The organism is Phenylobacterium glaciei (genome assembly GCF_016772415.1).
Taxonomy (GTDB): Bacteria; Pseudomonadota; Alphaproteobacteria; order Caulobacterales; family Caulobacteraceae; genus Phenylobacterium; species Phenylobacterium glaciei.
In genome coordinates this window covers 1,336,272-1,447,245 of sequence record NZ_JAGSGD010000001.1, presented here as the reverse complement: position 1 = coordinate 1,447,245, position 110,974 = coordinate 1,336,272, and the positions used below count along the sequence as shown (strand labels likewise).

Here is a 110,974-nt window from a genome sequence, read left to right as displayed (position 1 = left end):
GATCGTCGCATAGGGGTCCGTCGCCTCTTCAGCGACCGCCGCCAGGGTGGCGTCGGCGCTCGACCTGTAGTCCAGGGCGGTGACGCCCAGACGACCAGCCCCGAAGTCGCTGCCAAGTCCGCCCGTCGCCAGGGAAATGGGGTCGGTCAAGGCGTCCACCACCTGCCCCAGGCCGTCGCGCACGTTCAACGGTCCGACGAGCGGCAGATAGAGATAGGGTCCGGTCCCGACGCCGTAGCGTCCCAGGGTCTGGCCGAAGTCGGCGCGGCTGCGATCCAGCCCCACCCGGCTCGCCACGTCGAACACGCCAAGGACGCCCACGGTGGAATTGATGGCGAAGCGGACGCCGGCCTGCACCGCGCGCCGGGGATGCCCCTGCAGGCTCGCATTGAGCACCGTCGAGGGTTCCCGCAGGTTGTCCACGACCCGCCCCAGGCCCCTTCGGACCGGTGAGGGCGTGATCTTCATATAGGCCCGCGTGATCGGCCGGATCAGGGCCCGGTCGAGGAATCCGTTGAAGGCGTAGGACCCGCGATTGAACCGCCGCCAGGGGTCCTTGGCCGCCGCGGGCGCCAGAGTGGCTGGCGGCGCGGGCGCGGCCTCCACGGCCATGCTGTCGGCCGCCGCCGGGGGCTCCTCCACCGCCTGGGTCCAGGCCGCTCCGCCCAAGGCCACCGACAGCGCCAGGCCCAGCGCCAGGATCAGCGGCGTACCCGCCCGGGGACGCTCGACGCCCGGATGTGTTTCGACGATGTCCCGTTTGAAGATCATGTCATGGTCCCCCCAGACCACGTCACAGCTTAGTTCGGCCGCGCTGCGCCTGGAAACCTCCTTCGCGTGAAGGAAGAAGTCACTCAACCCTGGACCTGACCTCCGCAATCCTGGGGCGCCAAGCTGGTCACCGCGAGCGCGTCCCCGGTCCCGCCCGGGTCCGGGGACGCAGCAAAACAGGGGTTCCAGGCCCTGGCCACGGATGGCGCCCGAGCGCGTCGATGAAGATCTGGCGCGGCGACGGCCAACTCGTCGACCTGCTGTAGCTCTTACAAGTTGCACGACCTTGACCTGCCCCGCCGCCGGGTCAAGCTTCACCGTCGGGTGCGACCCGCGCCCGCCCGTCCGGGAGCACAACCCATGACCGGTAAGCGTATCGCCACCCTCGCCGCAGCCATTCTCCTTGCCGCCCTCCCCGCCGCCAGGGCCAGCGCCCGAGACCTGCCCGCCGGCGGCCTCACCCGCGCCGAGATTGCCCAATGGCTGCAGGGCCATGGCTACAAGGCGAAGATCCACGACGACAGCTCGGGGACCAGCATCGTCACCAGCGCCTCGGACGGGTTGAACTGGGACATCTATGTCTATGAGTGCAATGGCGCCGGCCGCTGCCCGGACCTGCAGTACGCCGCCGGATGGAGCGGCGTCACCGTCGCCGACGACACACTCAACACCTGGAACCGCGACAACCGCTATATCCGCGCCTATCAGGGCGAAAAGGGCTCCGTCTGGGGGGAGTTCGACGTCGACATCAGCCCAGGCGGCACCTGGGAGCAGCTCGACAAGACCCTCGACCGCTGGACCGGCGCCCTGCCCCTATTCGCCAAGCACATCGGGCAGTAGGCGACTAAACTCCCGGCGCCCACCCCGCCGCCGCCAGTTGGAACCCCGCGAAGTCGAACCCGGGGACCACCACGCAGGCCACCAGCGCCCAGCCGTCGGGACTGGCCTGCGCCGCCTGCCATTCGCCGGGCGCCACCACGCCTTGCGGCGCGTCGCCCGTGAGCACGTCGGGACCAAGGCGCGTGGCGACGACCGGGCCGGCATCACCCTCTGCCGTCTTCAGCGTCAACGCCGTGCCCGCCTGGAACAGCCACAGCTCCGTGGCGTCGATGCGGTGCCAATGAGACGCCTGGCCGGCTTCCAGCAGGAAAAGGATCGCGGTGCCGGGGCTGCGAATGCCGACGCCGGCCGGCGCGCGCCAGGTCTCGCGATACCAGCCGCCCTCCGGGTGGGGGCTAAGGTTCAGGCGGGCGATCACGGCGGCGGCCGATTCGGCGGTCATCAGGGGAGCAGACACAAAAAACGCCGCCCTTGCGAGGCGGCGTCTGTGTCGGCGGAGCCGAGAATAGCTGGCGGCTAGTTGCCGGACTTGATGGCTTCGCGGGCCTGGGCCAGCAGTTCGTCCATCTTCATGCGGACGTCGCCCTCGCTGGTGTTGACGCCCGAGCCCTTGAGATCCTCGAACACCTTGCGCAGCACGTCTTCGTCGCCGGGCAGTTCAAAATCGGACTTCACCACGGCCTTGGCGTATTCGGCCACGCGGTCGCCCTCCAGGCCCATCAGGCCCGCGGCCCATTCGCCCAGCAGACGGTTGCGACGCGCCCCGGCCTTGAACTCTTGGTCCTGGTCCAGCGCGAATTTGTTTTCAAAGCCACGTTGGCGGTCGTCGAAGGTGGTCATGGGGTCTCCCAGAGGTGGCCTTAGCGGCGTTGCATATCCCTTGGGGCGCGAGGTCGCAATGTAAACGCATCGCTTGACGGCCGATGTGGGCGCCGGTGTGGCCATGGCGTTTGCGCGGAGGGGCCCGATCGTCTATTTTTCGCCAGCCTCAGATCGGCGAGAGGCTTGGAGTCGGGATCGCGCGCGTTGGGACCAACGGCGCGCGTTTTTCGTTTCGGCTCCCGGCCAGAACCCTCGCCACGTGGAGAAGGCTGCGTATGACCACCCGCCGCAAGAAGATCTTCGAAGGCAAGGGCAAGATTCTCTACGAGGGGCCCGAACCCGGCACCCTCATCCAGTACTTCAAGGACGATGCGACGGCCTTCAATTCGACGAAGAAGGCCGTCCTTGAGGGCAAGGGCGTCATCAACAACCGCATCAGCGAATATGTGATGACGCGGCTGAACTCCATCGGGGTGCAGAACCACTTCATCCGCCGCCTGAACCTGCGCGAGCAGCTGATCCGCGAGCTGGAGATCATCCCGCTGGAGGTGGTGTGCCGCAATGTGGCGGCCGGCTCCCTGTCGCAGCGGTTCGGCCTGCCCGAGGGCCAGGCCCTGCCGCGCTCGATCATCGAGTTCTACCTGAAGGACGACAAGCTGGGCGACCCGATGGTCACCGAGGAGCACATCACCGCCTTCAACTGGGCCTCGACCCAGGAGATCGACGACATGATGGCGCTCACCCTGCGAGTGAACGACTTCCTCACCGGCACCTTCGGCGCCGTCGGCATCACCCTGGTGGACTTCAAGGTGGAGTTCGGCCGGCTGTGGGAGAACGACTTCGCCCGGGTCATCCTGGCCGACGAGATCAGCCCCGACAGCTGCCGGCTCTGGGACGCCCAGACCAACGAGAAGCTGGACAAGGACCGATTCCGCCGCGATTTGGGCGACGTCATCGAAAGCTATACCGAAGTCGCCCGGCGGCTGGGGATCATGAAAGAGATGCCCACCGTGATCCAAGGAGGCCTGCACTAGTGCGCGCGAAAGTTCATGTGTTCCTGAAACCCGGCGTGCTGGACGTCCAGGGCAAGGCCGTCGAGGCCGCCCTGCACGGCCTCGGCTGGGGTCATGTCGAGGGTGTTCGGGTCGGCAAGACCATCGAGTTCGACCTCAAGGGCAAGGACGCCGCCGAGACCGAGAGCGAGGTCAAGGACATGTGCGAGAAGCTGCTCGCCAACACGGTCATCGAAAGCTACCGGGTCGAGGTGGCGTGAGGCCCTGGGCGCTCCCGCTGATGGGAGCGCTCCTGCTGTCTGCGTGCGCTCCGCCCGAGCCGCCGCCGCCCCCGCAGCTGAAGCTGGACTGCGCGCTCGGTTTCGAGGCGTTGAGCGCCGCGATCGTCGCCGCGCCGGGCATGAAGCCGGCGGTGAAGGAGCGGAGCGAACCGTTCCGCTACTACAATGCCGACGGCGGCCAGAGTTCCTACATGATCACCGAGCCTGGGGCGCCGGGGCATCCGGCGATCCTGAAGCAGGAAGTCACGCCCTCCGGAATCCAGAACTCCGGCTGCGCCTATGGCGACGAGAAGGGCTACGGCGAACTCGTGGCCTATCTGGAGGCCCTGGCCAAGGCGCGCGCCAAATGACCGCGCCACGCCTGGAAATCCCGGCCAAATCCCTCTAGGAACCCGCCCATGAAAGCCGCTGTCATCGTCTTCCCCGGGTCCAACTGCGACCGCGACTGCAAGGTCGCCATCGAGCGCTCCACGGGCGCCGCCGTCGAGATGGTCTGGCACGGCGACACCGCCCTGCCCCATGGCCTGGACCTGATCGTCCTGCCGGGCGGCTTCTCCTACGGCGACTACCTGCGCTGCGGGGCCATGGCCTCGCTGTCGCCGGTGATGAACGAGGTCAAGCTGGCCGCCGACCGCGGCGTGGCCACCGTGGGCATCTGCAACGGTTTTCAGGTGCTGTGCGAGGCCGGCATGCTGCCCGGCGCCCTGCTGCGCAACGAGGCGCTCAAGTACGTCTGCAAGCCGGTGGCGCTCGAGGTCACCAACGCCCAGACCCGCTTCACCGCCGGCTATGCCGGACGCCGCGAAGTGACCATGACGGTGGGCAATGGCGAGGGGAACTTCTTCGCCGACGCCGACACCCTGGCCCGCATCGAGGGCGAGGGTCAGGTGGTGTTCCGCTATCAGGACAATCCCAACGGCTCCACCAACGCCATCGCCGGCGTGGTCAATGCGCGGGGCAATGTGCTGGGCCTGATGCCCCACCCCGACCGCGCCTTCGAGGCCGAGCTGGGCTCCGCCGACGGCGCGATCCTGTTCCAGAGCGCGCTCGCCAGCGCCTAGCGCGCAAAGAGGGGCAGGCTGTCCACGGACGTCGCGCCCTCGATCTCCAGCAGCTTCAGCTTGGTCACCCCGCCCCCCGGCGCGGAGAAACCCCCCAGCTTGCCGTCGGCGCCCTGGACCCGGTGGCAGGGCATGATGATCGGGAACGGGTTCTTGCCCATGGCCTCGCCGACGGCGCGGCTGGCGGTGGGATCACCCAGGCGTTTGGCCACCTCGCCATAGGTCAGGGTCTGGCCGGGCGGGATGGCGCGGCCGATGGCGTAGACTGCCCGCTGGAACTCACTCACCGAACTCATGTCCAGGACGATGTCGGCCAGGTCGTCCTTGGCGCCGGTGAGCAGGCCCTGGATGCGGGCGATGGCGGCGACAATCTCCGGCGTCGGCTCGGAGTCCGCGATGCCGGGGAAGCGCTGCTCGAACCGAGCCTGGGCCCGTTCGTCCGAGCTGTCGGGGAGGCGAACCGAAACGATGCCAGCCTCGCCCCAGGCCAGGCCGCAGCGGCCGATGGCGGTGTCGAAGAGGGTGTAGCCGAGCTCTGACATAACCCCAGGCTACCAAAAAACGGAGAGTCGCGCTGGCGGGAAACGGACCTCGCCAGGCCGCTTGACTTGGGACGGCAGGGGCGTAGCCTGAGCTCAAATTACAAGCGTAGTCCCATGAACATCACCGAAGCCGAAAGTCAGATCATGCAGGCGCTGTGGCGGAAGACGCCGCTGACCGCCGACGAGATCGTGGCCGATGTCCGCGCCCGCCAGCCCTGGGCCGAGGCGACGGTGAAGACCCTGATCAACCGCCTGCTGAAGAAGAAGGCCATCCGGTCCGAGCGGGTCGACGGCCGCCACCAGTATGTGCCCCTCGTGGACCACGCCAACTATGTGCAGGACGAGAGCCAGGGCCTGCTGGACCGGCTGTTCGAGGGCCAGCTCGCGCCGCTGGTGGCCCACTTCGCCCAGAACCGGAAGCTGAAACCCGACGAAATCGCGCGCCTGAAGAAGCTGATCGCGGAGTTGGACGACGATGACTGACCTGATCGCCGACCTGCTGCGGGCCAATCTGGCCGCCAGCCTGGCCATCGCCTTCGTGTTGGCGATCCGCCTGCCGGCGCGGCGCATATTTGGGGCGGAGATGGCCTACCGCCTGTGGCTGATCGTGCCGCTCGCCTTCGCCGCCAGCCTGATCCCGGCGGCCGAGGCGCCGACCGGAACCCCCGGCCCCTCCCTGCCCCTGCCGATCCCGCTGACCCAGCCCCACGCGGTGTCGTTCACCGCGGAGATCTGGGTCGCCGGCGCCCTGGCGATCCTGGCCCTGATGGTCGTCGGCCAATGGCGCTTCCTGCAGCGAGCCAAGGCCGGCGAGGCGGGACCTGCGGTGGTGGGCTTCATCGCGCCCCGGGTCGTCACCCCCGCCGACCACGAGACCCGCTTCAGCCCTGAGGAACGCGCCCTGGTCCGCGCCCATGAGCGGGCCCACATCGACCGCGGCGATCCGAAGACCAACGCCTGGGTGGCGCTGTTTCAGGGGGTGAACTGGTTCAACCCCCTGGTCCACATCGCGGCCTATCACCTGCGTCTGGACCAGGAGCTGGCCTGCGACGCCACGGTGATGGCGCGCCGGCCCAGCGAGCGCCGGCTCTATGCCCAGACCATGCTGAAGACCCAACTGGCCGCCACGCCCCTGCCCTTCGGCTGCTACTGGCCCGCGCCGTCGCGCCATCCCCTGGAGGCCCGGGTCGCCATGCTGAAACAGGCGCGGCCGTCCCAGAACCGCGCCCTGGCCGGCTTCTGGATCGTCATGGCCCTGTCGGGCGCGGCCGGCGTCGGCGCCTGGGCCGCCCAGCCGCCCTCACCGCCCCACGTCCGCTGGCTCGACATGCCCAACCAGGCCGCGCAACGGCACGACGAATCCCCGGCCGTCGTGGTGATCTCGATGAGCGCCGAGCAAGTGAAGGCGCTGAGGATCGCGGCGCGTTAGGTTCAGGTTCCTTCTCCCCTTGCGGGAGAAGGTGGCCGGTCGGCGACCGGTCGGATGAGGGGTCGCACTCCCCCATCCGGATGCTCCGAAAGGCCCTAACCCGAGAGGCCTATCGACCCCTCATCCGACCCTGCTCCGCAGGGCCACCTTCTCCCGCAAGGGGAGAAGGACGCAGTGGTTTCACGCCGAGATCGTCACTGTCGTCGCCCCCTTGTCGCCCGCGATTTCGGCCGCGTTACGCGGCGCGGCGGCGTTGCGCGGTGCTGGCGACCGAGGCCGCGCGGGCGCCGGTGTGGAAGCCGCTGATCAGGCGGGTCAGTTCGCTGGCCTCGTTCTTCAGGCTGCTGGCGGCGGCGGTGGTCTCCTCCACCATGGCGGCGTTCTGCTGGGTGACCTGGTCCATCTGGTTCACGGCGGTATTGACCTGGGCCAGGCCCACCGACTGTTCCTGGGCGGTGGCGGCGATCTCGCCCACCATGCCGTCGATCTCGGCGACCCGGTCGACGATCCGCTGCAGGGCGTCGCCGGTCTGGCCCACCAGCTGGACGCCGGTGCTGACCTGCTGGCTGGAGGCGCCGATCAGGGCCTTGATCTCCTTGGCGGCTTCCGCCGAACGCTGGGCAAGCGCCCGGACTTCAGACGCAACCACCGCGAACCCTCGGCCGGCTTCCCCGGCGCGGGCGGCCTCGACGCCGGCGTTCAGGGCCAGCAGGTTGGTCTGGAAGGCGATCTCGTCGATCACCCCGATGATCTGGCTGATCTCCTGGGCCGACTTCTCGATTTCGCTCATGGCCGCGACCGCCTGTTGCACGACATTGCCGCTGGCCTGGGCGTCGCCGCGGGCGGCCAGCACCACCTCGGCGGCGGCCTTGGCCCCAGTCGCGGTCTGGCGGATGGTGGCGGTGATCTCGTCCAGCGCCGCGGCGGTTTCTTCCAGGCTGGCGGCCTGGTGCTCGGTGCGGCGCGAAAGATCGTCGGCGGCCGAGGAAATCTCGTCAGCCCCGCCGTGCACCGAGGTGGTGGAATTGGCGATCGCCCCCATGGCCTTGCAGAGGCCCGAGATCGCGGTGTTGAAGTCGTCCTTGATGGCTTGGAAGCTGGGGTCGACCTCGACCTTGATGGTCGCCGTCAGGTCGCCGCCGGCCAGCTGGCTGAGCGCCGTGGCCAGGGCGCCCACCAGGGTGGACTGGCGTTCCTCCGCCTGGCGGCGCGCCGCGTCGGCCTGCAGCCGGGCGGTCTCGATGGATTCCAGATAGACGGAGATGGCGATGTCCATGTCCAGGAAGGTGGCCTTGGTCAGGGCGCCGAGCTCGGCGGCCACCGTCTTCACATCGCTCTTCTTGCGGCCGAAGCCACCCTTGGGCCAGCGGTCCTCCAGCACCTTGGCCAGCAGGGTCTCGAGTACGAGGCCGTAGCCGCCGATATACCAGCTGGGTTCCAGGCCGATCTTGGCGTGGACCTCGCCCACGGTGGTCACGGCCTTAGCGTAGCCGTCGTCGAACTGGCCGCTGGAGATCCTGTCCCAATGGCTGAGCTGGCGCTTGTGGGCGCCGGCGATCTGATCGTCGCCTTTGAAGAAGGCGCGCGTCTCAGGCGTGCCCCGCACCTGATCGTAGAAGCCATCGAGCGCGCCCGACATCTCCTTCATGATCACCGGCTTGAGGTCCGTGATATGGGCGCGGGCCTTCTGGTCGAGCTTCATGAAGCGGAGGCGGTCTTCCAGGGTGCGCTGAGCCATGCCGTCGTCTCTTTCTCGCGACCTGGAACAGGCCGCTTTGAGGGCCCCTTGTGGGCTCAAGGTTAACGGCGCCTTTAGGACGCAGAGCCTGCGACCACACGCCATGCGGCGATCCGTCAGCCGAGGGCGCGCCTGCCGCGCGCTCTGCCGTCCACATGGTGTCGGCAACCGAGATGCACGGGCAGCGGTTCCGCCTCTCGCGTGCGCGCCCGAGTCCGGCTAGAACGCGCGCCATGAGCGCCCAGCCTGCAAAGACCCTGGCCGAGACGGCCGCCGAATACGGCCTGAAGCCCGAGGAATTCGACCTCATCATCCAACGTCTGAACCGCGAGCCCAACGCGGTGGAGTTGGGGGTATTCTCGGTGATGTGGAGCGAGCACTGCTCCTACAAGTCCAGCCGCAAACACCTGGGGAAATTTCCCACCACCGGCCCTCGCGTGATCTGCGGCCCCGGCGAGAACGCCGGCGTGGTGGACATCGGCGACGGCCAGGCCTGCATCTTCAAGATGGAGAGCCACAACCACCCCTCCTATATCGAGCCCTATCAGGGTGCGGCGACCGGCGTCGGCGGCATCATGCGCGACGTCTTCACCATGGGCGCGCGCCCCATCGCCCTGCTGAACGCCCTGCGCTTCGGCGATCCCAGCCATCCCAAGACCAAGCGCCTGGTGGCCGGCGTGGTCAGCGGCATCGGCGGCTACGGCAACTGCGTGGGCGTGCCCACCGTGGCCGGGGAGACCAATTTCCATAAGGGCTATGACGGCAACATCCTGGTCAACGCCATGTGCGTGGGCCTGGCCGACGCCGACAAGATCTTCTACTCGGCCGCGCCGGCCGCGGGCTTGGCCGTGGTCTATTTCGGCTCCAAGACCGGCCGCGACGGCATCCACGGCGCCACCATGGCCAGCCAGGAATTCGACGACGCCTCCGACGAGAAGCGCCCCACGGTCCAGGTCGGCGACCCCTTCGCCGAGAAACTGCTGATCGAGGCGACCCTGGAGCTGATGGCCTCGGGCGCCGTGGCCGCTATCCAGGACATGGGGGCCGCGGGCCTGACCTCCTCCTCCGTGGAGATGGCCGGCAAGGGTCAGGTGGGCATCGAGCTCGACCTGGACATGGTGCCCCAGCGCGAAGAGGGCATGAGCGCCTATGAGATGATGCTGTCGGAGAGCCAGGAGCGCATGCTGGCGGTCCTGAAGCCCGGCCGCGAGCACGACGGCCACGCCATCTTCGAAAAGTGGGGCCTGGACGCCGCCGTCATCGGCTGGACCACCGACACCGGCCACATCGTGCTGAAGCACAAGGGCGAGATCGTCTGCGACATCCCGCTGGCGCCGCTGGCCGAGGACGCCCCCCTCTATGACCGTCCCTGGGTGCAGCCGGAACTCCATCCGCGCCTGGACGCCCGCGACATTCCCGAACCCGCCGACTACGGCAAGGCGGTGCTGCAGCTGATGAGCGCCCCGGACATGGCGTCCAAGCGCTGGCTCTGGGAGCAGTACGACCGCCACGTCATGGCCGACACCCTGGAGGACAGCGCCACCGGCGCCGACGCCGGGATCGTGCGCGTGCACGGGACCAGGAAGGCGCTGGCCATGACGTCGGACGTCACCCCGCGCTATGTGCAGAACGACCCCTATGAGGGGGGCAAGCAGGCCGTCGCCGAGGCCTGGCGTAACCTGACCTGCGTCGGCGCCGACCCCATCGCCATCACCGACAACCTGAACTTCGGCAACCCCGAGCGCCCGGAGATCATGGGCCAGATCATCCGCGCCATCGACGGCATGGCCGAGGCCTGCCGGGTGCTGGACTTCCCGGTCGTGAGCGGGAACGTGTCGCTCTACAACGAGACCAACGGCGCGGCCATTCCGCCGACCCCCACCGTGGGCGCCGTGGGCATCCTGGTGGACTCCACCCAGCGCGCTGACTTCTCCAGCATGAAGGCCGGCGACACACTGGTGCTGCTGGGCGAGACCCGCGGCGAGCTGGGCGCCAGCATGTACCTGCGCGAGATCCTGGGCCGCGAGGACGGTGCGCCGCCGCCGGTGGACCTGGCCATGGAACGCCGGATCGGCGACTTCGTCCGCGCGCAGATCGAGGCCCGCCGGGTGACCGTCGTCCACGACCTGTCCGACGGCGGGCTGGTGGCCGCGGCCGCCGAGATGGCCCTGGCCTCCGACGTCGGCATCACCCTGGAGCTGCCCTCCAAGCTGCCCGATCACGCCCTGCTGTTTGGCGAAGACCAGGGCCGCTACCTGATCGCCATCGCCGATCCCATCGCCCTGCTGAAGGCCGCCCACGCGGCGGGCGTCGCCGGCGAGGTGGTGGGTCACGCCGACGGCAAGGCCCTGGCCTGCGCCGGCATCTTCAGCGTGTCGCTCGCCGACCTGCGGACCCGCCACGAGGGCTGGATGCCGGGCTATATGGGGTAGGCTTCTTCCTCAGAAGGGCGTTCACCGACCTATTCGCTGAGCGAGCGCTCCAGCATCCGCAGCACGGCGGCGGCGAAGGCTTCCATGTTGGCCTTGCGGTCGTCGGACTCCGTCTCGATGGTCATGGCCATCTCGATGGGGCCGGAGATGGCGATGCAGGTGTGGCCCGAGGCGTCGCCATAGCCGTTGCCGTTGGGGCCCGCCGCGCCGGTTTCCGAGACGCCCCAGGTGGCCCCGAAGCGCTCGCGCACCGTGCGGGCCAGCAGCATGGCGTAGGGCTCGCTGGCCGACCGCATGCCGGCCACGGCCTCCCGCGGCAGCTCCATCAGCACCATGCGCGCCTTGCCGGTATAGACCACCCCGCCGCCCAGATAGTAGGCCGAGGCCCCGGCGACGCTGAGCAGGGCCGCCGACACCAGGCCGCCCGACGAGCTTTCGGCGACGGCCACCGTCTGCTTGGCGGCCTTGAGCTGGGCGCCGACGGTTTCGGCCAGGTCGTAGAGCGCTTGCATGCGGGTTTCCTCTTTCCTTGTTCCCACCGTCATCGCGCGACATGGGGCGGGGCGCAACCGCCTGCCCCGGCGGCAGGATTTTCTTGGCGGCCCCCGCGTCACGGCTCATGATGGCGACAATTAGAACAACCGCGATTTTCGGAGGATTATTTCATGGACGCCCAATCCCAGTGGACCGGGCTCGACGCCGGTCGGCTCGAACGCATCACCGACCATATCGAGCGCAACTATATCGGCCCGCAGAAGATCGCCGGCGCCCAGATCGCCGTCTCCCGGCACGGCCACCAGGCCTATCTGAAGTCCTTCGGGTCCATGGACCTGGAGCGCAACAAGCCGATGATGGATGACGCCATCTTCCGCATCTATTCCATGACCAAGCCGATCACCTCGATCGCGCTGATGACCCTGTATGAAAAGGGCTATTTCCAGCTCAACGACCCCGTCAGCCGCTACGTCCCGTCCTGGAAGACCCACCGCGTCTGGGTCTCGGGCGAGGGCGAGGACATGGTCACCGAGGCGCTCAAGCGCCCCGTCAGCTTCAAGGACGTGCTCTCCCACACCGGCGGTTTCACCTATGGCGGCGGCCTGCCCGGCGTCGGCGACCAGCACCCGGTGGACAAGATCTATCGCGGCCTGAAGATCCGCAGCGCCGGCAGCGGCGACAGCATGATGGCGTTCCTCGACAAGCTCGGCCAGGTGCCGCTGCTGTACCAGCCCGGCGAACGCTGGATGTACTCGCTGGCCACCGACATCTGCGGCGCCCTGGTGGAGGTGATCTCCGGCAAGCCCTTCGCCCAGTACCTGCAGGACGAGATCTTCGGCCCGCTGGGCATGAAGGACACCTCCTTCTTCGTGACCCCCGACAAGATCGACCGCTTCTGCGCCAACTATCAGCGCGGCCCCGACAAGAAGCTGAAGGTGATCGACGATCCGGCCACCAGCGCCTTCGCCTCGGAGCCCGGCTTCAAGTCCGGTGGTGGCGGCCTGACCGGCACCACGGCCGACTACATGCGCTTCTGCGAGATGCTGCGCCGGGGCGGCGAGCTGGACGGCGCCCGGGTGATCGGCCCGCGCACCCTTGAGATGATGCACATGAACCACTTGGCGGGCGGCAAGGACCTGACCCAGATGGCCATCGGCGGCTTCTCCGAGACCGCCAACGAAGGCGTGGGCTTTGGCCTGGGCTTCGCGTCCACCATGAGCCAGACCCAGACCGCCAGCCTGGGGACCGGCGACTACTACTGGGGCGGCGCGGCCTCCACCATCTTCTGGGTGGACCCGAAGGAGGACCTCTCGGTGGTGTTCATGACCCAGCTGATGCCGTCGGGCACCTTCAACTTCCGCGGCCAGCTGAAGAGCCTTATCTACTCAGCCATCGTCGACTGATGACCAGCGGCCCCTCCCTTCGCGGGAGGGGCGCTTCTTCTGGCGCGGGACGCGGGCGGAAAACCGCGTCGCACTTTTCCTTGTCCCCTACCGATCGCCGTCGCGGATCCAGCGGGCGACCAGACCGAAATCCTCGCCATCGCCGCTGAACGCCCAGCTCTCGCTCTGGCGCGCGGCGTTGCGCACGGCGGCAGGCGTGCGCGCCTGGCATTCGTCGCGGCCCTTGATGGGGGTCAGTCCGGGCATCAATTTCACCGGTTTCGACAGATCACCGCCGTCGGTCGGCAGCGGCTTGGCGCACAACGCCAGCCACACCCGCGCGCTGGTGATCAGCCCCTGCCCGTCCGACGCCAGGGCCCGCACCCCCAGATAGATCACCTTCGGATCGCCCGGTTCACGGTCGGCCGGCGCCTCCACCTGCAGGATCGCCGGATCGCCGCTGGCCAGGCGGTAGGTCAGGGCCTGTGGGAAGGCGCCCACGGCGTCGCGCTTGCCGCCGAACAGGCTGGTGGCGGTCACCAGCGCAGCGTTGGCGCAGTCAGGCCACTTCAGGGCCGAGGCCCTCAGGCTGAACTTGCAGTCTCCAGCCGGCAGCGCCCAGAGCCCCGGCTTCAGGGTGGGGGCGCCCTCGCTGTCGGCGACCGAGAACAGCGGGCGCTCGGAACTCACCACCGCGCAGCCCGACAGGCAGAGGGCGGCGAGGAGAACCGCGACGATCCGCAGCATGAAACCGACCCCCAATCCAAGGCTTGTTAAGCTTTCTAGCGCAGAAACGACGTTCTGAGAGGCGCGATTCCCATGCCCATGCCCATCGCCGATCTGGAGGCCGCCCTGCGCGACGGTTTCCCCGACGCCGAGATCCAGGTCGAGGACCTGGCCGGCGACGGCGACCACTATCGCGCGCGCATCGTCTCGAAGGCCTTTTCCGGCCTCTCGCGGGTCAAGCAGCACCAGCTCGTCTACGCCGCCCTGAAAGGCAAGATGGGCGGTGAACTGCACGCGCTCGCGCTCGAGACCCAGGTCCCGGGCTAGCCGCATGCGTTACCGGCCCTTCGGCGCAAGCGGCAAGGCGGTCTCGGCCATCAGCCTGCTGCTGCGCGAAGCCCCCAATATGACCACGCCCCACGCCTGGCGCACCCTGGTGTTCGGGGCCATGGAGTGCGGGGTCAACTGCTTCGAGATCACCGCCGGCTCGGAGGTCATGGCGCTGGGCTTCGGCGAGGCGTTGCGGGCGGTGGAACGCCGCCTGATCGCCATCGGCTGGCGCATCCATGGCGACCCCCGCAAGGTGCTGACCGCCGAGGCCATCTCCAACAGCGTGCGCGGCGGCCTGGCCCGGACCGGCGCGGGCTATTTCGACGTCCTGATGCTGGACGAGGCGGCCTTCGAGACCCTGGCCCCCGACGCCCAAGGCTATCTCGCCGATCTGCGAGCTGCAGGTCTGGTTCTACAGATGGGCGTGGTGGGGGATGGCGACAGCATCGACGCCTGTCTTGAGAGCGGGCTGTTCGACGTCCTGGCCACCCCCTTCAGCCTGGTCTCCGACTGGAAGGCCCGGCGGCGGATCAAGGAAGCCTCGGCCCGCGACATGACCATGATCGCCTATGACCCCTTCCCGGCCGCCCTGTGCCGTCCGAGCAGCGGCGGCGGGTCGATCCGCACGGGCCTCTTCAAGCGCGCCGACCCCCTGGCGGGCGCCGGCACCTATGCCTTCCTGCACCACACCCACGGCTGGACGGCCGAGGAGGTGTGCCTGGCCTATGCCCTTACGGAACCGGCCTTCGCCTCGGTGCAGGTGGAGCAGTTCCGCGCCGAGTCGATCGAGCGCCTGGCCCTGATCACCGACAAGGACCTGCCCACCGGCGTGGCCGCCCAGATCGAGATGGCCCGCTTCAGCGCCGACACCACCGACCAGCGCCGCGCCTGAGCTTGCTTGCCCCGGCGGCGCGTTGCACCTAGAGCGCAGCGCGGGCATATGCATATGGCGAGGCCCGGAGACATCAAGTTCATGATCGCGGCTTCTTGGCCGACGACGGTCACCCGCCGGAACGCTATCGCCCTTGGCGCAGTGGCGGGCTTGGCTGCCTGCCGGCCCTCTTTGCCGCCGGTTACGCTGATCGTCGGCGCGGCGCCAGGGGCCGGCAATGACGGCTTTACCCGCTTGGTGGCTGCGCACCTCCAACGTCTGGGCGGTCGCTCGATCCGAGTTGAAAACGAGCCGCGCGCCGGTGGTAAACTCGCCGCCCGCAGGCTCGCCACATCGGCGGCGGACGGCTCGGTGGTGGGGTTCCTCACGCCGTCCCTCATCTACGAAAGCCTGCTCGGGCAGGGCGGAGAGGGTCTGGACCTGACCCAATTCGCATGGCTCGGCAGCATCGGCGCCGATCACAGGGTGCTGCTGGTGAACCGCCAAAGCGGCGTCACCGGCTTCGATCAAGTTCTCACCCGGCCAAAGCCGTTGATCATCGCCGCAGCGACGGTCTCCAGCCCCAACTATGTCGAACCGATGATCATCAACCACCTGACCGGCTCCAGGCTGAGAGCCGTACCAGGCTACGATGGCGGCGCACGCAATCTCGCCGTGCTGTCGGGTGAGGTCGATGGTGCGGTCGGAGGCCTCGATAGTCTCGCCACGATGCTTCAGTCCGGCGCCCGGGTGGTCCTGCGCCTCAACGACCTGGCCATCGGGGCCGGTGACCGCGTGCCGAGCCTGGCAAGCATCGCGCGCGGCAGGGACCGCGTCCCCTTGTTGGACTTGATCGAATCCTTCGCCGCCCTGGGTCGGATGTTCGCCCTGCCGCCAGGCGCCCCACACGCCATAAGGGCCGATTGGCAGGCCCAATTGAAGCGCGTGGTCGCCGACCCCCGATTTCGCGCGGACGCCGCCGGCCGAGGATACCCCATGGAGGAGGTCTCCGGCGAACAGGTCGCGGCGACGTTGCGGCGCCTCCTCGACAGGTCGACGCGTACGGTCTCGGCTCTGCGCCGCGCCATGGCCGCCTCACCCGCCTGATGCACGAAGCCCTCGGAGCGCTGGCCACTCTCTTCGGGTCGTTCGCGGCGCTCGGCGCGCTCTTGGGCGGGGCTGTGGCCGGCTTGCTCGCCGGGTTGACCCCTGGCGTGAGCGGCCGTGCGGGCCTGCTTCTCGTTACGCCTATCGCCATCGGCCTTGGTCCCACGGCAGGTTCGATATTTCTCATCGCGTTTCATTCGGTGGTGCACACGTCCGGCTCCATCCCGGCGATCCTGCTGGGCGCTCCGACCTCGGCCGCCGAGGCGGCCACGGCCATAGACGGCTACGCAATGACCCGGAAAGGAGACGCCGGCCGAGCCATCGGCGCGGCCCTCTCGGCCTCGGCCTTCGGAGGCGCGGTGGGCGCGCTCTTCCTGTTTCTCGCCGTTCCAGGGGCCTTGGCGCTCATCGCCCACATCGGGACCCCGGAGATCGCGGCGCTGTCTGGGCTCGGACTGCTGTCGATCGCCGCCTTGTCCGGGGGCTGGCTCTCGGGCGGCCTGATGGTCGCGGCTGTGGGCTTGATCATCGCCTGCGTCGGTGTCGACCCCTTCTCGGGCGCCCAGAGGTTCACATTTGGTCTTCTTGGCCTCTGGGACGGGGTCAATCCGGCCGCCTTGGTCACCGGCCTCTTCGTTGTTCCCGAGCTGACCGCGCGTGAGTCTGAGCCTTCACCACCGATGGCTGGTCAGACGCGCCTGAGGGAAGTCTGGCAAGGTTGCGTCGAGGTGGCCTCGCACGGGTGGCTGCTGCTCCGAGGTTCGACCATCGGGGCGCTTGTTGGAATGGTCCCCGGCCTTGGCGCGAGCGCGGCCGTCTGGATCGCCTACGGCCACGCCCGTCAGACCCACCCTTCGGATATCCCCTACGGCGAGGGCGCAATCGCTGGCGTCATCGCGCCCGAGGCGGCCAACAACGCTAAGGAGGGAGGCTCCCTGATCCCGACCCTGTTTCTGGGGATCCCTGCCTCCTCGGGCATGGGCATTCTGCTGGCGGCCTTCATCACCTTGGGCGTCGAGGTGGGCCCACGGATGCTTACCAGGAGCCCTGAGTTCGTCTTTCTGATGGGTTGGGCCAACATCGGTTCCAACCTTCTGGCTCTACCCTTATGTTTTGTTTTCGCGCCGCTCATGGCCCGGTTCGCGTCCCTGCAAAGACGCGCCGTTGTCCCCGTCGCCCTCGCAGCCGCCCTCGCGGCGACAGCGCTCACGGACGCGGGCGCCCTCACCGTCATCCAGTTGGCCGTCTTCTCTGGCCTGGGCCTCCTACTCAAGTCGGCCAATCTGCCAAGAGCGCCCCTGGTGCTCGGCTACGTCCTGGGCCCGGGATTGGAGTCAGGACTTATTCGTTCCGCCGAGGTGTATGGCTGGGGGGCCCTGGCTCGGCCTGGCGTCCTGACGATCCTGTCCGCCGCCCTGGCCATCATTGTGGTCTCGCACAGGGCGCGCGCCCAACCTGCCGCCGTCGCCCAGGAAGGCGGTACGGTCCTGCTGCTTCCCACCACCTATCTAGTCATCCTCCTATGCGCCGCCGTTCTGGCGACGGCGGCGGCCCTGCCCCCCACGGCGGCGGGCCTTCTCTATCTCTCTGGAGGGCTTGGCATGGTCATGGCGGGGATCACCGTCGCCCGATTTTGGCGTCGGCGATTCTCGGCGCCAACCGCACCGCCCATCGATCTACAGCTTCTTGTCCTGTTCGGAGGCGCCTTGGCGGCTACCGCGAGCATAAGTCTGCCCCTGGCGGCGGCCGCCTTGGTGGGCGTCGGCTTGGCGCTTCAGGCGAGGGTCGGCTATGTGAAGGCGAGCTTGGCTGCTCTGGCGGCGGCCACGGCCGTTCTTTGTCTTGAGGCCGTCCGACGGTGACCGACGACCCTGACCCCTCGCGAGACTTGCTGGACCCGAGCGACCTGATCGGGCTCGCCGCGGCAGGTTGGCGTCTTGGCCAGGACCGGTGCGCCGGATGCGGCGGCTATCACCGGATTTGGGGCACGCTGAGGGCCGCGGGCGTCGTTGGTGGCCCGGGTGCGGACGAAGCCGTTTTGGCCCCCCTGCTAGCGGCCCTGTTGAAGCCGGCCGATCGGGTATTCCTCGCAGGCTCGGCTGACCCAGGACTCCTGGACCTGGTGGCCAGGGCGGCTGGTCAGATCCCGCTCACCGTTTCGGTCGCGGACCTCTGCGCGACACCTCTCGCGGTGATCGCACAGCTACGCCGCCAAGCCGCGACCAGCGTGAGCACCCGCCGGTTGGATTTGGCCGACCTTGAGGATGTGGGACAGTGGGACCTGATCCTCTCGCATTCCATGTTGCCTTTCGTGCCGCCGACCCAGCGGCTTGAGATTCTCGTCCGCCTCCGCCGGGCGCTGGCTCCGGAAGGCCGCCTTGTGCTCGCCGCGCGCACCTCCGCCAACCTGACGGCGACCGAGGCCGCGCTTCATGACCAGGCTTGGACCGCCCGTGCGCGGAAAAGGATCGCCGACGCCGGCGTTCCGCTTCCAGGACCTGCCGAAGCCTTCGACGCCGACCTCGCCACCTTCGCGGCCCGGCGTCAGGGACAACTGGGAGGTTTCGAGACTGCTGAGATGATTGCCCGGCTCCTGGAGCAGGCGGGTTTCGAGGTCCTACAATCCCTGAAAAGCCAGGAAACCACACGGCTGCTTCTCGGCGGCGGGACGCACAGCCGGCAGAGCTATGTCTTGGTCGCCCGGGACCCCAGCTTCGCGTAGAGCAGCTTGGTCACCGCCGCCACGGCAGGGGCCACCGAGGCGCGGTTGTATTGCGTCTTCGGATTCCGGAAATCAGGCTGGAAGTTCATGGTCGCGTTGGCCTCGAACACCAGGATCCCGCCGTCGGGGTCGATGTAGGCGTCGAGGCCGCAGTACTCCAGGCCAATCCGTGTTCGGATTCCCTGCAAGGCGGCTCGGGTGACGGCAGGCAAAGCGTCAAACCCGCCGACGAGCATCTGCCGAGCCTCATCCTGCAAATGCGGCGTCTTGGCCATGTAGTCGCGCGAAGATCCGCCATGAATATTCCAGGCGTCAGCTACAATATGTTGTCGAACAACAACGTCATCACCGATAAAGAAGAACCGGCTCTTGCGATACAGGCCATCAAGCCGACGAACATCTACGAATTCAGTAAGGTAATACTCATGGCGCCGATCGCCATAGACCCCTTCGATCGCGGCTGCGGTGTCGAACACGCCCACCACTTCGCCGTTGTGGCTGCCAGTGCGCCGGAGGATCGCCGGGAATTGGAACCCCGTCTCCTCGGTCCGTCGGCGGACCCGGTCGAGGGTGGGGTTGCGCAGCAACAGGGTCTGGGGCGTGCGGACGCTCTCCAGGCCTGCTAAGCGGCCGGGAATGAGGTGGCGCCGGGTTTGTCGGACAGCCTGCGGCGGGTTGATCAGCGGGATGTCGAGCTCACCGGTGAACCGGTCAATGATCCTCAAGGTTTCGGGGTTCTGATCGGGATCAGAGACCATGTTCCAGAGGACATCGATCTTGGACGTATCCCAACGGCGCGCCTTGCGGAAATAGCTGGGGGCGATGTGCAGGCGGGTCCAGTCGAACCGCCCCTCGCCGCACAGGTCGAGCACCCGATCGGCGTCGTTGTTCCCTTGCACTGGGACAAGGGCGTCCTGGTTGAATTGGATCACCCGGTCAGCGTCGTTTCCGACGATGAAACCGACCCGGATCTTACCCTCGGTCAAAGGCGGACCCTGGCGCCCACGAAGAACTGGCGGCCCGTGTGCGTGTACTCTTCGGAGTTCCGACGCTCGGTGGAGATCCAGCGGTCCTCGAACTGGTCGGTGAGGTTGATGCCTTCGAAACTCAGGCTGAAGCGCTCGTTGAGCTTGTAGGTCAGCGACACGTCAACATTCAGGGTCGGGTTCTTGCCGCGGGCGTCGTTGCCATTGCCGCCGGGCACCAGGCTCAGATAGCCGTCGCGGTAGGCCGTGGAGACCCGGGCGCTGAGCCTTTCACCCTCGTAGTAGAGTGTGGCGTTCCACGACTTCGGCGAAAGGCCCACGAGGGGCAGGACCGACGTCGTCGGCGGCGAGGCCGCGGAGTTGGTGATGTAGGTCACCTTTGAGTCCACCTGGGTGTAGTTCGCGATGGCGCCGAACCTATCGAACGGGGCCGGCAGAAACTCGAAGGCGCCCTGGGCGCCGACCTCAAACCCCTTGAGCTCACCGCCGGCGGTGTTCAGCAGCTGGGTGACCAGGAAGACCGTGTCAGGCGTGTTGCCATTCGCCAGCAGGCTGGCGGGAAGGCCAGTCGCCCCATAGGCCATCGTCGCGGCTGAACTCTGGATATAGGACTGCAGGTCCTTGCGAAAAACGCCGACGCTCACCAGGGCCGCCCGGGCGGGGTACCATTCGAGGCCAAGGTCGTAGGTCGTCGCCCGCACAGGCTCCAGCAAGGGGTTGCCGATGGTCAGGGTGCGGGCGGTGTTGCTTATTGTCCCGCCGGGCGTGAGGAAGGGCAGCTGCGGGCGGGCCATCGCCTTGGCGACGCTTAAGCGAATTTGCAGATCCTGACGCGGCTCGAGGACAAGGTTCAGGGCCGGCAGGCTGTCATCATATTTGCGAGAAATGGAGACGTAGCTGGCGCCCACGAAACCTGCGGCCATGCTTGTGGTCGCCGCATGTCGGACGCCGACATCGCCGCGCACGGGAATTCCAAAGAGGCGACTTTCAAAGTCGAGCTGAAGATAGACCCCAAGGTCGCGCTCTTCGACCTGCCGATTGCCCCCCCTCTGGTTCTCCGCGCTGACGCGGAAATCGCCATAGGCGTTGACGCAGTTGCAGTAGAGATCGATCAGGTTCGCGACCTGGGCCACATTCGGCGATAACCACGTGGTCGGCGTGTCGGATGGCGCTCCAAGCCCCCGTCCGAAACCGGTGATCGGGGTGCTGATCGCCGCCACGTCCACACCGGGCAACGCCACGGCCCCATCAACAAGTCCGCCGACGACGTATCGGCGCGCCTCTGTGGTGCGGAAGCGGTAGGTCTTGAACAGCAGTCCGCTCTTGAGGCTCAGCCCCTCATTGACCTTGAACCTCGCCGCGACGCTGAGGTTGGTGAACCCGTTGACGGTCTTGTTGGGCCGCATCCGCAGGAAGGACGCATCTCCCAAAGCGGAACTCGGACTCACGATCCAGTTTCCGGGGTCGGTGACGTCAAACCCGTAGGTCAGGGCGGGCAGTTTTTGGCTGTTGGAAAAATCGTAGCCGTATCCGTCCTGATCGTAGCGGTCGATGGAGACGGTGGTCTGGACGGGATTGTCCTGGATCGAGCGTGACTGGCCCAGGACTATCCCCACGTTCAGACGCTCGTTGAAATCGTGATCGAGGCGAACCGAGACCTGTCTGAACGTACTGGAGAGTTCGTCGTGGCGAGATTCGCTGCGCACATCGACGTCGTCGAACGTCGCCTTCACCAACTGGTTCCGGCTGTCGATGAAGGGGTCCCTGACGTCGGTCTGGCTATTTCCCGCGCCGCCGTGCCAAAGCGAAAAGGCCCCCAGATAGGCCTCGTCCCGAACACCATCCATCGAGGCATAGGCCGCGTCGATGTCCAGGGCGGTGGTGTCGGAGGCCAGGAACTGGACGGCCGCCGTTACGCCGTAGCGTCGCCAGTCATAGGCCAGGCGGCCGTAGCGGGGAATCCGGGCGTGCCAAGCCGAGTTGACCGCGCTGTAGACGCCAACCGGGCTGTTGCAGGGCCCCGGCGTCTGGAAACAGCCCGCGGAGTTGGTGGGGACCGACGGGTTTTCCCAGCGGCCGCTGGAGGCGCCTTCTTCCAGGATGTGACGCGTGCTGTAGGCGACCGACAACAGAGCTCCGAGCCTGCCATCGAGCCATGTGTCCGAAATCATGGCGGTAACGCGGGGGTCTACGGTTCGCGACAGGTCATTGTATCCACCCTGCACCCCCCCCGCGAAGGTGAAGCCTTTCTGATCGAAGGGCTTGGCGGTTGTCAGGTCGACGGTGGCGCCGAGCGACCCCTCCTCCACCTCCGCCGACTGTGTTTTGCGCACGGTCACGCGGCTGAACAGTTCAGAGGCGAACACCTGGAAATCGAAGCTGCGACCGCGGTTGGCGCCGCCGGCAGAGTCCTTGCCGCCGGTGGTGGCCAGGGCCTCCAGGCCGTTCAGCCGGACGCGGCTGAAGTCCCCCGAGAGGCCGCGCACCGTGATGGAGCGGCCCTCGCCGCCATCGCGGTCGATCGCGACGCCGGGAATCCGCTGCAGGGCCTCGGCGAGGTTGAGGTCGGGGAAGTCGGCGATATCCTCGGCGTTGATCACGTCGACGAGGGCGGTCTCGCGTTTCTTGATCTCGATGGCGCTCGCCAGGCTGGCGCGGAAGCCCGTCACCACGACCTCGCCCACCTCGGCGGTCTGCGCCCGCGCCGCACTGGGGCTGAGCCCGCCCAACCCCAAGCACAGGGCCACGAGCCCCCATGGCTTGCGCCTGCGATTTGAAACGGCCATCTTGCAAATCGTCCCCGGCGAGCAGGGGGAATGGTCTGCCCGCATCATGAAAGCAAGCTTCGCCTTGGACTGTGAAGTGACTATTTTTGGAGCGACGTCCGTGGCTTGTCGCCGCGCCTAAACGGCGCAGACGCTTGACCCGAGCCTCCCGGCTCCCTAGCTCTCAGGCGAACGTTCCGACGAAAGACCCGTCCCATGACCGACGCCGCCACCGCCAATCCCGTCCACGACTTCATCAGCCGCACCGTCACCGACAATCCGGTGGTGCTGTTCATGAAGGGCGTGCCTGAATCGCCCCAGTGCGGCTTTTCCGGCCTGGTGGTCCAGGTGCTCGACCATCTGGGCGTCGACTTCATCGGCGTGAACGTCCTGCAGGACGCCTCCCTGCGCGACGGCATCAAGACCTTCAGCGACTGGCCGACCATCCCCCAGCTCTATGTGAAGGGCGAATTCGTCGGCGGCGCCGACATCGTCAAGGAGATGTTCCAGTCGGGCGAGCTGAAGCCCCTGCTCATCGAGCAAGGCGTGCTCGCCGCCTAACCAGCGGTGGCCCAACCTCTCGAACCGCCCGAAGGCCAGCAGGTCTTCGAACAGAGCTTTACACCGCAAGCCTCGGATATCGACGCCAACGGCCACGTGAACAACGTGGTCTATCTGCGCTGGATCCAGGACATGGCCACCGCCCATTGGGCCGACCGCCAGCCGCCGGAAAACCAGACCGGCTGGACCTGGATCGTGCTGCGCCACGAGGTGGACTATCGCCGCGCCCTGCTGCCCGGCGAGACCGCGCGGGCCCGCACCTGGGTGGCCAGGAAGCCCGAGGGCCCGCGCTTTGACCGCTATGTCCGGATCGACGGCCCCGACGGCGCCATGTGCGCCCAGGCGCTCACCACCTGGTGCCTGATCGATTCCACCACCGGCCGCCCCAAGCGGGTGCCGCAGGACATGGTCGACAGGTTCATCTGAACTCTTTTGCTTGTCGCGTGACGGTCGCCTGAACCGGCGGCCACTTCAGGCTGTCACGCGTCTCAGCTTCCCGGTCCCGTCCACGGATAGAACGGGTTCAGCAGGAAGAGCGGCGTACGCCCCGCCACCCCCAACTCGGCATAGGTAAAGGTCAGGTCGGTGTGGCCCATGGCGAAGGACCGGCACGGGTCCAGGCGCTTGCGGCCGAAGGCCAGCGTCACCGCATCCCCCTTCTTCTCCACGAAGAAGGCGAAGTCCTCCTTCTTGGTGCAGCCGTTGGAGGCGACCCGGATGGTCAGGGCCTCGCGCCCGGCATTGGCCGAATAGAGTGGCTCGAGCTCGCCCAGGGACGAGCCCGCGGGCGCGACGATGGGCGGGGCGGCGGTGGCGCAGCCGGCGAGCAGGCTGAGCGCCCCGATCAGCAGAAGACGACGATGCATGGCCCCACTCCGCCACAGATCGCCCAAAAGCAAAAGGCCCCGGATCGCTCCGGGGCCTTCGCAAATTCGGAAGGTCGAACTCAGATCAGGACGAATAGAATTCGATGACCAGGTTCGGCTCCATCTTCACAGCGTAGGGAACCTCGCTGAATTCCGGCTGACGGATGAACTTGGCGGTCATCGCCTTGGGGTCCAGCTCGATGTAGTCGGGGGTGTCGCGCTCGCCCGATTGCAGGGCTTCGAGCACGAGGGCCATGTTCTTGGACCGCTCACGGACGGAGACGATGTCGCCGGCCTTCACGCGGTAGGAGGCGATGTTGACGCGCTTGCCGTTCACCAGCACGTGGCCGTGGTTCACGAACTGACGGGCGGCGAACACGGTCGGCACGAACTTGGCGCGATAGACGATGGCGTCGAGGCGCGATTCCAGCAGGCCGATCAGGTTTTCCGAGGTGTTGCCCTTGCGGCGGTCAGCTTCCTCGTAGGTGCGGACGAACTGCTTTTCGGTGATGTTGCCGTAGAAGCCCTTGAGCTTCTGCTTGGCGCGCAGCTGCAGGCCGAAGTCGGAGACCTTCTGCTTGCGGCGCTGACCGTGCTGGCCGGGGCCATACTGGCGGGCGTTCACCGGGGACTTCGGACGACCCCAGATGTTTTCGCCCATCCGGCGGTCGATTTTGTACTTCGCGGAATGCCGCTTGGACATAGTAGCTCTTTCAACACGATCCGGGCCGGCGCCTTCATAAGCGAAGGTGCGATTTCAACGGCGGCGTCCAGATCACCCGTCATAGGTGTCCACAGCCGCCAGGGTGACCCGGCGGCGCGAAGGGGCGGTTTATGTCGTCGAGAGGCCACGAAGTCAACCTCTGCGGCTGGTCGGCGGCACGCGAGCGTGGCAACAGGAAGCATGGCCATCACGCATCGAGGTCCGGGCTGGTACTGGACGACCTATTGGGGGGACGGGCACACCGCCTCCTGTGCGCAGGGCGCACCCGGGGCGGCTGCGGGTCAGCTGAAGGCGCTGTGGAGCGCGTTCGCCCAGGCGAGACCGGCGGGCGCGCGGGTCCTGGACCTGGCCACCGGCGGCGGCCAGGCCGCGGCTTGGCTCCTGGCCGCCCATCCAGGGCTGTTGGTGACCGGCGCGGACTTCGCCGACCTGCCGGCCGAACGTCCGGAGGCTCCGGGCGTGACCTTTGTCAGCGGCGCGCCGCTGGAGAAGCTGCCGTTCGCGGACAATGCCTTCGACGGCCTGATCTCGCAGTTCGGCTTCGAGTACGGCGAGCGCACCGCCTCAGTGCGGGAAGCCGCGCGCATACTGGCGCCCGGCGGACATGGCCTCTTCCTGAGCCACCACGACCAGAGCGCCATCACCCAGGACTACGAAGCCCGCGGCCGCCCCTTCATCGCCGCCCTGGTGGATCGCGACCCCCTGCGGCCGGCCCGCCGCGTCTTCGACCTGCACAGGCGCGGGGCTTCGGCCACCGCGCTCTCCGAAGCCGAGGCCCGGATGCGCTCTGCGGTCGCCAAGGCTCAAGACGCGATGGCGAACGCCCCGCCCCACGCCGAAGTGCGTCGCCACGTCGCCTATCTTCAGGCGCTGGCGGCCGAGCCGGCTCGCTTCGAACCGTCAGACGCCCTATCGCGGCTCGACACGCTGGAGGCGATGATCCTGTCCTGGCGGCTGCGCTATGAGGCCCACCGTAGGGCCATGATGGATGAGGCCGGTGTCCAGGCGCTGGCGGCGCGCATGGCGCGCGAGGGGCTCGTGGTCCAGCCGCCGACCCCCTACGCGGATGGGGTCGGCGCGCTGCTCGGCTGGAGGATCGATTTCGCCAAGCCCGCCTAGCCCGCGAAGTGGGTGGCGGTGCCGGCGACCATGTACCAGGTCGCCATCAGACCCGCGAGCAACGCGCCTGGAAGGTAGCTGTCGGTGCGCCGCCAGGCATAGACGGCAAGCACCGCCAGGGCGGCCAGCACCGGAACAAACTGGATCGCCACGATGAGGGTCAGCGCCTGGGTGAACGCCGGCAGGCCGCCGGTGGCGAAGAGATAGAGATACTGTCCGCCCGTCAGGACGAAGAAGCCCAGCGCCAGCCCGCCGATGGCGACGCCGTACTGCGACCGGGGCGAACAGCTGCGGAGCAGGCCGGTGAGTCCCCGGAACGAAACGCAGGTAAACAGCGTGAAGGCCGGCAGGTAGGCCAGGGCCGCCAGAGCCTGTGAGGCGCTGAGGGGCTTGAGGGCCACGACCCAGAACCGGAAATCCACGAGGGCCAGGCCCGCCACGGCCACTGCCCCATAGACGATCGCGGCGGTCGCCACAGCCAGGAGCGCCGCGAGACCCCAAGGCTTGCGGGCCTCCGCCGGGCGCCCGCCGAGGATCGCGCCCAGCACCAGGGCCAGGCCGGCATTGCCCAGCGCCCAGATCATCAGCCAGCTGGTGATCTGCTGGGGAAAGGCCGCCGACACCGGGAGCAGCGGCGGATTGGTGAAGTTGATCAGGAAGAATGTGATGGGCGGCACGAGGCTGGTCAGGCCGAGCAGGCTCCACCAGCGTAGGTCGGCGGGGTCGGAACTCTCGACCGGCGCGCCGCGCAAGGCGGCGAAGGGCGGCAGGGCCAGCAGGACGCCGAAGGTCCCCAACAGGAAGACGAAGACGCCGATGAGGGCGACGCCGGTCGCCCCTTCCTTCCACCACCAGACCTGGTCGCTGGCCGACAGCGGCCGGCCGCCCCGTAGCGTGCGCGCGAACCAGTCGGCGGCGTGGCCGACGGCGACGGTGGAGATATGGTCGCCGGGATGGGTCACGGGCGGACTGTAGAGAACGCGCGCCGTACCCGCGGCGATATCGCCATAGACCTTGCCGATCATCACAGGCTGGCCCGTCCCGAAGGTGGCGCGCAGCTTGGCGCTGTCGCCGATGTCCGCCCCCCGACGCACACCCCACATGAGGGGCGCGAACTCGTCATAGCGGCTGAACACCACCGCCAGGTTCCGAGGCCAGGCGGTCGTGCCGTCCCGCGCGAAGGGCGCCCCCACCGAGGAGCCCTCCAGGACCATGGACCGGTATCCGTCCGGCATGGCCGCGGCGGCGGCCAGCACGGTCCAGCCGCCCATGCTGTGGCCCTCCAGTCCGATCTGATCGGGGTCGACCATGGCCAGGGACCGTAGATAGGCCAGGCCCTCCGGCCCGCCGAAGCCCTTGGTGGTCGCCGCCCCGCCGCTATAGCCGTGGCCCCGCTGATCCAGGGCCAGGACGACATAGCCGCGCCGCGCGAACTCAATGGCGAACGCGCTCTGGGTCTCGCGGGTGTTGATGTAGCCATGGACGGCCAGGATCGCGGGCGCCGGTGTGGCCGGGGTCGCCGTCTTGGGCACGTAGAGAAGGCCGCTGAGTACCGTTCCGTCGTCGGCGTTGAAGCGCACATCCTGCAGTTCGACGCCGCCTGAGCGCTCGACCCGCGCCGCCACCGCCACGCCAATCACCATCAGGACCAGGCCCAGGAGCAGCAGCCGCCATGGTGGCCGCACGCCAGCTCCCGCCAAATCCGTCTTGATTGGCGAACCCATAGCCTGCCCCCCAGAATTTTCGTTTTGAACAATGATACGAAAAATCTGAGCATGACAACGACGCGTGTCAATTGCCCATGGATCCCATCCGCAGGGCCAAAATCACGAGCCTTGGCATCCAGACGGCGATTGACAGTGCGTTTTTCGCTTCGTACCTCTTTCAGAACGAAGACAAAAACGAAGATATCGCGTCGAGAACGCGAAGCTGGGGAGCGAAACGCAAATGGAATTCCAAAACATCCGCCGTGGGCTATTGCTGGCGGCCACCGCCTTGGCGGCGGTGCAGGCCGCGCCTGCCTTCGCGCAAGCCGCGCGTCAAACGACCGTCGAAGAGGTGATCGTCACCGCCGAGAAGCGCGAGGCGCGGCTGCAGGACGTGCCGGTCTCCATCACCTCGATCAGTGAAAAGCAGCTCCAGGCCTCGAACCTGAACAGCGGCACCGAGATCGCGCGCATGACCCCGAACCTGCGGGTGTCGAACCTGGGCAACGAGGATCAGCCGAAGTTCTCCATGCGCGGGGTCGCGACGCCGGACTTCAATCTGAACAGCAACTCGCCGACCGGCATCTTCTATGACGAGGTCTATGTCGCCAGCCAGTTTCTCGGTGGGCCGCAGATTTTCGACCTGGCCCGCGTGGAAGTGCTGCGCGGCCCTCAAGGGACGCTCTACGGCAAGAACACCACGGGCGGCGCGGTGAACTTCATCACCCGGGCGCCCAGCTTCGACACCAACGGCAACCTCTCGATCCAGGCGGGCGACAACGGTTTCTGGCACGCAAATGGCGCGCTGAACGTTCCCCTGGTCGACGACAAGCTGGCCATGCGCGTGGCGTTCAACGCCTCGAAGAGCGACGGCTGGGTGAAGAACTACAATCCGGCGGGCAAGGATCTGTCCTCCATCGACAACCGCGCGGTTCGCGTCAGCTTCCTCTACCGGCCGACCGATGACTTCGACGCCACCCTGCGGCTGTTCAGTTCGCGCGCCAATCCCACCAATATCGGGACGGTCAATGTCGGCCTGCTGCCCGGCGGGAAGAACGCCTTCGGCGTCAACCCGCGGGTCAACCCGCTGACGGGCGCGCCTTTCGACAATCACGAGGGCTATTACGATCGCACAGGCGGCCAGATCAGAGCCGACGGCGACGGCGCCACGCTCACGATGAACAAGCGCTTCGGCGACCTCACGGTCACCGCCATCAGCAACTACACCCGCGGCTCATTCCTCAACAATGTCGACGGGGATGGCTCGATCGCCCCGCTGCTGGCCATCGACTTCTACGCCGACACCAAGGAATGGAGCCAGGACCTGCGGGTCTCGACCAATTTCGAAGGGCCGTTCAATCTTATCGCTGGCGTCTATTTCGGCCATGACGAGGTGGCCATCCGCACCGACTGGAACTTCTTCGCCGGCGCCATCATCCGCAACCAGCGCTACGACCAGGAGCGCGACTCCTACGCCATCTATGCCGACGGCACCTATGACGTCACCGCCGCCGACCAGCTCTATGCCGGTATCCGCTGGACACACGACAAGGGGGCGATCTCCAACTTCCGGGTCACCGGAGCCGGCGCCCCGCCGATCACCCCTCAGCCCACCAAGAGCTATGACGACTCCGCGCCCACCGGCCGCCTCGGCCTGCGGCACAAGTTCTCCGACGACATCATGGCCTATGTCCAATACGCCCGCGGCTATCGCAGCAGTGCGATCAACGGCTCGGCCCTGTTCAATCCCGCCGACATCAACGTCGCCGATCCGGAGACCCTGAACTCCTACGAGGTGGGGCTGAAGACCCAGCTGTTCGACCGCCGCCTGACCCTGAACTCCTCGGCCTTCTACTACGACTACAAGAACCAGCAGTTCATCAACACCGTCAGCATCGGCCAATCCAACGTGGTCAACGCCGGCGCCGCCAAGCTCTATGGTCTCGAGGTCGAGGCGGTGGCCCAGGTCACCCCGGAACTCACCCTGCGCGCCGGCGGCAGTCTGCTGCACACCGAGTACACCAAGCTGGTCCTCAACGAGATCATTGGCGGCGTGCTGACCCCGGTGGATCTGAAGGGCAAGGAACTGATCGAGGCGCCCCACCAGTCGCTGAACCTCGCGGCCGACTACGCCTTGCCGGTAGGCGATGACGGAGAGCTGAGCTTCCATATCGACGCCAACTATGTCGGCTCGCAGTTCTACACGCCTCAGAACCGGCCGCTGTCGAAGCTGCCGTCCTATTGGGAGAGCAATGCCCGGGTCGGCTATGGCCATGGGAACTGGGAAGTCGCAGCCTGGGTCAAGAACCTCGGCGACAACGACACGCCCGGCGGGCTGGTCGGACCCGACACCACGACCTTCCAGCAGATCTTCCTCGCGCCGACCTATCCCCGGCGCTACGGCCTGGAGGTCAGCTACAGGTTCTAGGGGGAGCGAGGGGCCGGTGCGTCGCGTCCTCCGCGGCGCGCCGGCCCTGGTTGCGCACGGGCGCCAACCCCCTCACTATCGGGCTTCACAGCGAACGAGTTCCCCAGACCCCATGGCAGGCGCCGTCGCCGACAGGCACAAGGCCATACTTGAGATCGCCCGCCAGACGGGCAAGGTGACGGTCGACTTCCTGGCGGAGCGGCTCGACGTCACGCCTCAGACGATCCGCAAGGACCTCAACGACCTGTCGGCCGACAGCCTGCTGGCCAGGGTCCACGGCGGCGCGGTCATCACCTCGGGCATCGACAACCTGGCCTATGAAGCCCGGCGCGTCCTGGCGAAAGCCGAGAAACAGGCGATCGGCGAGGTGGTGGCCGGGCTGATCCCCGACAAGGCGTCGATCTTCATCAACATCGGCACCACCACCGAGGAGGTGGCGCGCGCGCTGGCCACCCGCCGCAAGCTGCTGGTGATCACCAACAATCTCAACGTCGTCGACCTGCTGTATCGGAACCCCGACATCGAGGTGATCGTGGTGGGCGGCCGGGTGCGCCAGTTGGACCGCGCCTCGGTCGGCGCCTTCGCCGTGGAGTTCATCAAGAGCTTCAAGGTCGACTTCGCCATCATCGGGGCCTCAGCCATCGACGAGGACGGGACGCTGCTGGATTTCGACATGAACGAGGTCCAGGTCTCGCAGGCGATCATCCACAACGCCCGGCAGGTGATCCTGGCCGCCGACAGCTCCAAGCTCGGCCGCCCGGCCCCGGTGCGGATCGGCCATATCAGCGAGGTCGACGTCTTCGCCACCGACCACATGAGCAGCCCTGCGCTGGCGGCAGTCTGCGAAGCCCATGGCGTCCGCATCGTCGAGGCGGCCGCGACGGCGTGATCCCGGGTCGAAGAAACCGGACCTAGGCCGCCACGACCGGCGGCAGGCGGTAGCCGCCCTCCAGCAGCTCCGTCTTCGGCAGATAGGCGCGCATGAAGAGGGCGAAGGGGCCGGCCGGCGCGGGCAGCCAGTTGGCGCTGCGGTCTCCGCCGGGGTCCTCATGGCCGATCCAGATGTCCAGCGAGCCGTCGGGCGCCGTGACCAGACCCTCGGTGCGGTCGCCGATGGCGTAGCGGTTCAGGGGATTGTCGGTGAAGAAGAACTGCCCGTCCGGCGTCGCCTCATAGAGGCTGAGCGACCAGAAGGAATTGACCGGCAGCAGGCCGCCCGCCGGGAAGTGCAGCCGCCAGGCCTTGTTTCCGTCGAACAGCGCGCCCTTCAGGTCACCCTCGGCGCGCATGTACATGGCCTCAGCCGGCGGCAGGGCCGCCAGGCCCGAGACCGCCACCGAGGCGCGCAGGCCGTAGTCCTGGGCGAAGTCCCCCAGCCGCGCCGAGGGGTAGGACCAGCCGTCCGTGAAGCCCGCGCCCGAGAGGCCACCCTTCCGCGCGGCGGCGCGGGCCTCGGCGACGCCGGCCTCGATGGCCGCGATCTCTTCGGCTGAGAACCGCGTGGAGTCGAAGTCGGCGAGACCGAGCGGCGCAATGCCGGCCAGGAAGGCGCGGTCGGAAACCTGGGGCGGGTTCAGCGCCATCAACTTGGCGGCGGTCTCGAAATATTCGCCCCAGGGCGCGCCGCGATGGGCGAAGGGGCCGGGAAACGGAACCTCGGGGCCCTGCATGGAGAGACCGTGCTGCACCGCCTTGGCGCCCTCCACATCGTGTGGGCCGTCCACCAGAATGCGGGCCAGCGCCCAGACATGGTTGGTGGGCGAACGGACGACGTTGGGGCCCTCGGCGGCCTCGGTCGGCCCCACCAGGGTGAAGGTCCCGCCGTCTGGTCCCGTGGTGCGGGTCCCCAGGATGGCGAAGTTGTTGGTGTAGGCGTCCATCAGGGCTAGGGAGAAATAGCGCTCACCGGTGGCCGGGACATTGATCGTCACCGGGCCGTGGGACAGGTCCACCTGGGCGGTGGAATAGAAGGTGTCGTTGTTGGGCGTCGTCACCGCCCGGGCCTTGTGGTCGGCCAGCCGGCGCATGTGGCCAAAGACGTTCATCGGCGAACCGTTGGCCTGGCCGCGGGCCCGGGTGGTGGCGATCTCCACCAGCGGCAGGGTGAAGAGCCAGGCGTCGCGGGCGGCGGCCTGTAAGGCGGCCAGGTCAGTCTTCGCCATTGTCTCTCTCCCATATTTTCTTGGAGCGTGACGGTCGCCTGAACCGGTGTCCACTTCAGGCTGTCACGCTCTAGCGGCCCACCCGTTCGGCGAGGGCCTGGGAGGCCTGCTTGGCCTCCTCCCACCAATGGCTGACCATCTTCGCCCGCATCGCCGACCTTCGCAAGCCTGACGCCCTGCCCGGCCCACAGGGACAGCATCTGGGCGTCGCCTGCCTTGGCGGCGGCGGCGCGCAGGGGCTGGGTCAGGCGGTTCTGGACCGGATAGGCCGGGACCTCGTCCTCGACCTCGCGCATCTCGCGCATGAAGCGGTTCTCGATCCCGCGCGCATGGCGGCCGGTGAAGGCCCGGGTCAGCCGGGTGGGATCATCACCGGCGGTCTTCAGCGCCCCGCGCCAGGGGGCGCTGATCACGGTCTGGTCGGCCAGCAGGAAGGCGGTGCCCATCTGGACGGCGTCAGCGCCCAGCGCCAGGGCCGCGGCCACGCCCCTCCCATCCATGATCCCGCCCGCCGCGATCACCGGGATATCGACGGCGGCGCGGATGGTGGCGACGAGCGCCATGGTCCCGACCAGGCTGGCCTGGGTTTCGGCCAGGAAATGACCACGATGGCCCCCCGCCTCGGCGCCCTGGGCGCTGATCCCGTCGGCCCCGACCGCGGCCCAGGCGCGGGCCTCAGCCACCGTGGTGGCGGTGCCGACCACATAGCAGCCCGCCGCGTGCAGGGCGTCGACCTGAGCCTTGGTGAGGATGGAGAAGGTGAAGGAGGCCACCGCCGGCGCCGCGCGCACCAGGGCCGCGAACTGGCCCTCAAAGTCCGGGGCGTAGTCGTTGGGCTGGGCCGGCAGCGGCGCGCCCAGCTCGGCGTACCAGGGGGCCAGGCGTTCGAGAGCCGCGTCCACCACCTCGGCGCCCGGCGCGGCCACGGGATTGATGAACAGGTTCACGCCGAAGGGCCGATCGGTCGCCGCCCTCAGGGCCGCCACCGCCGGCGCGATGTCGGCGGGCGCAAGACCTCCTGCGCCAAGCGCGCCCAACCCTCCGGCCTTCGACACCGCCACCGCCATCTCCGGCGACGAGGCGCCCACCATCGGCGCCTGCAGGATCGGGATCGGCAGGGCGTGCAGGAAGGCCGCAAAGTCCATGACGCCTACTCCGTGTCTTGCTTGGCCTTCTCGCGGGCGAGCTTATGCAGGGCGCGGCCGCGGCCCTTAGATAGGGCGGTGACCACGCCGCGGAAGGTGCGTACCTCCTGGTCGGAGAACCGGGCGCGGCCGAGCGCCGAGCGCAGGTTCTGCATCATCGACGGCTTCTTCTCCGGCGGATGGAAGAAGCCCGCAGCCTCCAGCTCCTGCTCGAAGTGGTCGTAGAGGCCCTGCATGGCGGCGGCCTCGGCGGGCGGCGGGGCGTCGCGGAAAATGGCCGGCGCGCCGGTCGCCTGGGTCATGCGCCACTCATAGGCCAGGATGATCACCGCCTGGGCCAGGTTCAGCGACCGGAAGCGCGGATCGATGGGCAGGGTGACCACCGCCTGGCAGAGCGCGATGTCGGCGGTCTCCAGCCCTGCCCGCTCGCCACCGAACAACAGGCCCACCTTGCGGCCCTCGGCCACCTCGGCGATCAGGTTCCCGGCCGCCTCGCGCGGGGTGAGGATGGGCAGCTGCAGCTCACGGGGCCGGGCCGTCGTCGCGTAGACCAGGTGCAGGTCGGCGATGGCCGCCTCGACGCTGTCATAGACCCGGGCGGCGTTCAGCGGCCACTCGGCGCCCGAAGCCGAGGACCAGGCCCGCTCCTGGGGCCAGCCGTCGCGGGGATTGACCAGGCGCAGGTCGGACAGGCCGAAATTGGCCATGGCGCGGGCGACCGCCCCGATGTTCTGGGCGAGTTGCGGCGCATTGAGGATGATGCAGGGCGGGGAACCTGTGGACATGGCGCGTTTTCAGTCCCTTGCGCCCTGAATGGCAAGAGCGCTTTGCGCTAAGGTCGCCAACATGCGTCTCCCCCTGATCCTTTCGCTCGCCTCACTGGCCCTTTCCGCCTGTGGCTCGGGCTCGCCCCAGACGGCCTCGGAGACCCCGCGCCTGAACATGCCCCAGCTCACCACCGAGGTGGCGCAGATCGCCGAGCGGGCGCGGCCGGGCGTGCTGGGGGTGGGCGTGATGAACCTGGAGAGCGGCGAGAGCTGGGACTTCAACGGCGAGCGCCGCTTCCCCATGCAGAGCGTGTTCAAGGCGCCGTTGGGGGCCGCGGTCCTGGCCGAGGTGGACGCCGGCCGCCTGAAGCTGGACGATCCCATCATTCTCACCGAGCAGGAGCTGTCGCCCCCCAAGAGCCCCATCGCCGACGCCTATCCGGGCCGCCGCGACTACACCGTGCGCGAACTTCTGGTCGCCGCCGTCGGCGTCTCGGACAACACCGCCGCCGACGTGCTGATGAAGAAGATCGGCGGGCCGGGCGCGGTCACCGCCTGGCTGGTGGGCAAGAAGGTCGAGGAGATCCGCGTCGACCGCTATGAGCGCCAGCTGCAGCCCGACAGCGTCGGGATGGCCTCCTTCCGCCCCGCCTGGAAGGGCACGCAGGCCTATATGACGGCCTTCGCCAGCGTGCCGCCGGAGACCCGGCGCAAGGCCGTGGCCGCCTACCTCTCCGACCCGCAGGACACCGCCACCCCGCGCGGTGTCCTGACCTTCCTCGACAAGCTGGACGACGGTGAGCTGCTGTCGCCGGCCTCCAAGAAGCTGCTGCTGGAGATGATGACGGAGACCACCACAGGCCAGGACCGGCTGAAGGCGGGCTTCCCCGCGGGCTCGCGCCTGGCCCACAAGACCGGGACCGCGCGCACCGACTTGGGGATGAACCCGGCGGTCAACGACGTCGGCATCGTCACCCTGCCGGGCGGGCGGCGCTACGCGGTGGCGGTGTTCCTGTCGGGCTCGACCCTGGGCGACGCGGCCAACGAGAAGGTCGTGGCCGACGTCGCGCGCGCCGTGACGCGGGGTATTCGCTAGCCGACCCCGAGCCGAGCTCACCTGTCGGCGGCCGCGGAGGGAAGACAAGCCCCTCCACGGGCCGACGCTGGCCAACGCCCCCTTGCGGCGTCAGGTGTTGCGAGCGCCACGGCCGGCCCACGAAGGCCGACAAGTGGCCGTCAGGGTGTCGCGGAGTCCGGCGCATCCGGCCGCGCCTCGGTGACACAATATCATTTCGGGTCTGTGCGAGAGGCTTATCAGGCACGCTATAGTCTCAAGTCGGCCAGGCGCCGTTCTGCAGAACCACGCGATAGCCATCGGAGTCCTCGAAGGTCACACCCTGCCCGTCCCAATAGGGATTGAAGGCGGCGACAGGTGAGAAGCCGACCTGTTTCATTCTAGCCACGGCCGCACGCCACCGGCCGTCGTCGGGCAGGTAGAATACGATGAGATGGTCAGCGGTTGGGGCTCTCCCTGCCCGATGCGCCTGCGATCGTGTGAACTCGAAATGGTAAGGCGCACCTTCGCTTCCAAGCATCACGCCATCAAACCCCTCGTGGTCCGTGAACCGGTAGAGCAAGTCGAGCCCGAGGCCGTCTCGATAGAACGGCAACAGCGCGTCAATGTCGTCTGTCGGGCGCGCCACGCGCAGGACGGCGACGTCTGTCATGTGGACACCCGCGATCCTTGAGTGAACAGGACGCCAGCGGCGGAGCCCAAGCCCAAGACAAAGAGCACCGAAGCGATCAGGAAACCGGCCTGCGTGTGCAGGAGGGTTCCGAGAAGACCCACGACAAGCGAGGCGATCCACGCACCTCCAGTCGCCGCAGCCCACCCGCCGGAGCGGATGATCATCGCGCCCATCAAGGCCAGCCCCAAGGCGAGCACCGCGGTGCCGAAGGTATAGGTCGCAAAGGGGCCGATCCGGGTTCCGGTCCGTATCAGGAGCAAGCCGAACACGGCGATCCCAAACCCCCAAGGTCCCACCCCGCGCCGGAGCCGATCTTGAGAAGCAAACAGCCCAAAGAGGCTGAGCAGGATCAAGAGATCAATGCCGAGATAGGTCCTCTCACTGACCTCCACACCGCGAGAGACCCCCGGGACGGCCAGCCGCGCAAAAGCGCCCGCCGCAGCGGCGACGCCCGCCACCCGGAAAAGATTGCGATCGCTCGTCATGATCCCTCAAATCCAACCGCATACATTCCCTAGGCAGATGATCGCAATTCTGCACCGCAGAGAAAAATGCTCATTTGGACTGCTGCCATGATGTGAAATCATGGGGGCATGCCTTCCCCCTACCGCGCCCTGCCGCCGCTCAACACGCTCCGTACGTTCGAGGCGGTCGTCCGCAACCAGGGTTTTACGCGCGCCGGCGCGGAACTCGGTCTGACCCAGAGCGCGATCAGCCGCCAGATCGCTCAGCTTGAGCAGAGCCTGGGCGCTCGGCTGCTAATCCGAGATCGAACCAGCATCGTACTGACAACCGAGGGGCGCACCCTGCTGGACGGGGCGAGGGCTGGCCTGGACAGCATTCTGCTGGCCGCGGAGCGGATCCGCGCTCGGCGCCGCGTCGGCGTACTGGCGATTGGTGCGCCCGCGTCCTTCGCCGCGTGGTGGCTTGTGCCGCGTCTCGGCCGTTTCGCGATGCGGGCGCCGGAAGTCGAGGTGCGCTTGGCCACCGTGGATGATGATCCAGACCTTGAGCGACTGGGTCTCGACGCTGCAATCGTGCTCCGCGATGCTCGTCAGACAGCGCGGGATGACGAAATCTGGCTCCTGAGCGAACGGGTTATGCCGGTTTGTTCGCCTGGCTTCGCGCAGGACAGGCGACTCAAGACCCCGGCCGATTTGTCGGCGTGCCGATTGATCGAGTGCGAAGGGTCGGCGCCACAGCCTCCAGAGTTTGGTTGGGGCCACTGGCTGTCTCGCCTGGGGATCCCGGAACCGACGGCGCGCTGGTCCCGGTTTGGCGACGCGAGCCTTGCCATCACGGCAGCGATTGATGGCCTTGGTGTCGCCTTGGGGCGCTCGCCGATGATCGACGCCGAATTAGCGGCCGGACGGCTGATCAAGCCGTTCCCCGATAGGATCTCGGCGACGCCGCGTCAGGTCTACGCCCTGAAATGGCGTCGCCCGCCCTCTCAGAGCATGGCGGCGTTCCGCGACTTCCTGCTGGACGAGGCTTGCGGTTGCGAACTCGCGGCAGGCCCGTGCGGCCTACCCCGTTCCGATCAGGACACCCAAACCACTGCGACTCTCGGCGGAGACCGGATGGCGCTTCGGGCTCTATCAAGCAGAGCTTGAAGCAGGATCATCGGTGCGGAGGTTTGGCGGGGTGGTCGGCCCGTTTTCGCCAACAGCGATCTTTTGGCCATCGGCGACCCCAGTTCCATTGTCTGGGAATTCCGGTGACGTGTTATCAATTGCACGAATGCGAACGGGCGCGGTTAGGCGATTGATATCATGTCAGCGGACTGTTGGCCGGAACGGATGCTGGGCCGCCCGCTGTCGGCGCGCGCCCGGAGGACAGGCGAAGATCACGGACGGCGGTCAGCCTACCCTGCTGTAGACGCGGTGATTGGGTAAGGTGTCGCCGGAAACTGAGTCAGGTGTTGCGAGCGCCACGGCCGGCCCACGAAGGCCGACAAGTGGCCGTCAGGGTGTCGCGGAGTCCGGGTCGCGCCGGTGATGCGGCGGCCGGGGGTGGGGTTCGTCCGGGGCGGTTTAGGGGTATGTGTCCTTACTTGCGGACAGTCTGTTCCGCCGATTGACTCGGCCGCTCACGATTGTGGAGGTGTATCGATGAACTGTTCTCTTGTTCGTACGGCCGCGTTCGCCGCCGTGATCGCAAACCTGATCGCGCTACCGGCCAGCGCAGCAACTTGGGTCGTCGTCTCGCAAGATGGCTGGCGGTGGGTTGATACCGCCAGTTGTGACGTCAAGGGCGGGCTGACCTACTGCGCCGGTGCGGGGAGCAAGAAAAAGAACATCGCCCCGGATGTAAGCGGCACGCTGATGGGCAACGCGCCCGAGATCAATGTCGCCGTCGATTGCGCGACGGGCGAAATGGGTGATCGCCAAACGACGAACTTCGACGCGTGGGTGGCCTCCAACTACACCGTGCCGAAACAGTACGAATGGCGGAAAGGTGTCCGAGACGAAACCGAATCCCGAGAGATCGTGCGCGTCGTCTGTGGTCGATAAGAACACCCGCCCCACGACGCCGCGGGTGGGGACAGTCACGACCTAACCACCGATCCTGACACCCAGTCCACGCTGGGTATCCCGGCGACAGGATCGCCTAATCCGCCGCACCCACCTTGTTCCCCTTCGGCTTAGGGCCGCGCTTCTGCGGCGACAGGGCGCGGCCGGACTGGGCTTCCAGCTGCTCGATCCAGGCCTTGGCCCCGACCGGGCGGCCGATGAGTTCGGCCCGCAGGATGGCGGTCCACTGGGGATCAATGTCGTCGGCCGGCGCGATCAGCCCGGCGAAATCTCCAACCCGCGACAGGGCCGGCGCCACCTCGACATAGGGCGTGTCGCGGCCGGCCAGGTGGGCGCCGGCGCTTGACCACGGCCAGTCCTGCGCACGCGCCACCAGGCCCGCCCTCACCGGGTTGAGGGGGACATAGCGCAACGCCGCCAGCAGATGGGCCTCGTCCATCGCCACCGAGCCGAACCGCCCCTGGAACAGGTGCCCGGTCCATCCCCCGCGCGCGCCGACAAAGGCGGCGTAGCGGCGATGGGCCTCGCCCACGGCGCGCGGCAGGCCGGTCTCATCAGACGGCGTCAGGATCAGGTGGACGTGATTGGGCATCAGGCAATAGCCCCAGCAGGCCACGCCGTAACGCTTGAGCTGGGTCGCCAGCAGGTCGAGATAGATCTGCTGGTCGCCGTCCTCGAAGAAGATCGGCTCGCGGCGATTGCCCCGCTGCGTCACGTGGTGCGCGAGGCCCGGAAAGATCATGCGTGCGCGACGCGCCATGGAGGCCCCCTGGGTGCAAAGTCGTGCCGCGAGGATACCGGGAAGCCGAAGTTGCCGCAATTGATATTGCGTCACCGTAATTCCTGAGGTTGCTGCAATTGATATTGCGTCACCGTAATTCTGATTACGCAATTGATATCATGTCCCCGTAAAGCCCCCGTAAAGTCCCCCGTAAAGTCCATGTCCCCGCAAAGCCCCGCGAGCAACCGTAAAGCATCGTAAAGCGGGTCATTGCGTTGGCGGCGGTTCACGCCGAATGATAGGCATGGCCAAGCCTAGATCACCTCCACGCGTCCAGGCTGCGACGAACACGTCGGGCGGCGGCCCAATCGACACCGGGACGGGGCGCGCGGGCCATCTGATCGTGGGCATCGGCGCGTCTGCCGGCGGTCTAGACGCCTTCCGGTCATTCTTTTCCGAGATGCCCGCCGATAGCGGCATGGCGTTCGTCCTGGTCCAGCATCTGGACCCCGACTACAACAGTGCGCTGGCCGAGATCCTTGGCGAATGCACCGCGATGCCCGTGGTGAAGGCCGTCGACGGAACCATAGCGGCTCCAAACACTGTCGCGGTCATCCCTCAGAACGCGATCCTGAAAATCGAGGGCGGCGTTCTGCGCGTCGCGCCACCTGAGACGCCGACCGCCCGGCAGTCCTCGATCGACACTTTCCTTGTGTCGTTGGCCGAGGACCAGGGTGAGAACGCCGTCGGGATCATTCTTTCGGGGTTCGGCAGCGACGGCACGATCGGGGTCCAAGCCATCAAGGAGGGCGGCGGGCTGACGCTCAGCGAGGCCGCCTTCGACCATCGCGCCAAGTTTGGCATGCCTCAGAGCGCGACCGCGGGCGGCTTTGTGGACAATGTGCTCCAACCCCAGGAGATGCCGGCGCGTTTGCTGGAATATCGCGACTTCCAGGACAATGCCGCAATCAATGACCTGTCTGAAGGGGCTGGAACAGGCCGGGCCAAATACCTGATGACGATCTGCGCCGTGCTCAACAGCCGGATCGGGCGAGACTTCAGTCAATACAAGTCCAGCACCCTGATGCGACGGGTCCACCGACGGATGCAGGTGCTTCGCGTCAAGGATCCCCGGCAATACATCGGGTTGCTGCGCTCATTGCCGGATGAACCCGAACTGCTGTTCCGGGAGATTCTGATCGGCGTAACGCGGTTTTTCCGCGACGCGGCGATGTTCGAGGCCCTGGCGGAGACCGCGTTGCCGGATTTGATCGCCAGGGGTGATCCGGACCAACCCCTGCGCGTGTGGGTGGCCGGCTGCGCGACCGGCGAGGAAGCCTATTCGCTCGCTATCCTGTTCAAAGAGGCGTTGGCGAAGGCCGAATCGCCACGACAGGTCACGGTCTTCGCGACCGATATCGATGACCGGGCGATTACGGTCGCCCGCGCCGGCCTCTACAGCGACTCCATAGAAGCCGACACCACGACGGAACGGCTCGAGAAACACTTCGTCAAGGAAGGGCAGCGCTACCGGGTCGCAAAACATATCCGCGAGATGTGCGTTTTCTCGACCCACGACCTCGTAAAGGACCCACCATTTTCGAAACTCGACATGGTGTCTTGCCGCAACCTTCTGATCTACTTCGAGCCGGCGTTGCAGCAACGCGTCATCGCAACCTTTCATTACGGAATCAAACCTGATGGTCTCCTGTGGCTCGGTCCATCCGAGACCCTTGCGGCGAGCACGCGGCTCTTCAAGGTGTTCGACAAGCGTAGTCGGATTTTCAGGCGGCTCGATGTGGCCGCTGAGGTTCCGCGATCCCCATCCAGTCTCCGAATGACGAAGGCGTCATCGACCAAGCCGCCCACCGAGGCCGAGGGCATCGACGCCCAGGCCGCCCGGATGATGGCGCAATATGCACCTGCCTATATCGTCTTCGACGGTCAGCACGAGATCCAGCGCTTCTCGGGTCAGGTCGCGAAGTTCATGGAGCCGGTCAGCGGCGGCGCCAGCCTCAATCTCTTTCGGATGCTGCACGCCCAACTGCGCTCGCCGGTCCGGTCACTTGTCCGAAAGGCGCTCGAAGCCCAGCGGCCGGTTCAGGAGCATGTGACCTTCGAGGTCGCGGGCCAGGCCCAGACAATAAATCTGATCGCCGAGCCCATGGCGGAGCCGGTCGGAGGGCAGCGATGTCTCCTGCTCGCCTTCCAGGAACTCACCCCACGCGTTGCGTCCGATGTCACCCATCAATTCCACGCCAGTTCCCCCGCCTCCGACACAGACCATGGCGATCTGATCGCCGCGCGGGAGAAGCTGCAGACCATCACCGAAGAGCTGGAAACAGCGAACGAGGAATTACAGAGCTCCAACGAGGAATTCCAATCGGTCAACGAAGAGCTTCATTCAACGGTTGAAGAGCTCGAGACCTCAAAGGAAGAACTGCAGTCGATCAATGAGGAGCTGCAAACCGTCAATGCGGAGCTGAACAACCGAGCCGACAGTCTCGTCCGGTCCAACAGCGATCTGGCCAATCTGTTCGATAGCACCTCGATCGCCACCCTCTTTCTCGACAATGAGTCGTGCATCCGCCGGTTCACGCCAGCGATCACTGAAATCTTCAACGTGCGGGAGGGCGACGAAGGTCGGCCGATCGGCGATTTCGCATCCCGCCTGGCCGGCTCGGCCTTGACCAAGGACATCGCCACCGTGCTGCGCGACCTCGGCTCCCTGGAGCGCGAGGCCGAGTCGGAGGATGGCGCGTCGACCTATCTGATGCGGGTGAAGCCCTACCGCGATCTCAACAACGTCATCGACGGCGTGGTCATCACGCTCATCGATATCACCGAGCGCAAGCGGCTCGAGCGCGACAGGGCCCATCTGGCGGCCATCGTCGCCTCGTCTCAAGACGCGATCCTCAGTCACGACCTCGACGGGAAGATCACCAGTTGGAACGCAGGTGCGGAGAAGATCTACGGCTACACCGCCGACGAAATCATCGGGCAACCAATGTCCACCTTGCTGGACGACGTTCAGATCAATGAATGGCCGGACAATCTGGTACGGCTGCGGCGCGGGGAACTGATCTCGGATATCGACATCAGCCGGGTGACCAAGGGCGACCGGGTGATCTACGTGTCGCTGACGATCTCCCCGATGCGTGATGCGTCGGGCACGATCATCGGAGCGTCAGCCGTAGCCCGCGATATCGCCCAGCGCAAAGCCGCCCAGGAGCGCGCCGAAATGCTGATGGCCGAACTGGATCATCGCGTAAAAAACATCCTGGCCGTCGTCTCTTCAGTGGTCACTCAAACGCTCAAAGCGGGCGGGAGCGTCGAGGCCGCGAGGGCCGACATCGAAGGTCGCATCCAGGCGATCTCGCGCGCCCATGGCCTATTGACCGAACTTGGCGGGGTCGAAGGTTCGCTGCGCGAACTCGTGGCGACGGAGCTACGGCCCTACATGCAGCGCTCGAACGTCACCATGTCGGGCGACGATGTGGTGCTGTCATCGAGAGCCAACCTGAGCCTGGCGTTGGCGATCCATGAGTTGGCGACGAATTCCGTCAAGTACGGCGCCCTTTCGACCGAGGAGGGGCATCTCGAAGTGAACTGGCGCGTTACGGGAGCCAAGGGGAAATCAGAGCTCAAAATCATGTGGCGAGAAACCGCCGGCCCGCCTGTTGCGCCCCCCTCCCGTCGAGGCTTCGGTACAAAGCTCATCGAGATCAGTCTGGCTCGAGGGCTCAATGCCGAAGTGAACCGTGAATTCCTCGAAGCCGGGGTTCGATGCCAGATTTCGGTGCCGTTTTCTGAGGACATTGGCCGCATCCGCTCCGCAGTTCCGTTGGGAACTTAGCGATGGCAGACGACGCCGTAGGATTCAGGGTGCTCGTGGTCGAAGATGAACCTCTGATTGGAATGGACATCGAGGACGCGGTGGAAGGCCTTGGTCACGAAGTCATAGGTCCAATCGCCGAGCTTGACGAGGCGCTGGAGGTCGCGGCTAACGCGGCGCTTGGGTGCGCGATCCTCGACATCAACATCCGCGGCGGCCATTCCTATCCCGTGGCCGACATGCTTCTGAAGCGCGGTTTGCCGGTGTTGTTGCTGAGTGGCTATGGCGAGCAGACCTTGCCAAAGCGACTGCAGAAAGAGGCCCGCCTTTCGAAGCCCTTCACGGGCGCACAGCTGGACAAGGAAATACGCGAGCTATGCGCCAGGGCGGTAAATTCTGGTCCGTAGAAGCGCGCCGAGCAGGTTTGCGAAAAGCGCGATGGTAACTCTCAATTTGGCGCCGTTGGCGCGGGGTCCGCGGTCGTAGGTCATCGACCCTCGGCGAGCTTACCTTGCTGGTGCATAGGTGGGCTCGGCTATGGCTAAAGACTTCCCCATCGTTTGTGTCGGCGGCTCGGCCGGCGGTCTCGACGCCTATATCCGGCTGCTTCAAAATCTGCCGGCCGACCTGGGCGTCGCCATCGTCATCGTAAATCACCTGCGGACCGTGGCGACGCGGCTGCACGAGATCCTGCCGCGCTACACCTCCATGCCCGTGGAGCTGATTTCAGAGCGGTTGGACGTGCGCCCAAACTGCGTGTTCATCATTCCGGAAAAGCGTGATCTCCACGTTCTGAATGGCGAGTTCCGACTGAAGCCGATCTCGAAACCATGGGGTTGGCCCGATGTCATCACGGTCTTCCTGCGCTCGCTGACGGAGAACTGGAGCGGCCAGCTGATCGCGGTCATCGTCTCGGGCTATGACGGCGACGGGGCGGCCGCGTTGTGCGGCATAAGAGACGTCGGGGGGATCACGATCGCCCAGAAGCTCGATACGGCCGGTCAGCCTGACATGCCGCAGAGCGCCATCGACAGTGGCTGCATCGACTTCGTTCTGTCGCCCGAAGGGATCGCGATGGAAATCCGGCGGATCGCAGACGGGGACCCGACTTCGCTGACATGATATCAATTGCGCAAGCGTGCCGCTGAACACCGGACGGCCCGTGATGCGGTGGCCGGTGGTCGCGGTGGTCCGGGCCGCTTGAGGGGTTTGTGTCGCTAGTTTCCGGCTGGCGCCGTGCGCGGCCTTTGCGTGGAGGCCGACGCCTAGTATACGGCCCCAAACCCCATTTTACGCCCCGGAGCGCATCGCCCTCATGGCCAAGATCAAAGTCGCCAATCCTGTCGTCGATATCGATGGCGATGAGATGACCCGCATCATCTGGCAGTGGATCAAGGACAAGCTGATCCTGCCCAATCTCGATATCGACCTGGCCTATTACGACCTGGGCATGGAGCACCGCGACGCCACCGACGACAAGGTGACCATCGAGTCGGCCGAGGCGATCCTGAAGTACGGGGTCGGCATCAAGTGCGCCACCATCACCCCCGACGAGGCCCGGGTCGAAGAGTTCAAGCTGAAAAAGATGTGGAAGTCGCCCAACGGCACGATCCGCAACATCCTGGGCGGCGTCGTCTTCCGCGAGCCGATCATCTGCAAGAACGTGCCCCGGCTGATTCCCGGCTGGACCCAGCCGATCATCATCGGCCGCCACGCCTTTGGCGACCAATACCGCGCCACCGACTTCAAGGTGCCTGGCCCCGGCAAGATGACCATCAAGTGGGAAGGCAAGGACGGCCAGGTCATCGAGCACGAGGTGTTCGACTATCCCGGCGCCGGCGTGGCCATGGCCATGTACAACCTGGACGACTCGATCCGCGACTTCGCCCACGCGTCGTTCGCCTACGCCCTGCAGCGCACCTATCCGCTGTACCTGTCGACCAAGAACACGATCCTCAAGGGCTATGACGGCCGCTTCAAGGACATCTTCGCCGAGATCTTCGCCGCCGAGTACGCCGCGCAGTTCAAGGAAGCCGGCATCACCTATGAGCACCGGCTGATCGACGACATGGTGGCCTCGGCCCTGAAGTGGTCAGGCGGCTTCATCTGGGCCTGCAAGAACTACGACGGCGACGTGCAGTCCGACCAGGTCGCCCAGGGCTTCGGCTCGCTGGGCCTGATGACCTCGGTGCTGATCACCCCGGATGGCAAGACCATGGAGGCCGAGGCCGCCCACGGCACCGTCACCCGCCACTTCCGCCAGCACCAGAAGGGCGAAAGCACCTCGACCAACTCCATCGCCTCGATCTTCGCCTGGACGCGGGGTCTCGAACACCGCGCCAAGCTGGACGGCAACCCCGAGCTGGACCGCTTCGCCCGCACCCTGGAGCGCGTCTGCGTGGAGACCGTGGAAAGCGGCTCCATGACCAAGGACCTGGCGCTGCTGGTGGGCGACAGCCAGGGCTGGCTGACCACCGAGGGCTTCATCGACAAGGTCGCCGTGAACCTCGACAAGGCCCTGGCCCAACCGGCCTGAGTCAGAGCGGGTTTCGATCTGATGGAATCAGATCGCCGCTCTGGTTTTTTGTTTTGACGCGCGTTTTATCCGAAAACCGGTTCCCACTTTTCGGAACGCGCTCTCGGACTCGGACCGCCCGAGACGGGCGGTCCAGCCACCGATCTACCTGAACAGATTCAGCACCGTCGCCGACGAGGTGTTGGCGATCGACAGCGCCTGCACCCCCAGCTGCTGCTTGGTCTGCAGCGAGGTCAGCCGGGCGCTTTCCCGGGCAAGGTCGGCGTCCACCAGATTGCCGACCCCGGCGTCGATGGAATCCTGCAGCTTGCCCACGAAGCTTAGGTGGGCCGAGATCGCCTTGGAACCCGTGCCCAGCTTCGACAGGGCCGTCGAGACATTGCCGATCGCCGTCCCGACATCGGTGACCATCTGGACCGCCAGGGTCTGGGTTCCCACCGACGAGGTCGAGGCGAGCCCGATGCCGCCCAGGGAGAGGTCCTGCGCCTGGACCGTGATCTTCGAGGTGCCGTCGTCATTGGCCAGGGCGGCGATAGTGGTTCCACCAGAACCGATCATGTTCACACCGTTGAAGGTTGCGTTGGAAACCGACTTCGCGACCTGATCGCGGAGCGCCTTGAAGTCCTCGTTCAGCGCGGTGCGTGAGGCGGTGTCGAGGCTGGAGTCCGACGCGGCGAGCGCCTTCTCCTTCATCTGCAGCAACAGGTCGGAGACCGCCTCGCCGCCGGCGATGGCCACGTCGACCGTGGACTGGGACCGCTGAAGGGAATCGCGGACCGCGTTCAGGGAGGACGAGGTGGCGCGCTGGTTCTGGGCGATGGCCCAGATCGCGCCGTTGTCCTTGGCCGAGGCGATCTTCTTGCCCGTATTGATGCGGGCCTGGACTTGCATCAACTCACTACTGGTTTGATTGAGATTTTGGAGGGCGATCATCGCCCCTACGTTTGTATTGACGCTATTCGGCATCTAATAAACCCCACATTTTTTAGGTTTCATCCATTATTTTTAATGGACGTAAGCATTTTTGCTCTGCCTAATCTATACCAGATGAGTCTTTCGGGCCGCCTAAGGAAGTATTGCGGAATCGTGAATCGAAATTCCATTGACCGGCCATCGAGACGAAGTGTCGCATCTGGCGGTCGAAGACACTCGCCTTGCGAGAATCCGAGGCCCTACCTGGCGTAACGGTGTTTTGGCCGCTGAAGACTCTCGGCGGATTCAACCCAGGCGTTCGCCGACTCAAGCCCCCATCAATTCAGGCCTTCGAAATCTTTGGGCCGCTCAATTCAGGTCTTCGAAATCTTTGCGAGGGGCCCCTCGCACCGACAGGCTGCCACCGCACGCGGGGCGCGTCAGGACGACGTCTTGCCGGTCTTCAGTCGTTCGGGGTGCGCCGGGGGGTTGATCAGCTCCGCACGCTCCTGGGCCGTGATCGGCCGCCAACGGCCCTCGGGCAGATCGCCCAGCTTCAGCGATCCGATCCGCACCCGCTGCAGGTCCGCCACGCGCAGGTCCACCAGGTCGCACATCCGGCGGATCTGGCGGTTGCGGCCTTCCTTCAGGACGAAGCGCAGCATCTGGTCGCCGATCAGGGTGACCTTGGCGTGGCGCAGCTGGCGGCGGTCGAGCTGCAGGCCGTGGCGCAGCATGGCCAGCTTCTTGTCGGTGATCTGCCCCGTCACCTTGACCCGGTATTCCTTCTCCAGGTCCGACTCCGGCCCGATGACCGCCTTGGCCACCACGCCATCCTCCGAGAGGATCAGCAGGCCGCGCGAGTCCATGTCCAGGCGGCCGACCGGGGCCAGCCGGTTCTCCAGGCTGGGGATCACCGCGTCGGCGCCATAGAGGGCGCCGGCGGTCAGCAGGCGCACGGCGGGGATCTGGCTGGGCTCGGCATGGGCCGAGACGATCCCCACCGGCTTGTTGATCACCACCGTCAGGGTGGCTTCCAGCTTCGACTGAGCGCCGTCGCTGAGCACCAGGGTCTGGCCCCGCTCGATCTTGCGCCCGGCGTCCTCGACAATCTGGCCGTCGATGGTCACCAGCCCCTGGAGGATCAGCCCCTCGGCCTCGCGCCGCGAGCACACCCCGCTCTGGGCCAGCCAGCGGTTGACCCGCTGCGGCTCGGCTTCGTCATAGGTCTTGGTCCAGGCCATGCGGCTGTCTAGCAGCCCCACACCGCCCCGGTCACCCATCGTGACCTCCCGGGTCGTCAGCCCGGCCTTCCATGACGCTGGGGCGTTGGGTTAGAGACGGGCCATGACCCAGTCCGACTCCATCGCCCTCACCCCGGTCTCGCCCGGCCGCTGGACCACCTTCGCCGGGCCGGGATGGCAGAACCCCGGCGGCGGGCTGTGGGGCGGCTACGCCATCGGCCTGTTCATCAAGGTGCTGGAGGCCGAGCCCGAGGCGGTGGGCGAGGCGTTGTCCCTGACCCTCACCTACGCCGCCGCCCTGCCCCCGGGCCAGGTGGACATCCGCACACGGCGGCTGCGCCAGGGGGGGTCGATCGGGGTGTGGGAAGTCGAACTGCTGGCGGCGGGCTCGGACCAGGTGGGCGTGCACGGCATGGTCACCATGGCCAAGCGGCCGGAGACCCCGGCCTTCGCCTTCGCCACCATGCCCGACGCGCCGTCCCCGGAAAGCCTGCCCAGCCCCGAACATCCCGGCACGCCCCTGCACTACGGCGCCCAGGCCTTCGAACGCCGGGGCCAGGATATCTTCCCGCCGCAGGTCAGCGGAGACTCTCGATCGCTGGTTTGGGTGCGATCGCGGCGGGCTCCATGGGACAAGGCCCTGCTGGGCATGGTCACCGACAACTCCGCGCCGCGCGCCATGTATGCGCTGGGCCGCACCATCAACAACACCACCCTCTCGCTGACCGTCTACCTGCACGCCACCACCGAGGAGCTCGCCCAGGTGGGCGACGACTTCATCCTGGTGGAATGCGAGGGCCGGGTCGGGGCCGGCGGCGCCTCGGACGAACGCTCCAGCTACTGGAGCCGCGACGGCAAGCTGCTGGCCACCAGCGAACAGCTCTGCTGGTACCGGCCGGTGCAGAGACGGTCGCCGGAGTAGCTCCACCCCGGCCTTCTCCCCTTGCGGGGTCGAGAGCGGCGCTTCGCCAAAGCGTTGGCGAAACGCATAGCCGGGCTTGAGTAGCCCGGCTCGCTCTCGACGGTGGCCGGTCAGCGACCGGTCGGATGAGGGGTCGATAGACCTTTCAAGCAAACCCACTCCGTCATCCCGGCCGTAGCGAAGCGAAGAGCCGGGACCCAGGGGCCGCGATCAATCCTCTGGGTCCCGGGTCTCCCTGCGGTCGCCCGGGATGACGGGAGTTGTGGTCCTGAGTGCGGAGCGAGACCCCTCATCCGGCGCGCAATCGCGCGCCACCTTCTCCCGCAAGGGGAGAAGGACGGCTCATCCCTACTCCGCCGCCACCGGCGTCAGCTTGCGGCCGAAGAAGTCGAGCGTCACCCGCATGCGGTGCAGCAGGTGGGTCTGGGTCCAGCCGGCGCGGTGGCGCAGGCCGGGGTACATCATGGTCTCGAAGGCGATGCCCCTGGCCTGCAGGGCCGCCATCAGCCGGGTGGAGTTGTCGAAGGTGACGTTGTCGTCGGCCATGCCGTGCATCAGCATCAGGGCGCCGGGCTTCAGCCGGTCGATGCGGTTCAGCACATCGGAGTCGGCGTAGCTGGCCGGATCGGTGGCCGGCGTGCCCATGTAGCGCTCGGTGTAGTGGGTGTCGTAGAGCGTCCATTCGGTCGGCGGCGCCCCGGCCACGGTGGCCGCATAGGGGCTGTTCTCCGCCGTCATCAGCAGCAGCCCCATATAGCCGCCATAGGACCAGCCGGTGACGCCGATGCGGGCGGGGTCCACATAGGGCAGGGATTTCAGGTGGTTCACGCCCTCGATCTGGTCGTCCACCTCCAGCTGGCCCAGCCGCCGGTCGATGGCGGTCTTGAAGGCCACGGAGCGGTGGGGCGTGCCGCGGTTGTCGAGGGAGAACAGGATGTAGCCGGCCTCCAGGAACAGCTGGTCGGCGGGGTTCTGCCAGATCTTGCGCACCGTGGAACTGCCCGGCCCGCCATAGACCTGGACGATCACCGGATAGCGCCTGGCAGGATCGAAGCCCGGCGGGGTGCGCAGGGCCCACCAGAGGTCCTGACCGTCGGCGGCCTTCACCGTCCCATAGGTCGGGGTCCGCAGGCGCGCGGCATAGGGGGCGTAGGGGTGGGCGTGGTTGAGGCTGTTCTCCTCGATCCAACGGACCAGACTGCCGTCCGCGCGGTAGAGGCCGGTGCGCGGCGGGGTGGCCGGGTCCTCGTAGGATCCCACGAAGGCGCCGCCGGCCCGGGCCATCTTCACGGTCCACCAGCCGCCGGCGGGGGTGATGGCCTTGGGCTCGGCGGGCGTCAGGTAGGACACCTCGTACAGCCGCCGCTCGATGGGGTTGTCCTTGAAGGCGGTGAAGGTGACCACCCCGCGCGCCTCGTCGACGCCGGCGATGTCGTCCACCGGCCAGTCGCCCGCGGTGACGGCGGCGATCTGTCTGCCGTCGGCGCCGTGCCGGTAGAGGTGGCGGTAGCCGCTCTGCTCCGATGACCACAGGAAGCCGCCGTCGCTCAGCGGCCGGAAGTCATAGGTCAGCTCCACCCAGTGGGGGCTGATTTCGGTGAGCAGAACCCGCGTCTGGCCCGTGGCCGGATCGGCGGCCAGCAGGTCCAGGCGGCGCTGGTCGCGGCTCTGGCGCTGGACATAGAGGGTCTTGCCGTCCTTGGCCCAGTCGACGCGGGCCAGGTAGATGTCGGTCTCCGCGCCCAGGTCGATCTTCACCCGCGCGCCCGTGGCGACATCGGCGACATAGAGATCGACGACCGAATTGGGCCGCCCGACCCGGGGATAGCGCTGGTGGACGATGGTGGCGCCCGCAGCCCCGATATCCAGCCGCTCGACGACGTCCACACCGGTCTGGTCGACATGGGTGAGCGCGATGCGGGTCTCGTCGGGGCTCCACCAATAGCCGGTCTGACGGGCCATCTCCTCCTGGGCGATGTAGTCGGCCGTGCCCCAGGACTGGAGCTCTGTCCCGTCGGTGGTCAGCGCCCGCTCCGCGCCGCCCTGGGAGCGCAGGACATAGAGGTTGTCGTCGCGCACGAAGGAGACGAAGCCGCCCCTGGGCGAGACCTTGGCGTCGATCTCGTCGGCGGCGGAATGGGTCAGGCGGCTGACCGTCCCATCGGCCACCGTGTAGAGCCAGAGATCGCCCTCGACCGGGACCAGGATGAAGCGGCCCTCCTCGTCCCAGTCATAGGCCACCACGCCGCTTGTCTGAACGCCCTGGCGTTCACGGCGGCTCTTCTCGGCTTCCGAGAGTTCGCGGTCCTTGGGGATCAAATCCCGCGCGTCCAGCAGCAGGCGCGGCTCGCCGCCGGCGACGTCGGCGACCCAGAGGTCGGTCATCCGCACGTCGTCGGCCTTGGCCTTGAGGTAGGTGACCAACTTGCCGTCCGGCGACAGGGTCACGCCCCGGGCCCGGGGCCCCGTGAGGTCCGGCGCCGCATAGACGCGCTCGACGCTCAGTTTCTCCGCGTTCGCCATCACACTCGCTCCGTAGGGCCGGGGATGAAAGGCGTGGTCGCGGGTCTTGGCAAGGGGCCTAGCCCCCTCCGTCACGCGCTGACGCGCGCGCCACCTCCCCCGACACGCGCTGCGCGCTGGGGGAGGAATTCGCGTTCATTCCTCCCCCCGGCCGCAGGCCGTATCGGGGGAGGTGGATCCGAGCAAAGCGAGGAGACGGAGGGGGCTGGGCCCTCTCCGTCCCAACCTCAGACCAGTTCGGACGGCTTGAGGTTCAGTTCCTTCAGCAGCGGCTCGGCATAGTCGACGCGGCCGGTCAGGGTCTTGGGGTCGCCGCTGGCCAGTTGGTAGACCGCCTCGGCGATGAACTCGATGGGCTGCACGCGGTCCTTGGACTGCTCGTTGATCAGGCCGTGCACGGCCACGCCGGGGGTGTCCACCAGGCCCGGCGACACCACGTTGACCGCGATGTTGTCGGCATAGACCTCCGAGGCCAGGCCGGTGGAGAACCGCTCCAGGGCCGCCTTGCAGAGGCCATAGACCGTGCCGCCGCGGCCGCCGCGATAGGGCTTGGCCGGGTGGATGCCGGCGGGCGAGGAGATGTTGACGATGTGGCCGGTCTTGCGCTCGATCATCGAGGGCAGGACCAGCTGCGACAGGTGGAAGGGCGCATAGACCTGCACCTCCATCATCAGCTTGAAGCGCTTCTCGGTGAACTCCACGACGGGCGTGAAATAGGTGATGGCGGCGTTGTTGATCAGGATGTCGATGGGGCCGTAGGTGGCCACGGCTTCTTCCACCAGGCGCTCGCGCTCGATGGACTGGGCCAGGTCGGCCTTGATGAAGGTGGCCTCGCCCCCGGCCTTCTTGATGCGCTCGACGGTCTCCATCAGGGTGCCGGGCAGGCGGCTCTCGCCGTCCTGGGCGGTACGGGCCGAGACCACGACCTTGGCGCCCTCCATGGCCAGGCGGGCGGCGATGGCCTCGCCGATGCCGCGGCTGGCGCCGGTGACCAGGGCGACCTTGCCCTTGAGATTTCCATTGGGGTTGATGCTGGCCGACATGAAATTAGCGCCCTCCCTGGGCTTTGTTATGGTTCAAACAATGCGCAAACCTCGCGCTCTTGGGCCGCCCGCGCAAGCCGCCGATTGCCGAAGGGCTCGCCTTCTGGGAGGAACCTCTAGGAAGCTTGGCCGCTCATGTTAATCATCGTGCGACTTCAGCGAGGCTTCAGCCCATGTGGCGGACCATCTTCAACCTGATCCTGGTCCTGCTGGTGGGGGCCGCCGCGGCCTTCGTCGCCGCCCCCTGGTTCGCCTTCCGGGCCCTGAAGGCCGACGCCCGTGACGGCGACGTCCAGGGCCTGGCCGAACTGGTGGATTACAACGCCGTGCGCGGGACCCTGAAGAGCCAGCTTGGCCCGACGCCCAACGCCACCACCGCGCCGGCCCCCACCATCTGGACCGATCCGATCGGCGCCATGAAGCGGGCGCTGGAGCCCCTCACCCCGCCGCCGCCGGCCGTGGAGCGCTATGTCAGCGCCCAGGGCCTGCACGACCTGACCCGCGGCTATGAGCCCGGCAAGGCGCCCGCTGAGCCGCCACAGCCTGAGGGCCTGTCGGACCAGGTGCTGACCGCCGCCCAGGAGCCCTGGCCCTCCCTGCGCTACTGGGGACCGAACCGCTCGCGGTTCGTGGTGCGCGGTCCCGACAAGCCCGAGCGCGAGACGGTCTTCACCTTCCAGCGGCGCGGCTGGTTTGAGTGGAAACTGGTGCAGATCCGCCTGCCGGACGACGACGAAGCTCAACCATAGTTCTTGTTTTGTTCTTCCGATCCCAGTAGGCTGGCCGCCAGCTGAGAGGGAGAATTTCATGTCCATCGGATACGTCACCATCGGGGCGCTGGATGTCGCCGCCGCCCTGCCCTTCTATGATGCGGTGCTGGGCGCCATCGGCTACCACCGCGCCTTCCTGGACGGCGGCTGGGCCGGCTATGGCCCCAAGGACGGCGACGCCAACACCTTCATCTGCCCGCCCTTCGACGGCGAGGCCGCGCGGCCCGGCAACGGCATCATGGTGGGCTTCCTGGCCCCCTCGCAGGAGGCGGTCGCCGCCGCCCACGCCGCGGCCCTCGCCAACGGCGGGGTCGACGAGGGCGCGCCGGGACCCAGGCCCGCCGACTCCACCAGCTTCTACGGCGCCTATGTCCGCGACCTGACCGGCAACAAACTCTGCATCTTCACCAAGCCCTAGCTTGACCAGGGACGAGGCTGGCGGGATCGTGCCGGCCTCGTCATCCCGGAGCCAAGCCATGCGCATCGCCGCCGCCCTCGCCTGCGCCTTGATGGCCAGCCTGCCGCTCAGCGCCGAGGCCAGGGTCTGCAAGGCCTGGAGTTCGCCGGTGCTGGCGGCCTCCATCGCCGCCAAACCCATCGACGAGGCCAGCGGCCTGGAGGCGTCGCGGACCCATCGCGGCCGGCTCTATCACAACAACGACTCCGGCGATGACCTGCGGTTCTTCATCACCGACATGGCCGGCGGGAACCTGCAGATCGTCAACCTCAAGGGCCCCAAGCCCGCCGATATCGAGGAGATGTCCCTGGGGCCGTGCGGGTCCAAGACCTGCCTCTATCTCGGCGACACCGGCGACAACGCCGGCGCCCGCTCGGAGGTGGCCTTCACGATCCTGGCTGAGAAGAAGACCTATGCGCAGACCGAGACGCCGCTACGGGTGGTCCGCGCCCGCTATCCCGACGGGCCGCACAATGTCGAGGCCTTCGCCGTGCATCCGGGCGGCGACCTCTTCGTCGTCACCAAGCCCGTGGACAAGCAGATGACCAGGCCGGGTCCGGCCTCGGTCTACCGGCTCAGCGCCAGCCAGCTTCGCCAGACCGACGGCGTGCAGGTCTTCACCAAGGTGGGCGAGCTGGACCTGCCTGGGCTGCTGAAGGACCTGCCCTTCTACGGCTGGATCCCGACGGGCCTGGACATCAGCCATGACGGCAAGCGCGCGGTGCTGCTGACCTATATGGCGGTGGTGGAGCTGGGCTTTGACCTGGCGGGCGGCGTGCCGGCCAAGCTGACCCCCGGCGAGAACGTCTCGATCTTCCGCGCCCCGCCCCTGGCCCAGCAGGAAGCCATCACCCTGCTGCCCGACGACAGCGGATTCCTCTACGACAGCGAGGCGGGGCGGAAGGCGGCGACCTTCCCGCTGAACAAGGTGACGTGTATGGCGCGGTAGGACGGCGGCCGCCCACCGACCACCGGAAACGGGCCGCATATTGGGGTATTGACCTAGAGCAGGCTCTAGGGTGTTCCCTCCGTCACTGGTTCAATATGGAGACCAGTGAGATGCAAACTATCGAGAACAAAGAGATCGTCGCCACGGCGATGGCGGCCCTGGCGACCGGCGACAATCGCCCCTTTTACGAGGCCATGGCGGAGGACGTGATCTGGCGTCCGATGGTCGGCGGCGTCTGGGGCGACGTCCATCACGGCAGGGCGCGGGCGAGGGACAACCTGTTCGCGCCGCTCCGGAAGCAATACGCCAGCGCCTACACCAACACCGCCACCAACATCTTCGCCGCCGGCGACGCCGTGATCGTCGAGGCGCAGGGGGCGGTGACGCTGAAGTCCGGAAAGACCTACAACAACCGCTACTGTTTCGTGATCGAGATGGCGGACGGCAAGATGCAGGAAGTGCGCGAGTACCTCGATTCAGCCCTCGCCGAGGCGGTGCTGGAGCTGCTGAAGGGGTGAGCATCCGCTACCACATCGGGCGCTTCGCCAAGCTCGTGGATCGAAGCGTCCATGCGATCCGCTGGTATGAGGCCCAGGGCCTGATACCAGCGGTGGATCGCGACGCCGGAGGCCGCCGGGTCTACGAGGACGAGCATGTCGAACACCTGCTGTTCCTGGAACGCATGCGCCGCACCGGCATGTCGGTGGCGGAGATGCGGCGGCTGACCGAGCTGTCGATGCAGGGGTGGCGCACCCTGGAGGCGCGCAAGTCAGTGCTGAAGGACCATCGCGCCGAGATCGAGGCCAAGATCGCCGACCTCGGCGCCGCCGTCGACGACATCGACGCGAAGATCGCCTTCTACGACGAATGGGCCCGGAACAAGCGCCGCCCCCGCAAGCAGGCCGGCCCAGTCTAGGCTAGGGCGTCGCCCACAGTGTCATCCCGGAAAGCGCGTTTGCGCTCGTCCGGCACCCAAACGCGCGGGGGCGTGCAGGATAGACGGTTACGGTGACGTGATACCCATTGCGCAATCTATTGGGACGGGCTGGACCTGCCGAGCGGCCCCTTTGATATCCTTTCACCTTAATACCAGGCGGCGCTCGTCATGGCTAAACATCGGCTTGAAGCTGCAATCGTCGCAGCCTGCGCTGGTGTTCAAAGCCGGCTCCTAGATTACATCCCGAGGTTGCTTTGATTGGCAGGTGAACACACGTTTGTAATGTGGGCGATTGACTGTGATTTATTCTCCATTGCAGATGTCTAGCTCCGTAGCGTCCCATCCGGGATTGAAGTGAGACCCGGAGCGCTTGAATATTCGGGAGAAAAGATCGTGGAAGTCCCGAACGACCCGGCGAGCGACGCGGCCAAATTTGACCATTTCCTGACGCGGAGAGAACGACGCCGCGCGGTATTCGCCGCGACGCTCGGAAACGGCCTCGAATTCTACGATTTCATCACCTTCGCCTTCTTCGCCATTCAGATCGGCCAGACGTTCTTCCCCTCCCAGAACAGCTTCCTCAGCCTGATGGGATCCCTGGCCACCTTTGGCGCGGGTTTCATCACACGTCCGCTGGGCGCGCATATCCTCGGCGGTTATGCCGACCGGGTGGGCCGCAAGCCGGCCATGCTGATCAGCATGAGCTTGATGGGCGTCGGAATCCTGATGTTGGCGCTGACGCCCGGCTTCAGCGCAATCGGTTATGCTGCGCCCGTCATCGCCGTGCTCGCGCGGTTGATCCAAGGTTTCGCCCTCGGCGGCGAGGTCGGCTCGGCGACCATCTACATGATGGAAAGCGCCACGGCGGCGCGCCGCGGCTGGACGATGAGCTGGCAGGGTGCGAGCCAAGGCGTCGCCGGCTCCATCGGGGCGCTTGTCGGTCTTGGCCTTTCGCTCGTCCTCTCGCCCGCGGAATTGTCGGCCTACGGCTGGCGCATCGCGCTGGCGTTGGGGGCCACGATCGTACCCGTCGCCCTCTATGTCCGACGCGCGCTCCCCGAGACCATCCAAGCGCCAGACAGCACCGCCGTTCCGCACGGCCCTTTTCGGCAGTACATGCGGCCGGTGGTCTGCGGGTTTCTGATCATCGCGTGCGGCACGATCGGGAGCTACATCTTCCAGTACATGGCGACCTTCGGTCAGAACACCCTGCGGCTTTCGACGAGCGTCTCGATGGCCGGAGAGCTGGCCAACAATGGCATCGGCATCGTGGCGGTCATGGCCGGCGGCGCGATCAGCGATCGGTTTGGACGCCGGTCGGTGATGCTTGGGCCGCAGCTGCTGTTTTGCCTGCTGATCGTTCCCTGCTTCCTCTGGCTCACCACGGCTCGGAACGCGACCAGCTTCATCAGCGCCAATCTGATCCTATCGGCCATCTCGGGCTTCATGTACGGCGCCGTCTATGCCGCGATCAGCGAAAGCATCCCCAAGGCGGTGCGCGCCCGGGTGTTTGCATTGGTCTATTCGATCCCCGTCGCGGTCTTCGGCGGCACGACCCAGTTCTTCATAACCTGGCTGCTCCACGTGACCGGCAGCCCGATGTCCATCGCATGGTACCTGACGGGTGTTTCGCTCATCGGCCTGGCCGCCATGTACCTGCTGCGCGAGAGTGCGCCGGTCAGGGTAAACTCTCGGCTGACCAGCGCGCTTCCTGGGGCGCCGGCTTCCGCCGTGATGCCCGGGACCTGAGGCAGCGTCTCTCGGAGGGGCCACCTCCCCCCGGGTTACCGGTTACGGTGACGTGATACCAATTGCACAGCCCTCTTGCGACGGGCTGGACCTGCCGAGCTGACGTGACGCATTTGATATTCCGTCACCTAAATAGTCGACGGCCCTGCAGCTTCTTGGCTTTGACGACACGTGGCCCGCGGCGGTCGGGCGCCATCAAGCTTGGCCAATCGATTCGGTGGAGCCGTGGTGCTATTGAATGTCGGGCATGACCACGACACGAACCGCGTTTGTATTTGCCGGCGGCGGTAGCCTGGGGGCGATCCAGGTGGGCGCGCTTCGCGAGCTGGTTCGCGCCGGCGAGAGGCCTGATTTTCTGGTCGGCGCATCTGTCGGCGCGCTGAACGCCTGCTTTTTCGCCTGCGCGCCCGACGCATCCGGCGTCGAACAGCTCGAGTCGATCTGGTGCAAGCTGCGGCGGAGCGACATTTTCCCGGTGGGGTTCGCCGGCGTGCTGCGCATGCTCGGCCGGGGCAGTCTGTTCGACTCCCGCCATCTTAGAACCCTGGTTGAGCGCAATCTGCCGATCCGAGATCTCGAGCAGGCCAAGCTTCCGGTTCACGTCGTCGCGACGAATCTGAGCGGGGCGACGGTGGTCCTGTCTCGGGGGCCCGCGGCGGAAGCCGTGCTGGCAAGCGCGGCGATACCGATCGCATTTCCGTCCGTGCGGATCGGCGACGACTATCTGATGGATGGCGCTATCGCCGGTAACACACCGATTTTGACCGCCCTCGAACTCGGCGCCAATCGCATCATCGTCCTGCAAACAGGCTATGCCTGTGCGCTCGACGGTCCGCCGGTTGGCCTGGCCGGCCTCGGACTTCACGCCATCACCCTGCTCATCTGCAATCAGATGGCGCGCGATGTGCAGATCATTGAAGGCAAGGCCATCGTCCACGTGACCCCGCACCTCTGCCCGCTCGATGTGTCGCCGTTCGACTTCAAGCACTCCGAGAAATTGATCGAGCGTGGGGCGCAGGCGACCCGGGCATGGTTGGACGCTGGCGGCCTCGACCACGCCGACACGCCGGCCGTGTTCGAGCACAGACACTGACGCGGCGCTTAGCCTAATGCCCAGGGCTTGAAGGGCCGCACTCCGCGTCTCTCCGGTTTTGAACGTAGGGTTCCAGGGCCAAAGCGGGCGGGTGTCAGGGGGTTGGCCGGAAGGGCGACGGGCGCCTACGGCCCATAGCGGACTCACGTTCCCCCAAGTTAGATTGCAATCCAGGGTGGGGTGTTCGGATGCATGAACGTTTTGGAACTGTCACCGAGCGCGAGAAGGAGACGCTCCGTCTGCTCCTCAACGGTCATGACGCCAAGTCAATTGCCGTCGCGCTCGGGCTGTCGGTACACACGGTCAACGAGCGACTGCGCGAAGCGCGGAGAAAGCTCGGAGTCAGCAGCAGCCGGGAGGCCGCCAGGCTCCTGGCTCAGGTGGACGGTCCGGGTCCAAATATCTTGGGGGACAAACAAATTGGGGTCGCCGCGCCACTTAGGCAGGGCAATGAGCATGATCTGTCCGAAAAACCGCGACGCGAGGTTCGCACCATCGCGTGGCTCCTGGGAGGTGCAATCATGTTCGCAATGTTGGCGGCGGCTGTAGTCGCAACTGTTCCGCATGACGATGGCAAAACCACAGCCCCAACGAAGGCGGTCAGCGGTTCCACCGTGTCACCTGCGTCAGACAAGGCGGGCGTAAGCGCCGCCGAGAAATGGGTGAAGTTGTTGGATGGGCAACGTTGGGGCGAGAGCTGGAAGGCGTCCGGACGCTTGTTCAGGGCGCAGCTGACGGAGGACAGTTGGGCCGCCACAGTGAAACCCCTTCGACAGCAGTTTGGCCCTGTGGCTTCGCGGTCGCTCAACAGCGTTTCAAGCGCCAACGCGCTTCCGGGCGCTCCGAACGGCGAATACAAGATTGTCCAGTTTGCGACCGCGTTCGCAAACAAGCCTGACGCCGTTGAGACCGTTGTGGTGGCCCATGAGGGACCGGCATGGCGGGTGAATGGTTACTTCATCCGCTAAGAGGTGGAGCCGAAGCGGTCGCTCAGATGTCACCTTCCGGGTGGCCACTTTCCACCGCACGGCGATATCCTGAGGGCTCGCTTCCCGGCGGGGCCGTGGGAGACAGTCGCGAGCCCGCTGGCCATGTTGGCGAAGGCCAAGCGTCTGACTCCCTCCGGGATGGCCCTCTCCCGGCGAGACGCTGCCCGCCGATGGTGTCGTCGTTGGAGTCCTCTCGTCGGAACCCCTAGCCCAGCGCCGCCTTCACCGCCGCCACGCCGTCGGCGGCCTTGGATCCATCCGGAGCCCCGCCCTGAGCGAAGTCGGGGCGGCCGCCGGCGCCCTGGCCGCCCATGGCGATCACGGCGGCCTTGGCCAGCTCGGCGGCGTTGAACTTCGAAGCGGCCGCGCCCATCACCGCCACGGCGACGGCGGCCTTGCCGTCGGCGACGCCCACCATGGCGATGACGCCGTCGGGGACCTGCTTGCGGTATTCCTCGACGATGGGCCGCAGGTCCTTGCCGCCGACCCCGTCCATGACGCGCGCCATGAACTTGGTGCCGGCGATGTCTTCGATGGCGGTGGCTTCACCGCCCGAGCCGCCGCCGCCCATGGCCAGCTGGCGCTTGGCGTCGGCCAGGTCCTTCTCCAGCTTGCGGCGCTGGGCGTCGAGCGCGTCGACCCGGGCCAGGACCTCGGCCACCGGGGTCTTGAACTGGTCGGCCAGGGCCTTGGCGACGGCGGCCTGGTCGTTGAGGTAGCGGCGCGCGGACTCACCGGTCAGGGCCTCAATGCGGCGGATGCCGGCGGCCACGCCGGTTTCCGAGACGATCTTGAACAGGGCGATGTCGCCGGTGCGCGCCACATGGGTGCCGCCGCAGAGTTCGACCGAATAGTCGCCGTCACCCTCCAGCGCCTTGCCCAGCGCCAGGACGCGGACGCTGTCGCCGTACTTCTCGCCGAACAGGGCCATGGCGCCGGCCTCGATGGCCTCTTCCGGGGCCATCTCCTTGGTGACGGCCGGCAGGTTCTGGCGGATCACCGCATTGACCTGCGTCTCGATGGCGTCGAGTTCGGCCAGGGTCAGCGGGCCGCCGTGGCTGAAGTCAAAGCGCAGGCGCTCGCCATCCACCATCTGGCCCTTTTGCGAGACGTGGGGGCCCAGAACATTGCGCAGGGCCGCGTGCAGCAGGTGGGCGCCGGAGTGGTTGGAGCGCGTGGAGAGGCGCCGCTCGGCGTCCACAGCCAAGCGCACCCGCGCGCCGGGGGCGAGCGCGCCTTCGGTGATTTCCAGCACATGGACGTGCAGGTCGCCGGCCTGTTTCTGGGTGTCGATCACCTTGCCCTTGCCGCCGTCCCATTCGGCCTCGCCGGTGTCGCCGGCCTGGCCGCCGCTTTCCGCGTAGAAGGGGGTGGCGTCGAACAGGGCCTGGACGGTCTGGCCCTTCTGCGCCTTGTCGATTTCCGCGCCAGCCTCCACCAGGGCCAGCAGCTCGGCGATGGCCTCGACGGTGTCGTAACCCAGGAAGACGGTGGACCCGAGGCGCTCGCGGATGGCGAACCACTCGCCGGCGGCCGAGGCCTGGCCCGAGCCGGTCCAGGCTTCGCGGGCCTGGGCGCGTTGCTGGTTCATGGCGGCATCGAAGCCTTCCATGTCGACGGTCATGCCCTTACCGCGCACGGCGTCCTGGGTCAGGTCCACGGGGAAGCCGTAGGTGTCGTAGAGCTTGAAGGCGGTCTCGCCCGAGAGCACGCCGCCCTCGCTCATCTTGGCGGTGGCCTCGTCCAGCAGAGCCATGCCGCGGCCCAGCGTGCGGCGGAAGCGTTCCTCCTCCTGGCGCAGGGTCTCGACGATCACCGGCTCGGCGCGGCGCAGCTCCGGATAGGCCCCGCCCATCTCGGCGATCAGCACGGGCGCCAGGCGGTGCATCAGGGGCTCCTGCGCCCCCAGCAGGTGGGCGTGGCGCATGGCCCGGCGCATGATCCGGCGCAGGACGTAGCCGCGGCCCTCGTTCGAGGGCGAGACGCCGTCGGCGATCAGGAAGCTGGTGGAGCGCAGGTGGTCGGCGATCACCCGGTGCGAGGGGCCGTTGGAGCCGCCGGCCACCAGGGACTTGGACGCCGCGATCAGGGTGCGGAACAGGTCGATGTCGTAGTTGTCGTGCACGCCCTGCAGCACCGCGGCGATGCGCTCCAGGCCCATGCCGGTGTCGATCTGCGGCTTGGGCAGGGGCTGGCGCGAGCCGTCGGCGAACTGCTCGAACTGCATGAAGACCAGGTTCCAGATCTCCACGAACCGGTCGCCGTCCTCGTCCGGGCTGCCGGGGGGGCCGCCGGGGATGTGGGCGCCGTGGTCGTAGAAGATCTCCGAGCACGGGCCGCAGGGGCCGGTGTCGCCCATCGACCAGAAATTGTCGCTGGTGGAGATGCGGATGATCTTGTCGTCGGGCAGGCCGGCGATCTTCTTCCAGAGATCGGCGGCTTCCGTGTCGGTGTGATAGACCGTGACCAGCAGCTTCTCGGCCGGGATGCCGAATTCCTGGGTCAGCAGGGTCCAGGCGTAGGCGATCGCGCCTTCCTTGAAATAGTCGCCGAAGGAGAAGTTCCCCAGCATCTCGAAGAAGGTGTGGTGGCGGGCGGTGTAGCCCACATTGTCCAGGTCGTTGTGCTTGCCCCCGGCGCGCACCGACTTCTGGGACGAGGCCGCGCGCGGCGCGGGCGGAGTCTCGGCGCCGGTGAAGTAGTTCTTGAACGGCACCATGCCCGCATTGACGAACAGCAGGGTCGGGTCGTTCTGCGGCACGAGGGGAGCCGACGGAATGATCAGGTGATCATTCTTCTCGAAATAGCCCAGGAAGGCGCTGCGGATCTCGTTCAGGCTCGGCATGGCTCTAGACGCTAGACTTCAAAAAGGGGCGCGTATTGCGCTGCGACATTGGGGTCCGTTTACGAGACTTGAAGCCCCCCGCAAAGAAAAAGGACGCCCGGACCGAAGTCCGAGCGCCCTTCTCTTGCGTGAACGACCGTGCGGGGTCTGGCCCTCCGCCGCCAGCCGCGCGGTTGGCGGGGGCGCGGCGGCGGGTTTCGAGGGCCAAAGCGGCCGTCCACGTGACCGGGGGAAAGGTGGTCCGGCGGCGGATGAAGCCCGCGCGCCGACCGGCTCCTATTCCTCGTCTTCGCCCGCCGTGGGGCCGACCAGCAGTTCTTCCTGGATGACTTCCTTGGCGCCGCGGACCTGCTTTTCGATCGCATCGGCGATGTCGGGATTGTTCTTCAGGAACTCACGCACATTGTCGCGGCCCTGGCCGATGCGCTGGCTGTTCCAGGAGAACCAGGAGCCGGACTTCTCGATGACCCCGGCCTTGACGCCCAGGTCGATGATCTCGCCCAGCTTGGAGATGCCCTCGCCGTACATGATGTCGAACTCGACCTCGCGGAACGGCGGGGCCACCTTGTTCTTCACGACCTTCACGCGGACGTTGTTGCCCATGATCTCGTCGCGGATCTTCACCGACCCGGTGCGGCGGATGTCCAGGCGGACCGAGGCGTAGAACTTCAAGGCGTTGCCGCCGGTGGTGGTCTCCGGGCTGCCGTACATCACCCCGATCTTCATGCGGATCTGGTTGATGAAGATCACCAGGGTGTGGGTCTTGGAGATCGAGGCGGTCAGCTTGCGCAGCGCCTGGCTCATCAGGCGGGCCTGCAGGCCGGGCAGGCTGTCGCCCATCTCGCCTTCGATTTCCGCCCGCGGCGTCAGGGCCGCCACGGAGTCGATGACGATGATGTCCACGGCGCCGGAGCGCACCAGGGTGTCGGTGATTTCGAGGGCCTGTTCGCCGGTGTCCGGCTGGGAGACCAGCAGTTCATCCAGGTTCACGCCCAGCTTGTTGGCGTAGGAGGGGTCGAGCGCATGCTCGGCGTCGACGAAGGCCGCGGTGCCGCCGGCCTTCTGGACCTCGGCCACCACGTGCAGGGCCAGCGTGGTCTTGCCGGAGCTTTCCGGCCCGTAGATCTCCACGATCCGCCCCTTGGGCAGGCCGCCGATGCCGAGTGCGATGTCGAGGCCCAGGGACCCCGTGGAGACCGACTCGATCTCCATGTGGCTCTTGTCGCCAAGCTTCATCACCGAGCCCTTACCGAAGGCCCGATCGATCTGCGCCATCGCTGCTTCCAGCGCGCGCTGCTTGTCACCGTCTTCTCTTGCCACGAGTTTCAAAGCCGTTTGAGACGCCATACCAAGCACTCCCTATCCCATGATTCCGCCAACCAGGTGGGGTAGATCGCTCTCCCCGCCGCCGGACTCAGGTGTACTTAGTTTGTTCTCTGTTCACAAGATGTTCTTTTCGATGGGTGCGACCGAAATTGGCGTAGGGACCCCTGGTGGCGCCTCGGCTTCGCTTGGTTCAGCGGTCTAAGCCTGAGTCTCCGGCGCCGGAGGGCGTCTCTTCGAAAATGGGCCAGTCCGCGGGCTTGCCCATGTCGCTGCTTGGCGCTTCCGAACCGAAGTTGAACGCCTTCGGGCGCTCGGGAACGCTGAAGCTGGCGTCGCACCAGGCCGCGAGGTCGCGCCTCAGGGTGACAACATCAAGGGTCGGTGCGACCGGCACAATGAAGGCCTTCAGGCGAGCGCCCTCTTCTGGCCTCATGAGACGCACCATCGCGTCCTTGACCATCGGGTGTTCCAGAAGGCGCTGACGGACCAGCTCCGGCATGACGTTGACGCCGCCGACTTGCACGGCATGATCCCTGCGCCCCACCACGTGAAAGCTGCGCTCATCGCACCAAACCAGGTGATCCGGGGCGGCCACCGTCTCAACCGAACCATCGGAAAGCGTCCGATCGAGAGACGAGTCGTCGGAGCCGCGGCTCCAATAGGAAAACAGTCGAAACGCCGAGTCCGGACTTTCCCGAACGGACAAGCCCGCCGTCTCCGACGACCCATAGACCTCGACAAGACTTGCCACGCCACGTGCGGTCACCGCGCGCGCGACATCCGCAGGACAAGGCGCCGTCGAGGTGACGCCCATCACCTGCGATGTCGTGGAGACCCCGGCCCGGACGAAAGCCGTCCAGAAGGCCGGGTGCCCGATGACCAGGTCGCCGTCACGGAACATCGCCCCGACGCTGGTCGGCGATCTGCCCCGGATATCGATCACCGGGACGCCCAGTCGCTGGGGGAGAAGGATTGAGAAAAGGAATCCGTAGATGTGGTGGGCCGGAGCGGCGCAGAGGATGCGGTGGCGGCCCTGGAAGAGAGGCGCCAGTTCGGCGATCTCCTGCGCGAGATTCACCCCCGCGTGTTGCGAGGCTTTGGGCGTCCCGGTCGTACCCGACGTGCGGAAGGTTAGCTCTTCCGAAAAGCGTTCCAGGGAGGCGCCAACAATATCCACCCAGTCGCCGATGGTCCGCCGCGCCAGGAGGTAGTCCTCAACGCCCGCTCGATGCATCTGCACCGCCTCTGCGACCGCGCTCGCCAAGTTGAGCAGATCCAGAGAGTCGCACGCGAGGCCGGCCGAATCGACGAGGCTTAGCTCCCTCGCCCAAGGCCGCGCCGGCAGGATAGATCCGGGTCGGAGACGCGATATCTCGTCATCGACAAGGTCAGTCACGTAGCGGTGTGCGGCATCTGTATCGCGCCACCATGTCTCCAGACCCGGCATCGTCAAAACCCGCGTTGACCTCAGACCCGCTTGACGAACACCCAGTAGGTGTCATCGACCAGAGCCTTCTTCATGTGCACACGCACCTTGGTCGGCTTCATGTTGTAGTCGAAGGTGTATTCGAAGATCGTGTTCAACGTGCCGGAGACGACTCCCTTGTCGAATTGACCCTTGAACGCAGGCTTGTTTGTGCAGGGAGCGACTTCCGTGAAGAAGTTCTTGCCCAGCGTGGCGCGAGGATCGCGACCTGTGATCTCACCTTCCATCGCGTTGTACTGAAGCACCCGACCCGCTCGATCGAGCTGGATGGCTCCGAACGCCAACTTGTCGATCTCCGACGCGGACTTGTTCTTCAGCACATTTTCAATGTCGTCCGACCCAAACGTGACGATTTCCAATCCAGCCATTTTCCCGGTCTCCCATGAATGCAGTCAGGCTTGTGCCTGAGCCACAAACAGGTCGAGAAGACTTAACAATGATTTAATTTCGAACCCATGTGTCACTGCTCTGAACCCAGTCGGTGCGAAACGGCGTTTCGTAAGGCGTTTGGCGACGCGTGGACGTTAACGTGGTCCTAATTTCATTCCGGCTTCTCTGGCGGGGATCGTAGAGCGTGGCCGCGTCTTCGCGGCGAAACGCATCATAAGGGGGAGTCCGTGTCTCTGGTGGCGGCAGTGCGTCTCATGGCGGAAACGCTGGATCATGCCGTGGTGGTGACCGATGGCGCGCTGGATGCGCCAGGCCCCATCGTGCTCTATGTGAACCCGGCGTTTGAGCGGATGACCGGCTACACCTCGCAGGAAATGGTCGGCCGGAGTCCGCGCATACTGCAGGGCGCAGGCACCAGCCTGGCTGCGCGCAAGGCGCTGGCGCGGTCGCTGCGCGTCCCGCAGCCGCACGAGACCACGCTGGTCAACTACCGCAAGTGCGGCGAGGCCTATCGCTGCCACATCCAGGTCTATCCGGTCACTGACGAGTCGGGACGGCTGATCAACGCCATCGCCATTGAGCAGGAGGTGAAGCGAGGGCCGGGCCGACCACGCGCCGCACGGCATCTGCTGGGCAGCCAAGGCCCCCGCGCCCCCGATGGCGCTTGAACGCGAGTCACAATCAGGTTGTCTCGCGCCCTAGCCATACCGTTCCGGCGCGCGTCGCTCAGGGGCGCATAAGGCTGCACGCGTCATCGGTCGGGATGATCTCGCGCCTGCCGGGCTTGGTCCAGACCCAGGCCTGAAACGGTTGACTTGCGCGGGTCCCGCCGGCCATTTCGGACCCGGCGCAGGAGAGCGACTTGGCGAACCTCATCAACCTTCCGGTGATCTCGGACCCGCGGGGAAACCTGTCGGTGATCGAGTCGGGAGACCACGTCCCGTTCGATATCGCCCGGGTCTACTATCTCTATGACGTGCCCAGCGGATCGGTGCGGGCGGGCCACGCGCACCTGGCCCTGCACCAGCTGCTGATCGCGGTGTCCGGCAGCTTCGACGTACGCCTGCACGACGGAGTGTCTGAAGAGGTCGTCACGCTCAACCGCCCCCATATCGGCCTGCACATCGGCCCCATGCAGTGGCGCGAGATCGACAACTTCTCCTCCGGCTCGGTCTGCCTGGTGCTGGCCTCCACGATCTATGAGGAGGCCGACTACATCCGCGACTTCGACACCTTCCTGGCGCGCGCCAGGCCGTGAAGTTCTTCGACCTCAACCTCTCCGATCCGGGGCTGCGGGGCGAGATCGACCAGGCCTATGGCCGGGTGATGGACTCCGGCTGGATGATCCTGGGGCCGGAGCTGGCGGCCTTCGAGGCCGAGTTCGCCGCCTGGTGCGGCGCGGGCCACTGCGTGGGCGTCGGCAACGGCCTGGACGCGCTGACCCTCACCCTTCGGGCGGCCGGCGTTCAGGCCGGCGCCGAGGTGATCGTTCCGGCGCACACCTTCGCGGCCACCTGGATGGCGGTGGAGGCGCTCGGCGCCACGCCCGTCCCGGTGGAGGTCGATCCGCTCACCTACACGATCGGCGCCGCGGGCTGCGCGGCGGCGGTGACGGGCAAGACGGCGGCCATCGTGCCGGTCTCGCTCTATGGCCACCCCGTCGACCTGGAGCCGCTGATGGCGCTGGCGCGGCGGCACGGCCTGTTCGTGCTGGAGGACGCCGCCCAGAGCCACGGCGCGGCCAGCAACGGCGTCCGGACCGGGTCGGTCGCCCACGCCACGGCCTTCAGCTTCTATCCCACCAAGAACCTCGGGGCGCTGGGGGATGCGGGCGCGGTCACCACCAACGACGCAGGGATCGCCGAGCGCCTGCGCCGCCTGCGCAACTACGGCTCCGACCAGAAGTACGTGCAACAGACCCTGGGGGTGAACTCCCGGCTGGACGAACTGCAGGCCGCCTTCCTGCGGGTCTTCCTGCCGCGGCTGGATACCGCCAACGACCAGCGCCGGGCCCTGGCGAGCGCCTATGACGCGGCGCTCTCCGGCTCAGGCCTGACGACGCCAGCCGAGGCCAACTGGGCGCGCCACGTCTACCACCTCTATGTGATCCGCAGCCCCGAGCGCGACGCCCTGCAGGCCCGGCTGAAGACCGCCGGGATCGAGACCCTGATCCACTACCCCATCGCCTGCCACCTGCAGGCCGCCTTCGCCCATCGCGGCTTCAAGCGCGGCGATTTCCCCCTGGCCGAGGCCCTGGCCGACGAGGTGCTGTCCCTGCCGCTATGGCCGGCCATGCCTGTCGACAATGTGCGGCAGGTGGCGCTGGCTGTGCGATGAGCGAGCCCTCGGCGCTGGATCGGACGGCCTGGCAGCCGGCGCTGTTCGCCGAGCGTCTCAGCCGCTTTGCTCTCCTGAAGCTGCGCGCCGCGCCCTATGAGGACGCGCCGGTGCTTAGCGTCCTGCGCAACCACGCCTTCGAGCCGGTGGCCAGCGCTCTGCCCGCCTTCCTGCGCTTCGCCGATGTGCCGATGCGCCTGCAGCTCGGGGCGTATGACGACAGCCTGGTGATCCCAGAGGCCGCGGCTGGCGCCCACCTCGTCTGGCTGGACTTCACCCGCTATCCGAAGCTCTCCGACACTGAACTGGAAGCCTGGCTGCTGGACCGCCTGGACGCCCTGCGCGCAGTGTCCGCAGCCCCGATCATCGTGGCCAACGCGCCCGAGGGCGATGACCGCGCCGCACACCTGAACGCGGCCCTGGCGGGCTGGGCGGCGGCCACGCCGGGGGCGGCCATCCTGCCCCTGGACAGCTTGGCGGCACGTGAAGGTCCCGGCTTCTTCGACGAGGCCCGCGCCGCGGCGACGGGAACCCGCCTGTCGGACGCGGCCGCCTTGGAGACCGCACGGCGTCTGGGCCTGGAACTGCTGGCGGGTTTCTTCGCGCCGCCGGTCAAGGCCTTCGCCCTGGACCTCGACAACACCCTCTATGAGGGCGTCCTCGGGGAGGACGGTGTGGCCGGCGTGCGGCTCACCGAGGGCCATCTCGCGCTCCAGCGCCAGCTGGCGGAATGGGCCGGCCGGGGCGTCCTGCTGAGCGTGGTGTCGCGCAACACCCGTGAGGACGTCGACCAGCTGTTCGCGGCGCGGGCCGACTTTCCCCTGACGCCGGCGCACATCTCCGACTGGCAGGTCGGCTGGGGCGGCAAGGCCGAGGCGCTAAGGGCCACGGCGGCGGCCTTCAACATAGGCGCCGACAGCCTGCTGTTCATCGACGACAACCTGGGTGAACTGATCGAGGTCGCGGCGGCCCAGCCCGGCGTGCGGCTGCTATATGCCGGCGGACCTGCCTCCCAGACCGCGGCGGCTCTGACGCTCTATCCGGGCCTGCCGCGCGGCGCTGTGGCCTTCGCCGGCCGTGCCGCCGATATCGCCGCCAACGCCTCCCGGCGCGAACTGGCCGCCGCCGACCCCGCCAGCTACCTGGCCTCGCTGCAGGCGGTGCTGACCTTCACCCTGTCGCCCGCGGAGGACCGCGCGCGGCTGGTGGAGCTCAGCAAAAAGACCAACCAGTTCAACCTGGCCCTGGCGCGGCTCTCCGACGTCGCGGTGAGCGAGGCCCTGACCGCGTCCGAGCGTTGCGTCGTCCACGTCCGCCTGGCCGACCGCCTCGCCGACTCCGGCTCGGTGGCCGCGCTTTTCTTCCGGCGGCAGGACGACTATCTCGTGGTCGAGGAGTTGGTGATCTCCTGCCGGGCCCTGGGGCGGAAGCTGGAAGACCTGATGGTGACCGAAGCCCTGCGCCGCGCCCTGGCTGAACTGCCCGCCTCCAAGGTGGTGTTCAATCACGTCACCGGCCCCCGCAACGCGCCGGCGCGCGACTGGCTCGCCGCGTTCACCGGCCAGGCCATGACTAAGCAGGGCGCAGTCGAACTTCCCCTTCCCTCGCCGCCCGCCGGCCAGGATGTCGCCGTGGTCTGGACCAACTAGATGAGCAGCGCGGTCGACAACGACCTGGCCGAGATCGTCGGCCTGATCCTGGGGCGAGAGATCGCGCCCGGCGCGGACCTGGTGCGCGAGGACACGCCCGGCTGGGATTCGCTCAAGAATCTCGAGATCATCTTCGCGGTGGAGAGCGCCTTCGCGGTGAGCTTCACGCCCGACGAAATGGCCGCCATCCGCAGCCTCGCTGATATCCGGGCCAAACTCTCCCCGCCTGATGCGTCATAGTTTCGGGATCTCCGGATACCGGTTCGCCCTGCGCCCGGTGGAGGTGGCCGACGCCGCCTTCCTGGTGCGGGTGCGAACCGAGGCGGGCGGCCGCTTCATCCACGCGACCTCGCCCCGGGTGGAGGACCAGGTCGCCTGGATAGAGGCCTATGAAGCGCGTCCGGGCGACTACTACTTCATCATCGAGGACACCCGAGAGGGTCGACCGGTGGGGGCCGTCGGCATCTATGACGTCGCCGATAACCAGGCCGAGTGGGGCCGCTGGGTCGTGGAGAGCGGATCGGTCGGCGCCGTGGAGTCGGCCCTGCTAACCTATCGGGTCGCCTTCGAGCAGCTGGGTCTGGCGGCGGTCTATTGCCGAACCGTGGCCGACAACACCCAGGTGGTGTCGTTCCACGACTCTTCGGGCGCCGCCCGGATCGGCGTGCTGAAGGACCACGTCGTCCTCGACGGCCAGGCCCACGACAGCATCGAGCACCGCGTCGATCCCGCGCTCTGGGCGACGATGCGTCCGCGATTGGATATGATCGCGCGCCGCGTCGGGACGGCCTGAGGTCACATGCTCGATCGAGACGGATGCCGGTTCCACCACCTCGGCCTTGCCTGCCGCGACCTTACGAAGGAATCCGCGGCCTGGACGGGGCTCGGCTACCGGCCGGAGGGACCCATCTTCGTCGACCCCGTTCAGAAAATCCGCGGCTGCTTCCTGGTCGGGCCGGGCCCGCGCCTCGAACTGCTGACGCCCGAGGGCGAAGGCTCGCCGATCGAGGGCTACCTGGCGCGCGGGACCAAGATCTATCACCAGGCCTTCGAGAGCGACGCCTTCGAGAGCGACCTCGCCGCCCTGACCGCCCAGGGCGGCAAGGTAACGGCGGGTCCCGTGCCCGCTGTGGCCTTCGACGGGCGGAGGATCGCCTTCGTCCTGCTGCCGACCCTCAACCTCATCGAGCTCATAGAGGCTGCGCCATGACCACCATCGACGAGGAGCGCCAGCGCCTGGATCGCATCGCCGCGGAGTCGCTGTACGGCGCAGGGGCCAACCGGGCGACCATCGCCCACTCCTTCAAGGTGTTCGAACGCTACATCCGTCCGGGGCCGGTCCTGGAAATGGGCCCGGCCGAGGGACACATGACCGGCGACCTGGTGAGCACGAACCAGCCGCTGACGGTGGTGGAGGGCGCTGCGTTCTTCTGCGACTCCCTGCGGGCGCGGTTCCCGTCCGCCGAGGTGGTGCATTCCCTGTTCGAGGACTACGCCCCGGCCCAGGCCTTCGAGACCATCGTCCTGGGCCACGTGCTGGAGCATGTGGACGATCCGGTGAACATCCTGCGGATCGCCAGCGCCTGGCTGACGCCGACCGGCCGCATCCTGGCCGCCGTGCCCAATGCTCGCTCCCTGCACCGGCAGGCCGCTGTCATCATGGGCCTGCTGGCCTTCGAGGAAGAGCTGAACGGGGCCGACCACCACCACGGTCACCGTCGGGTCTACAATCCCGAGACCCTGCGGCGCGACTTCCGCGAGGCCGGCCTGGAGATCGAGGTGTTCGGCGGCTACTGGCTCAAGCCGGTCTCCAACGGCCAGATCGAGCGCGACTGGACCGAGGAGATGCTGACCGCCTTCATGACGCTGGGCGAACGCTATCCCGACATCGCCGGCGAAATCTACGTCGTGGCCCGCCGACGGTCCTAGACGACGGGCGCCGTCACATAGGTCTCGAAGCGCGTCATCTCCTCAGACAGCCGCGCGCTGAATTCAGGCTTGGCCATCTTCGCCGCAAGCTCGAGCGCTGCGTTGATGGCGCCAGGCAGTTCGTCGGGATGATGGACGGCAAGCCAACCAGATAGCGGCGACCCGTAGGTCAGCAGGGGCCCAAGTTCGGCCTCGATGGGGACGATGGCGGGAATGCCCACGGCCATGGCCTCCAGGATCGCCCGCGCGCCGACCTCGGGATAGCTGCCCAGATAGATGTCGACCTTCTGTTCCCGCAGCGCGGCCTGCAGGCTGGGGACGGGACCCAGGAAGACATAGCGCGCGGGATCAAGGCCCGCCGCGCTCAGGGCGCCGTGGATGTCGTCCCGCAGCGGATCGTCCCACGGGCCGATATGGACGACCTCCGCCTCCGGGCTCCGCAGCACCGGGATGACCCAGTCCGTCCACCTGCGCAGGCTCTCGCGCCCTTCATTGCGGTACTTTCCCGCCCCCCCGCAGGTGGCGACCCGCAATCGGCCGGAGCTCTCCTTCGCCGCGGCCTTTGAGGTCTTAAGGTCCGGCAGCGTCATCGCAGCATAGATCGCCGGAAGCCCGGCCTCGCGGCAGGCCAGGTGGCAGGTATAGGTCAGGTCCACGTGGGCCGAATACCGAACCGTCGCCCCAAGGCTGGGCAGGTGATCGGCGTGGTGGACGAACTCCGTCACGTGGCGGAACGGATAGGTGGCCGCCACCGCGCAGACGTCCATGTGGTGATGCAGCAGGAATATCCGCGTCGGCTTAATCGCGCAGAGCAGGCGGTAGAGCTCGATGGTCCGGTCCAGGACGCTGGGCGCCTTCAGCGCCAGCAGGGCGCGGCAATGGTAGCCACGCGCCGCCATGTCCTCGCCGATCAGCCTGCGGTAGGCGATGTTTCCGTAGAGGTCGGTCAGGATCAGGCTGACCTTCTCGGCCCCGATCAGGCGGGTGATGTCGGCCACCACCTTGCTATGGCCGCCGACCCCGTAGAGCTGGGTGGCGATCACGCAGACATTGTCGTTGCTCTTCTCGCCCCGGCGGTCGGCCAGCTGCAGGGTCGTCGCGATATGGGGGATCGTGTCGTCCAGGCCGTTGACGAACAGCTTGTGGCCCCGCACGTCGGCCGCCCCAAACGCCGGCGCGAACCGGCTCATCTTGGTCAGGACCGCATCCAGCGCCTCCGGGGCGCCCGCCGCCAGCACCTCGGCGGTCAGCTCGGGGGTTTCGAACTCGAGCGCCAACCACGCCTCCAGGGATTCGATCTGCGATCAGATGCCACTCTTCAAACCCCCACCGCAATGCCGGCCACCGATCACACGCCATGGCTCAGCTGATTAAGGTCCTGGTCACCGAGTCACCCGCAACTCCTCGTTTTGGCGTTCCCAGTGACAGAGTTTCGATGAGGCCATCTCCTTCCCCCGCTTTCGACCACGGCGCCGCCCTGCGCGTGCCGCCGGCCCATGACGGCCGAAGCTGGACCAAGCTGCTATACTGGCTGGGCGCTGACGGTCAGGCCCTCGACGAGACCGGCCTGGTGCAGGTTTCGACCCCCAACGGCTTAATGGTGGCCCGCCCAGGCGACTGGATCGTGCTGTCGGTCGGCGGTCAGTTCCACGTGGCCCACGCGGGCCCCCGGACCCTGGACGCCTGAGGATGCACACCGGCTCCTGCCTCTGCGGCGGTGTCCGGTTCGAAGTCCTCTGCGACCTGCCCGATATCCAGGCCTGCCATTGCCGCTCCTGCCGCAAGGCCCAGGGGACCGCCTTCGTCGCGGTCCTGCCGCTGGCCAAGGCCGACTTGCGCTTCACCGCCGGAACCGACCTGCTCACCGCCTTTGAGTCCTCGCCGGGCAAGGAGCGGGTGTTCTGTAAGGTCTGCGGCTCGCCGATCCTCAGCCTGGCCGCGGCCCTGCCCGACCGGGTCCGGCTGCGGGCCGGCGTCGTTGACGGCGACCTCGGCGTGAAGATCGCCTCCCACGCCTTCACCGGCCAGGCGGTGGACTGGTGCGCCGTCGATGACGACGCACCGCACTACACGGGCGCGCGACCCGCCTAGCTATTTCCCAGTCTTCGGATTGAGCCGCGCGGTTCCGCCGCCCGGCAGGTGCGCCTCATAGGGCCCAAAGCGAACATCCGGCTTCAGGTAGTCCGTCGAGACGTATTGGGCCCCGGACGCGAAGGCCTGGGTCTGCCGCGCGTGGTCATTGGCCCGGGCCTCCATCGTGTCGGCGTCGGCCCGCGTGCGCACGATCAGGCCGTTGGCCAGGGCCGCGTCGATTCGGGCCTTCAGCTCCGCAGGTTCGTTGAGGGTCACGTAGCCGGCAGCCGGCCCCTCGTCGGTGTTGATGAACATCGCCCGGCCCTCGAGCGACTTGCGCTGTCCCCGATAGATGTCGGTCTTGGCAGGTCCCTCATCCATGGCGAACATCACCTTGCCTCGCGCCGCCTTCAGCTTCGGCCAGCCGCCGGCCTTCACCGCGGCGGCCAGGGTCGGCGCCTTGCCCTGCACCTTGTCCGGCGTGATCAGGGCGCTATCGGGGAAGACCGAGCGAATCTCGGCGTCGATACCGTCCATGGCCTTGGCGTCGAAGGCCAGGGCCTGGGTCGCGCCCGGGAAGCCCGCACCGCCCTCCTTCAGGTTCATGATCACCAGGATCGGAACATGGTCGGGATGGGCCTGGGACCAGGCCCGGATCTCCTTCAGGCAACCCACGAAGGTCGGGCAGTTGGAGCGATAGTCCAGGTCCTGAACATGCATGACCTTCAGGCCCGGGGCCTTGAGGGGCGTGAAGTCATAGGGCGCGCTCTGCGCATCCCTCGCCATCTTCATGGCCAGGGGGTCGGCGTAGCGCCCGCCCTCGGGATCGTTCAGCAGATCGAGTTCCAACTGCCGGGCGCCGGCGTTCAATTCCACGGTCAGGCCGGGATGGGCGTAGTCGAGGTGCATGGCCTCGCCGGGGTTGGCCATCCGGACCAGGGCCATCTCGGCGGGCGCGATCGCCAGCTTGTAGCTGTTGTGGGTGCCAATGACCTGGATGGCGTTCATGGGCAGGGTATCGACGGACGCGCGGGTACAGCCGGGGGCGCCCGAAGGATGTTCCAGGTCGCAGTTGGCGGCGACCGCGAGACCGGCGGCCAGAAGCATCGAAATCATGTTCTCTCCCTAGAGCCGATCTGCGTCGGCTACGTGACGGAGCGTAGCCCCGTTTTGGTGCGGCAATTCCGCGAAAGCGTTGGCGTGCAAGGATTTTTCAAGACTTGCCGTGTCATGGCTAATTCTCTGATTACCACGATGGCGGCTTCGGGGGCGACATGGACGCGGGCCAGATGACACGGGCGGCGGCTCCGGCCGCTGGGCCCAAGGCGGGCGCGGCGTATCGCGCCACCCTGGCGGCCCACAGCCTGGCCATAGGTCCGCGCCTGGCCTTCGGCGTCACCGCAGCCTCCCTGCTCGCCATCGTCGGTCATCCCGGCCTCGCCCTGGCGCTCGCCGGCCTGGGCGCGGTGATCGCTCTTCTGGTCGGCCGCACGGTCCTGCGGGCGCGCGCCGACCTCCTGGTCCGCCAGGACGAAAAGAACCGTCTTATCCAGACCCTGACCGAGGCCCGCGACGAGGCCATGCGCCAAGCCGGACAGGCCGAGGTGGCCCGCGAGGACGCCCGCCGCGCCAGCCTGGCCAAGTCCACCTTCCTGGCCACCATGAGCCACGAGATCCGCACGCCCATGAACGGCGTGCTGGGCATGGCCCAACTGCTGCAGCGGTCCGACCTTTCGGGCCTGCAACGCAGCCAGGTCGACACCCTGATCAAGAGCGGCGAGCTACTGATGGTGATCCTGGGCGACATCCTGGACCTGTCGAAGATCGACGCCGGCCAGATGGAAATCGCCAAGAGCCCCTGCGACCTGCGCGCGCTGCTGTCGGAGATGGAGACCTTCTGGGCGCCCACCGCCGCCGAGCGGGGCCTGGCCCTGACCGTCGAGGTCGACGCCACGGTGCCGCCCTTCGTGGCGCTGGATCCTCGCCGCGTCCGCCAGGTGCTGTTCAACCTGGTGGGCAATGCACTGAAGTTCACCAAGGAGGGCGCGGTCACCATCACGGTGGACCGTGATCGCATGACGGACGCCCTTACCTTCGCCGTCTCTGATACCGGTGTCGGGATCAATGCCGACGACCTCCCCCACCTGTTCCAGAAGTTCAGCCAGGGCGACGCCTCCGACGTCCGCCGCTTCGCCGGCGCCGGGCTGGGCCTGGCCATCTGCCGCGAACTCTCCTCCCTGATGGGGGGCAAGGTCGCCGTCGAGAGCGAACTTGGCGTGGGCTCGACCTTCAGGGTGAGCCTGCCGCTCGAAGAAACCGCCGCGCCGGCCGCCGAGGACATCGCCGCCCAGGCGATCGCGCAGGATGAGGCCCCGGCGCTCTCCATCCTCTGCGCCGACGACAATCCCACCAACCTGCTGGTGCTGGAGCAGCTGCTGGGCGCCATGGGCTTCCGCATCCGCGTCGCGAGCGGCGGCCGGGAGGCCCTGGAGGCCATGACCACCGAGACCTTCGACCTGGTGCTGATGGACATCCAGATGCCGGAAATGACCGGGATCGACGTGCTCCAGGCCCTTCGCGCCCAGGCCGGTCCGAACCGCCAGACCCCGCTGATCGCGGTGACCGCCGACGCCATGACCCTGGGCGCCGACCGCTATCGCGACCTCGGCTTCGCCGGCCTCGTCACCAAGCCGGTCCAGGTCCAGAGCCTGGTCTCGGCCATGATGGCCGCCGTCGCCAATCCGGAGGACGATGCGGACAGCGACCTGGCCGCCACGGCCTAAAGGCTGATTTCCAGCGGCGTCGCGGGCAGCCGGCCCGCGACGATGCCGGGCAGCAGCTCCCGCAGTCGCTCGGGATAGATGGCCTCTTCGGTGGCGGCGATCTCGTCGGCGCTCCACCAGCGGACGTCGTCCAGCAGCTCCACCTCGTGGGCTTCCCAGGCCACCCGGCTGGGCTCTCCGCCGGGGCAGTGGGCGACGAAATAGCTCTCCCGCATCATCACCGTCTCGCCACTGTGCAGGGTGAAGGCGCTGGCCCGCACCCAGACCACAGGCCCCAGCTCCACGTCGGTGAAGCCGGCCTCCTCGGCGATCTCACGCACGGCGGCGGCCTCCAGAGTCTCACCCTCATCGACCCCGCCACCCACCGTGAACCAGAAGCTGGGCGCGTCGGCGGCCTCTGTGGCCCGGCCGCGCACAAGCAGGATATGGCCCCGCGGATCGAACAACAAAACCCGGGCCGTCAAACGATCACGCACGGAACAACTGGCTCCCGATGAAGACTGTCGAACAATAATCCACAGCGCTCCAGGTGTCGCTTCAGAAGAGGCCAATCTCCACAGAGATTGATCTGTGTATTTTCGCGCCAGTCCTTTGTACTCGAAATGCTGCGCCAGAAGGCCGCACCGGTCCCAGGCCGCGAAGAACGCCGTTTTCACCAGGCGTTAAGCTGCGCCGGGCGAAGGTTTGCATTGATCATGGGGACCCGCGCCTTGGCTGTCGCATCACACCGTTTGCTCGGGTTCGCGTTCGCCAACGCGGACCTTCTGCTGGAGATCGCCGCCGACGGCCAGATCGCCTTCGCGATCGGCGCCAGCGAAGCCCTGTCGGGCTCCCGGGAGACCGCCCTTGTGGGCCGCGCCTGGCGCGATTTCATCGACGCGCGCGACCGGACCATGGTCCAGGCCCTGCTCGACGGCCTCACCGAGGGCAAGCGCGGCGGCCCCCTTGTGGTCACCCTGGCCAGCAAAGGCGGCGTCGAGCGCGCCGCGGCCATGTCGGTGTTCCGCCTGCCGGGCAATGACGGCGCCATCTCCTGCACCTTCAGCCGCGCGGCCCCCAGCGCCAGCCATGGACTGCACGACAAGGCGGGCCTGGAAGCCGTCACCGCGGCTCTGTTCGAAACCAACAAGGCGACCGGTCTGGAGATGGAGCTGGCCTTCATCGAGATGGGCGGCCTGACCTCCCTGCGTAAGGTGCTCGGCCCGGAAGCCGCCAAGGACATGGAGCTGCGCCTGGCCGGCGCCCTGCGCGCCCAGTCGCACGGCGGCGGCGCGGCGGCTGATCTCGGCGGAGACCGTTACGCCCTGGTTCGCCACACCGGGGAAAGCGGCGAGGCCCTGGCCCAGCGCCTGCTGCACCTCCTGGCCGTAGATCCCGCCCATGGGGTCGAGGCCATGGCCAAGACCTTGTCGCTGAAGGGCGAGGCCTCCCCCGCCCAGGTCCTGCGGGCCCTCCGCTATTCCCTCGACAATTTCATCAAGGACGGGCTCGACGCCGCCGCGCCCGCCTCGCTCAACGAGGCCGTCAGCCGCTCCGTGCGCCGCACCCTGGTGGAGGTCGGCGCCCTGGGCCAGGCCGTGGCCGACCGCAACTTCCGCCTCGTCTACCAGCCGGTGGTGGACCTGAAGAAGTCCTGCGCGGTCCACCACCACGAGGTCCTGGTCCGCTTCGGCGACAACGCCAGCCCCTTCCCCATGATCCGCATGGCCGAGGAGCTGGACCTGATCGAGCCCCTGGACATCGCGGTGATCGAACGCACCATCGCCAAGCTGGTGGCCGAGCCCACCCTGAAGCTGGCCGCCAACATCTCCGGCCGCACCATCACCAGTTCCGCCTTCGTCGAGGCGGTGCGCACCCTGCTGGCCGACAATACCAAGGCCCAGGGCCGGCTGCTGCTGGAACTGACCGAGAGCGCGGCCATCGAGGACCTGGCGCTGGCCGACCGCCACCTGCAGGCGCTGCGGGCCGAGGGGATCCTGATCTGCCTCGACGACTTCGGAGCCGGAGCGGCCTCGCTGGCCTATCTGCAGCAGCTGTCGCTGGACATCGTGAAGATCGACGGCCGCTACATCCGCGAACTGCAGCACGGCGGCCGCGAGAGCACCTTCATCCGCCATCTGGTGACCATGTGCGCCGAGCTTGGCGTGCGCACCCTGGCCGAGATGGTGGAGACCCCGCAGGCCGAGGAGGCCGTGCGCCGCGCCGGGGTCGACTACGCGCAAGGCTGGCTCTACGGCGCGCCCATGGACGTGGCCGCCACCACAGCGGGCCTGGCCAACACCAATGTCAAACCCGCCGCCCGTCGGGTGGGAGCCGTCGACGGTTGGGGCTAGACCCGCGACCTCAGGACTGCGTCGCCACCCACTCAGCCATATGCCGTTCCAGCACCGTCATGGGCATGGCGCCCGAGAGCAGGGCCGCGTCGTGATACGCTTTCAGGTTGAACTTCCCGCCTAGCTTGGCCTTGGCGCCGTCGCGGATCTTCATCCAGCGGGTATGGCCGACCTTGTAGCTGCAGGCCTGACCTGGCGCGACGCAGTAGCGTTCCACCTCCCGCTGGGCGCGGCTCTTGGGATAGCCGGTGACGGCGACCATGTAGTCGGTGGCCTTCTCGCGGCTCCAGCCCTTGGCGTGCAGGCCGGTGTCGATCACCAGGCGTGAGGCGCGGAACAACAGGGATTGCAAAAAGCCCGCCTGGCCCAGCGGATCGCCGTCATAGGAGCCGGTCTCGCTGGCCAGCTGCTCGGCATAGACCGCCCAGCCTTCCGAGAAGGCCGAGAAGCCGCCGCCGGTGCGACGGATGATGGGGATTCGGGTGCTCTCCTGGGCCAGGGCGATCTGCAGGTGATGGCCCGGAACCGTCTCGTGATAGACGAGCGTCGGCAGGTTATATTTCGGCCACTCGTGGGTGTCCTTCAGGTTGATGAAGAACGCCGCCGGGCGCGAGCCGTCCAGGGCCGCGCTCTGGTAGTAGCCGTTGGACGCCCCGTCCTGGATGAAGGCCGGCACCCGCTTCACCTCAACCTTGGCCTTGGGCAGGGTGTCGAAGGCCAGCGGCAGGGTCTTGTAGACCTCGACGATCTGGACGTTCAGCGCCGCGATCAGTTCGGCGCGCCCCTCGTCGGTATTGGCGTAGACCTGGGCCGGGTCGTTGTTGAGGGCGTTTAGGCGCTCGGCCACCGTGCCCTTGGTCATGCCCTGGCTCTTCAGGATGGTGTCCAGCCGGCCGGTGATGTCGGCCACCTGGTCGAGGCCCAGCTGGTGGATGTCCTGCGGCGTCATGGTGGTGGTGGTCGAGGCCTCGCAGGCGTCGGCATAGTAGGCGGCCGCGTTCTTCAGGCGCCCGATACCTGCTTCGGAGGTGGCGATGGCGCGGTTGGCCGTAACCGCGGCGATCTGGCGATCGAGGGCGGGGTAGATCTCCTCGGCGACGATCCTGGCGGCCGGCGTGGCGTAATCGGTGGTCAGGCCCGCGGCCTTGGCCTTGGCCACCAGCGAGGTCACCAGCACGGTCTTCTCCGGCGGCTGGTCGCGCAGGGCCTTGAGCTGGGCCAGCGTCAGATCGCAGACGAAGTCGGGCGGCACGACGCCTGAGGCGACATCGGACTTCATCCGCGCCAGGTCCTGGTCCAGCACCTTGCCGAAGGCGTGCAGGCGGGAAATCCAGGCGTCCGCGTCGGCGGCGGTCGCCACCCGGTGCTGATTGTCCAGGAAGTCGGGGATGTCCTGATAGGCGCCGTTCTGCTGGCTGATCACATAGGGCGAGAACCGGCCACCCACCGCGCCGAACCTGTATCTCTCACCATTCGAGAGGGCATGGCTGTTCTGATAGAACACCACGTCGAGGTCGACCTTGGAGGCGGGCGACAGGGCGTTGCGGTCGATGGCGTTCAGCGCCGCGACCCGGGCCTTCACCTTGGCCAGCCGCGCGTCCCGCGCCGCCGCCGAGCGGTCATCCAGCTGACCCTTCAGCGCCACCCGCGCACCCTTGTCCAGGCCCAGCGACGTGGCCCGCTCGGGGCTGTCGTCCACCTGGTCCTCGAAAATCTTGTCCAGCAGGGTCTTGAGTTTGGCGTCCTCGCCGCCTTGGGCCAGGGCGGGCGCGGCGGTCATCAGGGCCGCGCCAGCGGTGGTGGCCAGGAAGCTGCGTCGGTCGAGAATGGTCATGGGAGTCCCTAGGCTTTGTTGGCCGCGATGTAGTTATCGATAACGGCTTCCAGCACCGTCAGCGGCATGGCGCCCGACAGCAGGCCGGCGTCGTGGAACTTGCGGATGTCGAACCGTGGCCCTAGCGCCGTGCGCGCCTTCTCCCGCAGCCGCAGCCAGGTGAGCTTGCCCACCATGTAGCTGCAGGCCTGGCCCGGCCAGACGCAATAGCGCTCGATCTCGGTGATCGCCGAGCTTTCCGGTTCGCCGTCGATCTCCATCATGGTGGCGATGGCCTTCTCGCGGCTCCAGCCCATGGCGTGCAGGCCGGTGTCCACCACCAGCCGGCCCGAGCGGAACAGCGACGACTGGATATAGCCGATCTCCCCCAGCGGGTTGTCGGCATAGACGCCCATCTCCTGGGCCAGCTTCTCGGCATAGAGCGCCCAGCCCTCGCCATAGGCCGACAGGAAGGTGGCGCGCCGGATCATCGGCAGATCGGCTTCCTGCTGCAGGGTGAGCTGCAGGTGGTGGCCCGGAATCCCCTCGTGATAGGTCAGGGTCGGCAGGGTCCAGGTGGGGTATTCGGCGGTGTCGCGCAGGTTGATCCAGTAGATGCCCGGCCGCGAGCCATCCAGGGTGGCCTGATTGTAGTAGCCGCCTGGCGCGCCCGCCTCGATGAACTTGGGCACCCGCTTGATATCCAGCGGCGCCTTGGGCAGGGCGCCGAAATACTCCGGCAGCCGCTTGGACATCGCCTGGATCTGCAGGTTCAGGTCGGCGATCAGCTTTTCCTTGCCCAGGTCGGTATTGGGGTAGTGATACTTCTTCTCCTTGAAGAGCCCCTGGATCCGCGCGCCCACCGAGCCCTTGGTGTAGCCCTGGGCCCTCAGGATCACGTCGGCCCGCGCCGACAGCTCCCTGGCCTGCTCCAGCCCGATCTGGTGAATCTCGGCCGCCGACAGCGTCGTGGTGCTCGAGTTCCTCAGGGCCAGGGCGTAATAGGCCTCGCCGTCCGGCCGCCCGCCGATCCCGGCGTCGTGGGTCGCCTTGGACCGCGTTTCCTTCATGAAGGCGACCTGCCGCTCCAGGGCGGGCCGCACCTTCTCCAGGAAGATCGTGGAGGCCTCGGCGCCGTAGTCGCCAGCGATGCCCTTGTCCTTCACCTTCTTGACCAGCTGGCTCACCAGCGGCGAGGCGGCAGGCGAGGTCCGCAGGTTGTTCATCTGGGTCAGCGCCTTGTCGATGGCGAAGTCCGGCGGGATCATCCCCAGGCCCACGTCACGACGCGCCCGCTCGGTCTCCTGGTCCATCTGGACGGCGTAGGCTTCGAGCCGGACCAGATAGGCGTCGGCGTCGTCCTTGGTCTCGACCACGTGCTGGTTGCCCAGGAAGTCCGGCGTCGAGCGATAGGAGCCGTTGAGCTGCGACAGCACATAGGGCTGGCCCGCGCCCTCCGAGCCATACTTGAAGCGCCTGTTGGCCTCGTCGGTGTTGGCCAGGCCGAAGATCACCGAGGCGTAGTTTATGGCGCTCATGCCGGTCAGCTGCGCGGGGTCTATGGCCCTCATGCGGGCCAGCTGGTCGGCGGTGCGGGCGCGGTCCTTTTCCAGGTCCTCGATGGAGGCGTCCGACAGCTGGCGCTTGGCGGCGGCCCGGGCGCCCTTGTCGAGACCGAGCTGGGTGACCAGCTCCGGGGAGTCGTCCAGGGTCTCGTCGAAGAGGACGTCCAGCAGCTTGGCCAGCTGCTGGTTGGCGCCGGGGCCGGGCGGTGGCGCGGGGGGCAAGGCGGCGGACGGCGCGGGTGCAGGCTTGGCGGTGGCGCATCCGGCCAGGGCGAGGGTCGCGCCGGCGGTGAGCAGAAGTTCGCGGCGGCTGCGCATAGCGCCCTCCCGAGTTGTTACAATTGTTACGCAAGACCCTAGGTGGGTCGCTCTCCCGGCGGAAGCCGTCGCCTGGGTTAATTCGCTGTAATCCGGACGGCGGCTGGCGCGCGGTCTTGCTGGTCCCTCAGGCGGCGCGCATAGCACGCGACATGACCATCGAATTCCATCTGAAGGCCCATCCGGGCGAGGACCTGCGCCGGTTCGAGACCACCCCGGTCTTCTGGGCCGATACGCCACCGGTCCGTCCCTGGGACGCCCCCGTCAAGCCGACCGACCTGGCCTTCCTGATCCGAGCGAACGCCACCGGTGAGCTGGAAGCCGTGACCCGCCGCTGGTGGATGGTGCCGGCCTTCCACAAGGGTCCCGTCTCCGCCTGGAAGACGCTTTGCGCCAACGCTCCGGTCGACGCCCTGGAGACCTCGCCGATCCTCCGGGAGGCCTATGGCGCCCGCCGGGCCCTCGTCCCGCTGACCTCGTTCATCGTCTACGGAGAACCGCCCGGCTGGCGCAAGGGTCAGCCCAAGCGCCGCTGGGAGGCGACCTGGACGCCCGCGAACCCCGCCGACAAGGTCCGCTACTTCGCCGCCATCTGGGACAAGGCCGAGACCGCCGATGGCCCGCTGGAAAGCTTCGCCATCGTCACCGGTCCGGCTGGCGCGGACCTCGCCGACCTGCAGGACTCCCAGCCCGCCGTCCTGACCCTGGCCCAGGGCCTGGACTGGCTGAAGCTGGAGGGCCCCGGCAAGGCCGGCCTGGTCACCGAGACCCCCGCCGGGACCTATGAGCTGAACGAGCAACCCCGGGAACAGGCGATGTCCCGCGAACTGCGCCGCTCGCTCTAACCCAGGGAAATCCAACCGGCTGGCAGGGCGGTGAGGGTCACGTTGACGAGCACCACGCGGTCGCTCCCGCCCATGTCCACCACCGTGTCGGAGCCGACCTGGCTGACGGTGTAGGGCGGGGCAAAGTCGAGCACCAGGCGGTCACCCTGGGCGTAGTTGAAGTCGGTGATCCGATCCAGGCCGCCGCCGACGAAGGCGTGGAAGGTGTCGGCGCCGGTTCCGCCGGCGACAGTGTCGTCGCCGCGATCACCCCACATCAGGTCGTTGCCGGCCCCGCCGTCGAGGCTGTCATTGCCCTGGCCGCCACGCACCCAGTCCTCACCGTCGCCGCCGAACTGGGTGTCATTCCCCAGGTTGCCGTAGACGATGTCGCCGCCGCCCTCGCCGTACAGCAGGTCGTTGGCCTGGCCGCCCACCACCCAGTCGAAGCCCTCGCCACCGCGCAGGGTGTCGTTGCCCTGGTTGCCATTGATATCGTCGAAATTGGCCCCGCCGACGATGCTGTCGTCACCGGCGTCGCCCCTCAGGTAGTTGGAGTCCGCGCCGCCCAGGATCAGGTCGTTACCGTCGCCGCCGTTGACGATGTCGTTCCCCGCGCCGCCGTCCAGCGTATCGGCGCCGCTGCCACCGGCGATGCTGTCAGCGCCGGTCAGGCCCCGCAGGACGTCGTTGTAGAGGCCGCCGGAAATGCTGTCCGCACCGGCCAGGATGTAGGCCTTCGCCGCCTCATTCTGGCCGGCCGCCGCCCACTGGAGGAAGGTGACAACCGGAACATTGGTCCCGGTGATGTCGAACACAACCTGCCCGGAATCGGTCTCCTGCAGGCGGGTCATGGCCCCGCCGGTCAATTGACCTTGGCCGTTATAGGTGAAGCTGCCGAAGAAATTGTCATTGATCCCGCTGCCCGATGTCGTGATCTGGATCGCGTTGGCGACCGTCACATCGCCCGACAGGAGGTAGGCGAGGTCGAGTTGATCGAAATCCACGCTGAAATTACCGACGACGACTGTGGTCATTCTATCCCCTAAGCTTTACTTCAGATAACACGTCTTACGGTTGGTGAGCCTGCTCGTCTAGCGGGTGGTCGACTTAAGGCGCCGCCGGGTCACCGTTGACACCCCCTGCCCCCGGGTCACCAATTCCCCCAACAAAAAGACGGCCCGGGAGGATGTGATGAGCGCGTGGATGTTCGCTGACGTCTGGGAGGCGATCGCCGCCAAGCAGCCGGGTCGCCCCGCCCTCATCCAGGGCGAGCGGGTCATCACCTGGGGCCAGTTCGACGCCCGCGCTGACGCCTTGGCCGCCCACATGGTCGCCGCCGGGATCACTCACGACGCCAAGGTCGCGGCCTATCTCTACAACGGCCCGGAGTACATGGAGGTCTACTACGCGGCCTTCAAAGCCGGGGTCTCGCCGATCAACACCAACTACCGCTACGGCGGCGAGGAGCTGGTCTACCTCTTCGACAACGCCGACGCGCAGGTGGTGGTGTTCCACGCCCAGTTCGCCGACATGCTGGACGGCCTGCGCCACCGTCTGCCCAGCGTGAAGCGCTATATCGCCGTGGCCGAGCCCGGCCACCCGGTCCCCGACTGGGCCGACGACTATGACGCCATCGTCGCAACCCCTGCGCCGTCGCGACCCTTCAAGGCGCCGTGGGGCCGGTCGCCCCAGGACCTGCTGCTGCTCTATACCGGCGGCACCACCGGCATGCCCAAGGGGGTGATGTGGCGGCAGGACGACCTGTTCAACGTCATCGGCGCGGGCGGCCAGGCCGCCCAGGGCGTGCCACCTCTGGAGAGCGTGCAGGAGGCCGCCGACCGGCTCGACGGCCCGCGCCCGCCGCTGAACATCGTCTGCTGCCCGCTGATGCACGGCACCGGCCAGTTCTCGGCCTTCATCACCTTCAACCTCGGCGGCGCCATCGCCGTCCTGCCCTCGCGCCAGTTCAGCGCCATTGAGCTGTGGAACGAGGTCGAGCGGCTGCAGGCCGACGGGGTGGTGATCGTCGGCCTGGCCTTCTCCACCCCGATGCTGGAGGCCTTGGACGCCAGCCCGGGCCGCTGGGACCTCTCCAGCGTCAAGTCGATGAGCTCGTCCGGCTCGATGTGGAGCCAGGAGAACAAGCGCGGCCTGCTGCGCCACGCCACCAACGCCATGATCATGGACTCCTTTGGCTCGTCGGAGGCCGTGGGCCTCGGCGCCTCGGCCTCGGCGCCGGGGGCGGAGGTCAAGACCGCCGACTTCATGCTGGGCCCCAACTGCGTGGTGTTCACCGAGGACGGTCAGCGCGTGCAGCCGGGCTCCAATGAGCGCGGCCTGGTGGCGGTCACCGGCTTCCTGCCGCAGGGCTACTACAAGGACCCTGAGAAGAGCGCCAAGACCTTCCAGATCATCGAGGGCCAGCGCTGGAGCGTTCCCGGCGACTGGGCCATGGTCAATGCCGACGGCACCCTGAAACTGCTGGGCCGCGGCTCGCAGTGCATCAACACCGGCGGCGAGAAGGTCTTCCCCGAAGAGGTGGAGGAGGCGCTGAAGACCCATCCCCACGTCCGAGACGCCGTGGTGGTGGGCATTCCCGACCCCCGCTTCGGCGAGCGCATCTGCGCGGTGGTGGAGGCCGATGGGGCGGCGGAGCTGAGCCTGCCTGATCTGTCGGCCCATGTCCGCGAGCAGTTGGCCGCCTACAAGGCGCCGCGCGAACTGGTGGTGGTCGAGACCATCGGCCGCGCCCCCAACGGCAAGGTCGACTACAAGGCGATCAAGGAACGCGCCCTCAAGGCTCTCGGCGTATCTGTCTAGGTCTAGGCCTGGGCGTCGCGTTCGTAGCGGTCCACCACCTGGGCCAGACCGGCCAGGATAGCCTTTCGGGTTTCCTCGTCCGCCTCGCTTCGATGCAGCAGTCGCAGCGAGGCCAGGTGCACTTTCACGCCGCGGTCGTCGCGACGGCCAGCCTCGCCCGCGCGATCCACCAGCTCGCACAGGGACCGTGCCGCGGTGAGCAAGCTGTCGTCGGAGCAAGCGCCGCAGAAGGTGATCAGCCGCGCGGACTGGTTGTAGACCGCCTCCGGATCGAAGTCCGGCGCGGCCACTAGAGCCTCCATGGCCGCCAAAGCCTCGTCCACCTCGGCGAGGGAGGTCTCGCGGGAAGCCTCGACCGCAGCCTCGCCACGCTTGAGCGCCTCAGGCACATACATGCCGCCCGGCGCCTTGATCAGCTTGGAGAGGTTGGTGGTGACGTGGAACTTGCGGACGACGCTCATAGGGCGACTTTCTGGGGCGCGATCATGTTGTTCAGTTCGTCCTGAGACAGGTTATCACCGGCCATGGAGGCCACCTCAGCCGGCTTGTCGTCACGACGACGGCCATCTGGGAAGTCAGCTGGCATGCCTGACTGCTTGAAGCGCCGATCAGGGCCGATGAAGGAATCGGTCTCGATGAACATCCGGCGGCCCTGGGCGACCCACAGAATCCGTTCCAGGATGATCTTGGGGGTGATGGGCTTGGTGATGATGAAGTTAGCGCCACAGTCGCGGGCCTGCATGACCTGTGTGCGACGCGAGTGCGCGGTGACCACGATGGCCGGAATCGTCCGCGTCGCCTCGCCGCTCTCGTGCCGCAGCCACCGGACGAAGGCGTAGCCATCCATAACCGGCATCTGTCCATCGGTCAGGATGATGTCGACCCGGCGCGACTTGACGATCTCCATGGCCTCCATGGCGCTCGAGGCTCGCTGCAGATCCTTCATGCCAAAGCTGCTGAGAACGCTGGCCAGCAGGTCCAGCGCCTGGCTGTTGTCGTCGACAATCAGGCCGGCGGCGTTCTCCAGATTCAGGCGCGTGGTGCTCTGCATGTCCTCATCTGCACCGGGATCGGTAAACGAGGTCTTTTCAACACCTCATTTACCCAGTTCGGGGGCATGAAAGGACACTTGGTCACAGGTTTCGCCATGCGCCACATCGTCGAGGCCAAGGCGATCGGCGAGTGTCCGGTCGGCGCGACCGACCCGCCATTGTCACCGCCACCCACGACGCCAATGTGCCGATGAGCCTGGGCACCCCCGCCGTCACCATCGGCTCGGGCGGCAAGGGTGGCCGGGCCCACGCCCTCGACGAGTGGATCGACCTGGAGAAGGGCCCCAGCGTCAAGGGGATGAGGGTGGGCCTGGCCGCCCTGCCGACGGTGGCGGGGGTGGAGTAAATCTCCACCGCTCATCCCGGCGAAGGCCGGGACCCAGATCATAGGTCACGGCCTCAGCCAGGAATCCAATATTCGGCACATGTATCTGGGCGCCGGCCTGCGCCGGGGTGAGCGGGGTGTTACCCCTTCGGCCCGGCGTTGGACTTGTTCTTGGTGAAGGGCTTCTTGAAGCCGCCGGCCTTGGGCGGGCCTTTGAAGGTCTCGGCCTTGCCCTTGTAGCCGCCGCCTTCCTTGGGCGGACCCTTGAAGTTCTCGGGCTTGCCCTTGTAGCCACCGCCCTCCTTGGGCGGACCCTTATAGGGGCCGTCACTCTTGCCCTTGTACTCCGAGCGCGGCGGCGGGCCGTCGTTCTTGCCCTTGTAGCCGCCCTCGCTCTTGCCCTTGTACTCGGGACGGGGGCCGGTCTTGAAGGACCGCGCCGGGCCGTCCGAGGACGGGGCGCCACGGGGCGGACCGCCGGCGTCGCGCGGCGGGGCGGTCTTCTGGCCCGAGGCCGGAGCCACGGTGGGCTCGATCTTGATCTCGTCGTTCATGGTCGCCTTCACGGCGGCGGCGAACTTGGCCTCGGCGTGCTTGGCGATCTCGAACTTGGTGTCCTGGTCGAAGATCTTGATGGAGCCGATCTCCGGCTTGGTCACGTGGCCCAGGCGGCAGATCATCGGGATCAGCCACTTGGGGTCGGCGTTCTTGGCGCGGCCGACATTGATGCGGAACCAGGTGACCTCGTTGGGGTCCAGACGCTCAGGCCGGCCAACCGGGCCTTCGCGGTCAGGGCTCCAGCGGTCGGCACGGGGCGGCATGGGGCCCGACGACGGACCCAGGCTGTCGCGGGGATCGGTGTGCAGGTCCTCGGCGGCCGGCAGGCGCGAGCGGTGCAGGCGGATCAAGGCGGCGGCCACCTCTTCCGGCGTGCGGGTGGCCAGCACCAGCTTGGCCAGCGCCATGTCCTCCTCGGCCAGGGGCTCGGTGAGGATCGGGTCCTCCAGCAGCCGGGTCTGGTCGCGTTCGCGGATCATCTCCGGGGTCGGCGGACCTTGCCAGACGGCCTCGATATTGGCCGACGCCAGCAGCTGCTCGGCCTTGCGGCGGCGGGTGTAGGAGACCAGCAGGACGGAGACGCCCTTCTTCCCCGCCCGGCCGGTGCGCCCCGAACGGTGCAGCAGGCCGGCCTTGTTCACCGGCAGGTCGGCGTGGATCACGAGGCCGAGGTCAGGCAGGTCGAGACCACGCGCGGCCACGTCGGTGGCGACGCAGACCCGGGCCTGGCCGTCGCGCAGGGCCTGCAGGGCGTCGGACCGCTCCCGCTGGCCGAGCTCGCCCGAGAGGCCGACCACGGCGAAGCCGCGCTCGCGCAGGGCCGCATGCATGTGGCGCACACCCTCGCGGGTGTTGCAGAACACCAGGGCCGAAGGACTTTCGAAGAAGCGCAGCACGTTGACGACGCCGTTCTCGACCTCGTTGGGGGCCACGCGGATGGCGCGGTACTCGATGTCGCCGTGCGGCTCGTGCCGATTGACGGTGTCGATGCGCAGGGCGTCGGTCTGATAGCGCTTGGCCAGCATCGCGATCTCGCGGGCGATGGTGGCCGAGAACAGCAGGGTGCGCCGGCCGGCGGGCGCTGAGTCCAGGATCTCTTCCAGGTCCTCGCGGAAGCCCATGTCGAGCATCTCGTCGGCCTCGTCGAGCACCACGACGCGCAGGGCCGACAGGTCGAGGTTGCCGCGCTCCAGGTGGTCCTTCAGACGGCCCGGCGTGCCCACCACGATGTGGACGCCATTGGCCAGGGCGCGCTGCTCGCGGCGCGGATCCATGCCGCCGACGCAGGTCTCCACCCGGGCGCCGGTCTGGGAATAGAGCCAGGTCAGTTCGACGCTGACCTGCATGGCCAGTTCGCGGGTGGGCGCGATCACCAGGGCCAGGGGCGCGCCGGCCGGTCCGAACTTCTCAGCCCCCTCCAGCAGGGTGGGGCCGGCCGCCAGACCAAACGCCACCGTCTTGCCCGAGCCGGTCTGGGCGGAGACCAGCAGGTCACGGCCTGCGGCCTCCTCGGCCAGGACGGCGTCCTGAACAGGCGTGGGCTCGGCGTAGCCTTGGGCCGCCAGAGCGCGCTCCAGGGCCGGGTGTGTCGGGGGGAAGGGCATAGTGTCGATAGTCCGATCGGTCAGCCGCGGCGTGAAGAACGCCGGGGGGCGCGGCTAATGCAGCCTCGCGGCGGCTTATACAAGCCTCAAGCTAAGAAATCCTCCGCAATACTTGCGACCCGATCGCGGATCGAAACGCTAGCTCAGCCGTTAGCGGTCCATGGCATATACGATGAAGAACGGTCGCACCCCCCCAACCACCACGGGCGAGGGCGAGTTGTCCTACAAGGGTTTCAAGGGTCCGGTGGCCTATGAGATCATCGGCGCCCTGGCCGGCCTGCGCCAAGGCGGAGCGTCCCTGCGCGGCTCCTTCATGACCACCGAGGAAATCGCCGACAACGCCTTCAAGGCCTGCGACGGCCACCTGCGCCTCGCCGACGGCAAGGAATACCGCATCACCATGGTGGGCTACACGCCCGGCAGCGACACGGGTTATTTCGAGCTGAAGATCTAGTTCTTCCTCCCTCCCCGTCATGGGGAGGGGCAGATCGCGTCAGCGATCGGGGTGGGGAATACCTGCCATTCACCCCCACCCGTCCGGCGCTGCCCGCCGTCCACCCTCCCCATGAAGAGGAGGGAGTGGGGTCAGGCCGCCTTCTGAAGCTCCTGCTTCACCCGTTCGGCCAGGGTCTTGATGTCGATGGGCTTGGGCAGGAAGGAGACGTTGGTCTCGCCTTCCAGCAGGTTGGAGAACTCGGCCTCGGCATAGCCGGAGATGAACATCACCGGGGCGCCGGCCAGGTAGACCCGGGCGTGCTTCAGCAGGTCGGGGCCCTGCATGCCGGGCATGACCACGTCGGAGATCATCAGGTCGATGGTCCCGGCGTGCTCCTGCGCCAGTTCCAGGGCTTCCTCGCCGGACGCCGCCTCGATCACTTCATAACCCCGGGCGCGCAGCAGCTTGGCGGCGACGCCGCGCACCGCGTCCTCGTCCTCGACGAACAGGATGCGGCCGGCGCCGGAGAGGTCGCGCGCCGCTGGGCGGGTGGCCTTCTGGACGACGGGCTTGTCGACGATGGCCGGCGCGGCATGGACCGGCAGGAAAATGCGGAAGGCCGCACCCTCGCCGGGCTTGGAGTCGACGCTGATCCAGCCGTCCGACTGTTTGACGATGCCGTAGACGGTGGCCAGGCCCAGGCCCGTCCCCTCGCCCACCGGCTTGGTGGTGAAGAAGGGGTCGAAGATCTTGTCGACCACGTCGGACGCGATGCCGGGGCCGTCGTCGGAGACCTCGATCAAGGCCTGCTCGCCCTGGGCGGACGGATAGCCCAGTGCATGAGCCTCGGCCTCGGTGACCCGGGCGGTGCGGATGGTGACGCGGGAGCCGCCGTTCATGCGGGTGGCGTCGCGGGCATTGACGGCCAGGTTCATGACCGCCGTCTCAAGCTGACCACGGTCGGCGCGCACGTGGGGCAGGTTGCGGCCGTACTCGGTCTCTAGCTTGACGTCTTCCTGCAGCACCCGGCGCAGCAGCACCTCGAACTCGCTGATCAGTTCGCCGAGGTCGAGGATCTCGCGCTGCACGGTCTGCTTGCGCGAGAAGGCCAGCAGCTTGCGCACCAGGTCGGCGGCGCGGGTCGAGGTCGAGCGGATCTCGCTCAGCCCCTCATAGGAGGGGTCCCCCACCGGGTGGCGCGTCGACAGCACGTCGAGCTGCATGAAGATGGCGGTGAGCAGGTTGTTGAAGTCGTGGGCCACGCCGCCGGCCAGCTGGCCGATGGCCTGCATCTTCTGGCTCTGGGCCAGCTGCAGCTCGATCTGCTTCTGCTCCGACACGTCCACCAGATAGGCGACCCAGCGGCCGTCGCTCTTGGAGAGATAGAGGTGGGCGATCTTGGTGGGGTCCTTGGCCAGGCGCACTTCCAGCGCCCCGCCGCCCGAGGTCCCGTCCTTCAGCCGCTGGCTGGCGTCGGCCCGGCTGGCGGTCTCGATCAAATCCCCGAAGATGGACCCGACGCCGCCGTAGCCCGGCGCGGCGGCCAGGGTCGGATTGGCCTCGATGATCGTGGACTCAAAGGGGTCCTCGCCCTCCAGCAGGGCCGCGCCGAAGGGCGAGGCCGCGGCGAAGGCGTCCAGCACCTTTGGAGGCGGCGGCATCGCATTGGAAAAGGCGTTGAGCACATCCATGGCCGCCGACGGCAGGGCCAGGGGCTCGGCGGGACCGGCGTTCAGGCGCACCAGGAAGCGGCGGGCGCCCAGGGGCGAGATGGTGGCGTTGTGCTCGGTCCCGTTGGTGCGGATCGAGGCCTGGGCGGTGTCGCCCCGGCGCGCGGCGGTGAGCGCCGAGAACAGGCTAGCGGCGGAAGGCCCGCCCTTGGGCAGGCGCGGAGCCATACCCAGCACGGCCTTCCAGGCGCCGTTGGCGGCGTGAATGCGGCCGTCGGCGGCGGCGATGGCGGCGGGTTCCGACAGCGCCTCGATCAGCTTGTCGGCGCCGGGCTCGCTCTCGGCGGCGGCCTCGACGGAGCCGCGCAGGGCGAACAGGCCCAGGCAGGCGACGCCGGCCAGGCCGATCAGCAGCATCAGGCCGGCCAGGGTGGCGGGGCCGGCATTGATGGCCGGGGCGGCGGCGAAGGCGACAGCCATGAGGAAGAACACCACCGCCGCAGCGGTCAGCGGATCAAACCGGCGTTTTGCGGTCGGCTCAGCCATGGGGTGTCCCAGGCGGGCGCCCTGAACGGGTTGGCCCGGCGAATCGGTGTTCAGCATACATGAAGCCCTGAGATTACGCGGCTTTACGGTGGATGGGCGCCCCGGCCGGAATCATCCGGGAACCCGGACGCGGGTGGGCGTCATCTTCGGCTTGGGTTTCGGCGCCTCGGCCTTCTTCTCGCTCTGCATGATGAAGCCGATGATCTTGGCCACCGCCTCGTAGTGCTTCTGCGGAATGAACTCTTCGATCTCCACCGAGGCGTAGAGCGAGCGGGCCAGGGGCGGGTCGACGATGACCGGCACGCCGTTGTCCTCGGCCACCTTCCGGATGCGCAGGGCGATGGCGTCCATGCCCTTGGCGACGCACTGAGGCGCGCCCTCGCCGCCGGCCTCGTACTTCAGCGCCACGGCGTAGTGGGTCGGGTTCATGACGACGACGGTGGCGCCGGGCACGTTCTGCATCATCCGCTGGCGGGCGCGCACCATCCGCAGCTGCTTCTGCTTGCCTTTGATGTGGGGGTCGCCCTCGGTCTGCTTGTACTCCTCCTTCAGGTCTTCCTTGCTCATCCGCATGCGCTTCATGAAGCGCTGCCGCTGCCAGAACCAGTCGAGGCCGGCGATCAGCAGCAGGAAAGCGGCGATGGAGAAGGCCAGGTTACGGATGATCTTCAGGGCGAAGGGCAGGATCGCCATGGGATCCATGGCCGAGAGGTTGGTGAACTCGTGCAGGTGCGGCTTGACCACGAGGTAGCCGATCCAGGCCACCAGGGCGATCTTCACCAGGGATTTGACGAACTGCATCAAGGCGTCGACGCCGAACATCCGCTTCAGGCCGCCCATGGGGGAGACTTTTTTGAAGTCGAACTTGAACACCTTGTTCGGGGTGAACATGATCCCGGTCTGAACCAGGTTTCCGGCGATGCCCGCCAGGGCCGCGGCGACCATCACCCCCAGGATCAGCGGCGCCCCGGCCTTCATCACGTACTGCATCACCTGCTGGCTGCCGCCGCCCTCGACGCTGATCGAGTCCGGGTGGGCGATGAAGGGGACCAGGGCCACGGCCAGGTTGCGGGTCATGGCGCTGCCGGCCACGGCGATCACGCTGGCGGCGGCGGCGAAGGAGGCCAGCGTCGCCAGGTCCGGCGTCTTGACGACGTCGCCGTCCTCACGCGCCTTGCTGAGTTTCCCGGCTGTGGGTTCTTCTGTTTTTGACTCTGGATCGCTGTCGTCAGCCATCTCAGCCGCCGAAGATCATCAGGAGGTCGCGGTAGCGGCTCATCCAGACGGTGCCGATGACACCCAGGCTGAGCGCCAGGATCGAAAGGCCGAAGATCACCATCAGCGGCGAGGCCACGAAGAAGATCTGGAACTGAGGCATCACCCGGCCCACCAGGCCGATGGCCACGTTGAAGACCAGGGAGAAGACCAGCAGGGGCGCCGAAAGCTGCACCCCCAGCTTGAAGCAGTCGGCCACCGTCTGCACCGCGAGCGTCGCGGAGTCGGCCACCGGCAGGGCCCGGGTGAAGGGAAACAGCGTGTAGGACTTCACGATGGCGCTGAGGAACAGGTGGTGCAGCCCGGTGGTCATGATCAGGGTCAGGCCGATCAGGCCCAGGAAGGTCGAGACCGTCGAGGAGCCCGGCGCGATCCCCGGCGCCGCGGTCTGTGCGAAGGAGAGCGTCGTCTGGATGGAGATGATCTCGCCGGCCGTGGACAGCGACATCAGGAAAATCCGCAGGATGGTGCCGATCATCAGGCCGATCAGGATCTCCTTGAACAGGCCCCCCACCAGGGCGCCCATGGCGGCGGGCACCGCGGGCGGGTTGGGGGCGATCACCGGGATCAGCATCAGGGTCATCAGGAAGGCGAAGGCCAGCCGGATGCGGGGCGGCACGGTGGTGTCGCCAATCCCCGGCATCAGCATGACCAGCGCCGACAGCCGCGCGAACACCAGTCCGCCGACATAGACCTGCTGGGCTGTGGCGTAGTGCTCCACGCGGCTTACATCGCTGCGATGCGGGCGGCGATATGGCGCATGAAGCTGCTCATCAGGGCGCCCATCAGCGGCAGGAAGAGCAGCAGGGAGACGAAGATCGCCACGATCTTCGGCGCATAGACCAGGGTGGCTTCCTGGATCTGGGTCAGGGCCTGCATCAGGCCGACGCCCACCCCCACCACCAGGCCCACGATCAGCACCGGCGCGCAGAGCTGCAAGGTCAGCCAGATGGCGTCGCGACCGACGTCCAGAACCTCGGCGCCGTTCATGAAGAGCCTCGCGAAAACAGGGGAGAAGAACTATCCCCATCTCGCGCAGACATGGTTAACGAAGGGCTACCGGGGCCTCGGACTTAGACGGTTGGCGAAGCGGCGGAGAGGCGCCTGAGCCCTACTTCTCCAACCCCCTGGCCGCCTCGGCGGGGCTGGCCTTGGCGGTGTCGCGGTCGACGCTGTAGTTGGCGGCCTGCATGGCGGCGACGGGGATCGAGCCCACCAGTGGTTTCAGCGCGGCCATCAGTCGCTGGTCGCCGGCGCGCTTGGGGGAGACCAGGATCACCGCGTCATAGGGTGGCAGCGCCCCCTTGGGATCGGTGAGCACCACCAGCTTGTCGGCCGCGATCCGCCCATCGGAGGAGAAGGCCGAGATCACGTCGGCTTCGCCCCCCGACAGCGCCCGGTACATGAAGGTCGGCTGGAAGGATCGCTGGGCCTTGAACTTGAAGCCATAGGCCGCGTCGACCGCCTTCCACTCCGGCCGCGACAGGAACTCGATGTCGGTCCCCAGCGTCAGCTTGGGCGCCTCGCGGGCAAGGTCAGCCAGGCTGACGATGCCCAGGGCCTTGGCGCGGTCGGCCTTCATGGCGAAGGCGTAGGCGTTCTCGAACCCCAGGGAGCCGAGGACGGTGACGCCGTCCTTCTTCTTCAGTTGCGTGGTCAGGCCGTCCAGCACCGCCTGGCGGCCGGGATTGTCCTGGCGGTTCAGGACGTTGGTCCAGAGCGTGCCGGTGTAGTCGACATAGACGTCGAGCTCTCCGGCGGCCAGCGCGCGATAGGCCACCGCCGAGCCGAGGTCCTCCTTGCGATTCACCGTGGCGCCGGCCTTCTCCAGCCGGTCGGCCATCAGTTCGGCCAGGATGTATTGCTCGGAGAAGTTCTTGGCGCCCACCACATAGCTGGCCGGCTTGCCGAAGCTGACCAGCGGCAGGACGGCGATCACGATCCCCATCAGCAGCCCCACCGCCCCGGCGATCATCAGCCGCCGGTCGCGCCTGGCCGCCCCGGTCTCGATCAGGCCCAGCAGTTGGTCGGCGGCCATGGCCAGCACGGCCGAGGCCGCGCAGCCGAACAGGACGCTGACCCAGTTCTCGGTCTGCAGGCCGGCGAAGATGTAGTTACCCAGGCTGGTCTGGCCGACCGGCGTGGAGAGGGTGGCGGCCCCGATGGTCCAGACCGCGGCGGTGCGAACGCCGGCCATGATCACCGGCATGGCCAGGGGCAGCTCCACCTGGAACAGCTTCTGGCGGGCGGTCATCCCCACCCCGTCGGCGGCCTCGCGCACCGCCGGGTCGACCCCCAGGATGCCGGTGGTCGCCGTCCGCAGGATCGGCAGCATGGAGTAGAGGGTCAGCGCCAGCAGCGAGGGCAGGAAGCCGAGGGCCGAGAAGCCATGCCCCGTCAGCGACAGGCTCAGCGCCGAGACCGCCAGCAGCAGCGGATAGAACAGCGCCAGCAGGGCCAGGCTGGGGATGGTCTGGATCAGGCCGGCGAAGGCCAGGACCGGCCAGCGCAGGCGTGGGCTACGGCTGGCGGCCACCGCCAGCGGCAGGCTGATGATCAGGCCAAGCGCCAAGGCGCTCGCGCTCAACAGCACGTGCCAGGCGAGATATTCCGGCAGCAGGTCGAAGGCGGCGGCGAGACGCGGGTTCACGAAGCGGTCTCCGAAAGGCGGGCCGCCAGCCGCTGCGCCTGGCGTTTCGGCGCGTCCATTAGGGCGCGAACATCGGGGTCGTCGCTTGTATTGCTCAGATAACCCGGCGTCCCGTCGGCGACGATGGCGCCCGCCTTCAGCACCACGATACGGTCGGCCAGCAGCACGGCCTCGCTCATGTCATGGGTGACCATGACGGTGGTCAGGCCGAGTTGCTCGTGCAGGGCGCGGTAGTCGGTTCCCAGTTGGTCGCGGGTCACCGGGTCCAGCGCCCCGAAGGGTTCGTCCATCAGCATGATCTTCGGCTCGGCGGCCAGGGCTCGCGCCACACCCACCCGTTGCCGCTGTCCGCCCGACAGCGCCGCCGGCAGCCGGCCCGCCATCTCGCGCGGCAGGTCCACCAGGCCCAGCAGATTGGCCACCCGCGCGCTGATCCGCTCGGCGTCCCAGCCCAGCAGCTTGGGGGTGATGGCGATGTTCTCGGCGACCGTCAGGTGCGGGAACAGCCCGATCTCCTGGAAAACGTAGCCGATCCGCCGGCGCAGCACATGGACCGGCACCGCGCCCGCGTCCTCCCCCAGCATCCGCACCGTCCCGGCGTCGGGGGTGACCAGGCCGTTGATGGTCTTGAGCAGAGTGGTCTTGCCCGAACCAGAGGGTCCCACCAGCGCCACGAACTCGCCGGGCGCGATGGAAAGGCTCACCCCCGCCAGAGCGGCATGGGCGGCGTAGCGTTTCTCTATGCCTGAAAGGTCGATCGCGGTCTGGGCCATGGCGCAGACCATAAAGCGCTTTCAGGCGAAGTGGACACCGGTTCGCCGTTTAGAAAGCCCGGAAAGCAAAAAATCCTGGAGCGGTTTCCGCTCCAGGAGCGACCTCAGATCGGCATACGCATGATTTCCTGATAGGCGCTGATCACCTGGTCGCGGACGGCCATCACCGTCTCGAGGCTGGCCTCGGCGGCCGAGATCGAGGTGACCACGTCGATCAGTTCGGCCTTACCGGCGACATTGGCCTTGATCTGGTTTTCCGCGTGCTTGGAGGCGTGCATGGCGTCGGTCATGGCCGACTTCACCATAGCTCCGAAGTCGAGACCGCCCTCGGCCGCGCCTCCGACAGGCTTGGAGCCGCCGATCCCCTGGGTGGAGGCATAGGCCTTGGCGGCGGCGAGCGCGGTCATCATGGCCTAGGTCCTATCGCTTCAGGAGATCGAGGGTGCGCGTTTCCATGGCGCGCGCCGTCTCGATCACGTTGAGGTTGGCTTCGTAGGCCCGCTGGGCCTCCTTCATGTCGAGGGCCTCGATCAGCGAGTCGACATTGGGGGTCTTCACATAGCCCTTGGCGTCGGCCGAGGGATGGCCGGGGTCGTACTCGCTCTTGAAGTCGCTCATGTCAGGCCGGGCCTGCGTCATGCGCACGCCCAGGCCGCCATCGACCTTCACCGCGGCGAAGACCGGTTCCTGACGGCGATAGGGATCGCCGCCCGCGGTCTTGGAGGTGGAATTGGCGTTGGCCAGGTTCTCGGCGATGATCCGCATCCGCGATTGCTGAGCGCGGAGCGCGGAGGTGGCGATCGCCTGGGCGGCGCCCATCACGGGTTTGATGTCGGCCATCTATATGCCCCTAGACCCTTTCCGTTTCGGTTCCCGAAACGGACAAGAAGGGTCGGCCTTCAAAAGTTTAGCGCGTGACGAGCGCCAAAACCGGTGTCCACTTTTGGCTGTCACGCTCTAGCGACCCGGCGCCCGCGCGGCCATCCGCAGCAGGTTGAGGGACTTCTGGTAGAAGCCGATCGCCGCCTCATAGCTCATGCGGGCGTCCGACATCTTCAGCATCTCTTCCTCAAGAACCACCGAGTTGCCGTCGAGGGTGGTCTCGGAATCCTTGACCGTCTTGGCCTTGAAGGCGCCCGCCGCGCCGTTGCGCTGGCTCGGCGGAACCATGTGGCCCGCCTGGGTCACGGCCATCATGCCGGCGCCGGTCTCGGCCGCCTTCATCTGGGCGGCGAAGTCGTAGGGCTTGAGGTCCTTGGGCGAAAAGCCCGGGGTCTCGGAGTTAGCCACGTTCTGGGCGATCAGCTTCTGCCGCTCGGACAGATAGCCAAGCCGGCCACGCAGCATCGAGAACAGGGGGATGTCGCCGATATCCATGCGAACATGGTGAATAAATAGGGTTAATCGGTCCTTAAGACCCTTGCGGCACTCCTGGCCCTGACCGGCGCTTTCGGCCGGCCGCCTCCTCACCGTCTCATCGCGATGGACTTCGCTCTTTTCGCTCGGGCCGTCTTCGCCCTGGCCATCACCCTGGGACTGGTTGGCCTCGCCGCCGTCGCCCTGCGCAAGTATGGGCCGGAGGCCATGGCGCGCGTGACGCTTGCGGCCGGCCGCAAGGAACGCCGTCTGATGGTCGTCGAAAGCCTGGTGCTCGATCCCGCGCGCCGCCTGGTGCTGGTGTCTTGCGATGGCGAGGAACGTCTGTTGCTGCTGGGCGAGGGCCAGGTCCTTCCGCCCGTGAAGAAGGGCCGCGCCTGATGGCCGGAAGGTTCAAGTCCCTTATGGAGCTTCGCGCCGAGGACTGGCGCAAGGCCTTCCTGCTGGCCGCGCTCACGACGCTGGGTAGCCTGGTGGTGCCCGCCACGGCCCTGGCCCAGGCGGTGAACATCAATCTCGGCACCGGGGCGGGGCTCACCGAGCGGGTCGTCCAGCTGATGGGCCTGCTGACGGTGCTGTCGCTGGCGCCCTCCATCGTCATCATGACCACCTCCTTCGTACGGATCGTGGTGGTGCTGTCCCTGCTGCGCACGGCGCTGGGCCTCCAGCAGAGCCCGCCCAACGCGGTGATCATCAGCCTGGCCCTCTTCCTCTCGGCCATCGTCATGGGACCGACCATGCAGAAGTCCTACGACGAGGGGATCAAGCCGCTGCTGGAACAGCAGATCGAACTACCCCAGGCCTTCGACGCCGCCAGCGATCCCCTGAAGACCTTCATGCTGGCCCAGGTGGATCGCGAGGACCTAGCGCTCTTCGTGCGCCTCTCGAAGATCGAGAAACCAAAGACCCTGCAGGAAATCCCGATCCGGGTGGTGACCCCGGCCTTCATGATCTCGGAGCTGAAGCGTGCCTTCGAGATCGGCTTCCTGCTGTTTATCCCCTTCCTGGTCATCGACCTCGTGGTGGCCAGCGTGCTGATGAGCATGGGCATGATGATGCTGCCCCCGGTGGTGGTATCCCTGCCCTTCAAGCTGATCTTCTTCGTCCTGGTGGACGGCTGGCGGCTGGTGGCGGGCAGTCTCGTCGAGAGCTTCCAGCGCGGGGCCGGCGGCGGTTAGCTCCACCTCCCTGCCCTTCATGGGGCGGGGAAGATCGCGACAGCGATCGGGGTGGGGAGCACAGGCAGAATCCCCCACCCGTCTGGCGCTTCGCGCCATCCACCCTCCCCATGAAGGGGAGGGAGCTTAAGTCACTAGCCCTTGCTCGCCGGCGCCGCGGCCTGGGCCGTCTTGGCCGGGGTTGGCGTCGCGGCCGTGCGCAGGCCCACCGGGGCGGGCTTGTCACGGAACTTCACCTTCATCTTGGCGACCCAGCCGGCGAAGGCCTCGTTGTCGGCGGTGATGCGGCCGAAGTCGGCGACGCTGAGCCGGCCGTCCTGCACGCCCGACAGGGCCACGCGCAGGGCGTCGGGGTTACGGGCCTGGTCGGTGAAGCCCTGGTAGCGGTTCCGCAGACGCTCCAGCGCCCCGTCGTCTCCGGCCAGGCTGTAGGCGACCCCGGCGCGGAGCAGCTTGCCTTCTTCCTCGGCGGCCAGCGGGCCCGGATATTTCCAGCGGTCGGCCAGGGACTTCTCGAACAGAATCCCGGCGCCCGGCCAGTCCTTCTTCTTCCAGACCACCTCGGCGCGCAGGTCGGAGCCCTCCTTGGAGGTGTCGCGCTCAATGACCTCCAGGGCCGCATCGAGGCGACCAAGGTTCATCAGGGCGCGGGCCTCAACCAGGCGGCGTTCCAGGTTCAGCGCGGTGGGCAGGATGGTGGTGCGCGAGCCGTTGATCGCCTCCAGGGCCTGCTCTGGCTTGCGGTCCATCAGGTAGATGAGGGCCAGATCGGTGGCCACCTGGGCGCGGGGCACCCCGTCCAGGCGATTGTCGGCCTGGTACTTCAGCAGTTCGGCGGCCTGGTCCAGCAGATCGACGTCCACCAGCCGACGGACCAGCTTGCGCACCATCTGGTCGCCGTCGGCGCCCAGGGGGGTCAGTTCCTTGAAGTCGTAGAACAGCGCCAGCGCCTGGATCGGCTCCAGGCCGTCGGCCGTACCGCTCAGGAACAGGCCGCGGAAGGCGCCGGCCAGGTCGTTCTGCAGCTGCAGGGCTTCAGGCAGGTCAGGCAGCCGCTGGCCGGCCGACCGCAGCGCCTCCAGCGCCTCGCGATAGCGGCCCTGGTTCAGATAGAGCTGGCCCAGCGCCCGGATGGTCTCCAACTCGGTGGAGTCCCCGCGCCAGCGGTAGCGCAGTCCGTCGAAGACGTCGGCGGCCTGGACCGGGGTGATCTTGCCCGAGGCCAGGCGGATTTGGGTGGCGCGCAGCAGGGCCGGCGCCGAGAGCGACTCCACCGGCGCGCCGGCGACGGCGGCATAGATGCGCAGGGCGCGGTCCGGAAAGCCCTGGGCCTCCACGACGCGGGCCTGGACCAGCCGGGTGGCCAGCTCCTCCAGAGGCTCGGCCCTATCCATGAGCGCCAGCTTGATGCGGCCGTCGGCGCCGTCGATGTCGCCGAGCGCCAGGGCGGCCTGGGCGTCGCCGCGGGCGAAGCGGGTCTTCCAGGTGGGTGAGAACTGTTCAAAGGCCTCGGCCCCGGCCGCGAACTGGCTGCGGGCCTCGGGCCACTCGGCGAGCTGAGCGGCGATGTACGAGCGCCAGAGAGACGCGGACGGATCATCGGACAGGATCGGGGCGGAGAAGTCGGCCTCCGCTTCCTTGTAGCGCCGCGCCATGACCCGGGCGATGCCGCGCAAACCGCGGAACTCAGGATCGTCCAGCAGTTCCTGATGCGTGCGCGCGGTGTCGTTCAGCACCCCGATGGCTTCGAACGACAGCTCCGACCCCACAAGGAAGCGGGCGAGCGCCATGCGCGCGGCGACGGGGGCGTCGCGGCCCTTGCCGGCCTCCTCCATGGAGGCGTTGAGCAGAGAATTGTAACGGACCAGGAAGCCGCCATGGCCGGTCTTGGGCCAGTTGGCGTAGTCGATCAGGGCCGGCATCCCGGCCGGCTGCGGCGCGCCCATCTCGGCCTCGGCCCGCTCGACCCCCGCCGAGGCCGGCGACAGGGCCAACCCCGCCGGACGGCCGATCTGAACCAGGTCGCCCTCGTGGCTGAGGTTCAGGTCGTCGACATAGGACTCCAGCGCGAGGCCCTGCGCCGACGGCAGCACTGCCATCTGGACATAGTCGCGCCGGGTCGGGACCCCCTTGGCGGGGCCGAGCGCGGTGACCACCGACAGGGTGTCGCCAACGACGGGATCGTTGACCTTCAGGGTCCTCGTGGTCCCCGAGACCACCGCCTTGAGGGCGGCGGGGCCGCCGACATCGTCGCGGACGATGCGCACCAGGTTGGCCTGGCTCTGGGCGCCGGGGCCGATGGCCACGGTCCAGACCGCCCCTTGGGCCGAGGCGAAGAAGGGCGTGCCCTTGGGGGCGGCGATGCGCACGGCGGAATAGTCCGAGCCCTTGAAGCTCTGGACCTTCGAAAACTGGCGAAGGCCCCGAGGGGCCCTGGAGACGTCGAGATCGGCGGGCGCGTCGAACACCACCCAGATGGCGTCGCCCCGCCGGAACACCGCCGCCCCGTTGGGATTGGCCCAGGGGAAGGTCAGCATGACCTGGCCGTTGACCAGCTTGGCGTCCATCGCCACGACGCCGCTGGCCGGCACCGGATTGGGGCGCGGCGGCTCGGGCGCCACGATCGGCGCCGTGGCCTCGGCCAGCACCGGGTCGGGCGGCGGGGGCCGTTCGAACAGGTTGATATAGGTGGCGCCGTCGGCGTTCCCGACCGTGGCCTCGGCGTCGTCGGCGAGCGTCAGGACGAGTTCCAGCCCACCGCCGGAATGGCGCGCCTCGGCGGTCTTCAGCCACTTGGGCGGATCGATGCGCAGGCGGGCGATATCGGGGTTGGCGTCCCGGTTGAACTTCAGCGTCAGGACCTGGCCGTCACGCTTGGTGATGGCGCGCGCCCCACCCGCCCAGTGCAGCTCGATGCGCGAGAAGTCCTTCGCCTGCGCCACATGCACATCCAGCGGGCCGCGCGGCGCGACCTGCGCGGGCGCAGGCGCGGCCATGCCCATGGGCGCGACCACGCCGGCGATGCAGATCGCCGCGACGCTGGAGTGAAGGGCCCGGCGCAGGCTCACCGGACTAGCCGGCCTTCGGCGGAGCCGCCGCCGCAGGGGTGGCGGCCGCGGCCGGCGCGGCGGGCGCCGGCGTCGCGGCGGCCTGCTTGACCGGAGCCTTCTTCGGCGCCGGCTTGCGGGCGGCCATCTTCTTCGGCGCAGCCTTGCGGGGCGCGGGCTTGGCGACCGGGGCCGGCTCGGCGGTGGGATCGATGGAGGCCTGCTTGGGCGCGACGGTGTTGGCCGCGGCGTTGGAGGCGGCGCTGTCGGCGGAGGCGGCGACCTTGCGGGCGTCGGCGAAGCGGCGCGACAGGCTCTCGGTCAGGCGCTTGGCCTCGGCCGGGGGCATGGCGGCCAGGATGGCGGAGAGCGCGCGCTCCTTCATCTTGCCGGCGATGGGCAGGCGCACGGAGTCGTCCAGCAACACCATGCGCGGGGCGGCGTCCTTGGCCTTCATGCCCTCGAACACCTTCACCAGGCGATCGACCTCGGCCTGCTCCTTGCCGTCGGCCTGGTTCATCAGCGACTGCATATCGGCCTTCAGGCCGGTGAGGGTCTTGACCTTGGCGTCGAGCTTGGCCTCGGCGGCGGCCATCAGGGCGAGCTGGACGTCGAGGTCCTGTTCGCGCTGGTCCAGCTGGCCCCGGCGCGAACCGAGGCTTTGCAGAATCTGCAGTTCGGCGGGCGACAGGCCGGCTTCCTTTGCCAGCTCGGCGGCGGTGGGCGCGCAGACCGCCGGCGCCGCCTTGGGCGCCAGGGACAGGGACGAGGCGTCCAGGGCCGAGCCGGTGGCGGCGCCCTCAGGCCCGGCCGCGGCGGCCGGGGCCTTGGCGTCGGCGTCAGCCTGGGCCTTGGCCTCCTTGGCGGCCTTGCCCTTCAGCGGCTTGGCGGCTTCCTCGGCGAAGGCCTTGGCGCCAGAGAACAGATCGGGCAGCGATTGTGCGCCGGCCATGGCGTTGACCGCCAGGACCCCGGCGGCGGCGATGCCCACCAGGGGCAGGATGCGGGGGATGTTCTTCATCGGCGGGCTCCACCAACGGCCACGCGATCGGTGGGGCCGTCGAACAGGTCGTCTTCAAAGCGGGGACGCTGGCGCGTCGGGGCGACGTCGGGGCGGACGAACCGCTCGGGTTCGGGCCGGACGCGGGGCTCGCGGGCGCCCGACAGCAGGGCGCCCAGGCGGTGGGTGACCCGCTCCACATCGGCCTCGTCCACGTGGGAGACGTCGCGGCGGAAGGGGGTCGGGGCGGCGCGGTCGGCGCGCTCCATGCGTTCGGCGCGGTCCATGCGCTCGACGCGCTCAGGGCGGGCCGGGGCGGCGGCGGGCGCGCCCTTAAGCTGGCGATCCAGCTTGGCGGTGAGCGCCCGGGCCTTCTCGATGCGGTCGGCGAGTTGGTCGGTGGCCTCGTCGGTGGCGGCGCGCAGGTCGGCCAGCCCCTGCTCAGCACGGGCGGCGGCGACGTCCAGCTCGGCCACGGCCTTGGCGAAGCCGTCATGGCTGTCGCGCAGGTGCTTGAGCCGGATGTTGAGCCGGAAGCCCATCATCAGGGCGGCGGCCAGCAGGCCGGCCAGCATCAGGTTCATCCCAACAGCGATCAGGCTCATTTCAGACTCTGTACGGCGCGCCGGGCATGGGGCGTCAGAGGCGCCTCCACACGGACGGCGATGTGATGATTGCGGCGGCCCATGCGGCCCCGGGTGAGTGGGATGGTTCCAGCCCGCAACTCGATGAGGCTGTCGGGGGTGGCGTTGAGCATGATGGTCTGACCCACCTGCAGGTCGAGAACCTCCCTCAGGCTGATCTGCTGCTCGTCCAGGACGGCGCGGACCTCCATCTGGGTGGTCCAGAGCTCGGTGGCCAGGTGGCCTTCCCAGATGTTGTCGCGGCCGAATTTCTCACCCATGAACTGCTGCAGCAGCATCTTGCGGATCGGTTCGAGGGTGGCGTAGGGGAGCAGCAGCTCGATGCGGCCCCCGCGGTCTTCCATGTCCACCCGCAGCTTGACCAGGATCGCGGCGTTCGGCGGCCGGGCGATGGCGGCAAAGCGGGGATTGGTCTCCAGGCGGTCCAGGGTGAAGGTCACCGGGGTCAGGGGCTCGAAGGCCAGCTTGGCGTCAGCCAGCACCACCTCGACCATCCGCTGCACCAGCACGCGTTCGATGGTGGTGTAGGGGCGGCCCTCGATGCGCATGGCCGCGGTGCCGCGGCGTCCGCCCAGCAGCACGTCGACGATGGAATAGATCAGGTTGGAATCGACGGTCAGCAGACCGTAGTTCTCCAGCTCCTCGGCCTTGAACACCGACAGGATGGCCGGCAGCGGGATCGAGTTCAGATAGTCGCCGAACCGGATCGAGGAGATGTTGTCGAGGCTGACCTCGACGTTGTCGGAGGTGAAATTGCGCAGGGAGGTCGTCATGTACCGCACCAGGCGGTCGAAGACGATTTCCAGCATCGGCAGGCGTTCGTACGAGACGAGCGCTGAGTTGATGATGGCGCGGATACCCGAGCGCTCAGCCGCCTCCTCATCGGAGAGATCAAAGCCCAGCAGGCTGTCGATCTCATCCTGATTGAGGATGCGCTCGGAGCCGACCATGCTGTCGGCGGATTGCTCCGCGTCAGCCCAATCCTGGCCCTCGGCCGCGTTCTGGTTTTCGAGTTCTTCGTCCATGGGGATATGCCGACCAGGGATAGGCCCTAGTTGATCAACATCTCCTCAATCAGGACGGCATTTACTTTCGAGGGCGCGATCACCAGGTTCACCCGGCGCAGGATCTCCATGCGCAGCTGGTAGGATCCCTGGCTGCCCTGCAGGTCTTCGGGCCGCAGTTCGCGCAGGAAGGTCTGGAACATGTCCTGGAGCCTGGGCATGTTGGGCTCCAGCAGATCCACAGTCTCCTGGTTGGGGACTTCCAGTGTAAGCTTCAGCTTCAGGAAGGTGGCGCGGCCATCGGCCGTCTGCATGTTCACCACGACATTGGGCATGGTGTAGAACAGGACGCCGTCCGGACCCTCGGCGATGGTGCCGATGGTCTTCTCCTCCTTGCCCTTCTCGCCCTTCTTTTCCTTCTTCTTTTCCTTGCCGTGCTCGTTAGCCTTGGCGTGTTCGGCGTCGGGCTTGGGCTTGAGGAAGATCATGGCTGCGGTTCCGCCGCCGCCCAGCACCAGGACCGCGGCCACCGCGCCGATGATGATCATCTTCATCGGCAGCTTCTTCTTGGCAGAAGCGCCTTCGCCTTCCTCGCCCTCGGCGGCGTCGCCGGCCGGGGCTTCCTTGACCTTGTCCTTGGCCACGTGCGCGGCTCCTTAGAATCTATCCCCTCTGTGTGGGGCCGACATGGTTAAGGACTGGTTTTTTTAGGGGTCTGAAGGGCGGTCCAAGCCTGCCCGGCAAAATGCGCCGAAAGGATTTTGTTAACCTTCTTATCCGTTGATTTTGCTCTCCTTTCAGACTGGCCCGAAGCTTGCAGTCTCACCTTCGACGAAAGTGTCGCAGGTTAAGGGTTCGAGCCGGTCGATGGACAACGCTCTTTATGTCGGACTGTCGAGGCAGATGACGCTGCGCCGCGAGCTCGACATCGTGGCCAACAATATCGCCAATGCCGACACCACCGGCTTCAAGGTCGAAAGCCTGATGCTGGAGACCGCTCCGCGGTCCCCGGCCATGACCCAGGGCGGCCCCAAGCCGGTGAAGTTCGTGCTGGATTCCGGCGTCGCCCGCGACTTCACCCCCGGCGGCCTGCACAAGACCGACGCCCCCTTCGATCTGGGCATCGAGGGCATGGGCTTCTTCAAGATCAGCACGCCGGAAGGCGAACGCTATACCCGCGACGGCCGCTTCCGGATGGACGACACCGGCAAGCTCACCACCCAGGACGGCAAGGCCGTGCTGGACGACGGCGGCGGCGAGATCAGCATCGATCCCCAGAAGGGCGCCGTCACCATCGCCACCGACGGCACGGTCAGCCAGGGCAATGAGCGGGTCGGTAAGGTCGCCGTGGCCCGCTTCGACACCCTCTCGATCCTCGAGAAGACCGGCGACAACCTCTACCGCAACACCTCCAACCAGCAGCCCCAGGCCGCCACGGACGCCCGCGTCCACCAGGGCATGCTTGAGAGCTCGAACGTCAAAACGGTCCTCGAGATCACCCGGATGATGGAAGTCACCCGGGCCTACGAGTCGATGGCCAAAATGATGGATTCCACCGCCGACCTGTCCCGCCGCTCGATCGAGCGGATGGGTAAGGTCCAGTAAGGGAAGTCTGAGAGATGCAAGCACTCCGCACCGCCGCGACCGGCATGGCTGCCCAGCAGCTGAACGTCGAGGTCATCTCCAACAACATCGCCAACATGAACACCATTGGCTTCAAACGCCAACGGGCCGAGTTCCAGGACCTGCTCTACCAGACCCTGGAACGGGCGGGCGCCCAGTCGTCGGACCAGGGGACGATCGTCCCAACAGGCGTTCAGATCGGCGCCGGTGTGAAGGCGGGCTCGGTTTATCGCATTACCGAGCAGGGTTCGATGACCGCGACGGGCAACCGCTACGACGTGGCCATCGACGGCCGCGGCTATCTGCAGGTGCTCAAGCCCTCCGGCGAGACCGCCTACACCCGCGCCGGCAACCTCTCGCCCAACGACCAGGGCCAGCTGGTCACCGAGGACGGCTACCCGGTGCAGCCCACCATCACCATCCCCAGCGACGCCACCGATGTGATCATCTCCAAGTCCGGCCAGGTCCAGGTGACCAAGGCCGGCTCCCCCACCCCGGAGGTTGTCGGCAATCTGGAACTCGCCACCTTCATCAATGAGGGCGGCCTGGAGGCCATCGGCGACAACCTGTTCATGGAGAGCGGCGCCTCGGGCCCGGCCACCACCGGCGCTCCCGGCTCCACCGGCTTTGGCACCCTCATGCAGGGCTATACCGAGGCCTCCAACGTCGACGCCGTCACCGAGATCACCTCGCTGATCGTGGCCCAGCGCGCCTACGAAATGAACTCCAAGGTCATCTCCTCGGCTGATCAGATGCTGCAGGCCGCCAACCAGTTGAAGGGCTAGGCTGATGCGCACCCTGATCCTCGCCGCCGTCCTGGTCCTGGCCGCCGCGCCCGCCCTGGCCGGCCAAGCCGTGACCCTGAAGTCCGACACCCTGGACGCCGACGGCCTCATCACCCTGGCCGATCTGTTCGATGGCGCGGGCGCGGCCGGCAAGGTCGCCGTGGCCACTCGGTCCGGCGGCTCGGCCGTGCTGGACGCCGGCGCCGTGCAGCTGGCCGCCCGCCGCGCCGGCCTGGACTGGGCCAACGCCGAGGGCATCCGCCGCATCGTCGTCCGCGCCGGCTCCGATGGCGGTGCCAGCGCCCCCGTCACCCGGGGCAATGTCGAGATCCTCACCTACGCCCGCAGCCTCTCGGCCGGCGAGATGGTCCAGCCGCAGGATGTCGTCTGGGCCAAGGCCGCCGCCGCGCCCTCCGATGCACCGCGCGACGCCGACGCCGTGATCGGCATGGCCGCCAAACGTCCGCTGCGCGCCGGCGCCGCCGTCTCCACCCGCGACGTCTCCGCCCCGCAGGTGATCAAGGCCGGCGACGCCGTCACCGTGATCTATGAGGCCGGTGGCGTCAGCCTCGCCCTCGAAGGCAAGGCCATGGGCGCGGGCGGGATCGGCGACACTATCGCCGTCCAGAACACCGCGTCCAAGAAGATCATCCAGGCCACCGCGAGCGGTCCCGGCCAGGCCGTGGTCGGCCCCGCCGCCGACCAGCTCAAGTCGCTGGGCCGCGCCCAGTACGCCCAGCGCTAGAAAGTCCCCTCCCCATGCGTCTTTCCGCTCTCGCCCTCGCCGCCCTCATCCCGCTCGCCGCCTGCTCCACCGTCAAGGAGGCCGTGGTCGGCCCGACCCTGGCGCCGGTGGGCTATCCCGCCGCCCTCGTGGCCCAGGACCAGATGTACCTGGCCAGCAACCAGGGAGCCCCCGCCTCGGCCAACTCCTTGTGGCGCTCGGGGGCGCGCGCCTTCTTCATCGACCAGCGCGCCGCCAAGGTCGGCGACATCCTCACCGTCCAGATCGACATCAACGACAGCGCCCAGACCTCCAACGCCACCAACAGCAGCCGCACCTCGGGCCTGAAGGGCGCCGCGCCGTCGCTGTACGGCCTGTCGGGCAGCCTGGGACGCCTGCTTCCCCCCGGCACCGACCTGGCCGCCGGCATCCAGACCAGCTCCAACTCCACCAACGCCGGCTCCGGCGCCGTCACCCGGGCCGAGAAGATCTCGCTCACCATCGCCGCGGTGGTCTCGGCCGTCCTGCCCAACGGCAACCTGGTGATCCAGGGCACACAGGAGGTGCGCACCAACGCAGAGGTGCGCCAGCTGACCGTGGCCGGCATCGTGCGACCGGAGGACATCTCCTCCTCCAACACCATCAAGCACACCCAGATCGCCGAGGCCCGCATCAGCTACGGCGGCCGCGGCGACATCAGCCGGGTGCAGAAGACCCCGGCGGTGCAGTCGCTGGTGGAGCGTTTCACGCCCTTCTAGCCCGGGGCTGAAACCTTAACCGGGCGGCGGCGTTTCCTCCTCGAAGGGAGCGTCCCGCTCATGAAACGTCGCGCGATCATCGGACTGGGCATTTCCTGCCTACTGGCTTCCTGCGCCCACCAGGGCCAGAGCGGTCTGCCGGGCATGGCTTGGTCTCTGAACCATGCCGAGGGTGAGGGCGCCAAGCTGGCCTACGGCCAGCCGCAGAGCGACAATGTGCTGATCATGATGACCTGCCAGCCGAAATCCGGTCAGGTCCTGGTCTCCATGACCGCCCCGATGGACGCGCCGTCCGACGCCATCCAGCTCAATTCGCAAAGCCGGAACAGCCGCCTCGCCGCCGAGGCCACCCCCGGCATGGGAGAAGGCGCGGCCTATTTGGAGGCCAAGGCTCCGGTCACCGATCCGGCCCTGGCCAGCTTCGAAGCCACCGGCGATCTGTCGGTGGTCACCAATGGCCGCAAGGCGCCGATGCCGGTACGCGGGCCGGAACGCCGCGCGGTCAGCGATTTCTTCGCCTCCTGCCGCGCCTAGAGGATGCCCGATTGCGGTGCTAGCTTCGCCGCATGAAAGCCATTCGCCTTTCCCTGTTGCTCCTCCTGGCTGCGCCAGCCGCCCACGCCCAGAGTGAAGGGTGGGCCCTCGCGGCTCCCAAAGACGGCGACGCAACGCTGACCTACGGCGAATTCTTCACAGCCCGTTGCGTGCGGGGATCCGGCCAAATCGTGGTCACGGCGCGAACCGCGCCCACCCTCTTCCAGTGGCGGCCGACGAATAACACCCAGCCCCTCCCCGTCAGCATCACCGTGGTGTCTGGCGCGGTAAGCACCACGCTGCGCGGCGAGGCCATTCTGCATCCCGATGGTCACGAAGCAGCAGCGTCCACCGAAATCGCTACCCGCGCGCCGGTGATCGACGCCTTCCGGAAAACAGGGGTCATTCAGGTGCTTGCCGGGAGTCAGATCCTCAGCAATCCGCTTCCGACGACGCCGAGGCTGGCCCGTGGCTTCCTAAACGCCTGCCGTTAGGCTGGACAAAAAAGCCATCCGATGGCTATATTTATTCCATGAGCGAGCACAGTGTCGTCGAGGCGAAGAACAACCTGTCGGATCTGATCGACCGCGCGCTCAAGGGTGAGGCGGTTGTGATCACCCGCCATGGCAAGCCGATGGTGGAACTGAAGGCCGTCCAACCGCTCCCACGCCGCATAACCGAGGCCGACATTGAATGGCTCCGCGCACGACGCGTTGGCCGCAAGTCCACTGAAGACGCCGGCTCACTCGTGTCCCGCATGCGAGATGAAGACTGGCGGTGAGCGTCTATTTCGACGCCAGCGTCCTGGTGGCTCTCTTCACTCACGATGCTTTCACGGATCGCGCGCACGCCTACCTTCTGAAGGCCCGACCTGAAATCGCGATCAGCGACTTCGCCCGCGCTGAATTCGCCTCAGTCATTTCACGCTCCGTCCGCACGGGCCGCCTGACCGCAGCCGAGGCCACGAATCTCTTTAGCGATTTCGACATCTGGACCGGGTCATCGCCGATGATCGAGACCTCGCCTCAGGACATCAAGCTCACAGAGGCTTGGCTTCGGCGGCTCGACATGAATCTGCGCGCGCCGGACGCCGTGAACATCGCGATCGCCGAACGTCTCGGCGCCAGTCTGGCGACCTTCGACAAACGTATGGCCGAGGCTGCGATATCGCTCGGCCTGGGGTTGGCGCCCGTCTAGGCTCGACGGCCCGCCCCGGCGGCGGAGACATTGTCCACGCCCATGGCGTTGAGCGCGCCGCGCACGATGCCCTCAGCGTCGAGGCCGGCTTGGGCGTACATGATCTCAGGCTTGTCGTGATCCTGGAAGATGTCGGGCAGCACCAGGGTGCGCACCTTCAGCCCGCGGTCCAGGGCGCCGTGTTCGGCCAGCGCCTGCAGCACGAAGGCGCCGAAGCCGCCCATGGAGCCCTCTTCCACGGTGACCAGGGCCTCGTGCTCACGGGCCAGGCGCAGCAGCAGTTCGATATCCAGCGGCTTGGCGAAGCGCGCGTCGGCCACGGTGACCGAGAAGCCCCGCGCGCCCAGCAGTTCGGCGGCCTTCAGGCTCTCGGCCAGGCGGGTGCCCAGCGACAGGATAGCGACCGTGGTCCCCTCGCGGACGATGCGGCCCTTGCCGATCTCCAGAGGCGCGGCCAGGTCGGGGATCGCCACGCCCGTGCCCTCACCGCGCGGATAGCGGAAGGCCGAGGGGCGGTCGTCGATGGCCACGGCGGTGGCCACGGCGTGGGCCAGTTCCGCCTCGTCGGCCGGCGCCATCAGGATCATGCCCGGCAGGGACCCCATGAAGCCGATATCGAAGGAGCCGGCATGGGTAGGCCCATCGGCGCCGACGAGCCCGGCCCGGTCCATGGCGAACCGCACCGGCAGGCGCTGGATCGCCACGTCGTGGACCACTTGGTCGTAGCCGCGCTGCAGGAAGGTCGAATAGATGGCGCAGAAGGGCTTCATGCCGTCGGCGGCCAGGCCCGCCGCGAAGGTCACCGCGTGCTGCTCGGCGATGCCGACGTCGAAGGTGCGCTCGGGGAACTCCTTGCCGAACAGGTCCAGCCCCGTGCCCGAGGGCATGGCGGCGTTGATGGCCACGATCTTCGGATCCAGCCGGGCGTGCTTGATCAGTTCCTGGGCGAACACCTTGGTATATTGCG

General features: G+C 67.3%; 111 protein-coding genes (2 of these 111 only partly in view). 61 read left to right on the top strand and 50 right to left on the bottom strand.

Translation table 11 applies throughout. The annotated features are described in order from the left end of the window. Window positions 1-771, bottom strand: partial view of an MlaA family lipoprotein gene (locus JKL49_RS06990; RefSeq protein WP_215339293.1) — the 5' portion only. 153 nt of this gene lie to the left of the window's left edge; 771 of the gene's 924 nt are visible here — the first part of the coding sequence; the start codon lies at window positions 769-771; its stop codon lies off the left edge, out of view. 360 nt (window positions 772-1,131) lie between these two features. Between JKL49_RS06990 and JKL49_RS06985 the strand changes: the two genes are divergently transcribed. Then, window positions 1,132-1,611 (top strand): YbjN domain-containing protein, encoded by a 480-nt coding sequence (locus JKL49_RS06985; RefSeq protein WP_215339291.1) that lies wholly within the window; start codon window positions 1,132-1,134, stop codon window positions 1,609-1,611. A gap of 4 nt (window positions 1,612-1,615) precedes the next feature. On the opposite strand, the gene JKL49_RS06980 is transcribed toward JKL49_RS06985, so the two are convergent. Further along, the gene (locus JKL49_RS06980) at window positions 1,616-2,068 is read right to left on the bottom strand and encodes a cupin domain-containing protein (protein WP_347340363.1); all 453 of its coding nucleotides are present in this window, start codon (window positions 2,066-2,068) and stop codon (window positions 1,616-1,618) included. Window positions 2,069-2,127: 59 nt separating this feature from the next. Then, a complete protein-coding gene (locus tag JKL49_RS06975) occupies window positions 2,128-2,451 on the bottom strand; it encodes a DUF1476 domain-containing protein (RefSeq protein WP_215339289.1) in 324 nt (107 codons plus the stop codon). A 257-nt stretch (window positions 2,452-2,708) separates the two neighbouring features. Between JKL49_RS06975 and purC the strand changes: the two genes are divergently transcribed. Genes purC through purQ form a run of 4 tightly spaced genes read left to right on the top strand, consistent with a single transcriptional unit; the run spans window position 2,709 to window position 4,788 of the window. Next, window positions 2,709-3,467 carry a phosphoribosylaminoimidazolesuccinocarboxamide synthase gene (gene purC, locus JKL49_RS06970; protein ID WP_215339288.1) on the top strand — a complete coding sequence of 253 codons (759 nt, stop codon included), beginning with the start codon at window positions 2,709-2,711 and terminating at the stop codon, window positions 3,465-3,467. Beyond that, a complete protein-coding gene (gene purS / locus JKL49_RS06965; RefSeq protein WP_215339286.1) occupies window positions 3,467-3,706 on the top strand; it encodes a phosphoribosylformylglycinamidine synthase subunit PurS in 240 nt (79 codons plus the stop codon). Before purC ends, purS begins: the two co-directional genes overlap by 1 nt. 20 nt (window positions 3,707-3,726) lie before the next feature. After that, entirely contained in the window at window positions 3,727-4,077 is a 351-nt protein-coding gene (locus JKL49_RS06960) for a hypothetical protein (protein ID WP_215339284.1), read from the top strand. 48 nt (window positions 4,078-4,125) lie between these two features. Next, window positions 4,126-4,788, top strand: coding sequence for a phosphoribosylformylglycinamidine synthase subunit PurQ (gene purQ, locus JKL49_RS06955; protein ID WP_215339282.1), 663 nt, complete (start codon window positions 4,126-4,128; stop codon window positions 4,786-4,788). Here purQ and JKL49_RS06950 read toward each other — a convergent pair. Beyond that, the gene (locus JKL49_RS06950) at window positions 4,785-5,330 is read right to left on the bottom strand and encodes a methylated-DNA--[protein]-cysteine S-methyltransferase (protein ID WP_215339281.1); all 546 of its coding nucleotides are present in this window, start codon (window positions 5,328-5,330) and stop codon (window positions 4,785-4,787) included. The genes purQ and JKL49_RS06950 overlap by 4 nt on opposite strands. Before the next feature lie 114 nt (window positions 5,331-5,444). Here JKL49_RS06950 and JKL49_RS06945 point away from each other — a divergent pair, with 114 nt between their 5' ends. Together JKL49_RS06945 and JKL49_RS06940 are read left to right on the top strand one after the other, a co-directional pair. Next, complete coding sequence (locus tag JKL49_RS06945) at window positions 5,445-5,813, top strand: BlaI/MecI/CopY family transcriptional regulator (RefSeq protein ID WP_215339279.1); 369 nt, start codon at window positions 5,445-5,447, stop codon at window positions 5,811-5,813. Continuing rightward, window positions 5,806-6,759: a M56 family metallopeptidase gene (locus JKL49_RS06940; RefSeq protein WP_215339277.1), complete on the top strand. Its 954-nt coding sequence runs from the start codon at window positions 5,806-5,808 to the stop codon at window positions 6,757-6,759. The genes JKL49_RS06945 and JKL49_RS06940 overlap by 8 nt, the downstream gene beginning before the upstream one ends. A gap of 235 nt (window positions 6,760-6,994) precedes the next feature. Here the strand turns inward: JKL49_RS06940 and JKL49_RS06935 are convergent, their stop codons facing one another. Then, complete coding sequence (locus JKL49_RS06935; protein ID WP_249778042.1) at window positions 6,995-8,497, bottom strand: globin-coupled sensor protein; 1,503 nt, start codon at window positions 8,495-8,497, stop codon at window positions 6,995-6,997. Between the two features lie 233 nt (window positions 8,498-8,730). Between JKL49_RS06935 and purL the strand changes: the two genes are divergently transcribed. Beyond that, window positions 8,731-10,929, top strand: coding sequence for a phosphoribosylformylglycinamidine synthase subunit PurL (gene purL / locus JKL49_RS06930; protein ID WP_215339275.1), 2,199 nt, complete (start codon window positions 8,731-8,733; stop codon window positions 10,927-10,929). A gap of 29 nt (window positions 10,930-10,958) precedes the next feature. On the opposite strand, the gene JKL49_RS06925 is transcribed toward purL, so the two are convergent. Then, window positions 10,959-11,441, bottom strand: a complete 483-nt coding sequence (locus JKL49_RS06925; RefSeq protein WP_215339273.1) for a CinA family protein — start codon at window positions 11,439-11,441, stop codon at window positions 10,959-10,961. Between the two features lie 153 nt (window positions 11,442-11,594). Between JKL49_RS06925 and JKL49_RS06920 the strand changes: the two genes are divergently transcribed. Continuing rightward, complete coding sequence (locus JKL49_RS06920) at window positions 11,595-12,827, top strand: serine hydrolase domain-containing protein (RefSeq protein WP_215339272.1); 1,233 nt, start codon at window positions 11,595-11,597, stop codon at window positions 12,825-12,827. Between the two features lie 87 nt (window positions 12,828-12,914). On the opposite strand, the gene JKL49_RS06915 is transcribed toward JKL49_RS06920, so the two are convergent. Then, entirely contained in the window at window positions 12,915-13,553 is a 639-nt protein-coding gene (locus JKL49_RS06915; RefSeq protein ID WP_215339270.1) for a hypothetical protein, read from the bottom strand. A 72-nt stretch (window positions 13,554-13,625) separates the two neighbouring features. Between JKL49_RS06915 and JKL49_RS06910 the strand changes: the two genes are divergently transcribed. The 5 genes from JKL49_RS06910 to JKL49_RS06890 all read left to right on the top strand — a co-directional run bounded on the left by JKL49_RS06910 (window position 13,626) and on the right by JKL49_RS06890 (window position 18,562). Further along, window positions 13,626-13,859 carry a BolA family protein gene (locus JKL49_RS06910; protein WP_215339268.1) on the top strand — a complete coding sequence of 78 codons (234 nt, stop codon included), beginning with the start codon at window positions 13,626-13,628 and terminating at the stop codon, window positions 13,857-13,859. Window positions 13,860-13,863: 4 nt separating this feature from the next. Next, window positions 13,864-14,754, top strand: coding sequence for an aldo/keto reductase (locus tag JKL49_RS06905; RefSeq protein WP_215339266.1), 891 nt, complete (start codon window positions 13,864-13,866; stop codon window positions 14,752-14,754). 81 nt (window positions 14,755-14,835) lie between these two features. Continuing rightward, on the top strand, window positions 14,836-15,840 hold the full coding sequence (locus JKL49_RS06900; protein ID WP_215339264.1) for a type 2 periplasmic-binding domain-containing protein: 1,005 nt from the start codon (window positions 14,836-14,838) through the stop codon (window positions 15,838-15,840). Beyond that, window positions 15,840-17,702, top strand: coding sequence for a tripartite tricarboxylate transporter permease (locus JKL49_RS06895; RefSeq protein ID WP_215339262.1), 1,863 nt, complete (start codon window positions 15,840-15,842; stop codon window positions 17,700-17,702). Before JKL49_RS06900 ends, JKL49_RS06895 begins: the two co-directional genes overlap by 1 nt. Continuing rightward, window positions 17,699-18,562, top strand: coding sequence for an SAM-dependent methyltransferase (locus JKL49_RS06890; RefSeq protein ID WP_215339260.1), 864 nt, complete (start codon window positions 17,699-17,701; stop codon window positions 18,560-18,562). Before JKL49_RS06895 ends, JKL49_RS06890 begins: the two co-directional genes overlap by 4 nt. Here the strand turns inward: JKL49_RS06890 and JKL49_RS06885 are convergent. Both JKL49_RS06885 and JKL49_RS06880 read right to left on the bottom strand, forming a co-directional pair. Continuing rightward, the gene (locus JKL49_RS06885; RefSeq protein ID WP_215339258.1) at window positions 18,526-19,548 is read right to left on the bottom strand and encodes an ATP-grasp domain-containing protein; all 1,023 of its coding nucleotides are present in this window, start codon (window positions 19,546-19,548) and stop codon (window positions 18,526-18,528) included. The genes JKL49_RS06890 and JKL49_RS06885 overlap by 37 nt on opposite strands. Beyond that, window positions 19,545-22,334, bottom strand: coding sequence for a TonB-dependent receptor (locus JKL49_RS06880; protein ID WP_215339256.1), 2,790 nt, complete (start codon window positions 22,332-22,334; stop codon window positions 19,545-19,547). The genes JKL49_RS06885 and JKL49_RS06880 overlap by 4 nt, the downstream gene beginning before the upstream one ends. A gap of 195 nt (window positions 22,335-22,529) precedes the next feature. On the opposite strand from JKL49_RS06880, the gene grxD reads away from it, so the two are divergent. After that, a complete protein-coding gene (grxD, locus tag JKL49_RS06875) occupies window positions 22,530-22,874 on the top strand; it encodes a Grx4 family monothiol glutaredoxin (RefSeq protein WP_215339254.1) in 345 nt (114 codons plus the stop codon). A gap of 6 nt (window positions 22,875-22,880) precedes the next feature. After that, the gene (locus JKL49_RS06870) at window positions 22,881-23,300 is read left to right on the top strand and encodes an acyl-CoA thioesterase (protein WP_215339252.1); all 420 of its coding nucleotides are present in this window, start codon (window positions 22,881-22,883) and stop codon (window positions 23,298-23,300) included. A 62-nt stretch (window positions 23,301-23,362) separates the two neighbouring features. Here JKL49_RS06870 and JKL49_RS06865 read toward each other — a convergent pair whose 3' ends face one another. Continuing rightward, complete coding sequence (locus tag JKL49_RS06865) at window positions 23,363-23,740, bottom strand: hypothetical protein (RefSeq protein ID WP_215339250.1); 378 nt, start codon at window positions 23,738-23,740, stop codon at window positions 23,363-23,365. Between the two features lie 85 nt (window positions 23,741-23,825). Next, window positions 23,826-24,443, bottom strand: a complete 618-nt coding sequence (gene rpsD, locus JKL49_RS06860) for a 30S ribosomal protein S4 (RefSeq protein ID WP_215339248.1) — start codon at window positions 24,441-24,443, stop codon at window positions 23,826-23,828. A 201-nt stretch (window positions 24,444-24,644) separates the two neighbouring features. On the opposite strand from rpsD, the gene JKL49_RS06855 reads away from it, so the two are divergent. After that, window positions 24,645-25,583 carry a class I SAM-dependent methyltransferase gene (locus JKL49_RS06855; RefSeq protein ID WP_215339246.1) on the top strand — a complete coding sequence of 313 codons (939 nt, stop codon included), beginning with the start codon at window positions 24,645-24,647 and terminating at the stop codon, window positions 25,581-25,583. On the opposite strand, the gene JKL49_RS06850 is transcribed toward JKL49_RS06855, so the two are convergent. Further along, complete coding sequence (locus JKL49_RS06850; protein ID WP_215339244.1) at window positions 25,580-27,307, bottom strand: alpha/beta hydrolase; 1,728 nt, start codon at window positions 27,305-27,307, stop codon at window positions 25,580-25,582. The genes JKL49_RS06855 and JKL49_RS06850 overlap by 4 nt on opposite strands. 223 nt (window positions 27,308-27,530) lie before the next feature. Between JKL49_RS06850 and JKL49_RS06845 the strand changes: the two genes are divergently transcribed. Next, the gene (locus JKL49_RS06845) at window positions 27,531-29,717 is read left to right on the top strand and encodes a TonB-dependent receptor (RefSeq protein WP_215339242.1); all 2,187 of its coding nucleotides are present in this window, start codon (window positions 27,531-27,533) and stop codon (window positions 29,715-29,717) included. Window positions 29,718-29,829: 112 nt separating this feature from the next. Next, entirely contained in the window at window positions 29,830-30,606 is a 777-nt protein-coding gene (locus JKL49_RS06840; RefSeq protein WP_215339240.1) for a DeoR/GlpR family DNA-binding transcription regulator, read from the top strand. A 22-nt stretch (window positions 30,607-30,628) separates the two neighbouring features. Here JKL49_RS06840 and JKL49_RS20955 read toward each other — a convergent pair whose 3' ends face one another. From JKL49_RS20955 to JKL49_RS06830, 3 genes are read right to left on the bottom strand one after another with little or no spacing between them, the layout of a single operon-like run. Next, window positions 30,629-31,819 (bottom strand): DUF1254 domain-containing protein, encoded by a 1,191-nt coding sequence (locus JKL49_RS20955; RefSeq protein ID WP_249778205.1) that lies wholly within the window; start codon window positions 31,817-31,819, stop codon window positions 30,629-30,631. After that, window positions 31,759-33,024, bottom strand: coding sequence for an NAD(P)H-dependent flavin oxidoreductase (locus tag JKL49_RS06835; protein ID WP_215339238.1), 1,266 nt, complete (start codon window positions 33,022-33,024; stop codon window positions 31,759-31,761). The genes JKL49_RS20955 and JKL49_RS06835 overlap by 61 nt, the downstream gene beginning before the upstream one ends. Window positions 33,025-33,029: 5 nt before the next feature. Continuing rightward, on the bottom strand, window positions 33,030-33,809 hold the full coding sequence (locus JKL49_RS06830; RefSeq protein ID WP_215339236.1) for an RNA methyltransferase: 780 nt from the start codon (window positions 33,807-33,809) through the stop codon (window positions 33,030-33,032). A gap of 61 nt (window positions 33,810-33,870) precedes the next feature. On the opposite strand from JKL49_RS06830, the gene bla reads away from it, so the two are divergent. Then, window positions 33,871-34,887 (top strand): class A beta-lactamase, encoded by a 1,017-nt coding sequence (bla, locus tag JKL49_RS06825; protein ID WP_249778041.1) that lies wholly within the window; start codon window positions 33,871-33,873, stop codon window positions 34,885-34,887. A gap of 235 nt (window positions 34,888-35,122) precedes the next feature. Here the strand turns inward: bla and JKL49_RS06820 are convergent, their stop codons facing one another. Continuing rightward, window positions 35,123-35,518, bottom strand: coding sequence for a VOC family protein (locus tag JKL49_RS06820; protein ID WP_215339232.1), 396 nt, complete (start codon window positions 35,516-35,518; stop codon window positions 35,123-35,125). Further along, window positions 35,515-36,024, bottom strand: a complete 510-nt coding sequence (locus tag JKL49_RS06815; RefSeq protein WP_215339230.1) for a hypothetical protein — start codon at window positions 36,022-36,024, stop codon at window positions 35,515-35,517. Before JKL49_RS06815 ends, JKL49_RS06820 begins: the two co-directional genes overlap by 4 nt. Before the next feature lie 108 nt (window positions 36,025-36,132). On the opposite strand from JKL49_RS06815, the gene JKL49_RS06810 reads away from it, so the two are divergent. After that, window positions 36,133-37,152, top strand: a complete 1,020-nt coding sequence (locus tag JKL49_RS06810) for a LysR substrate-binding domain-containing protein (protein ID WP_215339228.1) — start codon at window positions 36,133-36,135, stop codon at window positions 37,150-37,152. Window positions 37,153-37,650: 498 nt separating this feature from the next. Beyond that, the gene (locus JKL49_RS06805) at window positions 37,651-38,052 is read left to right on the top strand and encodes a hypothetical protein (protein WP_215339226.1); all 402 of its coding nucleotides are present in this window, start codon (window positions 37,651-37,653) and stop codon (window positions 38,050-38,052) included. 97 nt (window positions 38,053-38,149) lie between these two features. Here JKL49_RS06805 and JKL49_RS06800 read toward each other — a convergent pair whose 3' ends face one another. Beyond that, entirely contained in the window at window positions 38,150-38,833 is a 684-nt protein-coding gene (locus JKL49_RS06800; protein ID WP_215339225.1) for a transposase, read from the bottom strand. Window positions 38,834-39,098: 265 nt separating this feature from the next. Between JKL49_RS06800 and JKL49_RS06795 the strand changes: the two genes are divergently transcribed. From JKL49_RS06795 to JKL49_RS06780, 4 genes are all read left to right on the top strand, one after another. Continuing rightward, window positions 39,099-42,650, top strand: a complete 3,552-nt coding sequence (locus JKL49_RS06795) for a CheR family methyltransferase (protein ID WP_215339224.1) — start codon at window positions 39,099-39,101, stop codon at window positions 42,648-42,650. Window positions 42,651-42,652: 2 nt separating this feature from the next. Further along, window positions 42,653-43,036, top strand: coding sequence for a response regulator (locus JKL49_RS06790; RefSeq protein WP_215339223.1), 384 nt, complete (start codon window positions 42,653-42,655; stop codon window positions 43,034-43,036). A 130-nt stretch (window positions 43,037-43,166) separates the two neighbouring features. Next, entirely contained in the window at window positions 43,167-43,751 is a 585-nt protein-coding gene (locus JKL49_RS06785; RefSeq protein WP_215339222.1) for a chemotaxis protein CheB, read from the top strand. A 193-nt stretch (window positions 43,752-43,944) separates the two neighbouring features. Beyond that, window positions 43,945-45,165: an NADP-dependent isocitrate dehydrogenase gene (locus JKL49_RS06780; RefSeq protein ID WP_215339221.1), complete on the top strand. Its 1,221-nt coding sequence runs from the start codon at window positions 43,945-43,947 to the stop codon at window positions 45,163-45,165. 144 nt (window positions 45,166-45,309) lie between these two features. Here JKL49_RS06780 and JKL49_RS06775 read toward each other — a convergent pair whose 3' ends face one another. Both JKL49_RS06775 and JKL49_RS06770 read right to left on the bottom strand, forming a co-directional pair. Continuing rightward, complete coding sequence (locus JKL49_RS06775) at window positions 45,310-46,131, bottom strand: flagellin (protein ID WP_215339220.1); 822 nt, start codon at window positions 46,129-46,131, stop codon at window positions 45,310-45,312. A 386-nt stretch (window positions 46,132-46,517) separates the two neighbouring features. After that, complete coding sequence (locus tag JKL49_RS06770; RefSeq protein ID WP_215342713.1) at window positions 46,518-47,321, bottom strand: pseudouridine synthase; 804 nt, start codon at window positions 47,319-47,321, stop codon at window positions 46,518-46,520. Window positions 47,322-47,424: 103 nt separating this feature from the next. Between JKL49_RS06770 and JKL49_RS06765 the strand changes: the two genes are divergently transcribed. Beyond that, window positions 47,425-48,243: a thioesterase family protein gene (locus JKL49_RS06765; RefSeq protein ID WP_215339219.1), complete on the top strand. Its 819-nt coding sequence runs from the start codon at window positions 47,425-47,427 to the stop codon at window positions 48,241-48,243. Window positions 48,244-48,591: 348 nt separating this feature from the next. Here the strand turns inward: JKL49_RS06765 and JKL49_RS06760 are convergent, their stop codons facing one another. Together JKL49_RS06760 and JKL49_RS06755 are read right to left on the bottom strand one after the other, a co-directional pair. Further along, entirely contained in the window at window positions 48,592-50,766 is a 2,175-nt protein-coding gene (locus tag JKL49_RS06760) for a S9 family peptidase (protein WP_215339217.1), read from the bottom strand. Window positions 50,767-50,993: 227 nt separating this feature from the next. Further along, window positions 50,994-51,809, bottom strand: a complete 816-nt coding sequence (locus JKL49_RS06755) for an SDR family NAD(P)-dependent oxidoreductase (protein ID WP_215339215.1) — start codon at window positions 51,807-51,809, stop codon at window positions 50,994-50,996. A gap of 173 nt (window positions 51,810-51,982) precedes the next feature. On the opposite strand from JKL49_RS06755, the gene JKL49_RS06750 reads away from it, so the two are divergent. From JKL49_RS06750 to JKL49_RS06715, 8 genes are all read left to right on the top strand, one after another. Then, window positions 51,983-52,558 (top strand): DUF2939 domain-containing protein, encoded by a 576-nt coding sequence (locus JKL49_RS06750; RefSeq protein ID WP_215339213.1) that lies wholly within the window; start codon window positions 51,983-51,985, stop codon window positions 52,556-52,558. A 58-nt stretch (window positions 52,559-52,616) separates the two neighbouring features. Then, complete coding sequence (locus tag JKL49_RS06745; RefSeq protein ID WP_215339211.1) at window positions 52,617-52,997, top strand: VOC family protein; 381 nt, start codon at window positions 52,617-52,619, stop codon at window positions 52,995-52,997. A 58-nt stretch (window positions 52,998-53,055) separates the two neighbouring features. Beyond that, a complete protein-coding gene (locus JKL49_RS06740) occupies window positions 53,056-53,985 on the top strand; it encodes a hypothetical protein (protein ID WP_215339209.1) in 930 nt (309 codons plus the stop codon). A gap of 110 nt (window positions 53,986-54,095) precedes the next feature. After that, window positions 54,096-54,503 (top strand): nuclear transport factor 2 family protein, encoded by a 408-nt coding sequence (locus JKL49_RS06735; RefSeq protein WP_215339207.1) that lies wholly within the window; start codon window positions 54,096-54,098, stop codon window positions 54,501-54,503. Continuing rightward, the gene (locus JKL49_RS06730; protein ID WP_215339205.1) at window positions 54,500-54,901 is read left to right on the top strand and encodes a MerR family transcriptional regulator; all 402 of its coding nucleotides are present in this window, start codon (window positions 54,500-54,502) and stop codon (window positions 54,899-54,901) included. Before JKL49_RS06735 ends, JKL49_RS06730 begins: the two co-directional genes overlap by 4 nt. A gap of 414 nt (window positions 54,902-55,315) precedes the next feature. Continuing rightward, the gene (locus tag JKL49_RS06725; protein ID WP_215339204.1) at window positions 55,316-56,671 is read left to right on the top strand and encodes an MFS transporter; all 1,356 of its coding nucleotides are present in this window, start codon (window positions 55,316-55,318) and stop codon (window positions 56,669-56,671) included. A gap of 247 nt (window positions 56,672-56,918) precedes the next feature. Beyond that, window positions 56,919-57,764 carry a patatin-like phospholipase family protein gene (locus JKL49_RS06720; RefSeq protein WP_215339203.1) on the top strand — a complete coding sequence of 282 codons (846 nt, stop codon included), beginning with the start codon at window positions 56,919-56,921 and terminating at the stop codon, window positions 57,762-57,764. A gap of 188 nt (window positions 57,765-57,952) precedes the next feature. Continuing rightward, window positions 57,953-58,732 (top strand): helix-turn-helix domain-containing protein, encoded by a 780-nt coding sequence (locus JKL49_RS06715; RefSeq protein WP_215339202.1) that lies wholly within the window; start codon window positions 57,953-57,955, stop codon window positions 58,730-58,732. 226 nt (window positions 58,733-58,958) lie between these two features. Here the strand turns inward: JKL49_RS06715 and alaS are convergent, their stop codons facing one another. From alaS to pyp, 4 genes are all read right to left on the bottom strand, one after another. Beyond that, window positions 58,959-61,598 (bottom strand): alanine--tRNA ligase, encoded by a 2,640-nt coding sequence (gene alaS, locus JKL49_RS06710; RefSeq protein ID WP_215339201.1) that lies wholly within the window; start codon window positions 61,596-61,598, stop codon window positions 58,959-58,961. A gap of 276 nt (window positions 61,599-61,874) precedes the next feature. Next, entirely contained in the window at window positions 61,875-62,945 is a 1,071-nt protein-coding gene (gene recA / locus JKL49_RS06705) for a recombinase RecA (RefSeq protein ID WP_215339200.1), read from the bottom strand. A 169-nt stretch (window positions 62,946-63,114) separates the two neighbouring features. Then, window positions 63,115-64,371, bottom strand: a complete 1,257-nt coding sequence (locus tag JKL49_RS06700; RefSeq protein WP_215339199.1) for an AMP-binding protein — start codon at window positions 64,369-64,371, stop codon at window positions 63,115-63,117. Window positions 64,372-64,391: 20 nt separating this feature from the next. Further along, window positions 64,392-64,778 carry a photoactive yellow protein gene (gene pyp / locus JKL49_RS06695; RefSeq protein ID WP_215339198.1) on the bottom strand — a complete coding sequence of 129 codons (387 nt, stop codon included), beginning with the start codon at window positions 64,776-64,778 and terminating at the stop codon, window positions 64,392-64,394. Between the two features lie 249 nt (window positions 64,779-65,027). On the opposite strand from pyp, the gene JKL49_RS06690 reads away from it, so the two are divergent. The 8 genes from JKL49_RS06690 to JKL49_RS06655 all read left to right on the top strand — a co-directional run bounded on the left by JKL49_RS06690 (window position 65,028) and on the right by JKL49_RS06655 (window position 70,715). Then, a complete protein-coding gene (locus tag JKL49_RS06690; protein ID WP_215339197.1) occupies window positions 65,028-65,468 on the top strand; it encodes a PAS domain-containing protein in 441 nt (146 codons plus the stop codon). A 194-nt stretch (window positions 65,469-65,662) separates the two neighbouring features. Next, entirely contained in the window at window positions 65,663-66,058 is a 396-nt protein-coding gene (locus JKL49_RS06685; protein WP_215339196.1) for a sugar 3,4-ketoisomerase, read from the top strand. Further along, window positions 66,055-67,137 (top strand): DegT/DnrJ/EryC1/StrS family aminotransferase, encoded by a 1,083-nt coding sequence (locus JKL49_RS06680; RefSeq protein WP_215339194.1) that lies wholly within the window; start codon window positions 66,055-66,057, stop codon window positions 67,135-67,137. Before JKL49_RS06685 ends, JKL49_RS06680 begins: the two co-directional genes overlap by 4 nt. After that, window positions 67,134-68,786: an HAD-IIIC family phosphatase gene (locus tag JKL49_RS06675; protein ID WP_215339192.1), complete on the top strand. Its 1,653-nt coding sequence runs from the start codon at window positions 67,134-67,136 to the stop codon at window positions 68,784-68,786. The genes JKL49_RS06680 and JKL49_RS06675 overlap by 4 nt, the downstream gene beginning before the upstream one ends. Continuing rightward, on the top strand, window positions 68,787-69,026 hold the full coding sequence (locus JKL49_RS06670; RefSeq protein WP_215339190.1) for an acyl carrier protein: 240 nt from the start codon (window positions 68,787-68,789) through the stop codon (window positions 69,024-69,026). Then, the gene (locus JKL49_RS06665) at window positions 69,016-69,579 is read left to right on the top strand and encodes a GNAT family N-acetyltransferase (protein WP_215339188.1); all 564 of its coding nucleotides are present in this window, start codon (window positions 69,016-69,018) and stop codon (window positions 69,577-69,579) included. The genes JKL49_RS06670 and JKL49_RS06665 overlap by 11 nt, the downstream gene beginning before the upstream one ends. 6 nt (window positions 69,580-69,585) lie before the next feature. After that, a complete protein-coding gene (locus JKL49_RS06660; RefSeq protein WP_215339186.1) occupies window positions 69,586-69,996 on the top strand; it encodes a VOC family protein in 411 nt (136 codons plus the stop codon). Next, window positions 69,993-70,715, top strand: a complete 723-nt coding sequence (locus tag JKL49_RS06655) for a class I SAM-dependent methyltransferase (RefSeq protein WP_215339184.1) — start codon at window positions 69,993-69,995, stop codon at window positions 70,713-70,715. Before JKL49_RS06660 ends, JKL49_RS06655 begins: the two co-directional genes overlap by 4 nt. On the opposite strand, the gene JKL49_RS06650 is transcribed toward JKL49_RS06655, so the two are convergent. After that, window positions 70,712-71,992 carry a glycosyltransferase family protein gene (locus tag JKL49_RS06650; RefSeq protein WP_215339182.1) on the bottom strand — a complete coding sequence of 427 codons (1,281 nt, stop codon included), beginning with the start codon at window positions 71,990-71,992 and terminating at the stop codon, window positions 70,712-70,714. The genes JKL49_RS06655 and JKL49_RS06650 overlap by 4 nt on opposite strands. 158 nt (window positions 71,993-72,150) lie before the next feature. Between JKL49_RS06650 and JKL49_RS06645 the strand changes: the two genes are divergently transcribed. Then, window positions 72,151-72,402 carry a hypothetical protein gene (locus tag JKL49_RS06645; protein WP_215339180.1) on the top strand — a complete coding sequence of 84 codons (252 nt, stop codon included), beginning with the start codon at window positions 72,151-72,153 and terminating at the stop codon, window positions 72,400-72,402. Between the two features lie 2 nt (window positions 72,403-72,404). Continuing rightward, entirely contained in the window at window positions 72,405-72,806 is a 402-nt protein-coding gene (locus tag JKL49_RS06640; protein WP_215339179.1) for a GFA family protein, read from the top strand. Here the strand turns inward: JKL49_RS06640 and JKL49_RS06635 are convergent, their stop codons facing one another. After that, window positions 72,807-73,904, bottom strand: coding sequence for a phosphatidylinositol-specific phospholipase C1-like protein (locus JKL49_RS06635; RefSeq protein ID WP_215339178.1), 1,098 nt, complete (start codon window positions 73,902-73,904; stop codon window positions 72,807-72,809). Window positions 73,905-74,062: 158 nt separating this feature from the next. Between JKL49_RS06635 and JKL49_RS06630 the strand changes: the two genes are divergently transcribed. Next, window positions 74,063-75,571 carry an ATP-binding protein gene (locus JKL49_RS06630; protein WP_215339177.1) on the top strand — a complete coding sequence of 503 codons (1,509 nt, stop codon included), beginning with the start codon at window positions 74,063-74,065 and terminating at the stop codon, window positions 75,569-75,571. On the opposite strand, the gene JKL49_RS06625 is transcribed toward JKL49_RS06630, so the two are convergent. Then, a complete protein-coding gene (locus tag JKL49_RS06625) occupies window positions 75,568-76,047 on the bottom strand; it encodes an NUDIX hydrolase (protein ID WP_215339176.1) in 480 nt (159 codons plus the stop codon). The genes JKL49_RS06630 and JKL49_RS06625 overlap by 4 nt on opposite strands. A 234-nt stretch (window positions 76,048-76,281) precedes the next feature. Here JKL49_RS06625 and JKL49_RS06620 point away from each other — a divergent pair, with 234 nt between their 5' ends. Further along, a complete protein-coding gene (locus tag JKL49_RS06620) occupies window positions 76,282-77,904 on the top strand; it encodes an EAL domain-containing protein (RefSeq protein WP_249778040.1) in 1,623 nt (540 codons plus the stop codon). Window positions 77,905-77,914: 10 nt separating this feature from the next. On the opposite strand, the gene JKL49_RS06615 is transcribed toward JKL49_RS06620, so the two are convergent. Continuing rightward, window positions 77,915-79,738, bottom strand: a complete 1,824-nt coding sequence (locus JKL49_RS06615; protein WP_215339175.1) for a DUF885 domain-containing protein — start codon at window positions 79,736-79,738, stop codon at window positions 77,915-77,917. 8 nt (window positions 79,739-79,746) lie between these two features. Then, window positions 79,747-81,600 (bottom strand): DUF885 domain-containing protein, encoded by a 1,854-nt coding sequence (locus JKL49_RS06610; protein ID WP_215339174.1) that lies wholly within the window; start codon window positions 81,598-81,600, stop codon window positions 79,747-79,749. 152 nt (window positions 81,601-81,752) lie between these two features. On the opposite strand from JKL49_RS06610, the gene JKL49_RS06605 reads away from it, so the two are divergent. Continuing rightward, window positions 81,753-82,445 (top strand): SOS response-associated peptidase family protein, encoded by a 693-nt coding sequence (locus tag JKL49_RS06605; protein WP_215339173.1) that lies wholly within the window; start codon window positions 81,753-81,755, stop codon window positions 82,443-82,445. Here the strand turns inward: JKL49_RS06605 and JKL49_RS06600 are convergent. Continuing rightward, complete coding sequence (locus tag JKL49_RS06600) at window positions 82,442-83,461, bottom strand: calcium-binding protein (RefSeq protein WP_215339172.1); 1,020 nt, start codon at window positions 83,459-83,461, stop codon at window positions 82,442-82,444. The two genes, JKL49_RS06605 and JKL49_RS06600, sit on opposite strands and share 4 nt — an antisense overlap. A gap of 157 nt (window positions 83,462-83,618) precedes the next feature. Here JKL49_RS06600 and JKL49_RS06595 point away from each other — a divergent pair, with 157 nt between their 5' ends. Then, complete coding sequence (locus JKL49_RS06595) at window positions 83,619-85,247, top strand: AMP-binding protein (RefSeq protein ID WP_215339170.1); 1,629 nt, start codon at window positions 83,619-83,621, stop codon at window positions 85,245-85,247. Between the two features lie 2 nt (window positions 85,248-85,249). Here JKL49_RS06595 and JKL49_RS06590 read toward each other — a convergent pair whose 3' ends face one another. Beyond that, a complete protein-coding gene (locus JKL49_RS06590) occupies window positions 85,250-85,708 on the bottom strand; it encodes a hypothetical protein (protein ID WP_215339168.1) in 459 nt (152 codons plus the stop codon). Beyond that, window positions 85,705-86,298 carry a response regulator gene (locus JKL49_RS06585; RefSeq protein ID WP_215339166.1) on the bottom strand — a complete coding sequence of 198 codons (594 nt, stop codon included), beginning with the start codon at window positions 86,296-86,298 and terminating at the stop codon, window positions 85,705-85,707. Before JKL49_RS06585 ends, JKL49_RS06590 begins: the two co-directional genes overlap by 4 nt. A gap of 131 nt (window positions 86,299-86,429) precedes the next feature. Between JKL49_RS06585 and JKL49_RS06580 the strand changes: the two genes are divergently transcribed. Further along, on the top strand, window positions 86,430-86,645 hold the full coding sequence (locus JKL49_RS06580) for a hypothetical protein (protein WP_215339164.1): 216 nt from the start codon (window positions 86,430-86,432) through the stop codon (window positions 86,643-86,645). A 119-nt stretch (window positions 86,646-86,764) separates the two neighbouring features. Here the strand turns inward: JKL49_RS06580 and JKL49_RS06575 are convergent, their stop codons facing one another. Next, window positions 86,765-88,786, bottom strand: coding sequence for a DEAD/DEAH box helicase (locus tag JKL49_RS06575; protein WP_215339163.1), 2,022 nt, complete (start codon window positions 88,784-88,786; stop codon window positions 86,765-86,767). A 160-nt stretch (window positions 88,787-88,946) separates the two neighbouring features. On the opposite strand from JKL49_RS06575, the gene JKL49_RS06570 reads away from it, so the two are divergent. Next, entirely contained in the window at window positions 88,947-89,240 is a 294-nt protein-coding gene (locus tag JKL49_RS06570; protein ID WP_215339161.1) for a hypothetical protein, read from the top strand. Window positions 89,241-89,371: 131 nt separating this feature from the next. Here JKL49_RS06570 and cckA read toward each other — a convergent pair whose 3' ends face one another. The 9 genes from cckA to flgB form a co-directional block, all read right to left on the bottom strand. Further along, window positions 89,372-91,438, bottom strand: a complete 2,067-nt coding sequence (gene cckA, locus JKL49_RS06565) for a cell cycle histidine kinase CckA (RefSeq protein WP_215339159.1) — start codon at window positions 91,436-91,438, stop codon at window positions 89,372-89,374. Window positions 91,439-91,549: 111 nt separating this feature from the next. Beyond that, window positions 91,550-92,674, bottom strand: coding sequence for a flagellar biosynthesis protein FlhB (gene flhB, locus JKL49_RS06560; protein WP_215339157.1), 1,125 nt, complete (start codon window positions 92,672-92,674; stop codon window positions 91,550-91,552). A gap of 1 nt (window position 92,675) precedes the next feature. Further along, window positions 92,676-93,434, bottom strand: coding sequence for a flagellar biosynthetic protein FliR (gene fliR, locus JKL49_RS06555; RefSeq protein WP_215339155.1), 759 nt, complete (start codon window positions 93,432-93,434; stop codon window positions 92,676-92,678). Window positions 93,435-93,439: 5 nt separating this feature from the next. Then, entirely contained in the window at window positions 93,440-93,703 is a 264-nt protein-coding gene (fliQ, locus tag JKL49_RS06550) for a flagellar biosynthesis protein FliQ (protein ID WP_215339153.1), read from the bottom strand. 121 nt (window positions 93,704-93,824) lie between these two features. Further along, window positions 93,825-95,363 (bottom strand): glycine betaine ABC transporter substrate-binding protein, encoded by a 1,539-nt coding sequence (locus JKL49_RS06545; protein ID WP_215339151.1) that lies wholly within the window; start codon window positions 95,361-95,363, stop codon window positions 93,825-93,827. Continuing rightward, window positions 95,360-96,136 (bottom strand): ATP-binding cassette domain-containing protein, encoded by a 777-nt coding sequence (locus tag JKL49_RS06540; RefSeq protein ID WP_215339149.1) that lies wholly within the window; start codon window positions 96,134-96,136, stop codon window positions 95,360-95,362. Before JKL49_RS06540 ends, JKL49_RS06545 begins: the two co-directional genes overlap by 4 nt. Window positions 96,137-96,240: 104 nt before the next feature. Continuing rightward, on the bottom strand, window positions 96,241-96,546 hold the full coding sequence (gene fliE, locus JKL49_RS06535) for a flagellar hook-basal body complex protein FliE (RefSeq protein WP_215339147.1): 306 nt from the start codon (window positions 96,544-96,546) through the stop codon (window positions 96,241-96,243). 10 nt (window positions 96,547-96,556) lie between these two features. Beyond that, window positions 96,557-96,976: a flagellar basal body rod protein FlgC gene (gene flgC, locus JKL49_RS06530; RefSeq protein WP_215339145.1), complete on the bottom strand. Its 420-nt coding sequence runs from the start codon at window positions 96,974-96,976 to the stop codon at window positions 96,557-96,559. A 117-nt stretch (window positions 96,977-97,093) separates the two neighbouring features. After that, window positions 97,094-97,513 carry a flagellar basal body rod protein FlgB gene (gene flgB / locus JKL49_RS06525; protein WP_215339143.1) on the bottom strand — a complete coding sequence of 140 codons (420 nt, stop codon included), beginning with the start codon at window positions 97,511-97,513 and terminating at the stop codon, window positions 97,094-97,096. A 105-nt stretch (window positions 97,514-97,618) separates the two neighbouring features. Between flgB and JKL49_RS06520 the strand changes: the two genes are divergently transcribed. Together JKL49_RS06520 and fliP are read left to right on the top strand one after the other, a co-directional pair. Beyond that, window positions 97,619-97,894 carry a flagellar biosynthetic protein FliO gene (locus tag JKL49_RS06520; RefSeq protein WP_215339141.1) on the top strand — a complete coding sequence of 92 codons (276 nt, stop codon included), beginning with the start codon at window positions 97,619-97,621 and terminating at the stop codon, window positions 97,892-97,894. After that, window positions 97,894-98,691: a flagellar type III secretion system pore protein FliP gene (fliP, locus tag JKL49_RS06515; RefSeq protein WP_430700668.1), complete on the top strand. Its 798-nt coding sequence runs from the start codon at window positions 97,894-97,896 to the stop codon at window positions 98,689-98,691. Before JKL49_RS06520 ends, fliP begins: the two co-directional genes overlap by 1 nt. 134 nt (window positions 98,692-98,825) lie before the next feature. On the opposite strand, the gene JKL49_RS06510 is transcribed toward fliP, so the two are convergent. The 5 genes from JKL49_RS06510 to JKL49_RS06490 form a co-directional block, all read right to left on the bottom strand. Then, window positions 98,826-101,759 (bottom strand): tetratricopeptide repeat protein, encoded by a 2,934-nt coding sequence (locus JKL49_RS06510; protein WP_347340362.1) that lies wholly within the window; start codon window positions 101,757-101,759, stop codon window positions 98,826-98,828. 4 nt (window positions 101,760-101,763) lie between these two features. Continuing rightward, the gene (locus tag JKL49_RS06505; RefSeq protein WP_215339139.1) at window positions 101,764-102,759 is read right to left on the bottom strand and encodes a MotE family protein; all 996 of its coding nucleotides are present in this window, start codon (window positions 102,757-102,759) and stop codon (window positions 101,764-101,766) included. Next, window positions 102,756-103,343 (bottom strand): DUF6468 domain-containing protein, encoded by a 588-nt coding sequence (locus JKL49_RS06500; RefSeq protein ID WP_215339137.1) that lies wholly within the window; start codon window positions 103,341-103,343, stop codon window positions 102,756-102,758. Before JKL49_RS06500 ends, JKL49_RS06505 begins: the two co-directional genes overlap by 4 nt. Beyond that, window positions 103,340-104,332: a flagellar motor switch protein FliM gene (gene fliM, locus JKL49_RS06495; protein ID WP_430700832.1), complete on the bottom strand. Its 993-nt coding sequence runs from the start codon at window positions 104,330-104,332 to the stop codon at window positions 103,340-103,342. The genes JKL49_RS06500 and fliM overlap by 4 nt, the downstream gene beginning before the upstream one ends. Window positions 104,333-104,433: 101 nt before the next feature. Beyond that, a complete protein-coding gene (locus JKL49_RS06490) occupies window positions 104,434-105,030 on the bottom strand; it encodes a flagellar basal body-associated FliL family protein (RefSeq protein WP_215339133.1) in 597 nt (198 codons plus the stop codon). A 223-nt stretch (window positions 105,031-105,253) separates the two neighbouring features. Here JKL49_RS06490 and flgF point away from each other — a divergent pair, with 223 nt between their 5' ends. Genes flgF through JKL49_RS06450 form a run of 8 tightly spaced genes read left to right on the top strand, consistent with a single transcriptional unit; the run spans window position 105,254 to window position 110,007 of the window. After that, window positions 105,254-105,991 (top strand): flagellar basal-body rod protein FlgF, encoded by a 738-nt coding sequence (gene flgF, locus JKL49_RS06485; protein WP_215339131.1) that lies wholly within the window; start codon window positions 105,254-105,256, stop codon window positions 105,989-105,991. Window positions 105,992-106,005: 14 nt separating this feature from the next. Further along, window positions 106,006-106,794, top strand: a complete 789-nt coding sequence (flgG, locus tag JKL49_RS06480) for a flagellar basal-body rod protein FlgG (RefSeq protein WP_215339129.1) — start codon at window positions 106,006-106,008, stop codon at window positions 106,792-106,794. Window positions 106,795-106,798: 4 nt separating this feature from the next. After that, window positions 106,799-107,539, top strand: a complete 741-nt coding sequence (gene flgA, locus JKL49_RS06475) for a flagellar basal body P-ring formation chaperone FlgA (RefSeq protein WP_215339127.1) — start codon at window positions 106,799-106,801, stop codon at window positions 107,537-107,539. A gap of 14 nt (window positions 107,540-107,553) precedes the next feature. Then, complete coding sequence (gene flgH / locus JKL49_RS06470; RefSeq protein WP_215339125.1) at window positions 107,554-108,276, top strand: flagellar basal body L-ring protein FlgH; 723 nt, start codon at window positions 107,554-107,556, stop codon at window positions 108,274-108,276. A 60-nt stretch (window positions 108,277-108,336) separates the two neighbouring features. Then, complete coding sequence (locus JKL49_RS06465) at window positions 108,337-108,810, top strand: hypothetical protein (RefSeq protein WP_215339123.1); 474 nt, start codon at window positions 108,337-108,339, stop codon at window positions 108,808-108,810. Window positions 108,811-108,842: 32 nt separating this feature from the next. After that, the gene (locus JKL49_RS06460) at window positions 108,843-109,304 is read left to right on the top strand and encodes a hypothetical protein (protein WP_215339121.1); all 462 of its coding nucleotides are present in this window, start codon (window positions 108,843-108,845) and stop codon (window positions 109,302-109,304) included. 38 nt (window positions 109,305-109,342) lie between these two features. Then, entirely contained in the window at window positions 109,343-109,591 is a 249-nt protein-coding gene (locus JKL49_RS06455; RefSeq protein ID WP_215339119.1) for a type II toxin-antitoxin system Phd/YefM family antitoxin, read from the top strand. Continuing rightward, window positions 109,588-110,007 (top strand): type II toxin-antitoxin system VapC family toxin, encoded by a 420-nt coding sequence (locus JKL49_RS06450; protein WP_215339117.1) that lies wholly within the window; start codon window positions 109,588-109,590, stop codon window positions 110,005-110,007. Before JKL49_RS06455 ends, JKL49_RS06450 begins: the two co-directional genes overlap by 4 nt. On the opposite strand, the gene dxs is transcribed toward JKL49_RS06450, so the two are convergent. Beyond that, a protein-coding gene (gene dxs / locus JKL49_RS06445; RefSeq protein WP_215339115.1) for a 1-deoxy-D-xylulose-5-phosphate synthase crosses the window boundary here: on the bottom strand, window positions 110,004-110,974 show its 3' portion. It continues 955 nt past the right edge of the window; the window shows 971 of its 1,926 coding nt (coding positions 956-1,926); its start codon lies beyond the right edge, outside the window — the gene reads right to left on this strand; it ends in the stop codon at window positions 110,004-110,006. The two genes, JKL49_RS06450 and dxs, sit on opposite strands and share 4 nt — an antisense overlap.

Coding starts and splice junctions, on each gene's coding strand:
- JKL49_RS06985 (WP_215339291.1), top strand. CDS start 1,132: ATGACCGGTAAGCGTATCGCCACCCTCGCCGCAGCCATTCTCCTTGCC.
- JKL49_RS06975 (WP_215339289.1), bottom strand. CDS start 2,451: ATGACCACCTTCGACGACCGCCAACGTGGCTTTGAAAACAAATTCGCG.
- purC (WP_215339288.1), top strand. CDS start 2,709: ATGACCACCCGCCGCAAGAAGATCTTCGAAGGCAAGGGCAAGATTCTC.
- JKL49_RS06960 (WP_215339284.1), top strand. CDS start 3,727: ATGGGAGCGCTCCTGCTGTCTGCGTGCGCTCCGCCCGAGCCGCCGCCG.
- purQ (WP_215339282.1), top strand. CDS start 4,126: ATGAAAGCCGCTGTCATCGTCTTCCCCGGGTCCAACTGCGACCGCGAC.
- JKL49_RS06950 (WP_215339281.1), bottom strand. CDS start 5,330: ATGTCAGAGCTCGGCTACACCCTCTTCGACACCGCCATCGGCCGCTGC.
- JKL49_RS06945 (WP_215339279.1), top strand. CDS start 5,445: ATGAACATCACCGAAGCCGAAAGTCAGATCATGCAGGCGCTGTGGCGG.
- JKL49_RS06940 (WP_215339277.1), top strand. CDS start 5,806: ATGACTGACCTGATCGCCGACCTGCTGCGGGCCAATCTGGCCGCCAGC.
- JKL49_RS06935 (WP_249778042.1), bottom strand. CDS start 8,497: ATGGCTCAGCGCACCCTGGAAGACCGCCTCCGCTTCATGAAGCTCGAC.
- purL (WP_215339275.1), top strand. CDS start 8,731: ATGAGCGCCCAGCCTGCAAAGACCCTGGCCGAGACGGCCGCCGAATAC.
- JKL49_RS06925 (WP_215339273.1), bottom strand. CDS start 11,441: ATGCAAGCGCTCTACGACCTGGCCGAAACCGTCGGCGCCCAGCTCAAG.
- JKL49_RS06920 (WP_215339272.1), top strand. CDS start 11,595: ATGGACGCCCAATCCCAGTGGACCGGGCTCGACGCCGGTCGGCTCGAA.
- JKL49_RS06915 (WP_215339270.1), bottom strand. CDS start 13,553: ATGCTGCGGATCGTCGCGGTTCTCCTCGCCGCCCTCTGCCTGTCGGGC.
- JKL49_RS06910 (WP_215339268.1), top strand. CDS start 13,626: ATGCCCATGCCCATCGCCGATCTGGAGGCCGCCCTGCGCGACGGTTTC.
- JKL49_RS06905 (WP_215339266.1), top strand. CDS start 13,864: ATGCGTTACCGGCCCTTCGGCGCAAGCGGCAAGGCGGTCTCGGCCATC.
- JKL49_RS06900 (WP_215339264.1), top strand. CDS start 14,836: ATGATCGCGGCTTCTTGGCCGACGACGGTCACCCGCCGGAACGCTATC.
- JKL49_RS06895 (WP_215339262.1), top strand. CDS start 15,840: ATGCACGAAGCCCTCGGAGCGCTGGCCACTCTCTTCGGGTCGTTCGCG.
- JKL49_RS06880 (WP_215339256.1), bottom strand. CDS start 22,334: ATGGCCGTTTCAAATCGCAGGCGCAAGCCATGGGGGCTCGTGGCCCTG.
- grxD (WP_215339254.1), top strand. CDS start 22,530: ATGACCGACGCCGCCACCGCCAATCCCGTCCACGACTTCATCAGCCGC.
- JKL49_RS06865 (WP_215339250.1), bottom strand. CDS start 23,740: ATGCATCGTCGTCTTCTGCTGATCGGGGCGCTCAGCCTGCTCGCCGGC.
- rpsD (WP_215339248.1), bottom strand. CDS start 24,443: ATGTCCAAGCGGCATTCCGCGAAGTACAAAATCGACCGCCGGATGGGC.
- JKL49_RS06855 (WP_215339246.1), top strand. CDS start 24,645: ATGGCCATCACGCATCGAGGTCCGGGCTGGTACTGGACGACCTATTGG.
- JKL49_RS06850 (WP_215339244.1), bottom strand. CDS start 27,307: ATGGGTTCGCCAATCAAGACGGATTTGGCGGGAGCTGGCGTGCGGCCA.
- JKL49_RS06845 (WP_215339242.1), top strand. CDS start 27,531: ATGGAATTCCAAAACATCCGCCGTGGGCTATTGCTGGCGGCCACCGCC.
- JKL49_RS06840 (WP_215339240.1), top strand. CDS start 29,830: ATGGCAGGCGCCGTCGCCGACAGGCACAAGGCCATACTTGAGATCGCC.
- JKL49_RS06835 (WP_215339238.1), bottom strand. CDS start 33,024: ATGGACTTTGCGGCCTTCCTGCACGCCCTGCCGATCCCGATCCTGCAG.
- JKL49_RS06830 (WP_215339236.1), bottom strand. CDS start 33,809: ATGTCCACAGGTTCCCCGCCCTGCATCATCCTCAATGCGCCGCAACTC.
- bla (WP_249778041.1), top strand. CDS start 33,871: ATGCGTCTCCCCCTGATCCTTTCGCTCGCCTCACTGGCCCTTTCCGCC.
- JKL49_RS06820 (WP_215339232.1), bottom strand. CDS start 35,518: ATGACAGACGTCGCCGTCCTGCGCGTGGCGCGCCCGACAGACGACATT.
- JKL49_RS06815 (WP_215339230.1), bottom strand. CDS start 36,024: ATGACGAGCGATCGCAATCTTTTCCGGGTGGCGGGCGTCGCCGCTGCG.
- JKL49_RS06810 (WP_215339228.1), top strand. CDS start 36,133: ATGCCTTCCCCCTACCGCGCCCTGCCGCCGCTCAACACGCTCCGTACG.
- JKL49_RS06805 (WP_215339226.1), top strand. CDS start 37,651: ATGAACTGTTCTCTTGTTCGTACGGCCGCGTTCGCCGCCGTGATCGCA.
- JKL49_RS06800 (WP_215339225.1), bottom strand. CDS start 38,833: ATGGCGCGTCGCGCACGCATGATCTTTCCGGGCCTCGCGCACCACGTG.
- JKL49_RS06795 (WP_215339224.1), top strand. CDS start 39,099: ATGGCCAAGCCTAGATCACCTCCACGCGTCCAGGCTGCGACGAACACG.
- JKL49_RS06790 (WP_215339223.1), top strand. CDS start 42,653: ATGGCAGACGACGCCGTAGGATTCAGGGTGCTCGTGGTCGAAGATGAA.
- JKL49_RS06785 (WP_215339222.1), top strand. CDS start 43,167: ATGGCTAAAGACTTCCCCATCGTTTGTGTCGGCGGCTCGGCCGGCGGT.
- JKL49_RS06780 (WP_215339221.1), top strand. CDS start 43,945: ATGGCCAAGATCAAAGTCGCCAATCCTGTCGTCGATATCGATGGCGAT.
- JKL49_RS06775 (WP_215339220.1), bottom strand. CDS start 46,131: ATGCCGAATAGCGTCAATACAAACGTAGGGGCGATGATCGCCCTCCAA.
- JKL49_RS06770 (WP_215342713.1), bottom strand. CDS start 47,321: ATGGCCTGGACCAAGACCTATGACGAAGCCGAGCCGCAGCGGGTCAAC.
- JKL49_RS06765 (WP_215339219.1), top strand. CDS start 47,425: ATGACCCAGTCCGACTCCATCGCCCTCACCCCGGTCTCGCCCGGCCGC.
- JKL49_RS06760 (WP_215339217.1), bottom strand. CDS start 50,766: ATGGCGAACGCGGAGAAACTGAGCGTCGAGCGCGTCTATGCGGCGCCG.
- JKL49_RS06755 (WP_215339215.1), bottom strand. CDS start 51,809: ATGTCGGCCAGCATCAACCCCAATGGAAATCTCAAGGGCAAGGTCGCC.
- JKL49_RS06750 (WP_215339213.1), top strand. CDS start 51,983: ATGTGGCGGACCATCTTCAACCTGATCCTGGTCCTGCTGGTGGGGGCC.
- JKL49_RS06745 (WP_215339211.1), top strand. CDS start 52,617: ATGTCCATCGGATACGTCACCATCGGGGCGCTGGATGTCGCCGCCGCC.
- JKL49_RS06740 (WP_215339209.1), top strand. CDS start 53,056: ATGCGCATCGCCGCCGCCCTCGCCTGCGCCTTGATGGCCAGCCTGCCG.
- JKL49_RS06735 (WP_215339207.1), top strand. CDS start 54,096: ATGCAAACTATCGAGAACAAAGAGATCGTCGCCACGGCGATGGCGGCC.
- JKL49_RS06720 (WP_215339203.1), top strand. CDS start 56,919: ATGACCACGACACGAACCGCGTTTGTATTTGCCGGCGGCGGTAGCCTG.
- JKL49_RS06715 (WP_215339202.1), top strand. CDS start 57,953: ATGCATGAACGTTTTGGAACTGTCACCGAGCGCGAGAAGGAGACGCTC.
- alaS (WP_215339201.1), bottom strand. CDS start 61,598: ATGCCGAGCCTGAACGAGATCCGCAGCGCCTTCCTGGGCTATTTCGAG.
- recA (WP_215339200.1), bottom strand. CDS start 62,945: ATGGCGTCTCAAACGGCTTTGAAACTCGTGGCAAGAGAAGACGGTGAC.
- JKL49_RS06700 (WP_215339199.1), bottom strand. CDS start 64,371: ATGCCGGGTCTGGAGACATGGTGGCGCGATACAGATGCCGCACACCGC.
- pyp (WP_215339198.1), bottom strand. CDS start 64,778: ATGGCTGGATTGGAAATCGTCACGTTTGGGTCGGACGACATTGAAAAT.
- JKL49_RS06675 (WP_215339192.1), top strand. CDS start 67,134: ATGAGCGAGCCCTCGGCGCTGGATCGGACGGCCTGGCAGCCGGCGCTG.
- JKL49_RS06670 (WP_215339190.1), top strand. CDS start 68,787: ATGAGCAGCGCGGTCGACAACGACCTGGCCGAGATCGTCGGCCTGATC.
- JKL49_RS06665 (WP_215339188.1), top strand. CDS start 69,016: ATGCGTCATAGTTTCGGGATCTCCGGATACCGGTTCGCCCTGCGCCCG.
- JKL49_RS06660 (WP_215339186.1), top strand. CDS start 69,586: ATGCTCGATCGAGACGGATGCCGGTTCCACCACCTCGGCCTTGCCTGC.
- JKL49_RS06655 (WP_215339184.1), top strand. CDS start 69,993: ATGACCACCATCGACGAGGAGCGCCAGCGCCTGGATCGCATCGCCGCG.
- JKL49_RS06645 (WP_215339180.1), top strand. CDS start 72,151: ATGAGGCCATCTCCTTCCCCCGCTTTCGACCACGGCGCCGCCCTGCGC.
- JKL49_RS06640 (WP_215339179.1), top strand. CDS start 72,405: ATGCACACCGGCTCCTGCCTCTGCGGCGGTGTCCGGTTCGAAGTCCTC.
- JKL49_RS06635 (WP_215339178.1), bottom strand. CDS start 73,904: ATGATTTCGATGCTTCTGGCCGCCGGTCTCGCGGTCGCCGCCAACTGC.
- JKL49_RS06630 (WP_215339177.1), top strand. CDS start 74,063: ATGGACGCGGGCCAGATGACACGGGCGGCGGCTCCGGCCGCTGGGCCC.
- JKL49_RS06615 (WP_215339175.1), bottom strand. CDS start 79,738: ATGACCATTCTCGACCGACGCAGCTTCCTGGCCACCACCGCTGGCGCG.
- JKL49_RS06610 (WP_215339174.1), bottom strand. CDS start 81,600: ATGCGCAGCCGCCGCGAACTTCTGCTCACCGCCGGCGCGACCCTCGCC.
- JKL49_RS06605 (WP_215339173.1), top strand. CDS start 81,753: ATGACCATCGAATTCCATCTGAAGGCCCATCCGGGCGAGGACCTGCGC.
- JKL49_RS06600 (WP_215339172.1), bottom strand. CDS start 83,461: ATGACCACAGTCGTCGTCGGTAATTTCAGCGTGGATTTCGATCAACTC.
- JKL49_RS06595 (WP_215339170.1), top strand. CDS start 83,619: ATGAGCGCGTGGATGTTCGCTGACGTCTGGGAGGCGATCGCCGCCAAG.
- JKL49_RS06590 (WP_215339168.1), bottom strand. CDS start 85,708: ATGAGCGTCGTCCGCAAGTTCCACGTCACCACCAACCTCTCCAAGCTG.
- JKL49_RS06585 (WP_215339166.1), bottom strand. CDS start 86,298: ATGCAGAGCACCACGCGCCTGAATCTGGAGAACGCCGCCGGCCTGATT.
- JKL49_RS06575 (WP_215339163.1), bottom strand. CDS start 88,786: ATGCCCTTCCCCCCGACACACCCGGCCCTGGAGCGCGCTCTGGCGGCC.
- JKL49_RS06570 (WP_215339161.1), top strand. CDS start 88,947: ATGGCATATACGATGAAGAACGGTCGCACCCCCCCAACCACCACGGGC.
- cckA (WP_215339159.1), bottom strand. CDS start 91,438: ATGGCTGAGCCGACCGCAAAACGCCGGTTTGATCCGCTGACCGCTGCG.
- flhB (WP_215339157.1), bottom strand. CDS start 92,674: ATGGCTGACGACAGCGATCCAGAGTCAAAAACAGAAGAACCCACAGCC.
- fliQ (WP_215339153.1), bottom strand. CDS start 93,703: ATGAACGGCGCCGAGGTTCTGGACGTCGGTCGCGACGCCATCTGGCTG.
- JKL49_RS06540 (WP_215339149.1), bottom strand. CDS start 96,136: ATGGCCCAGACCGCGATCGACCTTTCAGGCATAGAGAAACGCTACGCC.
- fliE (WP_215339147.1), bottom strand. CDS start 96,546: ATGATGACCGCGCTCGCCGCCGCCAAGGCCTATGCCTCCACCCAGGGG.
- flgC (WP_215339145.1), bottom strand. CDS start 96,976: ATGGCCGACATCAAACCCGTGATGGGCGCCGCCCAGGCGATCGCCACC.
- flgB (WP_215339143.1), bottom strand. CDS start 97,513: ATGGATATCGGCGACATCCCCCTGTTCTCGATGCTGCGTGGCCGGCTT.
- JKL49_RS06520 (WP_215339141.1), top strand. CDS start 97,619: ATGGACTTCGCTCTTTTCGCTCGGGCCGTCTTCGCCCTGGCCATCACC.
- fliP (WP_430700668.1), top strand. CDS start 97,894: ATGGCCGGAAGGTTCAAGTCCCTTATGGAGCTTCGCGCCGAGGACTGG.
- JKL49_RS06505 (WP_215339139.1), bottom strand. CDS start 102,759: ATGAAGAACATCCCCCGCATCCTGCCCCTGGTGGGCATCGCCGCCGCC.
- JKL49_RS06500 (WP_215339137.1), bottom strand. CDS start 103,343: ATGAGCCTGATCGCTGTTGGGATGAACCTGATGCTGGCCGGCCTGCTG.
- fliM (WP_430700832.1), bottom strand. CDS start 104,332: ATGGTCGGCTCCGAGCGCATCCTCAATCAGGATGAGATCGACAGCCTG.
- flgF (WP_215339131.1), top strand. CDS start 105,254: ATGGACAACGCTCTTTATGTCGGACTGTCGAGGCAGATGACGCTGCGC.
- flgG (WP_215339129.1), top strand. CDS start 106,006: ATGCAAGCACTCCGCACCGCCGCGACCGGCATGGCTGCCCAGCAGCTG.
- flgA (WP_215339127.1), top strand. CDS start 106,799: ATGCGCACCCTGATCCTCGCCGCCGTCCTGGTCCTGGCCGCCGCGCCC.
- flgH (WP_215339125.1), top strand. CDS start 107,554: ATGCGTCTTTCCGCTCTCGCCCTCGCCGCCCTCATCCCGCTCGCCGCC.
- JKL49_RS06465 (WP_215339123.1), top strand. CDS start 108,337: ATGAAACGTCGCGCGATCATCGGACTGGGCATTTCCTGCCTACTGGCT.
- JKL49_RS06460 (WP_215339121.1), top strand. CDS start 108,843: ATGAAAGCCATTCGCCTTTCCCTGTTGCTCCTCCTGGCTGCGCCAGCC.
- JKL49_RS06455 (WP_215339119.1), top strand. CDS start 109,343: ATGAGCGAGCACAGTGTCGTCGAGGCGAAGAACAACCTGTCGGATCTG.